The 109591-nt window shown below is 68.1% G+C and carries 115 protein-coding genes, 1 tRNA gene and 1 pseudogene (1 of these 117 only partly in view); 75 read left to right on the top strand and 42 right to left on the bottom strand.

The window, feature by feature from the left end:
- The first annotated feature begins 514 nt into the window (after window positions 1-514).
- Window positions 515-1897, top strand: a complete 1383-nt coding sequence (locus FZ029_RS15785; protein ID WP_149270027.1) for a M23 family metallopeptidase — start codon at window positions 515-517, stop codon at window positions 1895-1897.
- Window positions 1898-1939: 42 nt separating this feature from the next.
- On the opposite strand, the gene FZ029_RS33020 is transcribed toward FZ029_RS15785, so the two are convergent.
- The 4 genes from FZ029_RS33020 to FZ029_RS15770 all read right to left on the bottom strand — a co-directional run bounded on the left by FZ029_RS33020 (window position 1940) and on the right by FZ029_RS15770 (window position 4782).
- A complete protein-coding gene (locus FZ029_RS33020) occupies window positions 1940-2113 on the bottom strand; it encodes a hypothetical protein (protein WP_158281987.1) in 174 nt (57 codons plus the stop codon).
- A gap of 89 nt (window positions 2114-2202) precedes the next feature.
- Complete coding sequence (locus tag FZ029_RS15780; RefSeq protein ID WP_149270026.1) at window positions 2203-3162, bottom strand: GNAT family N-acetyltransferase; 960 nt, start codon at window positions 3160-3162, stop codon at window positions 2203-2205.
- 29 nt (window positions 3163-3191) lie between these two features.
- A complete protein-coding gene (gene motA / locus FZ029_RS15775; protein ID WP_109074851.1) occupies window positions 3192-4052 on the bottom strand; it encodes a flagellar motor stator protein MotA in 861 nt (286 codons plus the stop codon).
- Window positions 4053-4407: 355 nt separating this feature from the next.
- Window positions 4408-4782 (bottom strand): hypothetical protein, encoded by a 375-nt coding sequence (locus FZ029_RS15770; RefSeq protein ID WP_188051953.1) that lies wholly within the window; start codon window positions 4780-4782, stop codon window positions 4408-4410.
- A 359-nt stretch (window positions 4783-5141) separates the two neighbouring features.
- Here FZ029_RS15770 and FZ029_RS15765 point away from each other — a divergent pair, with 359 nt between their 5' ends.
- On the top strand, window positions 5142-5732 hold the full coding sequence (locus tag FZ029_RS15765) for a glutathione peroxidase (RefSeq protein WP_149270025.1): 591 nt from the start codon (window positions 5142-5144) through the stop codon (window positions 5730-5732).
- Window positions 5733-5837: 105 nt separating this feature from the next.
- Here the strand turns inward: FZ029_RS15765 and ccmB are convergent, their stop codons facing one another.
- The gene (gene ccmB, locus FZ029_RS15760; RefSeq protein WP_098740972.1) at window positions 5838-6503 is read right to left on the bottom strand and encodes a heme exporter protein CcmB; all 666 of its coding nucleotides are present in this window, start codon (window positions 6501-6503) and stop codon (window positions 5838-5840) included.
- Window positions 6500-7183 (bottom strand): heme ABC exporter ATP-binding protein CcmA, encoded by a 684-nt coding sequence (gene ccmA / locus FZ029_RS15755; RefSeq protein WP_149270024.1) that lies wholly within the window; start codon window positions 7181-7183, stop codon window positions 6500-6502. Before ccmA ends, ccmB begins: the two co-directional genes overlap by 4 nt.
- Before the next feature lie 566 nt (window positions 7184-7749).
- Between ccmA and FZ029_RS15750 the strand changes: the two genes are divergently transcribed.
- The 5 genes from FZ029_RS15750 (at window position 7750) to FZ029_RS15730 (ending at window position 12938) form a co-directional block, all read left to right on the top strand.
- On the top strand, window positions 7750-9429 hold the full coding sequence (locus tag FZ029_RS15750) for a putative transporter (RefSeq protein WP_247892322.1): 1680 nt from the start codon (window positions 7750-7752) through the stop codon (window positions 9427-9429).
- 180 nt (window positions 9430-9609) lie between these two features.
- The gene (locus FZ029_RS15745) at window positions 9610-10416 is read left to right on the top strand and encodes an ATP-binding cassette domain-containing protein (RefSeq protein WP_109074854.1); all 807 of its coding nucleotides are present in this window, start codon (window positions 9610-9612) and stop codon (window positions 10414-10416) included.
- Between the two features lie 85 nt (window positions 10417-10501).
- A complete protein-coding gene (locus FZ029_RS15740) occupies window positions 10502-11356 on the top strand; it encodes a lysine/arginine/ornithine ABC transporter substrate-binding protein (RefSeq protein ID WP_246457627.1) in 855 nt (284 codons plus the stop codon).
- 183 nt (window positions 11357-11539) lie between these two features.
- Window positions 11540-12244 carry an ABC transporter permease gene (locus FZ029_RS15735; protein WP_149200884.1) on the top strand — a complete coding sequence of 235 codons (705 nt, stop codon included), beginning with the start codon at window positions 11540-11542 and terminating at the stop codon, window positions 12242-12244.
- A gap of 4 nt (window positions 12245-12248) precedes the next feature.
- Window positions 12249-12938, top strand: a complete 690-nt coding sequence (locus tag FZ029_RS15730; protein WP_149270023.1) for an ABC transporter permease — start codon at window positions 12249-12251, stop codon at window positions 12936-12938.
- Window positions 12939-12996: 58 nt separating this feature from the next.
- On the opposite strand, the gene FZ029_RS15725 is transcribed toward FZ029_RS15730, so the two are convergent.
- On the bottom strand, window positions 12997-14154 hold the full coding sequence (locus FZ029_RS15725) for a penicillin-binding protein activator (protein ID WP_247892321.1): 1158 nt from the start codon (window positions 14152-14154) through the stop codon (window positions 12997-12999).
- A 116-nt stretch (window positions 14155-14270) separates the two neighbouring features.
- Between FZ029_RS15725 and rsmI the strand changes: the two genes are divergently transcribed.
- The 6 genes from rsmI (at window position 14271) to FZ029_RS15695 (ending at window position 19530) form a co-directional block, all read left to right on the top strand.
- Complete coding sequence (gene rsmI / locus FZ029_RS15720; protein ID WP_247892320.1) at window positions 14271-15176, top strand: 16S rRNA (cytidine(1402)-2'-O)-methyltransferase; 906 nt, start codon at window positions 14271-14273, stop codon at window positions 15174-15176.
- Complete coding sequence (locus tag FZ029_RS15715) at window positions 15173-15541, top strand: YraN family protein (protein ID WP_085090497.1); 369 nt, start codon at window positions 15173-15175, stop codon at window positions 15539-15541. Before rsmI ends, FZ029_RS15715 begins: the two co-directional genes overlap by 4 nt.
- Window positions 15542-15568: 27 nt before the next feature.
- Entirely contained in the window at window positions 15569-16411 is an 843-nt protein-coding gene (locus tag FZ029_RS15710; RefSeq protein WP_149270020.1) for a transglutaminase-like domain-containing protein, read from the top strand.
- 29 nt (window positions 16412-16440) lie between these two features.
- A complete protein-coding gene (gshB, locus tag FZ029_RS15705; protein WP_149270019.1) occupies window positions 16441-17388 on the top strand; it encodes a glutathione synthase in 948 nt (315 codons plus the stop codon).
- 459 nt (window positions 17389-17847) lie between these two features.
- Window positions 17848-18846: a tryptophan--tRNA ligase gene (trpS, locus tag FZ029_RS15700; protein WP_149270018.1), complete on the top strand. Its 999-nt coding sequence runs from the start codon at window positions 17848-17850 to the stop codon at window positions 18844-18846.
- A gap of 27 nt (window positions 18847-18873) precedes the next feature.
- Entirely contained in the window at window positions 18874-19530 is a 657-nt protein-coding gene (locus tag FZ029_RS15695) for a pyrrolidone-carboxylate peptidase (protein ID WP_149270017.1), read from the top strand.
- Between the two features lie 8 nt (window positions 19531-19538).
- On the opposite strand, the gene FZ029_RS15690 is transcribed toward FZ029_RS15695, so the two are convergent.
- Window positions 19539-19913 carry a MarR family transcriptional regulator gene (locus FZ029_RS15690; protein WP_109074864.1) on the bottom strand — a complete coding sequence of 125 codons (375 nt, stop codon included), beginning with the start codon at window positions 19911-19913 and terminating at the stop codon, window positions 19539-19541.
- Window positions 19914-20842: 929 nt separating this feature from the next.
- Here FZ029_RS15690 and FZ029_RS15685 point away from each other — a divergent pair.
- The gene (locus tag FZ029_RS15685) at window positions 20843-22381 is read left to right on the top strand and encodes an alpha/beta hydrolase (protein WP_247892319.1); all 1539 of its coding nucleotides are present in this window, start codon (window positions 20843-20845) and stop codon (window positions 22379-22381) included.
- A 23-nt stretch (window positions 22382-22404) separates the two neighbouring features.
- On the opposite strand, the gene FZ029_RS15680 is transcribed toward FZ029_RS15685, so the two are convergent.
- Entirely contained in the window at window positions 22405-23937 is a 1533-nt protein-coding gene (locus tag FZ029_RS15680) for a YifB family Mg chelatase-like AAA ATPase (protein ID WP_149270016.1), read from the bottom strand.
- 221 nt (window positions 23938-24158) lie between these two features.
- On the opposite strand from FZ029_RS15680, the gene FZ029_RS15675 reads away from it, so the two are divergent.
- From FZ029_RS15675 to FZ029_RS15660, 4 genes are all read left to right on the top strand, one after another.
- Complete coding sequence (locus FZ029_RS15675) at window positions 24159-24905, top strand: creatininase family protein (RefSeq protein ID WP_149270015.1); 747 nt, start codon at window positions 24159-24161, stop codon at window positions 24903-24905.
- A 144-nt stretch (window positions 24906-25049) separates the two neighbouring features.
- Complete coding sequence (hrcA, locus tag FZ029_RS15670) at window positions 25050-26090, top strand: heat-inducible transcriptional repressor HrcA (RefSeq protein ID WP_085090505.1); 1041 nt, start codon at window positions 25050-25052, stop codon at window positions 26088-26090.
- A gap of 54 nt (window positions 26091-26144) precedes the next feature.
- Window positions 26145-26753, top strand: coding sequence for a nucleotide exchange factor GrpE (grpE, locus tag FZ029_RS15665; RefSeq protein WP_149200876.1), 609 nt, complete (start codon window positions 26145-26147; stop codon window positions 26751-26753).
- Between the two features lie 157 nt (window positions 26754-26910).
- Window positions 26911-27288, top strand: coding sequence for a response regulator (locus FZ029_RS15660; protein WP_149270014.1), 378 nt, complete (start codon window positions 26911-26913; stop codon window positions 27286-27288).
- 124 nt (window positions 27289-27412) lie between these two features.
- On the opposite strand, the gene FZ029_RS15655 is transcribed toward FZ029_RS15660, so the two are convergent.
- The 6 genes from FZ029_RS15655 to FZ029_RS15630 all read right to left on the bottom strand — a co-directional run bounded on the left by FZ029_RS15655 (window position 27413) and on the right by FZ029_RS15630 (window position 31998).
- Window positions 27413-28297: a DUF1848 domain-containing protein gene (locus FZ029_RS15655; RefSeq protein ID WP_149270013.1), complete on the bottom strand. Its 885-nt coding sequence runs from the start codon at window positions 28295-28297 to the stop codon at window positions 27413-27415.
- 63 nt (window positions 28298-28360) lie between these two features.
- The gene (locus tag FZ029_RS15650; RefSeq protein WP_085090767.1) at window positions 28361-28918 is read right to left on the bottom strand and encodes a NifU family protein; all 558 of its coding nucleotides are present in this window, start codon (window positions 28916-28918) and stop codon (window positions 28361-28363) included.
- Between the two features lie 184 nt (window positions 28919-29102).
- Entirely contained in the window at window positions 29103-29624 is a 522-nt protein-coding gene (locus FZ029_RS15645) for a universal stress protein (RefSeq protein ID WP_109074873.1), read from the bottom strand.
- An 18-nt stretch (window positions 29625-29642) separates the two neighbouring features.
- The gene (locus FZ029_RS15640) at window positions 29643-30413 is read right to left on the bottom strand and encodes a TIGR02186 family protein (RefSeq protein ID WP_247892318.1); all 771 of its coding nucleotides are present in this window, start codon (window positions 30411-30413) and stop codon (window positions 29643-29645) included.
- A gap of 11 nt (window positions 30414-30424) precedes the next feature.
- Window positions 30425-31342 (bottom strand): sulfite exporter TauE/SafE family protein, encoded by a 918-nt coding sequence (locus tag FZ029_RS15635; protein ID WP_149200873.1) that lies wholly within the window; start codon window positions 31340-31342, stop codon window positions 30425-30427.
- Between the two features lie 125 nt (window positions 31343-31467).
- Window positions 31468-31998 carry a hypothetical protein gene (locus FZ029_RS15630; protein ID WP_149270012.1) on the bottom strand — a complete coding sequence of 177 codons (531 nt, stop codon included), beginning with the start codon at window positions 31996-31998 and terminating at the stop codon, window positions 31468-31470.
- A gap of 127 nt (window positions 31999-32125) precedes the next feature.
- Between FZ029_RS15630 and FZ029_RS15625 the strand changes: the two genes are divergently transcribed.
- Window positions 32126-32605 carry a hypothetical protein gene (locus FZ029_RS15625; RefSeq protein ID WP_149270011.1) on the top strand — a complete coding sequence of 160 codons (480 nt, stop codon included), beginning with the start codon at window positions 32126-32128 and terminating at the stop codon, window positions 32603-32605.
- 92 nt (window positions 32606-32697) lie between these two features.
- Here the strand turns inward: FZ029_RS15625 and FZ029_RS15620 are convergent, their stop codons facing one another.
- Window positions 32698-33705 (bottom strand): adenosine kinase, encoded by a 1008-nt coding sequence (locus FZ029_RS15620; protein WP_149270010.1) that lies wholly within the window; start codon window positions 33703-33705, stop codon window positions 32698-32700.
- Between the two features lie 166 nt (window positions 33706-33871).
- Between FZ029_RS15620 and FZ029_RS15615 the strand changes: the two genes are divergently transcribed.
- The 4 genes from FZ029_RS15615 (at window position 33872) to FZ029_RS15600 (ending at window position 37427) form a co-directional block, all read left to right on the top strand.
- Window positions 33872-34330: a helix-turn-helix domain-containing protein gene (locus tag FZ029_RS15615; RefSeq protein ID WP_149200869.1), complete on the top strand. Its 459-nt coding sequence runs from the start codon at window positions 33872-33874 to the stop codon at window positions 34328-34330.
- Window positions 34327-35595, top strand: coding sequence for a beta-ketoacyl-ACP synthase II (gene fabF, locus FZ029_RS15610; protein ID WP_149270009.1), 1269 nt, complete (start codon window positions 34327-34329; stop codon window positions 35593-35595). The genes FZ029_RS15615 and fabF overlap by 4 nt, the downstream gene beginning before the upstream one ends.
- A 94-nt stretch (window positions 35596-35689) precedes the next feature.
- On the top strand, window positions 35690-36385 hold the full coding sequence (locus FZ029_RS15605) for an EI24 domain-containing protein (protein WP_149270008.1): 696 nt from the start codon (window positions 35690-35692) through the stop codon (window positions 36383-36385).
- A gap of 151 nt (window positions 36386-36536) precedes the next feature.
- Window positions 36537-37427: a polymer-forming cytoskeletal protein gene (locus tag FZ029_RS15600; RefSeq protein WP_149270007.1), complete on the top strand. Its 891-nt coding sequence runs from the start codon at window positions 36537-36539 to the stop codon at window positions 37425-37427.
- An 83-nt stretch (window positions 37428-37510) separates the two neighbouring features.
- On the opposite strand, the gene nth is transcribed toward FZ029_RS15600, so the two are convergent.
- Window positions 37511-38146 (bottom strand): endonuclease III, encoded by a 636-nt coding sequence (nth, locus tag FZ029_RS15595; protein WP_149200865.1) that lies wholly within the window; start codon window positions 38144-38146, stop codon window positions 37511-37513.
- A 307-nt stretch (window positions 38147-38453) separates the two neighbouring features.
- On the opposite strand from nth, the gene FZ029_RS15590 reads away from it, so the two are divergent.
- Window positions 38454-38960, top strand: coding sequence for a hypothetical protein (locus FZ029_RS15590; RefSeq protein WP_149270006.1), 507 nt, complete (start codon window positions 38454-38456; stop codon window positions 38958-38960).
- Between the two features lie 53 nt (window positions 38961-39013).
- Window positions 39014-39601: a DUF2244 domain-containing protein gene (locus FZ029_RS15585; RefSeq protein WP_149200863.1), complete on the top strand. Its 588-nt coding sequence runs from the start codon at window positions 39014-39016 to the stop codon at window positions 39599-39601.
- Between the two features lie 6 nt (window positions 39602-39607).
- On the opposite strand, the gene FZ029_RS15580 is transcribed toward FZ029_RS15585, so the two are convergent.
- Together FZ029_RS15580 and FZ029_RS15575 are read right to left on the bottom strand one after the other, a co-directional pair.
- Window positions 39608-40072 (bottom strand): low affinity iron permease family protein, encoded by a 465-nt coding sequence (locus tag FZ029_RS15580; protein WP_149270005.1) that lies wholly within the window; start codon window positions 40070-40072, stop codon window positions 39608-39610.
- Between the two features lie 110 nt (window positions 40073-40182).
- Window positions 40183-42567, bottom strand: coding sequence for a mechanosensitive ion channel domain-containing protein (locus FZ029_RS15575; RefSeq protein ID WP_149270004.1), 2385 nt, complete (start codon window positions 42565-42567; stop codon window positions 40183-40185).
- Between the two features lie 196 nt (window positions 42568-42763).
- Between FZ029_RS15575 and FZ029_RS15570 the strand changes: the two genes are divergently transcribed.
- Both FZ029_RS15570 and FZ029_RS15565 read left to right on the top strand, forming a co-directional pair.
- Window positions 42764-43477, top strand: a complete 714-nt coding sequence (locus tag FZ029_RS15570) for a sulfite oxidase-like oxidoreductase (RefSeq protein WP_247892317.1) — start codon at window positions 42764-42766, stop codon at window positions 43475-43477.
- Between the two features lie 72 nt (window positions 43478-43549).
- A tRNA-Arg gene (locus FZ029_RS15565) sits at window positions 43550-43626 on the top strand.
- A gap of 32 nt (window positions 43627-43658) precedes the next feature.
- Here FZ029_RS15565 and ybaK read toward each other — a convergent pair.
- From ybaK to apaG, 3 genes are all read right to left on the bottom strand, one after another.
- Window positions 43659-44141: a Cys-tRNA(Pro) deacylase gene (gene ybaK / locus FZ029_RS15560; RefSeq protein WP_188051952.1), complete on the bottom strand. Its 483-nt coding sequence runs from the start codon at window positions 44139-44141 to the stop codon at window positions 43659-43661.
- Between the two features lie 88 nt (window positions 44142-44229).
- Complete coding sequence (gene folE, locus FZ029_RS15555) at window positions 44230-44856, bottom strand: GTP cyclohydrolase I FolE (protein ID WP_174757361.1); 627 nt, start codon at window positions 44854-44856, stop codon at window positions 44230-44232.
- 414 nt (window positions 44857-45270) lie between these two features.
- A complete protein-coding gene (apaG, locus tag FZ029_RS15550; RefSeq protein WP_149200860.1) occupies window positions 45271-45663 on the bottom strand; it encodes a Co2+/Mg2+ efflux protein ApaG in 393 nt (130 codons plus the stop codon).
- Between the two features lie 458 nt (window positions 45664-46121).
- On the opposite strand from apaG, the gene FZ029_RS15545 reads away from it, so the two are divergent.
- The 31 genes and pseudogenes from FZ029_RS15545 to FZ029_RS15395 all read left to right on the top strand — a co-directional run bounded on the left by FZ029_RS15545 (window position 46122) and on the right by FZ029_RS15395 (window position 76024).
- Window positions 46122-46835, top strand: coding sequence for an N-acetyltransferase (locus FZ029_RS15545; protein WP_149270003.1), 714 nt, complete (start codon window positions 46122-46124; stop codon window positions 46833-46835).
- Between the two features lie 192 nt (window positions 46836-47027).
- Entirely contained in the window at window positions 47028-48422 is a 1395-nt protein-coding gene (gene miaB, locus FZ029_RS15540) for a tRNA (N6-isopentenyl adenosine(37)-C2)-methylthiotransferase MiaB (RefSeq protein ID WP_149270002.1), read from the top strand.
- Window positions 48419-49513: a PhoH family protein gene (locus tag FZ029_RS15535; protein ID WP_149200857.1), complete on the top strand. Its 1095-nt coding sequence runs from the start codon at window positions 48419-48421 to the stop codon at window positions 49511-49513. The genes miaB and FZ029_RS15535 overlap by 4 nt, the downstream gene beginning before the upstream one ends.
- Window positions 49510-50016 carry an rRNA maturation RNase YbeY gene (gene ybeY / locus FZ029_RS15530; RefSeq protein ID WP_149270001.1) on the top strand — a complete coding sequence of 169 codons (507 nt, stop codon included), beginning with the start codon at window positions 49510-49512 and terminating at the stop codon, window positions 50014-50016. Before FZ029_RS15535 ends, ybeY begins: the two co-directional genes overlap by 4 nt.
- Window positions 50013-50969: a hemolysin family protein gene (locus FZ029_RS15525; RefSeq protein ID WP_149270000.1), complete on the top strand. Its 957-nt coding sequence runs from the start codon at window positions 50013-50015 to the stop codon at window positions 50967-50969. The genes ybeY and FZ029_RS15525 overlap by 4 nt, the downstream gene beginning before the upstream one ends.
- Before the next feature lie 136 nt (window positions 50970-51105).
- The gene (gene lnt / locus FZ029_RS15520; RefSeq protein ID WP_149269999.1) at window positions 51106-52719 is read left to right on the top strand and encodes an apolipoprotein N-acyltransferase; all 1614 of its coding nucleotides are present in this window, start codon (window positions 51106-51108) and stop codon (window positions 52717-52719) included.
- A gap of 130 nt (window positions 52720-52849) precedes the next feature.
- On the top strand, window positions 52850-53344 hold the full coding sequence (locus FZ029_RS15515) for a helix-turn-helix transcriptional regulator (protein WP_109074892.1): 495 nt from the start codon (window positions 52850-52852) through the stop codon (window positions 53342-53344).
- A 251-nt stretch (window positions 53345-53595) separates the two neighbouring features.
- Window positions 53596-54765 (top strand): methionine adenosyltransferase, encoded by a 1170-nt coding sequence (gene metK / locus FZ029_RS15510; RefSeq protein WP_149270034.1) that lies wholly within the window; start codon window positions 53596-53598, stop codon window positions 54763-54765.
- Window positions 54766-54874: 109 nt separating this feature from the next.
- Window positions 54875-55597, top strand: coding sequence for a tRNA (guanine(46)-N(7))-methyltransferase TrmB (locus FZ029_RS15505; protein ID WP_149269998.1), 723 nt, complete (start codon window positions 54875-54877; stop codon window positions 55595-55597).
- A 263-nt stretch (window positions 55598-55860) separates the two neighbouring features.
- Window positions 55861-56361: a ribosome maturation factor RimP gene (gene rimP, locus FZ029_RS15500; RefSeq protein WP_149269997.1), complete on the top strand. Its 501-nt coding sequence runs from the start codon at window positions 55861-55863 to the stop codon at window positions 56359-56361.
- A gap of 125 nt (window positions 56362-56486) precedes the next feature.
- Entirely contained in the window at window positions 56487-58046 is a 1560-nt protein-coding gene (gene nusA, locus FZ029_RS15495; protein ID WP_149269996.1) for a transcription termination factor NusA, read from the top strand.
- 74 nt (window positions 58047-58120) lie between these two features.
- Entirely contained in the window at window positions 58121-58921 is an 801-nt protein-coding gene (locus FZ029_RS15490) for an RNA-binding protein (protein WP_149269995.1), read from the top strand.
- Window positions 58922-58942: 21 nt separating this feature from the next.
- Window positions 58943-61798: a translation initiation factor IF-2 gene (gene infB, locus FZ029_RS15485; protein ID WP_149269994.1), complete on the top strand. Its 2856-nt coding sequence runs from the start codon at window positions 58943-58945 to the stop codon at window positions 61796-61798.
- A 110-nt stretch (window positions 61799-61908) separates the two neighbouring features.
- On the top strand, window positions 61909-62217 hold the full coding sequence (locus FZ029_RS15480) for a type II toxin-antitoxin system prevent-host-death family antitoxin (protein ID WP_149269993.1): 309 nt from the start codon (window positions 61909-61911) through the stop codon (window positions 62215-62217).
- A complete protein-coding gene (locus tag FZ029_RS15475; protein WP_149269992.1) occupies window positions 62214-62591 on the top strand; it encodes a type II toxin-antitoxin system VapC family toxin in 378 nt (125 codons plus the stop codon). Before FZ029_RS15480 ends, FZ029_RS15475 begins: the two co-directional genes overlap by 4 nt.
- A 48-nt stretch (window positions 62592-62639) precedes the next feature.
- Window positions 62640-63107 (top strand): annotated as a pseudogene (gene rbfA / locus FZ029_RS15470) (30S ribosome-binding factor RbfA); the annotation flags it as partial.
- 127 nt (window positions 63108-63234) lie between these two features.
- A complete protein-coding gene (gene truB / locus FZ029_RS15465; RefSeq protein WP_149200846.1) occupies window positions 63235-64176 on the top strand; it encodes a tRNA pseudouridine(55) synthase TruB in 942 nt (313 codons plus the stop codon).
- Between the two features lie 14 nt (window positions 64177-64190).
- Window positions 64191-64460 carry a 30S ribosomal protein S15 gene (gene rpsO, locus FZ029_RS15460; protein ID WP_063635662.1) on the top strand — a complete coding sequence of 90 codons (270 nt, stop codon included), beginning with the start codon at window positions 64191-64193 and terminating at the stop codon, window positions 64458-64460.
- 349 nt (window positions 64461-64809) lie between these two features.
- The gene (pnp, locus tag FZ029_RS15455) at window positions 64810-66921 is read left to right on the top strand and encodes a polyribonucleotide nucleotidyltransferase (protein ID WP_149200845.1); all 2112 of its coding nucleotides are present in this window, start codon (window positions 64810-64812) and stop codon (window positions 66919-66921) included.
- A 122-nt stretch (window positions 66922-67043) separates the two neighbouring features.
- On the top strand, window positions 67044-67733 hold the full coding sequence (locus tag FZ029_RS15450) for a YafY family protein (RefSeq protein WP_149269990.1): 690 nt from the start codon (window positions 67044-67046) through the stop codon (window positions 67731-67733).
- Window positions 67734-67847: 114 nt separating this feature from the next.
- Complete coding sequence (locus FZ029_RS15445) at window positions 67848-68294, top strand: VOC family protein (RefSeq protein ID WP_149269989.1); 447 nt, start codon at window positions 67848-67850, stop codon at window positions 68292-68294.
- On the top strand, window positions 68291-68761 hold the full coding sequence (locus FZ029_RS15440) for an EVE domain-containing protein (RefSeq protein ID WP_149269988.1): 471 nt from the start codon (window positions 68291-68293) through the stop codon (window positions 68759-68761). Before FZ029_RS15445 ends, FZ029_RS15440 begins: the two co-directional genes overlap by 4 nt.
- Before the next feature lie 234 nt (window positions 68762-68995).
- A complete protein-coding gene (locus tag FZ029_RS15435) occupies window positions 68996-69742 on the top strand; it encodes a heme ABC transporter permease (RefSeq protein WP_149269987.1) in 747 nt (248 codons plus the stop codon).
- Between the two features lie 2 nt (window positions 69743-69744).
- A complete protein-coding gene (ccmD, locus tag FZ029_RS15430) occupies window positions 69745-69993 on the top strand; it encodes a heme exporter protein CcmD (RefSeq protein ID WP_247870510.1) in 249 nt (82 codons plus the stop codon).
- Window positions 69990-70454, top strand: coding sequence for a cytochrome c maturation protein CcmE (ccmE, locus tag FZ029_RS15425; RefSeq protein ID WP_149200840.1), 465 nt, complete (start codon window positions 69990-69992; stop codon window positions 70452-70454). Before ccmD ends, ccmE begins: the two co-directional genes overlap by 4 nt.
- Before the next feature lie 7 nt (window positions 70455-70461).
- Window positions 70462-72456 carry a heme lyase CcmF/NrfE family subunit gene (locus FZ029_RS15420; protein WP_149269986.1) on the top strand — a complete coding sequence of 665 codons (1995 nt, stop codon included), beginning with the start codon at window positions 70462-70464 and terminating at the stop codon, window positions 72454-72456.
- 13 nt (window positions 72457-72469) lie between these two features.
- On the top strand, window positions 72470-73009 hold the full coding sequence (locus FZ029_RS15415; RefSeq protein ID WP_149269985.1) for a DsbE family thiol:disulfide interchange protein: 540 nt from the start codon (window positions 72470-72472) through the stop codon (window positions 73007-73009).
- The gene (locus FZ029_RS15410; protein ID WP_149269984.1) at window positions 73009-73479 is read left to right on the top strand and encodes a cytochrome c-type biogenesis protein; all 471 of its coding nucleotides are present in this window, start codon (window positions 73009-73011) and stop codon (window positions 73477-73479) included. Before FZ029_RS15415 ends, FZ029_RS15410 begins: the two co-directional genes overlap by 1 nt.
- Window positions 73479-74891, top strand: a complete 1413-nt coding sequence (gene ccmI / locus FZ029_RS15405; protein ID WP_149269983.1) for a c-type cytochrome biogenesis protein CcmI — start codon at window positions 73479-73481, stop codon at window positions 74889-74891. Before FZ029_RS15410 ends, ccmI begins: the two co-directional genes overlap by 1 nt.
- A gap of 134 nt (window positions 74892-75025) precedes the next feature.
- A complete protein-coding gene (locus FZ029_RS15400; protein ID WP_149269982.1) occupies window positions 75026-75601 on the top strand; it encodes a Smr/MutS family protein in 576 nt (191 codons plus the stop codon).
- Between the two features lie 24 nt (window positions 75602-75625).
- Window positions 75626-76024, top strand: coding sequence for a helix-turn-helix domain-containing protein (locus FZ029_RS15395; RefSeq protein WP_149269981.1), 399 nt, complete (start codon window positions 75626-75628; stop codon window positions 76022-76024).
- A gap of 144 nt (window positions 76025-76168) precedes the next feature.
- On the opposite strand, the gene FZ029_RS15385 is transcribed toward FZ029_RS15395, so the two are convergent.
- The 7 genes from FZ029_RS15385 to hisB are packed head-to-tail and all read right to left on the bottom strand — an operon-like array spanning window position 76169 to window position 80404.
- Window positions 76169-76537: a histidine triad nucleotide-binding protein gene (locus FZ029_RS15385; protein ID WP_149269980.1), complete on the bottom strand. Its 369-nt coding sequence runs from the start codon at window positions 76535-76537 to the stop codon at window positions 76169-76171.
- Between the two features lie 41 nt (window positions 76538-76578).
- Window positions 76579-76950 carry a phosphoribosyl-ATP diphosphatase gene (locus FZ029_RS15380; protein WP_149269979.1) on the bottom strand — a complete coding sequence of 124 codons (372 nt, stop codon included), beginning with the start codon at window positions 76948-76950 and terminating at the stop codon, window positions 76579-76581.
- Window positions 76943-77743: an imidazole glycerol phosphate synthase subunit HisF gene (gene hisF, locus FZ029_RS15375; RefSeq protein ID WP_149269978.1), complete on the bottom strand. Its 801-nt coding sequence runs from the start codon at window positions 77741-77743 to the stop codon at window positions 76943-76945. Before hisF ends, FZ029_RS15380 begins: the two co-directional genes overlap by 8 nt.
- On the bottom strand, window positions 77743-78489 hold the full coding sequence (gene hisA, locus FZ029_RS15370) for a 1-(5-phosphoribosyl)-5-[(5-phosphoribosylamino)methylideneamino]imidazole-4-carboxamide isomerase (protein WP_149200830.1): 747 nt from the start codon (window positions 78487-78489) through the stop codon (window positions 77743-77745). The genes hisF and hisA overlap by 1 nt, the downstream gene beginning before the upstream one ends.
- Window positions 78490-78534: 45 nt before the next feature.
- Window positions 78535-79077, bottom strand: coding sequence for a GNAT family N-acetyltransferase (locus tag FZ029_RS15365; protein ID WP_149269977.1), 543 nt, complete (start codon window positions 79075-79077; stop codon window positions 78535-78537).
- A gap of 4 nt (window positions 79078-79081) precedes the next feature.
- On the bottom strand, window positions 79082-79726 hold the full coding sequence (gene hisH / locus FZ029_RS15360) for an imidazole glycerol phosphate synthase subunit HisH (protein ID WP_149269976.1): 645 nt from the start codon (window positions 79724-79726) through the stop codon (window positions 79082-79084).
- A gap of 54 nt (window positions 79727-79780) precedes the next feature.
- Window positions 79781-80404, bottom strand: a complete 624-nt coding sequence (gene hisB, locus FZ029_RS15355) for an imidazoleglycerol-phosphate dehydratase HisB (RefSeq protein ID WP_109075005.1) — start codon at window positions 80402-80404, stop codon at window positions 79781-79783.
- Between the two features lie 210 nt (window positions 80405-80614).
- On the opposite strand from hisB, the gene FZ029_RS15350 reads away from it, so the two are divergent.
- The 3 genes from FZ029_RS15350 to hslU all read left to right on the top strand — a co-directional run bounded on the left by FZ029_RS15350 (window position 80615) and on the right by hslU (window position 84069).
- Window positions 80615-82054: a serine protease gene (locus FZ029_RS15350; protein WP_247892316.1), complete on the top strand. Its 1440-nt coding sequence runs from the start codon at window positions 80615-80617 to the stop codon at window positions 82052-82054.
- 102 nt (window positions 82055-82156) lie between these two features.
- Window positions 82157-82720, top strand: a complete 564-nt coding sequence (hslV, locus tag FZ029_RS15345; protein ID WP_149200826.1) for an ATP-dependent protease subunit HslV — start codon at window positions 82157-82159, stop codon at window positions 82718-82720.
- 5 nt (window positions 82721-82725) lie between these two features.
- Window positions 82726-84069, top strand: a complete 1344-nt coding sequence (hslU, locus tag FZ029_RS15340; protein ID WP_149200825.1) for an ATP-dependent protease ATPase subunit HslU — start codon at window positions 82726-82728, stop codon at window positions 84067-84069.
- A 53-nt stretch (window positions 84070-84122) separates the two neighbouring features.
- Here the strand turns inward: hslU and FZ029_RS15335 are convergent, their stop codons facing one another.
- The gene (locus tag FZ029_RS15335; protein WP_149269974.1) at window positions 84123-85337 is read right to left on the bottom strand and encodes a murein transglycosylase A; all 1215 of its coding nucleotides are present in this window, start codon (window positions 85335-85337) and stop codon (window positions 84123-84125) included.
- Window positions 85338-85360: 23 nt separating this feature from the next.
- The gene (locus tag FZ029_RS15330) at window positions 85361-86056 is read right to left on the bottom strand and encodes a Tim44/TimA family putative adaptor protein (RefSeq protein WP_149270033.1); all 696 of its coding nucleotides are present in this window, start codon (window positions 86054-86056) and stop codon (window positions 85361-85363) included.
- A 223-nt stretch (window positions 86057-86279) separates the two neighbouring features.
- Here FZ029_RS15330 and FZ029_RS15325 point away from each other — a divergent pair, with 223 nt between their 5' ends.
- On the top strand, window positions 86280-86909 hold the full coding sequence (locus FZ029_RS15325) for an FxsA family protein (RefSeq protein ID WP_149269973.1): 630 nt from the start codon (window positions 86280-86282) through the stop codon (window positions 86907-86909).
- Window positions 86910-87093: 184 nt separating this feature from the next.
- Window positions 87094-87582, top strand: coding sequence for a protein-export chaperone SecB (gene secB, locus FZ029_RS15320; protein WP_085086914.1), 489 nt, complete (start codon window positions 87094-87096; stop codon window positions 87580-87582).
- Between the two features lie 239 nt (window positions 87583-87821).
- Here secB and rho read toward each other — a convergent pair whose 3' ends face one another.
- The 4 genes from rho to hemE all read right to left on the bottom strand — a co-directional run bounded on the left by rho (window position 87822) and on the right by hemE (window position 92183).
- The gene (gene rho / locus FZ029_RS15315; RefSeq protein WP_085086916.1) at window positions 87822-89078 is read right to left on the bottom strand and encodes a transcription termination factor Rho; all 1257 of its coding nucleotides are present in this window, start codon (window positions 89076-89078) and stop codon (window positions 87822-87824) included.
- Between the two features lie 396 nt (window positions 89079-89474).
- On the bottom strand, window positions 89475-89903 hold the full coding sequence (gene hemJ / locus FZ029_RS15310; RefSeq protein WP_149269972.1) for a protoporphyrinogen oxidase HemJ: 429 nt from the start codon (window positions 89901-89903) through the stop codon (window positions 89475-89477).
- A gap of 55 nt (window positions 89904-89958) precedes the next feature.
- Window positions 89959-91065, bottom strand: coding sequence for a ferrochelatase (hemH, locus tag FZ029_RS15305; protein ID WP_149269971.1), 1107 nt, complete (start codon window positions 91063-91065; stop codon window positions 89959-89961).
- A 92-nt stretch (window positions 91066-91157) separates the two neighbouring features.
- Window positions 91158-92183 carry a uroporphyrinogen decarboxylase gene (gene hemE, locus FZ029_RS15300; protein WP_149270032.1) on the bottom strand — a complete coding sequence of 342 codons (1026 nt, stop codon included), beginning with the start codon at window positions 92181-92183 and terminating at the stop codon, window positions 91158-91160.
- Window positions 92184-92707: 524 nt separating this feature from the next.
- Here hemE and FZ029_RS15295 point away from each other — a divergent pair.
- Genes FZ029_RS15295 through dnaQ form a run of 5 tightly spaced genes read left to right on the top strand, consistent with a single transcriptional unit; the run spans window position 92708 to window position 96355 of the window.
- Window positions 92708-93547, top strand: a complete 840-nt coding sequence (locus FZ029_RS15295; RefSeq protein WP_109052255.1) for a pyruvate, water dikinase regulatory protein — start codon at window positions 92708-92710, stop codon at window positions 93545-93547.
- On the top strand, window positions 93544-94146 hold the full coding sequence (locus tag FZ029_RS15290) for a Maf family protein (protein WP_149269970.1): 603 nt from the start codon (window positions 93544-93546) through the stop codon (window positions 94144-94146). Before FZ029_RS15295 ends, FZ029_RS15290 begins: the two co-directional genes overlap by 4 nt.
- Window positions 94143-95009, top strand: a complete 867-nt coding sequence (locus FZ029_RS15285) for a shikimate dehydrogenase (RefSeq protein ID WP_149269969.1) — start codon at window positions 94143-94145, stop codon at window positions 95007-95009. The genes FZ029_RS15290 and FZ029_RS15285 overlap by 4 nt, the downstream gene beginning before the upstream one ends.
- Window positions 95010-95019: 10 nt before the next feature.
- Entirely contained in the window at window positions 95020-95679 is a 660-nt protein-coding gene (gene coaE, locus FZ029_RS15280) for a dephospho-CoA kinase (protein WP_149269968.1), read from the top strand.
- Entirely contained in the window at window positions 95672-96355 is a 684-nt protein-coding gene (gene dnaQ / locus FZ029_RS15275) for a DNA polymerase III subunit epsilon (RefSeq protein ID WP_149269967.1), read from the top strand. Before coaE ends, dnaQ begins: the two co-directional genes overlap by 8 nt.
- Window positions 96356-96503: 148 nt before the next feature.
- Here the strand turns inward: dnaQ and FZ029_RS15270 are convergent, their stop codons facing one another.
- The 3 genes from FZ029_RS15270 to FZ029_RS15260 are packed head-to-tail and all read right to left on the bottom strand — an operon-like array spanning window position 96504 to window position 100085.
- Window positions 96504-97478, bottom strand: a complete 975-nt coding sequence (locus FZ029_RS15270) for a quinone oxidoreductase (RefSeq protein WP_149269966.1) — start codon at window positions 97476-97478, stop codon at window positions 96504-96506.
- Between the two features lie 39 nt (window positions 97479-97517).
- Complete coding sequence (locus FZ029_RS15265; RefSeq protein ID WP_149269965.1) at window positions 97518-98015, bottom strand: methylated-DNA--[protein]-cysteine S-methyltransferase; 498 nt, start codon at window positions 98013-98015, stop codon at window positions 97518-97520.
- A gap of 18 nt (window positions 98016-98033) precedes the next feature.
- Window positions 98034-100085 carry a thioredoxin domain-containing protein gene (locus FZ029_RS15260; RefSeq protein WP_149269964.1) on the bottom strand — a complete coding sequence of 684 codons (2052 nt, stop codon included), beginning with the start codon at window positions 100083-100085 and terminating at the stop codon, window positions 98034-98036.
- Between the two features lie 182 nt (window positions 100086-100267).
- Between FZ029_RS15260 and FZ029_RS15255 the strand changes: the two genes are divergently transcribed.
- The 7 genes from FZ029_RS15255 (at window position 100268) to FZ029_RS15225 (ending at window position 106621) form a co-directional block, all read left to right on the top strand.
- Window positions 100268-100519, top strand: coding sequence for a DUF6489 family protein (locus tag FZ029_RS15255; RefSeq protein ID WP_063635627.1), 252 nt, complete (start codon window positions 100268-100270; stop codon window positions 100517-100519).
- Entirely contained in the window at window positions 100516-100875 is a 360-nt protein-coding gene (locus tag FZ029_RS15250; protein ID WP_149269963.1) for a (2Fe-2S) ferredoxin domain-containing protein, read from the top strand. The genes FZ029_RS15255 and FZ029_RS15250 overlap by 4 nt, the downstream gene beginning before the upstream one ends.
- 10 nt (window positions 100876-100885) lie before the next feature.
- Entirely contained in the window at window positions 100886-102244 is a 1359-nt protein-coding gene (gene mnmE, locus FZ029_RS15245) for a tRNA uridine-5-carboxymethylaminomethyl(34) synthesis GTPase MnmE (protein WP_149269962.1), read from the top strand.
- Window positions 102245-102349: 105 nt separating this feature from the next.
- The gene (gene mnmG / locus FZ029_RS15240) at window positions 102350-104230 is read left to right on the top strand and encodes a tRNA uridine-5-carboxymethylaminomethyl(34) synthesis enzyme MnmG (RefSeq protein WP_188051951.1); all 1881 of its coding nucleotides are present in this window, start codon (window positions 102350-102352) and stop codon (window positions 104228-104230) included.
- Window positions 104227-104841, top strand: a complete 615-nt coding sequence (gene rsmG / locus FZ029_RS15235) for a 16S rRNA (guanine(527)-N(7))-methyltransferase RsmG (protein ID WP_149269960.1) — start codon at window positions 104227-104229, stop codon at window positions 104839-104841. Before mnmG ends, rsmG begins: the two co-directional genes overlap by 4 nt.
- A gap of 74 nt (window positions 104842-104915) precedes the next feature.
- The gene (locus FZ029_RS15230; protein ID WP_063635622.1) at window positions 104916-105713 is read left to right on the top strand and encodes an AAA family ATPase; all 798 of its coding nucleotides are present in this window, start codon (window positions 104916-104918) and stop codon (window positions 105711-105713) included.
- A complete protein-coding gene (locus tag FZ029_RS15225) occupies window positions 105710-106621 on the top strand; it encodes a ParB/RepB/Spo0J family partition protein (RefSeq protein ID WP_149269959.1) in 912 nt (303 codons plus the stop codon). The genes FZ029_RS15230 and FZ029_RS15225 overlap by 4 nt, the downstream gene beginning before the upstream one ends.
- A gap of 25 nt (window positions 106622-106646) precedes the next feature.
- Here FZ029_RS15225 and FZ029_RS15220 read toward each other — a convergent pair whose 3' ends face one another.
- The 4 genes in view from FZ029_RS15220 to rph are tightly spaced (at most 32 nt apart) and all read right to left on the bottom strand, a layout consistent with a single transcriptional unit that may run on beyond the window.
- On the bottom strand, window positions 106647-107141 hold the full coding sequence (locus FZ029_RS15220; RefSeq protein ID WP_149269958.1) for a dihydrofolate reductase: 495 nt from the start codon (window positions 107139-107141) through the stop codon (window positions 106647-106649).
- A 32-nt stretch (window positions 107142-107173) separates the two neighbouring features.
- A complete protein-coding gene (hemW, locus tag FZ029_RS15215) occupies window positions 107174-108358 on the bottom strand; it encodes a radical SAM family heme chaperone HemW (protein ID WP_149269957.1) in 1185 nt (394 codons plus the stop codon).
- Window positions 108346-108945: an RdgB/HAM1 family non-canonical purine NTP pyrophosphatase gene (gene rdgB / locus FZ029_RS15210; protein WP_149269956.1), complete on the bottom strand. Its 600-nt coding sequence runs from the start codon at window positions 108943-108945 to the stop codon at window positions 108346-108348. The genes hemW and rdgB overlap by 13 nt, the downstream gene beginning before the upstream one ends.
- Window positions 108946-108972: 27 nt before the next feature.
- On the bottom strand, window positions 108973-109591 hold the 3' portion of the coding sequence (rph, locus tag FZ029_RS15205) for a ribonuclease PH (RefSeq protein ID WP_149270031.1). The gene runs 101 nt beyond the window's last position; 619 of the gene's 720 nt are visible here — the last part of the coding sequence; its start codon lies off the right edge, out of view — the gene reads right to left on this strand; the stop codon is at window positions 108973-108975.

The raw sequence follows: 109591 nt of genomic DNA, 5'->3' as shown, positions 1-109591 counted from the left end.
AAGAACCCGCAACGCTGAGACGCGTCGCACCGGCCGCTCTTCCGCATCCCCTTCTTCAGGAGGATCGGGTCAGAGTGACCGGAGAATTTCGGTCGAAGCCGGAAGACCAAAACCGCTAAGCTGCTGTTTTCTCTTCCGTTTCTACCGCCGCCGCTGCGCCTCGTTCAGCGCCCCGCCGTCGGTGGAGCGGTTTATAGGCGCCCGCCCCCAAACCACGCAAGCGCTTTTTTGCGCTTCGATGAAAAATTCCTGACGGTTCGTTTTTCACCGGAGCCCGCACCGGATTCAGTGTAAGGGAACGACCCACCAACCGCGGCGTGGCCGGCGACCGTCCGAGCGCGCCAATCCATAGTGTTCCCATAGGGTTCACCCAGAGCCCACCCCTGCGGTCTTGTGTCGGTTGACAGGGTCGGACCGGTCCAGCATCGTCCGATCCATAGGCTTAACACCTTTGGTGACGGCCATCGCCGACAGCCCGCTGGGCGGCCCCGGGGGTTATAGGAGGAGGACGACGGTGCGTTCGAGGCTCTCCCGCCTTCCCACGCTCGCCTTGCTTGCCATCATCTCGGCCGCTGCGTTGGCGCCTGCGACGGTTGTCGCCCGCAACGCGGATGCGCCGAATGGCCGGGCTCCCCATGCTTTCAAGCCGGCGGTGAAGCCGAACATGGGCGCGGAAAGCAATTCCGAGGCGAAGGACGATGACGGGGACGGGGAACGCGCCACCGGACCGGTCGACCGCCGCACCCTGTCCATCGGCCGCGGCGATACGCTGATGGATCTGCTGTCCACCGCCAATGTGCCGACCAACGACGCCCACGATGCGGTGGCCGCATTGCGCGAGGTCTACAACCCGCGCCGTCTCCAGGTCGGCCAGCATGTGACGGTCCTGTTCGAACCGCGTCGCGGCGGTGCCCGCAAGTTCGTCGGGTTCGAATTCGCCCCGGATCCGCTGCGGTCGGTGTCGATCGCGCGCAAGGGCGACGCCGGCTTCACCTCCAGCCAGATCGAGAAGCCGGTCACGCGCAAGCCGGTGGCGGCCCAGGGCGTGATCCGCTCCAGCCTGTTCGAGGCGGGAGCCCAGTCCGGGGTGCCGATCTCGGTCATGATGGCGTTCATCCAGAACTTCTCCTACGACGTCGATTTCCAGCGCGACCTGCAGCCGGGCGACCGTTTCGAGGTTCTATATGAGAAGCTGGTCACCGCCGAAGGCAAGGAGGCCGGCGAAGGCGAGTTGCTGTATGCCTCGCTGACGCTGAGCGGCGACGACATGCCGATCTACCGCTTCAAGACCCGCGACGGGCGGATCGACTATTACAATGGCGACGGCGAAAGCATCCGCCGCGCCCTGCTGCGCACGCCCATCGACGGTGCCCGCATCACTTCCGGTTTCGGCATGCGCCACCACCCGATCCTGGGCTTCAGCAAGATGCACAAGGGCGTGGATTTCGGGGCGCCGACCGGGACCCCGATCTATGCGGCCGGACGCGGCACCATCGAGATCGCGGAACGCAGCAGCTCCTACGGCAACTATGTCCGCATCCGCCACAACACCGAGATTTCGACCGCTTACGCCCATATGAGCCGCTTCGCCAAGTCGATCCAGCGTGGCGCGCGGGTCGATCAGGGCGATATCATCGGCTATGTCGGCACCACCGGACGGTCGACCGGGCCGCACCTGCATTACGAGGTGCTGAAGGCGGGGCATCAGGTGAACCCGCGCTCCGTCGATCTGCCGACCGGCGAGAAGCTGGAGGGGCGGGAGCTTCAGGCCTTCCAGCAGGCCCGGCGGTCGATCGAGAAGATGTTCGACGACAGCCGCGGCGGCCTGCAGCTGGCGCGCACCCCGGCACCGGCGTCGGCGGAGGAAAAGGGCTGCAACAAGGCGAGCAGTTGCTGACCCGATGGTAAGCAACCCGGCGGCGGAGGCCGCCGGCGCCCCCTATTCCTTGTTCATCATGTTGCGGATGGCGCCGACGAACTGGCGGGCGGTGTTCTCGTCCTCCAGCATCTTCTGCAGCTTGTCACGGATGATCATCGCCTTCGGCCGCTGCTGCATGGCGCGTTCGATGGCGACATCGGCTTCGCCGGGCTTCAGGGGTTCGAGGTCTGACATGGCGGACATCCCGTGCGGTAAGGGCGTGTCGAGTCGGCACGCAGGTAAGGATAGCCGGAACCGCCCCGGCCATCATCAGGCAAAGCGCATCAGCGGTATTGGCCGACCGTCTCCACCGCCTCTCCGCCGGTGCCGAGCTTGAACTCGGTGACGCCGGGGGCGGTGTCGGGATTGATGCCGCCGAGATCGAGCGCGCGGACTCCATGCTGCTTCAGCTCCTGCATGGCCTTCCACAGCACCAGCCGCATGGCGCCGCTCTTGCGGCCCGCTTCGTTGGCCCAACTGATCTGACTGGTGGCGCAGACGCCGTGGCGGAAGAACAGGCCGCAAGCAAGCGGTGTGCGGCCGTCGAGCGCCGTCACCATCACCACGCCGTCATTGCGGCCACCGCCCTTGACCATGGCGTTGCGCAGGCGGACGGCCAGCGGCCCGGTCATGGCACGAAAGCCCTTCTCCAGCGCCTGGTCATGCTCCTGCTTCATCAGCCAGGGCAGGTTGTCGGCCTTCCAGTCGGTGTCGAGGACAAGGCCGGCCTTCTCCGCCCCGCGCAGACGCTGCCGCCAGTCGCGGGCGAAGCCGGCGCGCATCGCCTCCTCGTTGCGGGTCAGGTCGAACCAGACCGTCCGATAGCCGGGACCGACCTTGCGGAAGCCGCAACGGGCGAGCAGCGCCTCCGTCTCCGGCGCGGCCGGCAGTTCCGGCAACAGGCTGGCGCGGCTGAGCGGCGACCGCGGGCAGGCACGGCGCAGCAGGCGGAACACCGCTTCCAGTGTGTCGGCATCGGGGATCGTGCCGTCCAGCCAAAGCGGGCCGCGGTAGCATTGGCGATCGTGGAAGATCTTCACCATGCGGCGGTCGAGCGTCTGGACGAGGCCGACCGGCTCGCCCACTCGGCGGATCACGCCAAGACGCGGGACATGACCATAGGTGCGGCCCATGGCGCGGCCATAGGCGAAGCTCTGCAGCAGGGTGGAGCGCGGAACGCGGGCGAACAGGGCGTCCCATTCGCCGACCGTTCCCTCGTTCCAGGCGATGTCGATGTCCGGCATCGGGACCCTCGGTCGATCAGGACAAGGGGTCAGGCCGGCGGCAGGGCGGAGGTCGCCTCTTCCACCTGGGCGAAGGTCGGGCGGTATTCCGGCTCCAGCACGTTGCGGGCGTATTCCACCGAAATGGCGGGCGCGTAACCGGAGAGATGGGCGATCAGGCCAGTCTTCATCGCCTGATAATACTTGCCTTCCGCGTGATAGATGTTCTTCAGGCCGCTGGCGATGGGGGCGAGGAAGCCGTAGGCGACCAGAATGCCGGTGAAGGTGCCGACCAGCGCGCCGCCGATCAGCTTGCCCAGCACTTCCGGCGGCTCGGTGATCGAGCCCATGGTGTGAATCACGCCCAGCACCGCCGCCACGATGCCCAGTGCCGGCACCGCGTCGGCCACCGCCTGGATGGCGTCGGCGATGCGCTGGTGTTCGTGGTGCATCGTCTCGATATCCTCGTCCATCAGGTCGACCAGCTCGTGCGGGTTGTCCGCGCCCAGCGACATCAGACGAAGATAGGTACAGAGAAAGGCGATGGCATGATGGTCGCCATAGAATTTGGGGAACTGCTGGAAGAGCGGTGAGTCTTCCGGCTTCTCGATATGCTGTTCGAGCGCCAGAAGGCCCTTGGTCTTCGCGATCTTGAAGACCTGATACATCATGGTGAGGACCTCCAGGAAGTCCTCCTTTTTGTATTTTGGACCTTTGAACAGGTGACCCAGCTCCTTGCCGGTGTGAGTCACCACGGATTTTGGATTTGCGATGAAAAAGGCACCGGCGCCGGAGCCCAGGATGATCATGAACTCGAACGGCATCCACAGCACGCCCATGTGGCCACCGCCGAGGATGTAGCCACCGAACACGCTGAAGATCACGATGCCGAAGCCGATCATCACGAACATTCGGTCTCTCCCTCCCCGATACCGACCACGGGCCGCAAGATGCTCCCAGCCGACAGATGGCCGGACATCGGTTGAGTTTCCGTGAATCACCCGAACGGCCTACCGCCTTCGCGACAGGCCGCGCGATCCTACCGGTGCAGGCGGGTCCTGTCACGAAAGGACTGACGATCCAGGCTTTTCAACGGGTGCGGTGCGGACGGCGGGGGAGGGAACGGCCGGGAGCATGCCGTGGACGGGGCGGGACGCGCGACAAGGGCACAGGATGGTCACAGCCCGGCACAGCGCTGCCGAAACGCAAAACGCTCCGGCCGCCGGGTGAGACCCGACCGCCGGAGCGTTTGGAAATCCTCGATCGTTAACGGAGCGGAATGTTCATCTGGACGCTGACGCCCGGTTGCGGCGGCGGGGCATAGATGACGGCCGGCGGCGGTGCGTAGGAGGGGGCATAGACGACGCGCGGCGGGGGCGGCGGGGCCGGAACCACGACCACCGGCGGCGGCGCGCCATAGATGACGACCGGGCCTTCGTCGTGATGGTGCTTGTGCTTGTGGTGGCCCCAGGCATGGCCGCGGCCATGCTCCCCCGGGTCGGCGAGCGACGGCGTCGACAAGGCGGCGCCGAATAGCAGCACCGCCGTGACGGCCACCGTGGCTTTGGCGGCGGCACGGGCCACCCGGCGCATCGTCGTCGGGAGCGACCGGGTGTCCTGCGTGATGGCTCCGGCGTTCATCGGCCTGTTCTCCTGGAATGGGCTTGCATCGGCGACGGGAGCGGCGGCAACCGGGCTGGCGTCCGCATACCCATTTCGATGGGATAGATTTTTATGCTCAGGCTGAGGCTCGGCCGGGTGGGACATTTTTCGGGCGCTGTTCGGTGGACAAGGACGGTTGCAAGGATGGCGACGATCGATCGCCGCGTATCCTTACCTATCAACTGTCGATCCGCGGGCACCGTGGCTACCCGTCCGAAAGGGGTAGACCCGATGCGACCGGCGGCGGCCGATCTCTTCATGATCCGATAGGCGCCGAAGCTCGTATCGGGCATCGTATGTGTAAGGATGCAAAGCCCTCCAGCCGCCGAGCCCTACCGATGACCGTCCGAACCCGACTTCGCACCGTCGCCATGGCGGCGGTCCTTTCCGTGATGGGAGCCGCCAGCGCCATGGCCGCAAGCAGCGCCGCCACAATCAACGCCTACGACTTCACCTTCCAGGGCATCGACGGCCGGCCGCTGCCGCTGTCGCAGTTTAAGGGGAAGGCGGTCCTGGTGGTCAACACCGCCTCGCAGTGCGGATTCACCCCGCAATACAAGGGGCTGGAGGCGCTGTGGCAGCGCTACCGCGACCGCGGGCTGGTGGTGGTCGGCGTGCCTTCGGACGATTTCGGCGGCCAGGAGCCGGGGAGCGCCAACCAGATCAAGGATTTCTGCGAGGTCAACTATCGGATCGACTTCCCGCTGACCGACAAGACGGTGGTATCGGGCGACGGCGCCCATCCCTTCTACCGCTGGGCGGCCGACGAACTGGGCTTCCTCGCCAAGCCGCGCTGGAACTTCCACAAATATCTGATCGGGCCGGACGGCAAGCTGGTGTCCTGGTTCTCCACCATGACCGACCCCGAGTCGGACAAGGTGCGCGAGGCGATCGAGAAGCTGCTGCCGGAGAAGGCGTCGAGGTCCTAGATCGGATCGCGTAAAATCGGAATCGATTTGGAGCGTGAATCCGATCGCCAAACATGAAGCCACAGTGTCGTGCGTTTCATATCAAACGCACGACACTGTGGCTCCCTACTCCACCGCCTGCCGCAGGGCCGCGGCCCCGGCCCAGGGGGCCAGCGGCAGGGCGGCGGCGAGGATGCCGGCGAGAAGCAGCAGGTGCGGGCGCGGGGTCAGCCCGTTGATGGCGGCGTCGATGGCGCCGGCGCCGAAGATCAGCACGGGAATGTAGAGCGGCAGGATCAGCAGCGACAGCAGCACGCCGCCGCGGCGCGCGCCCAGCGTCAGCGCCGCCCCGATGGCACCGATCAGGCTGAGGATCGGCGTGCCAAGCGTCAGCGTCAGCACCAGCACGCCGAACCCTTGCGCATCCATGTTCAGCAGAACGGCCAGCAGCGGCGCGGCGACGATCAGCGGCACGCCGGTGACCAGCCAATGGGCCAGCGTCTTCGCCAGCACCGCAGCCTCCAGCGGCAGGGGAGAGAGCGAGAGCAGTTCCAGCGACCCGTCCTCGTAATCGGTCTGGAACAGCCGCTCCAGCGACAGCAGCGAGGCGAGCAGCGCCGCCACCCAGATCACGCCGGCGGCGATGCGGGCGAGGATGTTCGGCTCCGGCCCGACGCCGAAGGGGAACAGCACCACGCACAGCACGAAGAACATGACGGCGATGGTGGCGTCGGACCCCTGGCGCAGGGCCAGCCGCAGGTCGCGCGCGACAAGGCGCAGGAAACGGCTCATGGCGCGGCCCCCTCTTCCTCATGGTCTTCGTCGCTGGCCTCTTCGTCGTCGGCGTAGGGGGCGAACTCGTCCAGATGCAGTTCCTCGCCGCCGGGGGTGGCGATGTCGGTGTGGGTGGACAGCACCACCATGCCGCCCTGGGCGCGATGTTCGGCGATCAGCCCCTCGAACAGGGCGATGGCGGCGCGGTCGAGCGCCACGGTCGGCTCGTCCAGCAGCCACAGCGTCGCCGGTGCCGCCAGCAGCCGGGCGAGGTTCAGCCGGCGCTTCTGACCGGCCGACAGATAGCGGCCCGGCACCCCGGCGATGTGCGGCACCCCCAGCCGGTCGAGCGCGGACCGCGCGTTGGCGACCGGGTCGGCGGCACCGGCCAGTGCCGCCCAGAAGGCGAGATTCTCCGCCGCCGTCAGCACCGGCTTCACCGCGTCGAGATGACCGACATACTGCACCCGCGACCGGTGGCCGTCGGGATCCTCGGAAACCGGCACCCCGTCCCAGTCCAGCGTCCCGCGCAGCGGCTTCAGCAGCCCGGCCATCACCCGCAGCAGGCTGGACTTGCCGCTGCCGTTGGGGCCGAGCAGCACCAGCGCACCGCCGGGGGCGATGCGGAACTCCAACGCGGTGAAGACCAGACGGTCGCCACGCAGGCAGGTCAGCTCTGATCCGGCAAAGACGGGCATGGGAACGGGTCGCGCTTCCGGTTGAGGGAGGCGCTGCTATAGCACAGCGGGACGGGAAAGCCGGAGCAAGAATGCTGTCGCAGCCTCCCGCCGCCGCCCCGCCCGAAAGAACCCACCCAAAAGAAAAGGCCACCGCGAGGGGGTTCTCGCGATGGCCTTGCGTCCGGCCGGGTCCGGCCGGTCGATACCTTGTGGAACAGCTTCCATTCGTCGCTGCGGTGGCGCTAGGGGGAACGCCGGTGCGCGACCTGCGGAGCCGGTTGCTTGAGACATGATCTATGGGAAGAAAATGGCAAAATTTGGATGGAGTTCGAGGAATCGGACGCCGCCCGATGACGGGCCGCATGCCTCGCAGCGCTACACTTCCATGCGTTCGCCGCAGCGCCGGGTGCCGGGATTGTCACGGCTAAAGGCCGTGCACTTGTTCTGAATCAACGCCTTGCCCGCGGTCCTGCCGCATCGTCGCGCCAATCTGTCCCGATCGAAGGGGGAGCGCCGCATTCATCCGGGCTCCCACCGAACGCGGCGGCGGTTTGCCCAAATGTGTTCAGGAAGCGAGTTGCTCCATGTCGGCTTTCGCAGACATTCTCCAGGCCATGCCGCCGATCGCGCGGGTGGTGCTCATGCTCGGTCTCGTGTCGGCGGCGGGCGTGGCGCTCGGCCATATCAAGATCCGCGGGGTCGGGCTGGGCATCGGCGGCGTGCTGTTCTCCGGCATCGCCGGCGGCCACATCGCCAAGCAGGCGGGCATCGCCTTCAACCCGGAGATGATGGACTTCATCCGCGACTTCGGCCTGATCCTGTTCGTCTACACCATCGGCATCCAGGTCGGCCCCGGTTTCTTCGCCGCGCTCCGCCGCAGCGGGCTGGCGCTGAACGGGCTGGCCCTGCTGATGGTGGGGTCCAGCATCCTGCTGACCGCGGCGCTGGTGTCGTCGGGGGCGCTGTCGCTGGGGTCCTCGCTCGGCGTGTTCGCCGGCGCGGTGACCAACGCCCCGGCGCTGGCCGCCACCCAGCAGGTGCTGACGGAGGTCGGGGCCGATGCGGCGGTGATGGCCCTGCCCGGCCTTGCCTTCGCCGTCACCTACCCCTTCGGCATCGCCGGCAACCTGCTGTCGATGGCAGCCGTCCGCATCCTGTTCCGCATCGACCCGGAGGCCGAGGCCGCCCGCTTCGAGGAATGCCGCCGCGCCGAGGTGTCGACGCTGGAGACCATGGACCTGACCCTGCGCAACCGGGAGCTTGAGGGCCGGCCGCTCGGGTCCATCGACGCGCTGTGCGACCATGGGGTGGTCGCCTCCCGCCTGCTGCGCGACGGCACGCTTTGCGTCCCCCACAACAACACCTGCCTGAAGCTGGGCGACGTGCTGCATGTGGTCGGGCCGCGGCCGAAGCTGGAGCAGGTGCGGACCCTGCTGGGGCAGGAGTTCGACCGGCCGCTGACCACCAAGGGCACCGACCTGAAGTGGGAGCGCATCGTCGTCACCAACAACGCGGTGCTGGGCAAGTCGATCGCCGCCCTGAACCTCCAGGACGCCCATGACGTGGTGGTCAGCCGCGTCAACCGCTCGGGCGTGGAACTGGTGCCGACCCCGGCGCTGAAGCTGCAGTTCGGCGACATCCTGACGGTGATCGGCCGGCCGGACAGCCTCGCCGCCGTCGGCCGGGTCTTCGGCAACTCCGCCCGCAAGCTGCAGCAGGTGGAGATGATCCCGATGTTCCTGGGCATCGCGCTGGGCGCGGCGCTCGGCGCCATCCCGATCTTCCTGCCGGGCATGCCGGCGCCGCTGCGCCTCGGCCTCGCCGGCGGGCCGCTGATCGTGGCGCTGATCCTGGGCCGCGTCGGCCATGTCGGGCCGCTGGTGTGGTTCATGCCGCCGGCCGCCAACCTCGCCTTGCGCGAGATCGGCATCATCCTGTTCCTGGCCGTGCTGGGCATCGCGTCGGGCGACCGCTTCGTCGCCACGCTGGCGAGCGGCGCCGGCTGGCCGTGGATGATGTGGGGCGTGCTGGTGACGCTGGTGCCGCTGCTGCTGACCGGGCTGGTCGCGCGCGGGCTGATGAAGCTGAACTTCCTGACCATCTGCGGCGTGCTGGCCGGGTCGCAGACCAACCCGCCGGGACTGGCCTATGCCAACGCGCTGGTCGCGTCGGAGGCTCCGGCGCTGGCCTACGCCACCGTCTATCCGCTGGCGATGTGCCTGCGTATCCTGGGGCCGCAGATTCTGGTACTTTTGTTGTGGTGACGCACTGTTTTCGGACACAAGCGGCTTGACGTGCATTTGATGTGAAATCTGCGTTGCGAAACGCGCATGCCCCGGTCTAGCCTGTGCCGCAATGGTCATACCGACGCCCTGGCCGGCCGCATCGGCCCGCCGCGGCGGCGCGACCGTCATCCGCCACCCGAACCAGCCGGTTTTTCGCGCATGCACCGTCACCCGCCAGTCAGCGAGTCCGCTCCCGCCGCCGTCGTCGTGGAGGATCTGCACAAGCGGTTCGGCGAGCTGGAGGTGCTGAAGGGCGTCTCGCTGACCGCCCGCGAGGGCGACGTCATCACGTTGATCGGCTCGTCGGGCTCGGGCAAGAGCACGTTGCTGCGCTGCATCAACATGCTGGAGATCCCGGACGACGGACGGGTCGTCATCGGCGGCGAGGCCATCGCGCTGAAGAAGACGCGCGGCGGTGCCAGCGTCCCCGCCGACACCCGTCAGGTGGAGCGCATCCGCACCAGCCTCGGCATGGTGTTCCAGAGCTTCAATCTCTGGACCCACATGACCATCCTGCAGAACGTGATCGAGGCGCCGGTGCATGTGCTGGGGGTGCCGAAGGCGGAAGCCATCGACCGCGCCCGCATGCTGCTGGACAAGGTCGGCATCCTGGCGAAGGCCGACGCCTATCCGGTCCAGCTGTCGGGCGGCCAGCAGCAGCGCGCCGCCATCGCCCGCGCGCTCGCCATGCAGCCCAAGGTCATGCTGTTCGACGAGCCGACCTCGGCGCTCGACCCCGAACTGGTCGGCGAGGTTCTGCGCGTCATCCGCCAACTGGCGGACGAAGGCAACACGATGATCCTGGTGACGCACGAGATGGGCTTCGCCCGCGAAGTGGCGTCCAAGGTGGTTTTCCTGCACCAGGGGCGGATCGAGGAGGAGGGGTCACCCGACAAGGTGCTGACCGACCCCGACTCGGACCGGGTGCGGCAGTTCCTCTCGCGCCATCTGTCCGGCGCGGCGTGAGGGGACGAGGCAGAGGGCAGGACCGGACCGTCAGAAACAGCCCGGCCCCGACAGGGGCGAGAGAACGGGCGAACCGAACAGAGGAGTGTGTTCGTTGAAGAAGATCGTTTCGGCCCTGGCGCTCGGCGCCATGATGGCTGTGGCCGCGGCAGGCGCCGCCAACGCCAAGGAATGGAAGACGGTCCGCATCGCCAGCGAGGGCGCCTATCCTCCGTGGAACGCCACCGACACCTCGGGCAAGCTGACCGGCTTCGAGGTCGATCTCGGCAACGACCTGTGCAAGCGCATGAAGGTCACCTGCGAGTTCGTCGCCCAGGATTGGGACGGCATCATCCCGGCCCTGCAGCAGGGCAAGTATGACGCCATCATGTCGGCGATGACCATCACCGACGAGCGCAAGAAGGTCATCGACTTCTCGATCCCCTACGGCACCGAGCCGTCGGTGTTCGCCGTGATGGCCAACTCGCCGCTGGCCAAGTCGCTGGCGCTCGGCGCCGACCGCGTCGACCTGAACGACCAGGGCAAGGCCAAGCCGGTGCTGGAGAAGCTGGCCGACGCCCTGAAGGGCAAGTCCGTCGGCGTCCAGGTGTCGACCATCCAGGCCGACTTCATGGACAAGCATCTGCCGAAGGTGACCATGCGCACCTACGACAAGATCGACAATGCCGGCATCGATCTCAGCTCCGGCCGCGTCGACGCCATGCTGGGCGACCGTTCGGTGGTCGAGGCGGTGGTGAAGGCCACGCCGGACAAGATGGTCATCGTCGGCCCGAACTTCATCGGCGGCGTGATCGGCGAGGGCATGGGCGTCGGCCTGCGCAAGGACACCGCCGACCTGAAGGCGATGTTCGACAAGGCCATCGCCGAGGCGCTGAAGGACGGCACCGTCAAGAAGCTGAGCACCCAGCATTTCGGCTACGACATCTCCCCGACCAAGTAAGGGGACCAAGCAAGGCGGGCCTTCGGCCCTCCTTCCTGATCGGAACGGCGCCCGGCGGCCTTCGCGGCAACCGGGCGCCGGTCGTTCCCCAGGTCGATACCTGTCATCGCTTGATTTCCGTTCGCTGAACCCCGTACGGCCGGCCGTCCTCGCCGCGCCCGGCGGGCCTTACCGGGCGTGCCAATGCTGGAACTCCTTTCCTTCGGTCCCAACGGTTGGGGCGGACAGCTTCTGATGGGCACCGCGATGACCGTCGCGGTCGCCGTGTCGGCCTTCGCCTTCGGCATCGTCGTCGGATCGCTCGGCGCCTCGGCCAAGCTCAGCCATTCCCTGGCGCTGAACGTCCTGGCCGACTTCTACACCACCATCGTCCGCGGTATCCCCGAACTGCTGGTGATCTATCTGCTGTTCTTCGGCGGCAGCGGGGTCGCGACCTCCATCGCCGCCGCCTTCGGTTATGACGGCCGGGTCGACCTGAACGCCTTCACCATCGGCGTGCTGGCGGTCGGGCTGATCTCCGGCGCCTATTCGACGGAGGTGATCCGCGGTGCGGTGCAGTCCGTCCCCTTCGGCCAGATCGAGGCGGCGCGGGCCTGCGGCATGAGCCGCTGGCTGATCCTGCGCCGGGTGCTGGTGCCGCAGACCCTGCGCTTCGCCCTGCCCGGTCTCGGCAATGTCTGGCAGCTGACGCTGAAGGACACCGCGCTCGTGTCGGTGACGGCGCTGGCCGAGCTGATGCGGGTGACCCATCTGGCGGCGGGCGCCACGCGCCAGCCCTTCCTGTTCTACGGCACCGCGGCCGTGCTCTATCTGCTGCTGACCACCATTTCGACGGCGCTGTTCAACCGCGCCGAAATCTCCGCCAATCGCGGCGTCCGGAGGGCCTGAGGCCATGAACTGGCAACTGATGTGGGACAGCCTGCCCCGCATGCTCGGCGGCCTGTCGCTGACGCTGCAGCTGATCCTGGGTTCGCTGGCGCTGGGGGCGCTGGTCGCCTTCGCCGTCGCGCTTCTGCGGCTGTCGGGCAACCGCGTGGTGGAAAAGCTGGCAGCGGCCTATGTCTTCGTCTTCCGCGGCACGCCGCTGCTGGTGCAGATCTTCCTGGTCTATTACGGGCTCGGCCAGTTCGAATTCATCCGCGAGAGCATCCTCTGGCCCTTCCTGCGCGAGCCCTACTGGTGCGCCATCCTGGCGCTGACGCTCAACACCGGCGCTTACACCAGCGAGGTCCTGCGCGGCGCCATCCTGTCGGTGCCGCAAGGACAGGTGGAAGCGGCGCGGGCCTGCGGCATGTCGCGCGCGCTGGCCTTCCGTCGCATCGTGCTGCCGGTGGCGATCCGCCAGATGCTGCCGGCCTACGGCAACGAGGTGATCCTGATGGTCAAGGCGACCTCGCTCGCCAGCACGATCACGCTGATGGAGGTCACCGGCATCGCCCGGCGCATGATCGCCCAGACCTTCGCGGTCTTCGAGCTGTTCATCGTCGCCGGGGCGATCTATCTGGTGCTGAACTTCGTCGCCACCCGCCTGATCAAGTTCGCCGAATGGCGCCTGACCCCCTACCTGCGGGCGCGGGCGTAAGTAAGGATGGCAGTGAAAAAGCCCTCTCCCGGCTCGGGAGAGGGCTTTTTCATATCCGTCACTGCCCCAGCATCTCGAACGACGGCGGCGCCGGGTCGACCACGCGCGATCCGGTGGGCGTGATCTCCATCACCGCAAGCCCGCGTTCGACCAAGCCGTCGGCGCGCAGGCGGAACAGGCCGTCCAGCCCCTCGAAGCCGTTGGGGTTGGTCATCGCCATGCGGTCGAACGGAACCGGGCCGCCGCTGCGGGTCAGCACCGCGGCGATCGACGTCGCGTCATAGGCCAGCGTGGCGATGCGCGGCGGCTTGCGGCCATAGACCTGCTCGAACTGAGACTCGAAGCGGGCGCGGGTCTGCGGCGTCGGGGCGGCGTAAAGCGCGCCGACCAGCGCAGGCTCCTGCCCCAGCGCGCCCTGCGAACTGTCGTCCCACAGCCCGGTGCCCAGCAGCTTGACCTGCTGCGGCTGCACGCCGTTGGCGGCCAGCGCCTGGGCGATGCCCTGGGCGCGCTGCCCGCCTTCGGCCAGCATCACCGCCTGCGGCTGCGGGGTTTCCTGCGCAACCTGCTTGGCCGGGACCGACAGGTCGGTGATGGCCGGATCGTAGCGCTCGACCTGCGTGGTCATGGCGCCGAGCCGTGGCGCGATGGACTGCATGGCGTTGACCACCGCGTCGCCGTAGGGGGAGCGCGGCGCCAGCACGGTGAAGCGCGTCGCCCCGCGCGACCGGGCATAGCCGGCGACGCGGCTGACCTGATCGGCCGGGACGAAGCCCATCACGTAGGTGCCGTTGCCGGCCTGGGTGGCGTCGTTGGTGAAGGCCAGCACGTCGACGCCGGCATTCTGCGCAATGGGGCGCACCGCGGCGACATCGGCGGCGAACAGCGGACCGATGATCAGGCGGGCACCCTCGGCCAGCGCCTGGCGTGCCGCGTCGGCGGCGCCGTTCGGCGTGCCCTTGGTGTCGCGCGGCAACAGCTGCAGCTGGTCGCCGGCCATGTCGAACAGCGCCATCTGCGCGGCGTCCAGCATGGACTGGCCGATGGCGGCGCTCTGCCCGCTGAGCGGCACCAGGACCGCGACCTTGACCGGGCCTTGCGTCTCCGGCAGGGGAGCCACCGGAGCGGGAACCGGTTGCGGCGCTTGTGCCACCCGCGGCGGCGCGCTTAAAGTCGAACAGGCCGACAACAGGCCGGCGACCAACAAGGCTGCCACGCCGTGACGTTTCAGACCCTGTGAGAAAGCTGTTGCCAAGCGTGCCACCAATCGTCTCCACATCTGCTGAAACGGCCGCCGGAACCGAAGGCGAGACCCAAGGCATGGTCCCGGCCATGAGTCCGGGTGACTCGGCCGAAAGTGGCGCTCAAGGTAGCCCCCTCGCCGCGCCAAGTAAACTCGCGGGCGGACTCCATGTCGTCGCTACCCCCATCGGCAACGCCGCGGACATCACGCTGCGGGCGCTCGACACGCTGAAGCGGGCCGACGCCATCGCCTGCGAGGACACGCGCGTCACCGCAAAGCTGATGGGCATCCACGGCATCCACACCCCCTTCGTCTCCTACCACGAACACAACGCCGCAAAGATGCGTCCGGTCCTGATCGGCCGCATGAAAAAGGGTGAGGCCATCGCGCTGGTCACCGACGCCGGCACGCCGCTGGTCTCCGACCCCGGTTACAAGCTGGTGCGGGAATGCGTGGCGGAAGGCGTGGCGGTGACCACCCTGCCCGGCGCCTCGGCCCCGCTGGTGGCGCTGGTGCTGTCCGGCCTGCCGACCGACCGCTTCCTGTTCGCCGGCTTCCTGCCGAACAAGAGCAGCGCGCGGCGCGCCACCGCCGGCGAGCTGAAGGGTGTGCCCGCCACGCTGGTCTTCTTCGAATCGCCGCAGCGCCTGCCGGAGTCTCTGGCCGACCTCGCCGATATCCTGGGTCCGCGCGAGGCCGCCGTCGCCCGCGAGCTGACCAAGCTGTACGAGGAGGTGCGGCGCGGCACATTGCCGGAGCTGGCCGCCCATTATGCCGAGGCCGGCCCGCCGCGCGGCGAGGTCGTGCTGGTCATCGGCCCGCCCGGCGAGGAGGCGACGCCGGGCGAGGCCGACGTCGACGCCCTGCTGCGCGAGGCGCTGACCCGCCTGTCGGTGCGCGACGCCGCCGCCGACGTCGCCGCCCGCACCGGCCAGCACAAGCGCACCGTCTACGCCCGCGCGCTGGAACTGCAGCGGGAGGAGAAGGGCAAATGACGGACCTGGATGCGCGGCGCCTGCGCGCCGAAAGCCTCGGCCGCCGGGCGGAGGCGCTGTGCCGCCTGTCGCTGCGGCTGCGCGGCTACCGCATCCTGGCCAGCCGCCTGCGCACGCCGATGGGCGAGATCGACATCGTCGCCAAGCGCGGCAAGACCATCGCCATCGTCGAGGTGAAGGCGCGCGGCGACTGGGATACCGCCAACGAGGCGCTGAACGCCCGCCAGCGCGGCCGGCTGGCCCGCGCCGCCCATGCCTTCCTCGGCGCCAACCCGCGCTATGCCGGCTATGTCTTGCGCTTCGACGTGATGCTGGTTACCCCTTGGGCCTGGCCCCGTCATCTGGTCGATGCCTGGAGACTGTGAGGGGACGAATTTGAGGGGGCGACAGTCTTGAGCAACCGCGCGGAAGCCCGCGAAATCTTGCGCCGCATCGGCGACCAGCCGGACGACGAGATCGATCTGGCCGAAGCCGCCCTGGCGCTTGGCGCGCTGGAGCTGCCGAACGCCGACCTCGTCCCCTACCGCGCCCACATCCGCGCCATCGTCGAGGATCTGGCCGCCCGCGTCGCGGCGCAGGACCCGGCCGACGACAGGCTGGAGACGCGCATCGCGCACCTGCATGCGGTGATCGGCGGGCGCCACGGCTATTCCGGCGACCACGACACCTACGACGACCTGCAGAACGCCAACCTGCTGCGGGTGATCGACCGCCGGCGCGGCCTGCCGGTGGCGCTCGGCATCCTTTATATGCATGCCGCGCGGTCGCAGGGCTGGCCGATGGTCGGGCTGAACTTCCCCGGCCATTTCCTGGTCCGCATCGAGAAGGACGGCGCGCGCGCCATCATCGACCCCTTCAACGAGGGACAGACCCGCAGCGTCGTCGACCTGCGTGACCTGCTGAAGGCCACCGCCGGCAGTGCCGCCGAGCTGGAGCCCGGCCATTACCAGCCGGTGTCGAACCGCGACGTGCTGCTCCGCCTGCAGAACAACATCAAGCTGCGCCACCTGTCGGCCCACGAGGTGCCGAAGGCGCTGGAGGTGCTGGAGGCGATGCGCCTGTTCGCCCCGCACGAGCCGTCGCTGTGGCGCGAGACCGGCCTTCTGGAGGCCCATGCCGGCAACCTGAAGGACGCCATCACCGCGCTGGAGACCTTCATGGCGCTGACCGGCGACGACCATCACCGCCACCAGACCGCCTCGCTGATCCAGCAGTTGAAGAACCGCCTGAACTGACCCCGTTCGCAGAGGTCCGGAGACCCGTCATGAGCCTCGCCGTCGCCTTCCAGATGGACCCCATCGAGTCGATCAACATCGACACCGATTCCAGCTTCATGATGGCGCTGGAGGCGCAGAAGCGCGGCCATCGCCTGTACCACTATCACCCGCGCGACCTGATCCTGACCGGCAACCGGCTGACCGCCCGCGTGCGCGAGATGACGGTGGTGCGCCAGCGCGGCGCCCACTACACGCTGGGCGAGCCGGTGGCGACCGACCTGTCGACGATGGACGTCATCCTGCTGCGGCAGGACCCGCCCTTCGACATGGCCTACATCACCTCCACCCATCTGCTGGAGCATGTGCAGCCCAAGGTTCTGGTGGTCAACGACCCGGCCGAGGTGCGCAACGCCCCGGAAAAGCTGTTCATCACCAAGTTCCCCGACCTGATGCCGCCGACGCTGATCACCAGCGACAAGCAGGCGATCCTCGACTTCCGGGCGGAGCACAAGGACATCATCGTCAAGCCGCTGTTCGGCAACGGCGGCGCCGGCGTCTTCCACCTGAAGCCCGACGACGAGAATCTGGGATCTCTGCTGGAGCTGTTCACCCAGCTCTACCGCGAGCCGGTGATCGTGCAGAAGTACCTTCCGGAAATCCGCCAGGGCGACAAGCGCATCATCCTGGTCGACGGCGAGCCGGTGGGCGCGGTCAGCCGCATGCCGCTGGAGGGCGAGGCCCGCGCCAACTTCCACGCCGGCGGCAGCGCCCGGAAGACCGAGCTGACGGCGCGCGAGCGCGAGATGTGCGCCGCCATCGGCCCGGTCCTGCGCGAGAAGGGTCTGGTCTTCGTCGGCATCGACGTGATCGGCGACTACATGACCGAAATCAACGTCACCTCCCCCACCGGCATCCAGGAGATCAACCGCCTGGACGGCGTGCAGATCGAAGCTCTGCTTTGGGATGCCATCGAGCGCCGCCGCGCGGAGAAATAAGAGCAGCGCCGCCACGCGGGCAGGTAAGGATATGGCACGCGGGAGCGATGCGGGGGTTTGTGCAATTTTTTCAGGAAGCGGAGGCCCGCATACCCTTGCGGGCAATCGGCTCCGGACTTATCTTGAACCGTGGGAGCGACGGGCTGCTATCCCGCCGCTCCCTGGTCCAGCCTTAACCCTGGTAGAGGTCAAGCACGCGCTTGATGATCTCCAGGATCAGGACCAGAAGGGTAAGGATCTCTTTCATCCTTCTTCTCCTTCTCGTGTGGCGGGGGCGGCGGGTCCGCCCCCTCCCAACCACACGAACGCGGCGGTAGCACACAAGCGCATTCAATACAACCGGCGCTACCCGGCCGCGACGATCCGCGCCGACAGCCGTCATGAGCGCGCCGTGCCTTGACCGGCGGACTTCGGGGGGCGATAACTGCCGCCTCCCAGAGTTTTCGAGCGAGACCACCCGTGAACCGCATTTTCTCCGGCATGCAGCCGACCCGGCAGCTTCACCTCGGCAACTATCTGGGGGCGCTGCGCAACTGGGTGGATCTGCAGAACAGCTACGAGTGCATCTTCTGCGTCGTCGACCTGCACGCGCTGACGATCGACCAGGACCCCGAGGTCCTGCGCAACAACATCCGCGAGGTCACCGCGGCCTACATCGCCGCCGGCATCGACCCGGACAAGAACATCCTGTTCAACCAGTCGGTCGTGTCGGGCCATGCGGAGCTTGGCTGGATCCTGTCCTGCCACACGCCGCTGGGCTGGCTGAACCGCATGACGCAGTTCAAGGAAAAGGCGGGCAAGCAGAAGGACATGGCCAATCTGGGCCTGTACGCCTACCCGACGCTGATGGCCGCCGACATCCTGCTGTACAAGGCCACCCATGTGCCGGTGGGCGAGGACCAGAAGCAGCATCTGGAGCTGGCGCGCGACATCGCCGGCGCCTTCAACCGCCGCTACGAGACCGAGTTCTTCCCGCTGCCAGAGCCGCAGATCCTGGGCGAGGCGACGCGGGTGATGAGCCTGCGCGACGGCAAGAAGAAGATGTCGAAGTCGGACGAGTCCGAATATTCGCGCATCAACATGACCGACGACGCCGACACCATCGCGCAGAAGATCCGCAAGGCCAAGACCGACCCGGAGCCCCTGCCGGAAACCGTGACCGAGCTGGAGGCCCGCCCGGAGGCCGACAACCTCGTCACCATCTATGGCGCGCTGGCCAGCCAGTCGCGCGAGCAGGTACTGGCGCAGTTCGCGGGTGCCCAGTTCTCCGACTTCAAGAAGTCGCTGGTCGATCTGTCGGTGGACAAGCTGGCACCGATCACCACCCGCATGAAGGAGCTGCTGGCCGACAAGGCGGAGATCGACCGGCTGCTGAAGAAGGGCGGCGAGCGCGCCGCCGCCATCGCGGAGAAGAACCTGAACGACGTGAAGGACATCATCGGCCTGCTGCGGCCGTAAGGATGTGACCGTAAGGATGTCTTGCCCGTGACGGCCCCCATCCTGCTCACCGGCTTCGCGCCGTTCGGGACTCTCCCGGACGGCGAGCCGGTCCCCGCTTCAGAACATCCCTGGACGGCCGATCCGACCGCCCTGCTGATGGACCGGCTGTCGGGAGAGCCGGGGATCGTCACCGCCACCCTGCCCCCTCTCTATGACGCCTGCGGCGACGCCTTCGCCGAGCTGCTGGCGGAACACCGGCCGCTGGCGGCGCTCGGCTTCGCCTACCTCGAGTCGAGCGATTACATCCGGCTGGAGCGGCTGGCCTGGAACCGTGACGAAAGCCCGCTGCCGGATGCCGCCGGCACGGTACGGGAACACGCCGACATCGTGCCCGACGGGCCGACCGCCTATGGCAGCACCCTGCCGGTGCCGCGGGTGATGCGGGAATTGTCGATGGCCGGGCTGCCGGTGACCTTCGGCGATTTCTCCGGCGGCTTCCTCGGCAACCACCTGTTCTACCGGGCGCGCCACATCATCGAGAGCGCCGACCTGGATATCCCCTACGGCTTCTTCCACATGCCGCCGCTGCCCGAACGGGCCAAGGAATTGCGACGCTTCGGCGGTCTGGCGCTGGAACGGCAGGAACTGGCGGTGCGCACGCTGGTGGGAATGCTGCGCACGGCGCTGAACGGGATCGCTTGACGATAAGATCAGGCTGTCTTGGCGGCGCGGCGCTGCTCGGGCGGGTTCACGATGGCGCGCAGCGCGTCCAGGAACTCTCGGCCCTTGTCGGTCAGGGTGACGATCTTGCGGCGGCGCTCGCGCGGGTCTTCCTGCGCCTGCACCAGATCGAGGCCGGCCTTGCCGAAGCTGTGCCAGCGGCTGAGCGCCGCGACGTTGCGCGACGCGGAGGATTGGGCGATGCCCAGGCGTTCCGCCAGTTCGCCGATGGAGATGCCTTCGCTCTGCGCGATGGTCATGAAACTCAGCGCATACTGGATGGGCAGGTCGGGGTCGAGCTTGCGGAACGCCTCAAGCACCTGGACGACGGTAAGGACCTCGTCATGGCGAACGCGGGCCGGCATTCAGCAGGTCTCCGCGGCGCCGCGCGCTATGCAGCGCGGGAGGGTGGTCCCCAACGGGCCGGTGTGTAGATGATGTTCAGGCGTCCAAGCCATAGGATGACTTCCCCGTTTTCACGCCGCAGGTCGAAGGACCCGGCCGGCGATGCCCAGCGGGCGTGTTCAACGAAGAGACGGTGACCGCAAAAACCCAGAAAGACACACATGGGATCCTCTCGATATCCGGAATTCACGTTCGAAGGGTGCGGGAAGAAGGCGGGCCGGCTGGGCATGATTGGCGGCCATATGGGCGGCCCAATTGGCGGCGGTGATGGCCGGGTCGCCCGATCGGCGAGTCCAGGCGGTGGTTACGATGGCTTTCATCGATACTCTCCAGGGGTTGAGTGATGCCGGCGTGAGAGGCCGGCGGATCCGGTATCGCCGGTCAGCGATACGGTTGCAAGGTCAAAAATGTCCGCGCGTCCGATAGGTTCCGATCGCGGATGTGAAAAGGCGGAAGACGACGGCCGAGCGGAGGCTCTTCTCCATCCGCGGCCTCCCCGTCCGCCAGTCCGATGTCGCGCCGCAGGTGGTCGCACAATCGGCCCGGTCCGGAGGATGCCCCGGAATCGAGCCAGCGGCTCCGCATCGCCGTCCACAAGGTCGGCATGATCTGCTCCTGAGAAAGAGAGGCACCGTCCGTCGGACCTCTGGTGGCGAAATAATTCCGCGTGCGGATGTGTTCCGTCAACCCGTCCGTCCGGCAATGGCGTGATCTTTGCCGCACGCCTGTTGCAAGTCGGCATCACTCGTCGGCCGTTTTGCCGCCGTTCGGCTATCCGTCGGGATGGCGCCGGGCGCCTCTGGACAAGCGAAGGTCGCTCGGTCAAACACAAAGCCGCCGCCCAAGGCCGTCCGCGGTACTCCATCCATCAGGTTCAGGTCGTCCGTCCGTGTCCATCCTCCCCTCTCCCGCATGGCCGACAGCGGTGCGCTCCGCCCGCAAGCTGCGGGCTGCGCTCGCGGCGGCGGCCGTGGTGATGGGAGTGCCGTGGGTCCTGCCCGCGGCGGCGGAGGCGCGCTTCACCCCTGGCCCCTGCTGGTTCACCGTTCCCGACGGAGAAGCGGCGCTGTGCGGGACGGTGGCGGTGCCGGAACGGCGCGACCGCGCCAACAGCCGCAGCCTGCGCCTGCCGGTCGCCGTGCTGCTCAGCACCGCGCGCCAGCCCGACCCGGACCCGGTGCTGTTTCTGGAGGGTGGTCCCGGCGCCTCCCCCTTCGGCACCGGCGAGGCGACGGAAGAGCGGATGGAGGTGTGGTGGGAGCTGTCGGCCCCCTTCCGCCGCACCCGCAACCTGATCCTGTTCGATCCGCGCGGCGTCGGCCGGGCGGAGCCGGATACCGATTGCCCGGAGTTGGACGCCGTCGGCGCCACCCGCGGCACCCGGCCGCAGACGCGCGAACAGCGGGCGGCGGAGGAACGGTCCGCAATCAACGCCTGCGTCGCGCGGCAGCAGGCGGCCGGGCTGGACACCACCCAGTTCTCCTCCCCGGTCGCGGCGGAGGATGCCCTGGACATCGCCACCGCGTTGGGCGCCCAACGGGTGAATCTGTTCGCGGTGTCCTACGGCACGCGCGTCGGGCTGGAGATCCTGCGGCGGCAGGGCGGCCGCGTCCGCACTGCCGTGTTCGACAGCATCTATCCGCCCGACGTCAACGCGCAGGAGGAGACGGCCGGGCTGGCCCAGCGAACCTACCGCCGGCTGTTCGACGATTGCGCCGCCAGCCGGACCTGCCGCTCCGCCTTTCCCGACCTGGAGAAGCGCTTCCTCTCCCTGGTCGAACGGCTGGACCGCAACCCCGTCGACATCGTCGTCGGCGATCATGAAACGCGCCGTGCCCTGCGGCTGACCGGCGGAGCGATCATCGCCGCCGGGTTGGAGGCGATGGCGGTCAGCGAAGCGGTGCCGGCATTGCCGATCATGCTCGACCGCGCCATCCGCGGCCAATACGCCACCCTGGCCGAATGGGCGCCGACCAACTGGCTGGGCGATCCGGAGGTCGCCGACGGGCTGGCCTTTTCGGTCGAATGCCGCGAGTCGGTCAACACCGCCGACCCGCAGAAGCGCGCCGACAACGCCCGCCGCTATGCCCCCTACGGGCTCGTCGCCGCCGACGATCCGGGCCGGCGCGTCTGCCGTCTCTGGCCCGCCGGCCACCAGGAACCGGCCGAGCGCCTGCCGGTCGCCAGCCCGGTGCCGGTGCTGCTGCTGTCAGGCGCCTACGACCCCGTCACCCCGCCGGACTGGGGCGACCGTGCCGCCGCCACCCTGCCGAAGAGCCGCCATCTGGTCTTCCGCGCCGCCAGCCACATCGTGACCTCCAGCGAGGACTGCGCCATGGCTGCCGCCGTCACCTTCGTGGAGCAGGAGGCGGTGCCGGCGACCGTCTGTCCGGGGGCGGCCAAGCCGCCGGTGTTCGAGGGGCCGTGAAGGCGTCGCCTACGGGTGCCCCCTCAACGCCCCGGCGCGATCCGCCGGTAGCTCAGCGCCTCGGCGATATGGCGGCGCTTCACCCCCTCGACCCCGTCCAGATCGGCCAGAGTCCGCCCCACCCGCATCACCCGGTGGTAACCGCGCGCGGACAGCTTCAGCCGTTCCGCCGCCTCGGTCAGCAGGGCGCGGCCGGGGGCGTCGGGGGACGCGACCTTCTCCAGCAGTTCGCCATCGGCCTCGGCGTTCGTCCGCACAGCCCGCCCGGCCGGGTAAGGACCGAAGCCGCCATAGCGTTCCGCCTGGATGGTGCGGGCGACGGCGACGCGGGCGGCGATGTCGGCGCTGCCCTCCGCCGGCGGCGGCAGGCTGAGGTCGGCCGGGCTGACCGCCGGCACGTCGATGTGCAGGTCGATACGGTCGAACAGCGGCCCACTAATTTTAGATTGATAATCTCCTGCGCATTTCGGCGCTCGCGCGCAAGCGAGTGAGGCGTCGTCGAGATGGCCGCAGCGACAGGGGTTCATCGCCGCCACCAGTTGCACGCGGGCCGGATAGGTCACATGGTGGTTGGCGCGGCTGACCACCGCCTTTCCAGTCTCCAGCGGTTGGCGCAACGCTTCCAGCAGGGCGCGGGGAAACTCCGGCAGTTCGTCGAGGAAGAGAACGCCCTGGTGCGCCAGGGAGATCTCCCCCGGCTTGGCCCGCGTTCCGCCGCCGACCAGCGCCGGCAGACTGGCCGACTGGTGCGGCGCGCGGTAGGGGCGTTGGCGCAGCAGACGCCCGCCCTCCAGCAGCCCGCCGACGCTGTGGATCATCGACACCTCCAGCGCCTCCGCCGGGTCGAGCGGCGGCAGCAGGCCGGGCAGCCGGGCGGCGAGCATCGACTTGCCGGAGCCGGGCGGCCCGATCATCAGCAGATTGTGCGATCCGGCGGCGGCGACCTCCAACGCGCGCTTGGCGGTCTCGTTGCCCTTCACGTCGCGCAGGTCGGGCGGCGGCGCGTCCTGTTCCTGCAGCCGCGGCTTGGGCGGGGTCAGCACCTGGGTGCCCTTGAAATGGTTGATTAGCGCCAGCAGGTTGGCCGGCGCCAGCACGTCCAGGTCGGGACCGGCCCAGGCCGCCTCGCCGCCGCAAGCCGCCGGACAGATCAGGCCGCGGTCGTTGGCCAGCGCGTCGATGGCGGCGGGCAGCACGCCGGCCACCGGGGTCAGCGCGCCGTCCAGCGCCAGCTCGCCCAGCGCCACATAGCGGGCGATCTCCGCATCCGGCAGAACCCCCATCACCGTCAGCAGGCCGAGCGCGATGGGAAGGTCGAAATGGCTGCCCTCCTTCAGCACGTCGGCGGGGGCGAGGTTGACGGTGATGCGTTTGGCCGGCAGAGCCAGCCCCAGCGCATGCAGCGCGGCGCGCACCCGCTCACGGCTTTCGCCCACCGCCTTGTCGGGCAGGCCGACGACGGTGAAGGCGACGATTCCGCCGGACATCTGGACCTGGACGTCGATCCCCAGCACCTCGATGCCCTGGAACGCCACCGTGTTGACGCGCGCAACCACCACCGCACCCCGAAACAGACGCCCATCCGGGCAAATTGCACGCGAGTGTAGTCACCGCCGGACCATTGCGCCAGCGCGGGATGAGTGCCGCCCATCGGACAGCCCCGTCATGCCCGCCCGGCGCAGGGAGCGGTTGTCGCGGCCGTCCGGGCGCCTAACATGAGGGCAAACGCATTCCCGGCCGCATTTCCGGCACGCATCGTCGAAAAGGATCCGCCACCGTGCAGCTTCACCTGAGCACCTGGGCCGAGGTCGAAACCTACCTCAAGACCTCCAAGGGCATCATCATGCCGATCGGCTCGACCGAGCAGCATGGGCCGAACGGGCTGGTCGGCACCGACGCCATCTGCGCCGAGGTCATCGCCAAGGGCGTCGGCGACGCCACGGGCGCGCTGGTCGGCCCGACCATCCCGGTCGGCATGGCCGTGCACCACATGGAATTCCCCGGCTCGATGACGCTGAAGCCGTCGACGCTGATCGCCCTGCTGCGCGACTATGTCGGCTCGCTGGCCGAACACGGGTTCGAGCGCTTCTTCTTCGTCAACGGCCATGGCGGCAACATCGCCACCGTCCGCGCCGCCTTCTACGAGATCCATGCGGAGAACCGGGCGCTGCGCGGCCGCGACGCGCCGGACCTGCGCTGCGCCCTGGCGAGCTGGTGGGAGAATGCCGAGGTCGCCCGCCTGTCGCGCGAGCTGTACCAGGGCAAGGAAGGCTCGCACGCCACCCCCAGCGAGGTGTCGCTGACCCAGTACGCCTATCCCGACTCGATCAAGACCGCGGCGCTGGAGCCGGAACAGGCGCCGGCCGGCGGCTTCCACGACGCCCGCGACTTCCGCCGCCGCTATCCGGACGGCCGCATCGGCTCCGCCCCCGGCCTCGCCCGCCCGGAGCATGGCCGGCTGCTGTACGAGGCGGCGGTCGGCGCCATCGCCACGCAGTACCGCAGCTTCCTGGCGGAGCAGTAAGGGGCGTCACGCGGTCGCATGGTGGCGGGGCTTCTTCTCCCCACACGTTGATTCGGCGGTCGGACCTGCCTAAATTCGGACCGGTTGACGGAACTCCCGTTCCGCAGCCGACCAGCCCGAACAGAGCCCGACCGCCCGACCTCCATGATCAACGAGCTGAACCAGCGATCGCGCGAGATTTTCCGGCTGATCGTCGACGCCTATGTCGCGTCGGGCGAGCCGGTCGGTTCGCGCACCATTTCGCGGCGGCTTGGCATGGCCTTGTCGCCCGCGACCATCCGCAACGTGATGGCCGACCTGGAGGAGCAGGGGCTGCTCTATGCCCCGCACACCTCGGCCGGCCGCATCCCGACCGACGCCGGCCTGCGCATGTTCGTCGACGGCCTGCTGGAGATCGGGTCGCTGACCGAGGACGAGCGCGCCTCGATCGAAGCGAAATGCTCCGCCTCCGGCCGCGCCTTCGCCGACGTGCTGGGCGAGGCGTCGACCATGCTGTCCGGCCTGTCGCACTGCGCCGGCCTGGTGGTGGCGCCCAAGACCGACCGGCCGCTGAAGCATATCGAGTTCGTGTCGCTCGGACCCGGCCGCGCCCTGGTCGTCCTGGTGAACGAGGACGGTCTGGTCGAGAACCGGGTGATCGAGGTGCCGATGGGGGTGCCGACCTCCACCCTGCAGACGGTGTCGAACTTCCTCAGCGCCAAGCTCGCCGGCCGCACGCTGGACGAGGCGCGGCAGGAGGTGCTGCAGGAGATCGAGCAGCAGAAGACCCAGCTGGACGAACTGTCGCGCAAGGTGGTCGCCGCCGGTCTGGCCACCTGGGCCGGCAGCGGCGGGTCGAACGCCGGCCAGCTGATCGTCCGCGGCCAGTCCCGCCTGCTGGAGGACGTCACCGCGCTGTCCGACCTGGAGCGGGTGCGCGGCCTGTTCGAGGCGCTGGAGACCAAGGAGACGATGCTGCGCATGCTGGACGCCACCGGACGCGGCGACGGCGTGCAGATCTTCATCGGGGCCGAGAATGTGCTGTTCAGCCATTCCGGCTGTTCGATGATCATCTCCCCCTTCCAGAACAGCCGGGAACAGGTGATCGGGGCCATCGGCGTCATCGGCCCGACCCGCATCAATTACGCCCGCATCATTCCGCTGGTGGATTACACCGCCAAGGTGGTCAGCCGGCTGATCGGCTGAGCGCCGCCTCCCTCACTCACTCCGCCTTTTGACGAAGCAAGAATTGAGAAAACCATGAGCGAAGAGCAGAACAAGCCCTCCGACGCCACGGTGGAGCCGACCGAGGCCACCGCCGAGACCGCCAACGGCGCCCCCAACGGTGCGGAAGCCGGTTCGCCCGAGGACCGCGTCGCGAAGCTGGAGGCCGAGGTCGCCAGCCTGAAGGACCAGCTTCTGCGCGCCATGGCGGAGACGGAGAACACCCGCCGCCGTGCCCAGCGCGACCGCGAGGACGCCAGCAAGTTCGCCGTGTCCAGCTTCGCCAAGGAACTGGTGTCGGTCGCCGACAACCTGCGCCGCGCGCTGGACGCCGTCCCGGCCGAGGGCCGCGAGCAGGACGAGATGCTGAAGGGCCTTGCCGTCGGCGTCGAGGCGACCGAGCGCCAGCTGTTCGCCGCCTTCGAACGCGCCGGCATCAAGAAGCTGGACCCGGCCGGCGAGCCGTTCGACCCAAACTTCCATCAGGTGATGTTCGAGATCGAGAACACCGGCAAGGCTGCCGGCACCGTCGTCCAGGTGCTGCAGCCCGGCTACACCATCCATGGCCGCCTGCTGCGCGAGGCGATGGTCGGCGTTGCCAAGGGCGGTGACGCCGGCGGTCAGCACGTCGATACGAAGGCGTAACCATACAGCCTCTGCCAAACCTCCGGTTCAGCGGCGATCCGCCGGACCGGGGGTTTGGCCTTGTTCGGGATAGGGGATGCCAGCGGTTGACGGTCGCCGGGAAATTGCCTAGGCCTTTCCCTTATTCCTTTCGGCCGAGCAACCGGAGCCGCGTTCCATGCCCCCCTCTACGACCAAGAGCGTCCTGACCGTCGACGATTCCAAGACCATCCGCGACATGGTCGGTTTCACGCTGAAAGGCGCCGGCTATGAGGTGGCGGAGGCGTCGGACGGCAATGCCGGCCTCGCCCTGGTCAACCAGCGCAAGTTCGACTGCATCATCACCGACCTGAACATGCCGGGCCTGGACGGGCTGGCGCTGACCCGCGCCATCCGCGGCTCGGCCCTCAACCGCACCACCCCGATCCTGCTGCTGACGACCGAGGCCGACCCCGCCAAGAAGTCCGCCGGCCGCGAAGCCGGCGCCACCGGCTGGCTGGTGAAGCCCTTCAACCCGGAAAAGCTGGTCGAGACGGTGCGGAAGGTTTGTCCGTAAGGTTCGGCGCTTTGTTGCCCCCTCCCCATCCCTCCCCCGCTTCGCGGGAGAGGGGGTCGAATGCTTGCATAAGTCATTCAAAAGAGAGGCGGCAGTCCCCTCTCCCGCCGCAGGCGGGGGAGGGTTAGGGAGGGGGCATCCGCCGCGCCACCAGAAACTCCCCCTCCGGGTCATGCTCGGCGAAGCGCCGCTGCGCCGTAGCGCGATCAGCAACGGCGTAGCAGTAGACGCATCCGTGCGGACAGCTGTCGTAATCGCCGATGTCGCGGCTCTCCGCGCACAGGCAGCCCGGCCGGTTTCCCTTCTCCCTTGCCGCCACCGCATACCCCGCCACGTCCGACAGCCGCACCGCATCGACACAGCGGGCCGGCGCCGTGCCGGGCGTGTCCACCAGCTCCGGCTGGGTGCAGAGCGTCAGCGCCATTCCCTCCCCCGCCGCGATGCCGGCGAGGTCCGACAGCAGCGCGCGCTTCTCCTCCGCCTCCGGATCGCGCCAGCCGATGCCGGCGGCGGCGAGATTGCGGGCGGTCTTGCGGTAGGGCTGAAGGAAGGAGACCACCACCTCGTCGGTCACCCCGCGCAACGCCCGCGCGATCCGGGCGAAGGTGTCGCGGTGCCAGTCGGGCGGGGTGGCGTCGGTCAACGCGATGGGGTCGTAGCGCCAGACCGCCGCCCGGTCACCCCAGCGCTCGCGCACCCGCGCCATATGGCCGACCGCCGTTTCCCAATCGGGAACCGAGCGTTCCAGCGCGGTCGGCAGCCCGGTGACGCTGTACTGCACGATAAAGGGAAAGCCCCGCTCCGCCACGCTGTCGAGCGCGCCGAGGAACGGTCCCAGATTCTTGGTCCAGAAGATGAAGCCGTCGACCGCCGGCCGGGTCAGGTCGATGCGGTAGGTCTGTCCGCCGTAAGGATTGACCATCCGGCAATAACCGGCGTCGAGGCGGTTCAGGAACCAGCGCCCATAGAAGGCGGGAATGTCGGTCTTGTAGCTGGCGGAGATGATCATGGTGCCAGCATGGGAATGCCGGCCCGCCGCATCAAGGGCAAGCCGGCATATCCGGAGAGCGGATTACTGGACCGAGCGGACTTCGACCACTTCGGGAATGTAGTGGCGCAGCATGTTCTCGATGCCGTGCTTCAGCGTGGCGGTGGAGCTGGGGCAGCCGGAGCAGGCCCCCTTCATCGCCAGATAGACGACGCCCTTCTCGAAGCCCTGGAAGGTGATGTCGCCGCCGTCCTGGGCGACCGACGGGCGGACACGGGTGTCCAGCAGTTCCTTGATCTGCTCGACGATCTCCTCGTCGTCGGCGTTCGACGCCGCGGCATGGCCGTCGCCGCCATCCTCCAGCAGGACCGGGCGGTCGGCGGTGAAATGCTCCATGATGACGCCGAGGATCGACGGCTTCAGCAGGAACCAGTCGCGCGCGTCGGTCTTGGTGATGGTGATGAAATCGGCGCCCAGGAAGACGCCGACGACGCCCTCGATCTCGAACAGGCGCTGGGCGAGCGGCGAACGGGCGGCATCCTCGCGGCTGGTGAAGTCGGCGGTGCCGCGTCCGAGCACGTCACGCCCCGGCAGGAACTTGAGAGTCGCCGGGTTGGGCGTCTGCTCGGTCTGAATGAACATGGTCTGGTCCTCCATCGGCGGCGGAATGGAACCGCCGGCGCGCCCGGGATCGGGACGCGGAACGATTGGGGGGAAATTTGGGCCGAAACGCCGGGCGGATCAAGGACCCCGCTTGTGTGGGTATTCGGCATCGGGCATGCGCGGCCTGTCCCTGCGGCGCCTATCCTTACCTGCGTGCCCCCATTTACGTGATCGCGTCCAGCGCCTCGTTGCTGAGCCCGCCGGGGACGATGGTCAGCGGGATGCGCAGGCGCCCCAGGCCGCGCCCGGTGTAGTAGGAGATCAGCGGACCGGGGCCCTCCGGATCGGTGCCGGCGGCCAGCACCAGGATGGAGATGCTCGGCTCCTCCCCGATCAGGGCCAGCACCTCCTCGGTCCGGTTGCCTTCGCGGACATAGAGCGCCGGCAGGGTGCCGGTCAGCTGGTTGACCTCGCGCGCCAGCTTCTGGAGCATCTGCTCCGCCTCGGCGCGCTGTTCCTCGCGGATCAGGTTCTCCACCGCCAGCCAGTGCTGCATCTCGCCCTTTTCCAGGACGGTCAGCAGCGCTACCTTGCCGCCCGACTTGCGGGCGCGCAGGCAGGCATAGCGGAGCGCCACCTTCAGCTCCGGGCTGTCGTCGACCACCACAAGGAAGATGCGCACCGGCTTGGGAGCCGGCGGCTGGGCGGGCGTTTCCGGCGTCGTGGACTGCGTCGCGTCGCTCATCTCGATCACCCTCTCGGCTTAGATCCGGCGGAATGCGGCGCCGGCCGCCCAGCCGGCCGCGATGGCGCCGACGACGGCGGCCACCCCGTAGATGACCGGGCGGTTGCGGGCGAAGTCCGACACTTCGGCGCTGAACCCGATCTTTGACACCACCAGCGGCGTGGTTTGGGCGCTGACCACGTCGCCGTCACGAATCAGCAAGGCTTCGACATTGTACAGCCCGGTCGGAACGTTTGCCGGAAAATAGATGTTGGTGCGGAACAGCCGTTCGCCCAGGAAGGCGACCTGTCCCATGGAGATTGCGTACAGCCCCTGGCGCTGCTTGTTGCGGATCAGCGCGCTGCGGTAGGCGGCAAGCTCGTCCGGCGGCAGGGTGGCGTCGGCCGGCAATTGCAGCTGCGGCAACCCCAGCTGCTGGCGTTCCAGCACCGGGCGGCCGACCAGCTGGTCGAGCGGACGGCTGACCGCCACCGTGTAGAAGCTCGGCACCTGCTCGAAGCGCACGCTGTCGGTGTTCATCCACATGCCGGCCACCCGCTGCTTGCGGCGGACCGTGGCGGGGCCGCGCGGGCCGGTGACGACGATGGCGACGTCGCCCGGCCCGTCGGTGGTGCCGAACAGCACGACCTCCGTGCCGGTGAAGCCGGTGGTGATGGCGATCAGATGGCTGGACAGGTCGGCGACCAGCTGCTGCGCCCACACCGTCGCCGCCACCGTGCCGCCCAGCAGCAGCCCGGCCAGCGCCGCGGCGGCCTGGATCAGCATGCGCCTGGTCGGCCGGCGTTTCATCACCCCCGCCATCATCGCAATCCCGTGGTCAGGGTGAACAAATCGTCGGGGCGGGAGAACAGGTCCCAGGCCAGCTTCAGCGCCACCGCCACGACGATGGTCGCCAGCGCCAGCCGCGCGGTCTCGCCGCGTAGCCGGCTGCCCGCCTTCGTTCCGAACTGGGCGCCGATCACGCCGCCGATCAGCAGCAGAAGCGCCAGCATGGCGTCCACCGTCTGGTTGGTGGCGGCCTGCAGCAGGGTCGCCGCCGCGGTGGTGAAGATGATCTGGAACAGCGAGGTTCCGGCGACCAGCCCGGCCGGCATGTTCAGCAGATAGATCATCGCCGGCACCAGGAGGAAGCCGCCGCCGATGCCCATGATCGCCACCAGCATGCCGCCGATCGCCCCGATCCCCGCCGGCAGCAGGGCGGAGATGTAGAGCTTCGACCGCTGGAACCGCATCTTGAAGGGCAGGCCGTGCAGCCAGATGTGGCGGTGCAGCTTGCCGCGTTTCGCCGTCGGCGCGCGGCGGCGCAGGATGGCGCGGCTGCTTTCCACCAGCATCATCCCGCCGATGGTGCCCAGGAAGAAGACGTAGGACAGGGTGATGGCGATGTCGATCTGGCCCAGCCGCTGCAGGATGCCGAAGATCCACACCCCCACCGCGGTGCCGACCACGCCGCCGCCCAGCATCACCACGCCCAGCTTGACGTCGACGTTGCCGCGCCGCCAATGGGCCAGAACGCCCGACACGCTGGCGGCGACCAGCTGGTTGGCCTGCGTGCCGACGGCGATGGCGGGAGGGACGCCGATGAAGATCAGCAGCGGCGTCATCAGGAATCCGCCGCCGACGCCGAACATCCCCGACAGGAACCCCACGAGCCAGCCCATGCCGAGCACCAGCAGCGCGTTGACCGACATCTCGGCAATCGGCAGGTAGACTTGCATGATTGGGCAATCTGTCGGGATGTTCAGGATGGGCGGCGGGACCGGCAGCTTACCCGAGCCGATGCTGTGGCGGAAGACCGCAGAGCCGGCCTTTGGGGCTGGAATCCCGATGCAAGGGGGAGCTATCAGGGCACCGGCGCATGGAAAAAGACCTTGAAGCCGGCCTTGTGCGGAAAGAGGTGCTCCGCCTCGCGCCGGGCGGACTGCAGGTCCAGCGCATGGACCAGCACCCGGTTGTCATAGCGCCAGACCGGGTTCACCGGCTTTCCGGCGGCCCGTGCGGCGGTGGCGACCGCGATGTCGTACTGCACCTCCGCCCGGAAGGTGCTGCGGTTGCCGCCGGGCGTGCCCAGGATGTGCAGGAAGACCGGCGGCTCCTTGTCCACCGCATCGATCTGGCGCTGAAGATGGCCGACGCGCTGTTCGACGGCCGACAGCCGGCCCCTCGCCTCCTCCAGCCGGCAGGTCAGGTCGGCCAGCGCCTCGGTCTCCACGCGCTGGCGTTCCTTCAGGGGCACCACCGACTGGCGCAGCCGGTCCAACCCGGCGACCCGGTCCCAGCTGCGCCGGATACCGACCCAGCACAGGTGGCACAGCACCGCCAGGGCCGCCACCAGCGGAACCGCCGAGTCGAGGATCGTCCGCACCGCCTCCATCACCACCCCATCGTTCGGCCCATCTCCCGGCCCATCGCCCCGATGCTCGCGCAGCCGAACTTGGCATGCCCGTTGCTGAAACGCCGGTGCAAGCACGCAAGGAGCGTGCCGAAGGAGCGGAGGGACGATGAGCGCGCAGACGCCGCTGCTGCTCGTGCTGGAAATGGTGATCCTGATGGCCTGCCTCAGCTGGATCACCGTATCCATCCTGCGGATCGGCAACCGGATCGCCGCCGTCCAGCGCCGCCGCTCGCAGTTGGATCAGGGACGGACGGAGCTGACCCAGACCACAGACTCCCTGCGACGCGACCTGCGACGCCAGGAAACCGAGCTTCGCCAGCTGGAAGAGGCCATCGGCGTGCGCAATGCCCAGGCGGTGGAGTTGCAGACGAAGCTGAACGAACTGCGCCGCCAGGGTCCGCGGGAATACACGCTGCCGAACGAACGCTTCGGCGAGAAGGACCGGCTGTGGCTGCTGACCGTCCCGCGGCCGGACCGGCCGGAGCGCTGGGCGGTGGCCGCCCCGGACAGCGGAACGGCGATGGCGCTGCTGTGCGCCAGGATCACGGTTCCGGAACGGCCGGTGGTGGACGACCAGCTGAGCTGAGCCCAAAAGGGAGCCGCCCAAACGGAACCGGCCGCAGTTGCAGAATGCAACGCGGCCGGCAACGTCTTCGCGATCTGACGCGCAATTCGCGGTTACACGATGCCCTTGGCGGTGACCAGCTCGCGCAGGTTCACTTCCGGCCGGGCGCCGACATGGCTGATGATCTCCGCCGCGGCGACGGCGCCCAGACGGCCGCAGACCGCCGGGGACAGGCCGCGGGTGTGGCCGAACAGGAAGCCGGCGGCATAGAGGTCGCCGGCGCCGGTGGTGTCGACCACCCGCTCCACCGGCTCGGCCGCCACCTCGACCACCTCGCCGTTGGAAACGATGACGGCGCCCTTCTCGCTGCGGGTCAGCGCCGCGGTCTTGCCCAGACGCTTCACCGCCGCCAGCGCGTCCTCGAACTTGTCGGTGCCGTAGAGGGCGCCGATCTCGTGTTCGTTGGCGAACAGGATGTCGACATGGCGCTCCACCAGATCGACGAACTCGGCATGGTGGCGATGGACGCAGAAGCTGTCGGACAGCGACAGCGACACCTTGCGGCCGGCGGCATGGGCGATCTCCGCCGCCTTGCGGAAGGCCTCCTTGGCGCGGGGCGGGTCCCACAGATAGCCTTCCAGATAGGTGACCTGCGACCCGGCGATCAGCGCCTCGTCGATGTCCTCCGGCCCCAGCTCGACGCAGGCGCCGAGATAGGTGTTCATGGAACGCTGGGCGTCCGGCGTGACCAGGATCAGGCAGCGCGCGGTCGGCGCCCCGCCCAGCAACGGTGCGCTGTCGAAGGCGACGCCGGATGCCCGGATGTCGTGGCGGAACACATCGCCCAACTGGTCCTTGGCGACCTTGCCGATATAGGCGCCGCGCCCGCCGAGCATGGCGATGCCCGCCATGGTGTTGCCGGCCGAACCGCCGGAGACCTCGACGCCCGGACCCATCCGGCCGTACAGCTCCTCCGCCCGGGCGGCGTCGATCAGCGTCATCGCCCCCTTCTCGATGGTGTTGGCGGCGAGGAAGGCGTCGTCGGCGTGGGCGATCACGTCCACAATGGCGTTGCCGATGCCGGTGACGTCGTAGGCGGCATCGTGGATGGACGTGGCCATGGGCTCTCCTGAGGGGTCTTGCGGTGAAGGCGATGTTGCGGCGCGAGTATAGCCGCCGCCGCCCGCATCACAAGTGCGGCTCCTGGAAGCACCGTCGATGGTCCCCGAAGTCGAACCGTCCGCCAGTAACTTGCATGATGAAAGTGACTGTGCGACAGTCGCCGCCATGCGACGCACCCGGCTGACCGATGTCCCCTGCCCCATCGCCCGCGGCCTCGACGAGGTCGGGGAATGGTGGTCATTGCTGATCCTGCGCGATGCGATGCGCGGCCTGACCCGCTTCGACGAGTTCCAGCGCAGCATCGGACTCGCCACCAACATGCTGACCCGGCGACTGCAGGCCCTGGTCGAGGCCGGGCTGCTTGAAAAGCGGCCTTACCAGGAACGCCCGCTGCGCCATGGCTATCATCTGACCGACAAGGGACGGGATTTCCTGCCGGTTCTGGTCGCCATGGCCGACTGGGGCAGCCGCTGGCTGCTGCCCGGCGGAGCGTTCCGGCTGGTCGACCGCGAGACCGGCCTGCCCGTCGAACCGGTGCTGATCGACCGGACCACGGGCGAAGCGGTTCGGCCGGAGCGGCTGCGTCCGGAATTCACGATCCCTGCAAAGGACGAAACCGAATGAGGCGAGTCGTGGTCACCGGCCTGGGCGCTGTCACCCCGCTCGGGGCCGGCGTGGTGCCGAACTGGCGCGCCGTGCTGGACGGGCGGAGCGGCATTCGGGCAGTCAGCGGGGTCGATGCCGCCGACCTGCCCTGCCGCATCGCCGGCCAGGTGCCGGAAAGCGCGGACGAAGCCTTCGGGGCCGCCTTCGACGCCGATGCGGTGGTGCCGCCCAAGGACCAGCGCAAGATGGACCGCTTCATCCTGCTGGCGCTCGCCGCCGCGGACGAGGCGGTGGCCGATTCAGGCTGGCGCCCGACCGACGCGGAGGCGCAGGAGCGCACCGGGGTGATGATCGGCTCCGGCATCGGCGGCCTGCCGGGCTTGGCGGAGGCTGCGCTGACCCTCCACGAGAAGGGGCCGCGCCGCATCTCGCCCTTTTTCGTGCCGTCGACCCTCATCAATCTCGCGTCGGGTCATGTCTCGATCCGCCACGGCTTCCGCGGACCGAACCATGCCGCCGTGACCGCCTGCGCCACGGGGGCGCACGCCATCGGCGACGCGGCCCGGCTGATCGCCATGGACGATGCCGACGTGATGCTGGCCGGCGGCAGCGAGGCGGCGATCTGCCGGCTCGGGATTGCCGGCTTTTGCGCCGCCCGCGCGATGTCGACGGGCTTCAACGACGACCCGGCCCGCGCGTCGCGCCCCTGGGATCGCGACCGCGACGGCTTCGTGATGGGCGAAGGGGCCGGCGTGCTGGTGCTGGAGGAGCTGGAGCATGCCAAACGGCGCGGCGCCAGGATCTACGCCGAGGTGACCGGCTACGGCCTGTCGGGCGACGCCTACCACATCACCTCGCCGGCGGAGGACGGCAACGGCGCCTTCCGTGCCATGCGCGCCGCGCTGAAACGGGCGGGGCTGGCGCCGGACGCCATCGACTACGTCAACGCCCACGCCACCTCCACGCCGGCCGGCGATCCGGTGGAGATCGTGGCGGTCAAGCGCCTGTTCGGTCCGGCGGCGGCCGGCCTTTCCATGTCATCGACCAAGTCGGCGACCGGCCATCTGCTGGGAGCGGCGGGGGCGGTGGAGGCGATCTTCGCCATCCTGGCGTTGCGCGATCAGGTTGCGCCGCCCACCCTGAACCTGGAGGCGCCGTCGGAAGGGTGCGACCTCGACCTCGTGCCGCTGCGGCCGAAGGAACGGCGCATCCGGCACGTCCTGTCGAACAGCTTCGGCTTCGGCGGAACCAACGCGGCGCTGGTGTTCAGCCCCGTGGCCTGAGGGGATGGCGGAAGGGGGGACTGGAACCCGGCGCCCGGCCACCGTAGATATGCGGGCGGCCGCGCGCCCTTCCCCAACCGCCTACGGACCGCCGATGATCCGCGCCCTCGTGCTTGCCTTCGCCCAGCTGTCCGACCCGCGCGTGCGCCGGGTGGTGTGGACCGGGGTGTTCGTTTCGGTGATCGCCTATGCCCTGCTGGCCGGCGGCGCATGGTGGGCGCTGTCGGTGACGCCGCTGACCGGTTACGGCTGGGTCGACGCCACCATCGACGTGCTGGGCGGGCTGGGGGTGCTGGTCCTGGCGTGGCTGCTGTTCCCGGCCACCGTCGGCACGGTGTCGAGCTTCTTCCTGGACGAGGTGGTGGAGCGGGTGGAGGCGCGGCATTACCCCGCCCTGCCCGCCCCGCGCCATGCCGGCTGGCTGGAGGAACTGGCGACGGCGCTGCGGTTCCTGCTGCTGGTGCTGGCGATCAACCTGCTGGCCCTGCCGGTCTACATCTTCGCGCCCGGCCTGAACCTGATCGTCTTCTACACCGTCAACGGCTATCTGCTGGGGCGGGAGTATTTCGAGATGGTGGCGCACCGCCGGATGGACCGCGCCACGGCGCGGGCGATGCGGCGGGCCCGGCCCCTGAAACCTTTTTTGGCCGGAACCCTCATTGCCTTCCTTTCGACAATCCCCTTCGTCAATTTGCTGGTCCCGGTCGTCGCCAGCGCCTTCATGGTTCATGTCCTACAGTCCATGTCGGCTCCCCTTGCGGCGGGCCGGACGACCGTGATACGCCGCTAGGCGGCACGGCCGCACGCCATCGCCTGCCCGGAAACCGGCCGCCCGGACACCGACTGTGGCGTCCGCCTTCACGGCGGCGCGCTTCCGGCACCGGGCCTTTCGACTTCCAGGCCATCCCGCCACCCGCATGTCCAGATTGGGGGAACCGCTCATGCTGTTCGGACGAAAGACACCGCCCGCCGCTCCCAAGGCCGACAGCCCCGTCCCGCCGCAGCCGGGTGTCCGTCCGTACACCCCGGGCGAGCCCGGTGCCGTCTCGTCGCCGCTCGCCTCCCTCAACAATCCGGCGCAGGCTCCTGGACATCATCCGGCATCCGCCCCGGTATCCGCTGTGGCGGCCGGAGCCGCCGCACCCAGCATGGCCCACGCCCTGACCGATCCGCAGAGCGCCTCTCCGGCCTATCCCGACATGCCTTCCGCCTCGAAGGGACCCGACATGAACAGCATCCCCAAGCCCCCGTCCGCGCCGTCCATGCCGGGTGCCGGCTTTAAGCCCGACGTGCCGCGCCGGGTCGTCGACATGCCGGGCTCCGCCCCGCGCCAGCCGTCGATCCCCGTCGCCACCCCGTCCGCGCCCGCCGCCCAGGCCCCCATGCAGGCTCCGGTCGCCCAGGCCCCGATGGCTCCCGCCATGCCGGAGCAGCGCCGCCTGACCGTCGGCCGCGACATCTCCCTGACCGGCGAGATCGGCTCTTGCGACGTGCTGGTGGTCGAGGGCACGGTCGAGGCCAAGCTGCGCGAAGGCCGCTCGGTCGAGATCGCCGAGAGCGGCCTGTTCAAGGGCTCCGTCGAGATCGAGGAGGCCGACATCGCTGGCCGCTTCGAGGGTGACATCTCCGTCCGCGGCCGTCTGACCGTCCGCTCCACCGGCAGGATCACCGGCTCGATCCGCTTCGGCGAGCTGGCGGTCGATGCCGGCGGCCAGCTGATCGGCGACATCCAGCTGTACAGCGCGAAGCTCGCCGCCGCTCCGGCCCCGGCCGCGGTTCAGGCGCCGGCCCAGGCTCCCGTCGGGCAGGTTCCGGCGGCCGAGGCCGTCTGACGCGCTTTCCGAAGCGCGAGGCACGCAAATCAACGCCCGGCCGGCTTCCGCCATGCCGGGCGTTTTGCGTTTCCCGTCAAGGATCAGGCGATGATCTTGTCCTTGAAGCCGCAGAGGTCGGCGACCGGGCAGATCGGGCAGTCGGGCTTGCGCGCCTTGCAGACATAGCGGCCGTGCAGGATCAGCCAATGGTGGGCGTGGCGGCGGTACAGCTTCGGCACCGCCTTCAGCAGCTTCGCCTCCACCGCGTCCGGCGTCTTGCCGGGAGCAAGGCCAGTCCGGTTGCCGACGCGGAAGATATGGGTGTCGACCGCGATGGTCTCCTCCCCGAAGGCGACGTTCAGGACGACGTTCGCCGTCTTGCGGCCGACGCCGGGAAGCTGTTCCAGCGCCTCGCGGTCGCGCGGCACCTCGCCGCCATGGCGTTCGATCAGCAGTTCCGACAGGCGGATGACGTTCTTGGCCTTGGTGTTGAACAGGCCGATGGTCTTGATGTACTGGCGCAGCCCCTCCTCGCCCAGCGCCACCATCTGCTGGGGCGTGGTGACGAGCTTGAACAGCGGACCGGTCGCCCTGTTCACGCCGACATCGGTGGCCTGGGCCGACAGCACCACGGCGACCAGCAGCGTGTAAGGATTGACGTATTCCAGCTCGCTCCGGGGTTCCGGGTTGGCGGCGGACAGGCGGCGGAAGAATTCCTGGACGGCGGCGGGCTTCATGGCCGCCACCATAGCCGCAACGGCCGGGCTTGCGCCAGAGGCCGGACGTGCGGTCACGATCGGAGGGCGGCCGGTCTTGAGCCCCAGTCTTGAGTCAGTGTCCAAACTGCAGCGTTGCGTCGCAATTTGCGACAAAAATTGGAGTAATTGACGTCAATCCAACAGATTTGGTCGCAGGAATACCGCTTTCCGGCTCCTTCGGCAGTGGCGTATGATTTGCTGACTGCCAAGACACCGTTTGAACGCCGTCAATCGAACCATGGATCACCCTGGTTGCGGCGTTCGGATCGGATAAGGGTATTTTGCAATGAGCGCGTCTTATCTTGTGGAAATAAAGGACTGGGGTCTGCATGTCCGGTTGCAGGGCACCCTGTCGATGGAGCAGCGCGACGCCGTCGCCCGGCAGGTGGAGGTGCAATGCGCCAACCTGGGCGCCCACGGCACGCCATGGAGCAGCCTCGTCGAGTTCGACCGCTTCGAGGCCGATGGTTTCCGGCCGGAGATCCTCGTCGCCCTGATGAGGCTGGCGCGACGCTGCGGCCAACTGCGCTGCGCGGTGGTGATGACCGATTGGAACTGGGCCTCGGTGATGGCCGATGCGATGATCGCGGCCGGCACCGACGATCAGGCGCGGATTTTCGTCCAGGCCAAGGTGACGCCGGCCGAAGGCGACCTCGCCGGGGAGCTTGACGGCGGACCGGCCGCCAATTTCTCCGCTACCGGTCAATCAGGGGCCGATTTCACCGGAATGGACAGCGCCATGGCCTGGGTGCTGAACGGCGGCGCGGTGCCGATGGTGTCCAAGGCGGCATAACCCCGACTTCCGCACGGTTTTTTTGCCGGCCTCCGCTGGGTTAGGATGCGGCCATGCCCATCGACATCAGCGGCCCCCAGCCTGATGGCCAGCCCGGCGACGGCCCCGCCCCTGCGGAGAGCGGCGGCGGAAGCGGTGCCGTGCGCGTGTTCTTCGACGCCATCCTTCATCCGCACCGAAGCCTGGGCCGCACCGGCTTCCGGATCCTGATGGGCGTGGTGGTGGTGATGAACCTGATCGTCGCCGGCATCTTCGTCTCCCATGGCGCCTGGCCGGTGGTGCCCTTCTGCGGGCTGGACGTGCTGGCGCTGTGGCTGGCCTTCCGCGTCAGCTACCGCTCCGCCCGCCAGTACGAGCGGGTGCAGCTGACCGAAAGCGCGCTGACGGTGCAGCGCGTGCACTGGAAGGCGCCGGAGCGCCGCTGGTGCTTCCATCCCTATTGGCTGCGGATCACCCACGACGAGCGTGCCGACCACGACCGCCGCGGCCCGGCCGGGCAGGTCACGCTGAGTTCGCATGGCCAGTCGGTGGGGGTCGGGTCCTTCCTGTCGCCGGCCGAACGCTCCACCTTCGCCCGCGCGCTGGACGATGCGTTGCGCGCCTGGCGCCGTCCGCCCTGCCCGCCAGCCCCCGCGGGCTGACGTCTCCTACCGCCGATCCGTAGGATCGGGCACCCCACGTTCGTCCAGTTCCTCGTCCACCTCGCGTTCGACCGCGCGTTCCACCTTCTCGTCGATGCGGTGGTCCAGGCACTCAGCCGTCTTGGCGAGGTGTTCGAAGCTGCGCTTCACCTTCGCCAACTCGGTGTCGGGCATCTCCTCCAGCTCGATCATGCCGTTGCGGGCGGAATGGGTGACGCGGATCAGTTCGTCCAGCTTCAGGTGGATGGCCTGGGTGTCGCGGTTCTGGGCGTTTTGGATGATGAACACCATCAGGAAGGTGACGATGGTGGTGCCGGTGTTGATCACCAGCTGCCATGTGTCGGAGAAGTGGAAAAGCGGCCCGGTCAGGCCCCAGACCAGCACGACCGCGAAGGCGGTGACGAACGCACCCGGCCGACCGGATTGACGCTCCATCCAGCGGGCGAAACGGGAAAAGGCATCGCTGAGCATTTTGCGGCAGGCTCCGATTCATCGGACGGACAAAGGAAAACGCCCGGCAAAGCCGGGCGGTTCCCTTTCCGGGACAGTCGGAGCTTGGCCCTTGGTTCGGACCTCGACAGTCAGGACCCCTGGCTGAGCGCTTCCGCCAGCGCACGGTCGTGCGGGCTCTGGCCGACGACCAGCTGCATCGACTGGGTCGGCATGGCGATGTCCAGCTCGTCGAACTTCTTCTTCAGCAGCCGGTTGAACTCGCGGGTCACCCCCCACTGGCGGGTCGGGCGGGTCTTGAATTGGGCCAGGATGTTGATGCCGGTGTCGGACAGCTTGTCGACGCCCAGCACCTCCAGCGGGTTCAGGATGTCGGCGGCGAACTGCGGCTGGGCCTGCACCTCGGCACCGGTCTCCTTCAGCACGGCGATGATGCGGTCGGGATCCTCGCGGTTGGACACCGTGACGGTGAACAGGGTGACCGAGAAGTCCTTGCTCATGTTCTTCACGGTGGTGACGGCGCTGAAGGGCACGGAATGGACGGCGCCGGCCCCGTCACGCAGGCGGATGGAACGGATGGAGATCGCCTCCACCGTGCCGGAATGGCCGCCGCCGACATCCACCACGTCGCCGACCGACACCGTGTCCTCGAACAGGATGAACAGGCCGGTGATGATGTCCTTGACCAGCGTCTGCGATCCGAAACCGATGGCCAGACCGACGACACCGGCACCGGCCAGCAGCGGCGCGATGTTGACGCCCAGTTCCGACAGGGTGATCAGCGACACCATCGTCACCAGCAGGATCAGGAAGGCGTTGCGCAGCAGCGGCAGCAGCGTGCGCATGCGGGCGCTGCGCTCTATACGGGTACCGTTCTTGTCGGTGGCGCGCAGCAGATGCTCGATCAGCGCGCTCACCACCTCCCAGGCGATGATGGCGCCGGCCAGCAGCAGGCCGATGGAGATGGCGCTGCCGACGACGCGGCGTCCGGCAGTGGATTCCACCAGCCCCAGCGTATCGATGCCCCAGCCGTTCAGGGCGACGCCCAGCGCCACCAGCCAGATGATGACCTTGCCGATGCGCTGGACGATGGGAAGATAGTGGAAGGCGCGGGTGTGGAGCTGCGGCAGGTTGCCGGCCAGCTCGCGGTTCATCGTCAGGCCACGGCGCAGCGTCCGATTCAGCCCGGTCACCAGCAGCCGCGCCACCACCACCGACAGCACGGTCACGACGGTGCCGCGGGCCAGATACTCGAACCCGCCATAGACGTTCAGCACCCACACGCCCAGCGTCACCACGACGTAGAGGATGGCAAGGACGTGCCAGATCTCGGCGAAGCGGCGGCGCGCGGTGCGCAGGACCGCCCCCTGCCCTTCCGCCTCGCGGCGGGCGGTCGCCAGCGGGTCGCCGTCGCCCGACAGCGGGTTGCCGCGCATCCAATCGGCGACGCCGACCCGGTTCTGCAGGATCAGTGCGATCAGCATGCCGGCGATCACCACGCCCAGCAGCTTCAGCAGCGCGCCGTAGGCGCCCAGCGGCAGGCCCAGCACATAGGCGCCCTCCGCCAGGAAATAGCCGTAGACCGCAACCGCGATCAGCCGGCGCGACCAGATATAGCAGCGGCGCGCGCCGGCATCGCTGGTGTGGACCAGCCGCAGGTTGGGCGCATCGGGCGCGAACAGCATCCGCACCAGGATCAGCAGCGCCTGGGTGATGACGGTGGCATTCACCACCGCCAGCGCCACCAGCCGCACGCGCGGCGCCGGCTCCGTCACCGACAGGATGGTGTAGGCAACGACGATGAAGCCGAGGATCGGCGCCAGTTCCAGCACCGCACGGCCCAGCAGCATTGGAATGCGCAGCAGGGTGGAGCCGACATGGCGGGCGGCCATCGCCCGTCGCGGCCGGCTGAGCAGCCAGCCGATGCCGCGGGCGGCAGCGGCGCCGATGCCGAGGATCATCGCCAACCGGATGCCGATCTGCACCCAGCGTTCGCGGGCGGTGTCGTCCTGCGCCTGCCGCTGGACCCAGGACAGCGCCCCCGGCAGGTCGGAGAAGACGTTGGCGACCTGCACCAGCTGGCGGCTGACCACATCCATCCGCGCCGCCAGGAAGGAGAGCGCGCGGGCGCCGAGGGTCTGCGGCAGCGCCGACTCGCCCTCGGCTTCCTTGGCCTGGGCGAGGCCGCGCTGGGCGGCGATCAGGTTGCGCAGCTGGCTGACCAGCTGTGTGCGCGCATCCTGGTTCTCCAGCGTGCCGACCAGCGCCTCCAGCTGCTGCACGGTCCCCTCATCGACCACCACCGGGGCGGCGGAGGCTGGGGCGGCGGCACCGGCAGCCGGGGCAGCGGCCGGGGCGGCGGCCGCCGGTGCCGGCGACGCGGCCAGCGCGGCGGATCCCGCCAACCCCGCTCCGGCGAGCAGAGCCGCGAGCAGCAGGACGGCGAAGCCGCCGGACAGGAACAAACGCCAGCCCCGTGCAAGGGCGGGTGCGGCAGGCGTTGCGAACCGGATCATCGGCAAATCACTCGGCTGGTCTTCGGAAAGCGGTGGCAAAAGGCGGCAAAGCGGAACCCTGGCGCGGAACTGTGGCTCCAATATGCCGGGCCTCGGGAAGTTAGTTCTCCCGCTTCCGCTTGCCAACCCGACTGTCTGTTCCTTTTTTAAGCGGGACCCCTGCCGGAAAAGCCGGAATCGGAGAAAAGGACGAGCCATGAACGACACACCCGCCGGATCGGACGGAAGCAGCGGATTGGAACCGGATCAAGGGATCGGGCAGGACGGCGCCATTCGCGACAAGCTGGTCGCCACCAAGGAACAATGGGCGCGCGACGGCCGCGCGCTGACCGGACAAGCCGCCGACCCGGCGCGCGACCGGCTGCCGCCCGGCCAGCGTCTGGTGACCGACTGGCCGGTGCTCGACCTCGGCATCACGCCGAAGGTGACGACGGCGAATTGGACGCTCGCCGTCGACGGGCTGGTGGAGAACCCGCTGTCCTGGACCTGGGAGGATTTCCAGGCCCAGCCGCAGGACAGCTTCGTCTCCGACATCCATTGCGTCACCACCTGGTCGCGCTACGACAACCGGTGGGAGGGCGTCAGCGCCCGCCGCCTGCTGGAGCTGGCGCGGCCGAAGCCGGAGGCGCGTTTCGTCGTCTTCCATTCCTTCGACGGCTACACCACCAACGTCGCCCTGTCCGACTTCGACGACGACGGCGTTCTGCTCGCCACCACCTGGGAAGGCCAGCCGATCAGCCGCGACCATGGCGGCCCGGTGCGGATCGTGCTGCCCAAGCTGTATTTCTGGAAGAGCGCCAAGTGGGTGAAGCGGATCGAACTGCTGGCCGGAGACCGCAAGGGCTATTGGGAGGTCCGCGGCTACAACAACCACGCCGATCCATGGCTGGAGGAACGCTATTCCGATTGATACGGCGAAGCGGCACATTCACCAAAAGCCACTTTCACCTTGCGGGCGAAACCGTTAAGGTGCGGCGCAAGTGGCCCCGTAGCTCATCAGGATAGAGCGCGAGTTTCCTAAACTTGAGGCAGCAGGTTCGAGTCCTGCCGGGGTCACCACTTCCGCCCGCAGCTTATTCGGTTCGCGGCGTTCAGTGCGCGACGATGGCGCAGACCGTCGCCTTCGTCGCCGTCGCCAGATCGGCCGGGGCCAGCACGATCTGCAGGCCGCGCCGGCCGCCATTCACCACCATTTCCGGCAGCGCTTCAGCGCTCGAGTCGATGAAGGTCGGCAGCGCCTTCTTCTGGCCCAGCGGGCTGATGCCGCCGACCAGGAAGCCCGTGGTCTTTTCCGCCAGCGCCGGGTCGGCGAGATCGGCCTTCTTCGCCTTGGCCGCCGCGGCGATGGCCTTCAAATCCAGCTTGGCCGCGACCGGAATCACGGCGCAGGCCAGCGCCTTGGGCTCCAGCTGGACGATCAGGGTCTTGTAGACGATGGCGGGGTCGAGCCCCAGCGATTCGGCCGCATGCAGTCCGATGGCGTCGGCCGACGGATCGTACTCATACTCCATCAGCCGGAAGGCGACGCCAGCCGCCTTCGCCGCATTGACCGCCGGGGTCACCTTCGCTGCCATGCTCCACACCCCGAATTCCACACCGCTCACTGACAAAGTGCGGCGGGAGCTTGGCAGGCGGCGTTATGGGTGTAAAGCCCTCTGGACCTCACTCCATCCCGCGCGAGGACGGGTTGCCGATCATCGTCAGGAATTCGCGGCGGGTCGACGGATCGGTGCGGAAGGCGCCCAGCATGCGGCTGGTCACCATGGTCACGCCGGTCTTGTGGACGCCGCGGGTGGTCATGCACTGGTGCTGCGCCTCCACCACCACGGCGACGCCCTCGGGCTGCAGGACCTCGTCGATGGTGTTGGCGATCTGCGCCGTCATCTTCTCCTGGATCTGCAGGCGCTTGCCATAGGCCTCGACGAGGCGCGCCAGCTTGGAGATGCCGACGACGCGCCGGCGCGGCAGATAGGCGACATGCGCCTTGCCGATGATCGGCACCATGTGGTGCTCGCAGTAGGACTCCACCCGGATGTCGCGCAGAACGACCATCTCGTCGTAGCCGTCGGTCTCCTCGAAGGTGCGCGAAAGGATCTCGACCGGGTCGATGCCGTAGCCGGCGAAGAATTCCTCATAGGAACGGACGACGCGGTCCGGCGTGCCGACCAGCCCTTCGCGCGCCGGGTCGTCGCCGGCCCAGCGGATCAGGGTGCGCACGGCCTCTTCCGCCTCGGTGCGGGACGGACGGGCGACGGCGTCGGGCCGGGACAGGCCGGGGCCGCGAAGCACGTTGTCGGCGACCGGGGGCTTGGCGTGCGGGGTCTTGGTAGCCGTCACGGGAACATCCTTTCCATAACTGGGAAACACCCTGCGCGAAGCCGAGGACCGCAATCCGACGGCCGTCGCGCAACACGCCCATCGTGTCTGGCGTCAGTACGGAGCCGATGCCTCGGCGGATCAACCGAACGGCTCGTAAGACGAAAAGGAGCTATCAATAAACGGAGCGGCGATGCCCGCCTTTCCGTTTCCGCCCGGTTTTCGTCTCCTGGCGCCATTCGCAAGTCCGTAGATAGGGTCCGACCTATGACCGTCAAGCGATGGACAAAGTACGGACAGCCATGCGGATTGTCAAAGGCGCGTGTTAATTTCCCCAGATATCCACACACATTCCATTGTATTATTTGTCCACGGTCCGATCCTGGATCAGTTCAGCTGCATCGGCTGGTGCGGACTGTCCAGCGAGAAGGCCGGGATGGTCACGTCGAAGGCGCGCCCGTCCTCCCCCTCCATGCCATAGGTGCCGGCCATGATGCCGGACGGCGTGCCGAGCGGGGTGCCGCTGGTGTATTCGAAATGGTCGCCCGGCTCCAACACCGGCTGCTCGCCGACCACGCCGGGGCCCCGCACCTCCTGCACGCGGCCCATGGCGTCGGTGATGCGCCAGTGGCGGGTGCGCAGCTGCACCGTCTCGCTGCCTTCGTTCTCGATGCGGACGTGATAGGCCCAGACGAAGCGCCCCTCTGCCGGAGCCGACTGGTCTTCCAGGAAAACGGGCTGGACGGTGACGCGGATGTCGTGGGTGATGGCGGTGTACATGGCGGGCGGTCCGATGAACGGCGCCGGCCGAAAAACGGGCCGGCGGCTGGGGGTTCCGGCTGGGGGTTCCGGGGGGCCGGGCGGCGGTTCAGCGCAGGATAAAGTCCCCTCTCCGCACTGTCCAGAACGCGGCCGGACAATGATGCGACATGCCCGCACTGGGATGGACACAGTCATGCGCAGTCACCGGGTCTGCATGGTCTTGCGACAGGGGGGAGACGATGATATATGCGCAAGTCCCAGCAACGGCCGAAGAGCCTTGTCCATGTCTCGTTCGCACGTCCTTCGCATCCGACGACGGAGCCTCGCACCGCGCATCGCGGTTGCGGCCGTCCTTGGGTCGCGTGCGAACGCCAAAGGCACAACGGGGACCTGACACCCCCGGCCTTCCGGCGGCGGCGCGATCCGCCCTCCAAAAGCCTTCTGAGAAGACTTTCTTCCCGCCGGGAGCCCCACGCATGATCATCACCGTCGAAGAGCCGAAGCACGCCGCCGCCATCGAAGCCCTGCTGGACGCCTCCTTCGGTCCCGACCGCTTTGCCAAGACCGCCTACCGGCTGCGGGACGGTGTCGAGTCCATCCCCGCCCTGAACCTCGTCGCCATCGAGCATGACGAGCATGGGCGCGAGGTGGTGGTGGGCACCATCCGCTACTGGCCGATCCTGGTCGGCGGCACCACCCAGTCCATCCTGCTCGGCCCCATCGCGGTCGCCGCCCATCTGCAGGGCAGCGGGCTGGGCAGCAAGATGATCCGGATGAGCCTGAACAAGGCGGTGGCGCTGGGCCACAAGTCGGTGATCCTGGTCGGCGACGCCCCCTATTACGAGCGGTTCGGCTTCTCCCGCGCCCTGACCCTGGGCATGCAGATGCCCGGTCCGGTCGACATGAACCGGCTGCTGGGCCTGGAACTGGTCGAAGGCTCGCTGGCCGCCGCCGCCGGCATGATCGGCAAGCCGGAACAGGCGGACGCGCAGGAGGTCGCCATCGGCGCCACGCCGGTGATGGCCTCGGTGCTGGCCGCCCCGGCTGCGAACGCGCCCGTCCTGGCGGGAGACACCCCCGTCCCTTTCAGCGCCCTGTTCAGCCGGACGGCGGCGGAGCGACTTTGGACTGACCGCGTGCGCAGGACCGACTGGTTCTGGCGCGACGGCTTGCAGGCCGGCGCGGCGTGACCATTCCGGCCCTTGGTCCGAAGTGCGGAAAGCGTAAGCTTGCAAACATGGGTGGGGCGAAGCGGGATTGACTCGATTCGCCCCACACGCGATACCATCTTTTCAGGAGCGACGCCGGACGGACGGCGTGCCGCGCGCCACGCAGCATCGTGAGCGCGCTATTCGTTTTTGTTCTGAGCGGAAGGGTGCGGGTTGACCAAGAAGCTGTTCATCAAGACCTGGGGCTGCCAGATGAACGTGTACGACTCCGCCCGGATGGCGGACGTCCTGGCACCGCTGGGCTACCAACCGGTCGATGAGCCGGACGGCGCCGACATGGTGATCCTGAACACCTGCCACATCCGCGAAAAGGCGGCCGAGAAGGTCTTTTCCGAACTGGGCCGGCTGCGCCAGATGAAGGACCGCAAGGCGGAGGCCGAGGACGGCCGGATGATCCTGGCGGTCGCCGGCTGCGTCGCCCAGGCCGAAGGCGAGGAGATCGTCGCCCGCGCGCCCTTCGTCGACATGGTCTTCGGCCCGCAGACCTACCACACCCTGCCGGAGATGGTGGCGAAGGCCAGCCGCGCCGCCGGCAGCGTGCTGAACACTGATTTCCCAGCCGAATCCAAGTTCGACTTCCTGCCGGAGGAAGCCGGCAGCCAGGGCGTGTCCGCCTTCCTGGCGGTGCAGGAGGGCTGCGACAAGTTCTGCACCTTCTGCGTCGTGCCCTACACCCGCGGCGCCGAGTTCTCCCGCCCCGCCGACCAGATCATTGCGGAAGCGAAACGGCTGGTCGCCGGCGGCACGCGCGAGATCAACCTGCTGGGCCAGAACGTCAACGCCTGGCATGGCGACGGGCCGGACGGCACCACCTGGGGTCTCGGCCGGCTGATCCGCCAATTGGCGGAGATCGATGGGCTGGAGCGCATCCGCTACACCACCTCGCACCCGCGCGACATGGCCGACGACCTGATCCGCGCCCATGCCGAGGTGCCGCAGCTGATGCCCTACCTGCATCTGCCGGTGCAGGCGGGGTCCGACCGTATCCTGGCGGCGATGAACCGCAAGCACACCGCCGACGATTACCGCCGTCTGGTCGACCGGCTGCGCGACGCCAAGCCCGATCTGGCGATGTCCGGCGACTTCATCGTCGGCTTCCCCGGTGAGACCGACGCCGATTTCGCCGCGACGCTGAAGCTGGTCACCGACATCGGCTATGCCCAGGCCTATTCCTTCAAATACAGCCCGCGTCCGGGCACCCCGGCCTCGGTCGAGGGATCCCAGGTGCCCGAAGATGTGAAGGAATCCCGCCTGGCGGCTCTGCACCAGCTGTTGAACGCCCAGCAGGTCGCCTTCAACCACAGCTTCATCGGCCGCAGCGTGCCGGTCCTGTTCGACCGCATCGGACGCCGCGACGGCCAGCTGCTGGGCCGCAGCCCGTGGATGCAGTCGGTCCATGCCGAGGCGAACGAACGGCTGCTCGGCCGCATCGTCGAAGTGCGGGTCGATGCGGCGCTGGCCAACAGCCTCGCCGGCACCGTGGTGACGGGTGAATACACCACCGCCTCTTCCTTCCAGCCTGCCGTAACCTTGGAGGCAAGCGCTTGAACGGTCTGCCCGAACGGCGTATCGACGTTCAATTCGATGACAACCGGCTTCTGCCGATGCTGTACGGGGAGCATGACCGCCACCTCGCCCGCATCGAATCCCTTCTCGGCGTGTCGCTGATTTCCCGCGGCAACACCCTGACCATCTCCGGCCCGTCCGATGCCGCCGAAACGGCCCAGTCGGCGCTGAACGGCCTGTACCTGCGACTGACCCGCGGCCAGACCATCGACGGCGGCGAGGTCGACGGCGCCGTCCGCATGGCGGCCGCCGATCCCGGTTTCGCCGGCGTGGCGACCAGTGAGGAGCCCCGCGCCCCCGGCCCGCAGGCGACCATCACCCGCGCCGAGATTGCGCTGCGCACCCGCCGGCGCGGCCCGATCACCCCGCGTTCCCCCACCCAGGCCGCCTATCTGCAAGCCCTGGCGGAGAGCGAGCTGGTCTTCGGGCTCGGCCCGGCCGGCACCGGCAAGACCTATCTGGCGGTGGCGCAGGCGGTGGCCTTGCTGACCACCGGTCAGGTCGACCGCATCGTGCTGTCGCGCCCGGCGGTCGAGGCGGGGGAGCGGCTGGGTTTCCTGCCCGGCGACCTGAAGGAGAAGGTCGATCCTTACCTGCGTCCGCTCTACGACGCGCTGCACGACATGCTGCCGGCCGAACAGGTGAAGAAGCGGCTGGAGTCCGGCGAGATCGAGATCGCGCCGTTGGCCTTCATGCGCGGCCGGACGCTGGGCAACGCCTTCGTCATCCTGGACGAGGCGCAGAACACCACGCCGATGCAGATGAAGATGTTCCTGACCCGTCTGGGCGAAGGCGGGCGGATGGTCATCACCGGCGACATCTCGCAGATCGACCTGCCGTCGGGCACCCGGTCTGGCCTGCGCGACGCGCTGGACATCCTGCGCGGGGTGGAGGGCGTGCGCTTCGTCCGCTTCACCGACGCCGACGTCGTCCGCCACCCGATGGTCGCCCGCATCATCCGCGCCTATGACCAGGCCGATGCCCGCGAGGCGGCGCGCAAGCAGGCCCGCCGTGCCGGTTCCGAACCCGGAACGAACGACCGCGAGGCCGGTATCGTTGGAGATCCGGAATGACCAGCGCGGTCGACGTCACTGTTTCACGTGAAGCCGGCGACTGGGCCGAGGATGCCGAGTGGCTGGCGGAGCGCGCGGCGCTCGCCGCCCTGGGTGCGGCCTATGACGACGAGGAAGGCCCGGCCGAGCTGTCGGTCGTGCTGGCCGACGACGCCCTGGTCCACAGGCTGAACCGCGAGTATCGCGGCAAGGACAAGCCGACGAACGTCCTGTCCTTCGCCCTGACCGAGGCGGAGGAGCCGGAAGCGCAGGACGGCGTGCCGGTGATGCTGGGCGACGTCATCCTCGCCTATGAAACGGTCGCCCGCGAGGCGTCCGAACAGGGGAAAAGCTTCAAAGACCACATGACTCACCTTGTGATGCATGGTGTTCTGCATCTGCTGGGTTATGATCACGAGACGGACGACGAGGCCGAGGAGATGGAGGCGCTGGAAACCCGGCTGCTCGCCACGCTCGGAATCGCCGACCCCTATGCCGCCAACCACCAACCGCCGGACCGATGAGCGAGATATCCGACAGTCGCACGCCCCGTGATGACCACGGGGCCGAAGACCATTCCCTGGGCCACCTGTTCAAGGGGTGGCTCCGCACCGTCTGGGGCGGCCGCGAGGACAATTCCCTGCGCGGCACGATCGAAGAGCTGATCTCCGGCCTGGACGATGCCGCGAGCGAGGACGGCGAGGATTCGCTGGGCGCCGGCGAGCGGGCGCTGCTGACCAACATCCTGAAGCTGCGCGACCGCACAGTCGCCGACGTCATGGTGCCGCGTGCCGACATCATCGCCGTCGACATCGACACCCCCTTCCCCGCCCTGGTCCAGCGCGTCGCCGAGGAAGGCCATTCCCGCCTGCCGGTGTTCCGCGAGACCCTGGACGACGTGGTCGGCATCATCCACATCAAGGATGTGATGACCCTGATGGCCAGGCAGGCCGTCTCCGCCGAAGGACTGCGCCAGAAGCCGGACCTGACCGGCATCATCCGCGAGGCGAAGATCGTCGCCCCCTCCATGCATGTGCTCGACCTGCTGGTGCAGATGCGCCAGACCCGCCAGCACATGGCGCTGGTGGTGGACGAGTTCGGTGGCATCGACGGCCTCGTCACCATCGAGGATCTGGTGGAGGAGATCGTCGGCGAGATCGAGGACGAGCATGACGAGACCGCGGCGCCGCGTCTGGTCGAGCGCCCCGACGGCAGCCTGATCGCCGACGCCCGCCTGCCCATCGAGGATTTCGAGCACCGCGTCGGCCCGGTCCTGTCCGAGGAGGAGCGCGAGGACATCGACACGCTGGGCGGTCTGGTCGTTTCCATCGCCGGCCGCGTGCCGGGGCTGGGCGAGCGGCTGATCCATCCCTCGGGCCTGGAGTTCGAGATCGTCGACGCCGACTCCCGCCGCCTGAAGCGCCTGCGCGTCCACAACGTCCCGGCCAACAGTTCCGAGCTGGCGGAGACGGCGTGAGGATCGGGGTGGGGGGCTGATGCCTCTCCCCCACCCCCACAACACAGCCCCGCCCACAACAGCCTTGGCGCCCCCGTCCGGCCGCATTACCTATGGCGCCGCCCGCCATTCCTTGCCGCTGCCGGAGTTTCCCGTCTTGACCGTCACCGATGCGCTGCCCGTCCCCGCCCGGCTGGGCCGTGTTTCCGCGCGGCTGGCCGCGTTGACCGGCTGGCGCCGGCTGGCTGCCGCGGCGCTGCTGGGCGGGCTCGCCACGCTGGCGGTGCCGCCGGCCGATCTGATACCGGTGCTGCTGGTCGCCTTTCCAGGCCTGATCTGGCTGCTCGACGGGGTTGAGACGAAGAAGGGCGCCTTCGCCGTCGGCTGGTTCTTCGGCTTCGGCCATCACCTGCTGGGGCTCTATTGGATCAGCGCCGCGCTGTTCACCGATATCGAGCGCTTCTGGTGGGCCCTGCCACTGTCGGCCGTCGGTCTGCCGATCCTGCTGGCGATGTTCAGCGGCGGCGCCACCCTGACCTTCCATCTGCTGCGCCGGCGCGGCTTCGGCGTCGGGCTGGGACGGCCGTTGCTGTTCGCCGCCTGTTGGTGCCTGTGGGAATGGCTGCGCGGCCATGTCTTCACCGGCTTTCCCTGGAACCTGATCGGCTATGGCTGGGTCGGGGTTCTGCCGGTGCTGCAGACCGCCTCGCTGGTCGGCATCTACGGCCTGACCCTGGTGACGGTGCTGGTGGCCAGCCTGCCCGCCACCCTGCCCGACCGCGACACCACGCCGCGCCGCGCCTGGGCCGGCGTCGCCGCCGGGCTGGCGCTGCTGGCGGCGCTGGGCGGCTGGGGCGCCTGGAGGCTGGCCGGCGCGGTGGACGAGCCGGTGCCGGGCGTCCGGCTGCGGTTGGTCCAGGCGGCGATCGACCAGCGGCTGAAATGGGCGCCGGCCGAACGGGTGCAGAATTTCCAGAGCCACCTTGCCCTGTCCGCCGCCCCGCCGGCCGATCCGTCGGCCCCGCCGCCCAACGTCATCATCTGGCCGGAAACCGCCGTCCCATTCTTCGTCGAGGAAGATGCGCGGGTGCGCCAGGCAATGGCCTCCGTCATCCCGCCGGGCGGTCTGCTGATCACCGGGGCACCGCGCACGACGGCCGGCGCGGACGACGAGCGTCGGTATTTCAACGGCATGGTGGCGGTGGACGGCAGCGGTGCGGCGGTTGCCGACTACGACAAGTTCCACCTCGTGCCCTTCGGCGAGTACATGCCGCTGCGGCAATGGCTGCCCGTCGGTGCCATCGCCGGCAACGGGGCGGAGTTCTCGGCGGGCCCCGGTCCGCGCACCCTCCATCTGGGGGATCATCTGGCCGGCCTGCCGTCCTTCAGTCCGCTGATCTGCTATGAGAGCATCTTCCCCGGCGCCGTGGTCGACACCGCGGACCGGCCGCACTGGCTGCTGAACCTGACCAACGATGCCTGGTATGGACGCACCGCCGGCCCGCACCAGCATTTCGCGATCAATCAGGTCCGTGCGGTGGAGGAAGGGCTGCCCCTCGTCCGGGTGGCGAATACGGGAATATCCGGGGTGGTCGACTCCTACGGTCGTGTGCAACAATTGCTCGGTCTGGGTGAGCGTGGCTTCATCGATACCACGTTGCCGAAAGCGCCTGATGGCGTCACAGCCTATGCCCGCATGGGAGACTGGATTTTCGGCATAGTGCTTCTAGGCTGTTTCATGGCGGCCTTGGCCTCGCGATATCACCGGTGACGCAGCAATACGGGCAATCCGTCCGCCACAGGCAGAACAATTTCGTGTAACCGGCTTGACCGGAGCGGGCTTGACTGCATACGTGGATATGTCGTAACTAGGTTGCACAACCGTTGCAGGGATAAACGAGATGCAGACTGAAACTGGGGCGCCGCGCGGGCGCCGTGCGGGTGCCGGCCGTCCGAAGACCGGAAAGCCGAATCCCATCGATGTCCATGTCGGATCCCGCGTCCGTCTTCGCCGCACGCTTCTCGGCATGAGCCAGGAGAAGCTCGGCGAGGCGATCGGCCTGACCTTCCAGCAGGTGCAGAAGTACGAGCGCGGCGCCAACCGCATCGGCGCGTCGCGTCTGTTCGACCTCAGCCGCGTCCTCGATGTGCCGGTCTCCTTCTTCTTCGACGACATGCCGGCCGAAGCGGCTGCCGCCCGCGTCGACGACGAAGACGAGTCCGGTGCGACCGAAGAGCGCTCCGCCAGCACCTACGAGCCCGATCCGATGGCCAAGCGCGAGACGCTGGAGCTGGTCCGCGCCTACTACAAGATCAGCGATCCGTCGGTGCGCAAGCGTCTGTTCGAACTGACCAAGGCAGTGGCCAGCGCCGCCGTTGCGGAAGCCGCGGAGTAACGCCGTCAGGTAACTCCTGCCGGTTGCCACACGGCATGTGATACCCACCGAACGGGGATGGCACGGGCTCGACCGTGCTCCCCCTTCGTGCGGTGCCTGCGATAATCGGTCCGGGGCCCTACCGCCGGTAGATTTCTTGACCCCGGCTGAATTCCTTGTCACAACCCGTTTTGGATCGGTGTCTGCGGCCGCTGTACCGGTCTGCCGTTTCGGCTCATGAAATAGCGTGCCGCCGAATGCCGAGGTTTCCCGTGGCAAAGCTGAACTACGTCTTCACCAGCGAGTCCGTGTCGGAAGGTCATCCCGACAAGGTCTGCGACCGCATTTCCGACGCCATCGTCGATCTTTATCTTTCGCACGACCCGCAGGCCCGCGTGGCCGTCGAGACGCTGGCGACCACCAACCAGGTCGTCCTGGCCGGTGAGGTGCGCGGCCCCGACACCATCAAGGCCGACCAGTTGGTCGAAGTCGCCCGCGCCGCGGTGAAGGACATCGGCTACGAGCAGGACGGCTTCCATTGGGAGAAGATGGACGTCAAGTGCTTCGTCCACTCCCAGTCCGCCGACATCGCCGTCGGTGTCGACGCCGCCGGCAACAAGGACGAGGGTGCCGGCGACCAGGGCATCATGTTCGGCTATGCCTGCCGCGAGACCCCGGCCCTGATGCCGGCCCCGATCTACTACAGCCACGCCATCCTGAAGTCGCTGGCCGAGGCGCGCCATTCCGGCGCCGCCCCGCAGCTGGGCCCGGACGCCAAGAGCCAGGTCACCCTGCAGTACATCGACGGCCGCCCGACCCGCGCCACCGCCATCGTGCTGTCGACCCAGCATGCCGAGGGGCTGGACCAGGACGCCGTGCGCGAGATCGTCCTGCCGCACATCGTCAACTGCCTGCCGGAAGGCTGGATGTGCGACCCGAAGCACCTGTACGTCAACCCGACCGGCCGCTTCGTCATCGGCGGCCCGGACGGTGACGCCGGCCTGACCGGCCGCAAGATCATCGTCGACACCTACGGCGGTGCCGCTCCGCACGGCGGCGGCGCCTTCTCGGGCAAGGACCCGACGAAGGTCGACCGTTCCGCCGCCTACGCCGCCCGCTATCTCGCCAAGAACGTCGTCGCGGCGGAGCTGGCGGAGAAGTGCACGATCCAGGTCTCCTACGCCATCGGCGTGTCGAAGCCGCTGTCGGTCTATGTCGACACCCACGGCACCGGCAACGTCGACGAGGATCGCCTGTCCGACGTGCTGCAGCAGCTGGTGGACCTGTCCCCGCGCGGCATCCGCACGCATCTGGGCCTGAACAAGCCGATCTACGCCCGCACCGCCGCCTATGGCCATTTCGGCCGCGAGCCGGAGGTGGACGGCGGCTTCTCGTGGGAGAAGACCGATCTGGTCGGCGACCTGCGCAGCGCCCTCCTGTAAAAGCGCGTTCGCACCATAGGACCCGCCGCAAGGCGGATGGACGGCAGGGGCTGGCAACGGCCCCTGCTTTCTTTTGAGGCCAATCCCCTTCCCGATACAGCGTTCCGACATGACCGACGACAGCACCTCCGGCCCCCTCTCCGAAAGCTCCAACCGCCTGTTCGGGCGCCGCAAGGGCCGGCCGTTGCGCAAGCGCCGGACGGAACTGATCGACGTTCTGCTGCCGCAGCTCCAGATCACGCTGCCGCAGCCCGGCGACCGGCTGGACCCCGCCGGCCTGTTCGACGACCCGAAACGGGAGGTCTGGCTGGAGGTCGGGTTCGGCATGGGCCATCACCTCGCCTGGCAGGCCGGGCACCATCCGGATGTCGGCTTCATCGGCGCGGAACCCTTCCTCAACGGCATCGCCGGCCTGCTGGGCATGGTCGATGACGACGATCTGCGGAATGTGCGCATCCAGCCCGACGACGCCCGGCCGTTGCTGGACGCCCTGCCCGACGCCTCCATCGGCCGCGCCTTCGTGCTGTTCGCCGACCCCTGGCCGAAGAAGCGCCACGCCGACCGCCGCTTCATCGGGCCGGAGAATCTGCCGCGGCTCGCCCGCGTCCTGAAGGACGGCGCGGAGCTGCGTCTGGCCAGCGACGACATGGGTCTGGTGCGCTGGATGCTTGAACACACGGTGAAGCATCCCGATTTCGAATGGACGGCGCGCCGTCCGTCGGACTGGCGCATCCGCCCCGACGACTGGCCCGCCACCCGCTATGAGGAAAAGGCCATCGCCGCCGGCCGCAAGCCGGTGTTCATGCGGTTCGTCCGCCGCCCGCGAGGCTGACGCATACCCGTTCCGCTTGAGATTCCGGCCGACCACAGCGATCGGACCGGAAAAGGCTTGCGGCATCGGACGGAATGACTATATTCACCGCTGAGAACCCATACGGATCGGCGGCCCGGGCAACCGGGCCGGCGAGACGCTTTGCGGGTGGGCTTTTGCCCACTTATTTTTTTATGAGCGTGTGGAAGCACGCGCTTGTTGAACCTTCTGTTGTGGAAACCTCGTCCGGTTCGATCCCGGCCGCAGGCTTTGGGTTGGGTGGAATGGACGCTACAGGCCGCATCGAACAGATCATCACGCCGTCGGTCGAAGCCATGGGCTATGAGGTCGTGCGCGTACAGATCTCCGGCGGCCAGCGGGCGATCCTCCAGATCATGGCGGAGCGCGCCGACGGCGCGCCCATGACCGTCGAGGATTGCGCCGACATCAGCCGTTCCGTCTCGGCATTGCTGGATGTGGAAGACCCGATCCGCGAGGCTTACACGCTGGAAGTCAGCTCCCCCGGCATCGACCGGCCGCTGACCCGGCTCAAGGATTTCGAGCGCTTCGCCGGCTTCGAAGCCCGGCTGGAAAGCCGCATGGCCATCGATGGCCGCAAGCGCTTCAAGGGCATGCTGAAGGGCGTCGAGGACGGCCTCGTGTGCATCGACACCGAACAGGGAGCCGCCCGGCTGGAGTTCGACAATATCCTGCGCGCCAAGCTGGTGCTGACGGACGAGCTGATCCGCGCCAGCCAGGAGCAGCAGGAGGACCTGCCGAACTGACGGACCCGTCCATCAGGACGCGCCATCGGATCGCCTGGCCCAGATTGCCTGCCCCCACCCCGCCGACCCGACCGGACATCACGCAAGACCGGCATCACACAAGACCGACTCAGGAAGTGTAACGGATGGAACTGCTGCAAGTCGCTGACGCGGTCGCCCGCGAAAAGAACATCGACCGGGACGAAGTCCTGGAGGCGATGGAGCAGGCGATTCAGAAGGCCGGCCGCTCCAAGTACGGCCACGAGCACGACATCCGCGCCCGCATCGACCGCAAGACCGGCGACATCCATCTGACCCGTCACCTGGAGGTGGTCGAGGCGGTGGAGAACGAGGCGACGCAGGTCACCCTGCCCTACGCCCAGCGCCGCAAGCCCGGCGCCAAGATCGGCGATTTCCTGGTCGACCCGCTGCCGCCGATCGATTTCGGCCGCATCGCCGCCCAGACCGCCAAGCAGGTGATCGTGCAGAAGGTGCGCGACGCCGAGCGCAAGCGCCAGTTCAACGAGTACAAGGACCGCAACGGCGAGATCGTCAACGGTCTGGTCAAGCGCGTCGAATACGGCAACGTCACCGTCGACCTGGGCCGCGCCGAAGCGATCCTGCGCCGCGACGAACTGCTGCCGCGCGAGCATTTCAAGAACGGCGACCGCGTCCGCGCCTATATCTTCGATGTCCGCGAGGAACCGCGCGGGCCCCAGATCTTCCTGTCGCGCACGCATCCCATGTTCATGGCGAAGCTGTTCGCCCAGGAAGTGCCGGAGATCTACGACGGCATCATCGAGATCCGGGCGGTCGCCCGTGATCCGGGGTCGCGCGCCAAGATCGCCGTGCACAGCAACGACAGCTCCATCGACCCGGTCGGCGCCTGCGTCGGCATGCGCGGCAGCCGCGTCCAGGCGGTCGTCGGCGAGTTGCAGGGCGAGAAGATCGACATCATCCCGTGGTCGGGCGAGGCGGCGACCTTTGTCGTCAACGCGCTCGCCCCCGCCGAGGTCGCCAAGGTCGTGCTCGACGACGACAACCGCCGCATCGAGGTGGTGGTGCCCGACGACCAGCTGTCGCTGGCCATCGGCCGCCGCGGCCAGAACGTGCGCCTCGCCTCGATGCTGACCGGCTGGGACATCGACATCCTGACCGAACAGGAAGAGTCGGAGCGCCGGTCGGAGGAAATCCACAACCGCTCCGCCCTGTTCATGCAGGCCCTGGACGTCGACGACGTGATTGCCCACCTTCTGGTCGCCGAAGGCTTCACCTCGGTCGAGGAGATCGCCTTCGTCGAGACCGAGGAACTGGCCGAGATCGAAGGCTTCGACGAGTCGGTCGCCGACGAGCTGAAGCAGCGCGCCCTCGCCTTCCTGGAAGTGCAGGACGAGCAGGCCAACGAGCGCCGCCTGGAACTGGGCGTCGAGGACATCGTCGCCGAACTGACCGGCTTCACCGCCACGCAGCTGGTGAAGCTCGGCGAGAACGGTGTGAAGACGCTGGACGACCTGGCCGATCTGGCCGGCGACGAGCTGGTGGAGATCCTGAGCAAGGACGGCGCCAAGGACGCTCCCACCGAAGAGGAAGCGAACGCGATCATCATGGCCGCGCGCGCCCACTGGTTCGAGGGTGAGGAACAGAACGGCGCCGCCACGGCCCCTGCGGCAGATGGCAGCGCCGGTGGTCAGGGCGCGCAGGCCTGACCGGCAGCAATGCCGGTTGGAACTGCGCCCGACAGGAACGATTATTCGGGACCGCGCGAGCGGATGACGATCGGATGACCGAACGGAACGACGAACGGACACCGACCGCCGCCGCGGATGCGGTGCCGGATCAGGAATTGGCACCGGATGACGGTGCCGGGACGGACCACCTGCCGGCCGACGACGAGAAGGGGCCTCTGCGCCGCTGCATCGCGTCGGGTACGGTCGGGCCGAAAGAGGGCATGATCCGTTTCGTGATCGGCCCCGACGGCGAGGTGGTGCCGGACCTGGAGGAAAATCTGCCCGGTCGCGGCCTTTGGGTCACGGCCGACAGGGATGCCCTGGCGAAAGCCATGGGGAAATCCGTTTTCGCCAAGGCGGCCCGACGGGCGGTGAAAGTACCGCCCGATCTGGCCGAAAGGCTGGAACGGCTGCTGGAACGGCGTTGTCTGCACGCGTTGGGCCTTGCCCGCCGTGCCGGCCACGTTCTGGCGGGATACGAGAAGGTGCGCGAGGCGTTGAGGGCCAACCAGGTCGGCCGTGCGGGTCCCCCGCCGGCCCTGCTGGTCGAAGCCGCGGACGGCTCGCTGGACCAGCGCGGCAAGGTGACGGCGCTCGCGCCGTCGCTGCCGGTGATCGACCTGTTCGAGTCCTCGGCCTTGGCCGCGGCGCTCGGGCGTGATCACGCGGTGCATGCCGTGGTGGCGCGAGGCAGGCTGGCCGCTGGGCTGGTCCGCGAAGCGGCACGCTTGCGGGGGCTGAAAGGTCCCCAGGGGCACCTGGACCTGAAAGGTCCCCAAGGGGACCGGGATGCGCACCAGGATTCTGATAAGGGCTTGGGAGTCGGCGATACGGCCGGCCGGCCTGCGATGTAACGTCTGACCATTCGGGAACCGATGACCGACAGCAACGACCAGGACCAGAAGAAAGTCTTGCACCTAACCGGCGCCAGCAAAGGAAAGCTGGAGTCGAAGAAGCCGGTCGAGACCCAGGTCCGGCAGAGCTTCTCCCATGGCCGGTCAAAAGCGGTGACCGTAGAGGTCAAGCGCAAGCGTCATGTTGAAAAGGGCGCCGTGCCCGGTGTCGCCGACGGCGGCGCCGCCGCGCGTCAAGCTGCCCAGGGCCTGCCCATGCGCGGTGCGCAGGGCCAACGGCCCCGCGGCGGCGGTGCCCCTGCCGGGCGCCAGTTGACCCGCGAGGAGCTGGAATCGCGCCTGCGTGCGCTTCGCGGCGCCGCGGCGTTCGAGGAACAGCGCCGGATCGAGGCCGAGGAAGAAGCGGTCCGCGCCGAAGCGCGCGCCGCCGAGGCCGCCGCCCGCGCCGCCGAGGAGCCTGAAGCCGCTCCGGCCGCCCCCTCCGAAGCCGCCGCTCCGGCCGCCGCAGAAGCCCCGGCCCAGACCGCGCCGGAAATGCCACCGATCATTCTGGATGCCGAGACCTTGCGCCAGCGCGAGCTGGACGAGATGCGCGCCATCCAGGAAGCAGATCGCAAGGTCGCCGAAGAGGCCGAACGCCGCCGCAAGGAGGAAGAGGCCAAGCGCAAGGAAGCCGAAGACGCCAAGCGCCGTGACGCCGAACCGGCGCCCCGCCGCGATGGCGGCCGAGACGGTGCGGGCCGTGAGGGCGCGCGTCCGGCCGGTGCCCGTCCGGCCGGCGACCAGCGCCCCGGTGGTGCCTCTGCCCGTCCCGCCGCCGAAGCCGCACCCGGCCGCACGCTGCCGGGTGCCGGTGCTCCGGCCCCCCGCGCCGTCGAGGAAGAGGACGACAACCGCCGCAAGGGCGGTCGTGGTGGCGCTCCGGCCAAGGCCGCTCCCGCCCGTCCTGCCGCCAAGGCTCCCGCCGGCGCCGACCGCCGCAAGGGCACCAAGCTGACCGTCTCGCAGGCGCTCAGCGACGACGGCGGTGACCGCACCCGGTCGCTGGCCGCGGTGCGCCGTGCCCGCGAACGTGAACGCCTGCGTCAGATGAGCCGTCAGGAGACGGCGAAGGTCACCCGCGACGTCGTGCTGCCGGAAGTCATCACCGTCCAGGAACTGGCCAACCGCATGGCCGAGCGCGGCGCCGACGTCATCAAGTCGCTGATGCGCATGGGCGTGATGGCGACCATCAACCAGACCATCGACGCCGACACCGCCGAGCTGGTCATCACCGAGTTCGGCCACCGCGTCCGCCGCGTGTCGGAGTCCGACGTCGAGATCGGCCTGCGTGCCACCGAGGAAGAGGGCGCCATCCTGGTGCCGCGTCCCCCGGTCGTCACCATCATGGGCCACGTCGACCACGGCAAGACCTCGCTGCTCGACGCGCTGCGCCAGACCGACGTGGTGTCGGGCGAGGCCGGCGGCATCACCCAGCACATCGGCGCCTATCAGGTGCAGCTGGAGTCGGGTGCGAAGATCACCTTCATCGACACGCCGGGTCACGCCGCCTTCACCGAGATGCGTGCCCGCGGCGCCAACGTCACCGACGTGGTCGTGCTGGTGGTCGCCGCGAACGACGGCGTCATGCCGCAGACGATCGAGGCCATCCGCCACGCCAAGGCGGCCAAGGTTCCGATCATCGTCGCCATCAACAAGTGCGATCTGCCGGACGCCCGTCCGGAGCGTGTCCGCCAGGAACTGCTCCAGCACGAGCTGGTGGTCGAGGAGATGGGCGGCGACGTGCTCGACGTCGAGGTGTCGGCCAAGGCCAAGCTGAACCTGCACAAGCTGGAAGAGGCCATCCTCCTCCAGGCCGAAATCCTGGAGCTGCGGGCCAACCCCGAGCGCGCCGCCGAAGGCGTCGTCATCGAGGCGAAGCTGGAGCGTGGCCGTGGTTCGGTCGCCACCGTGCTGGTCCAGCGCGGCACGCTGAAGGTCGGCGACGTGTTCGTGACCGGTGCCGAATGGGGCCGCGTCCGCGCCCTCATCAACGACCGCGGCCAGAACGTCAACGAGGCGGCCCCGGCCGTCCCGGTCGAGGTCCTGGGCCTGAACGGCACGCCGATGGCCGGCGACGACTTCACCGTCGTCGAGTCCGAAGCCCGTGCCCGCGAGATCGCCGAGTTCCGCCAGCGCAAGAAGCGCGAAGCGGTGGTGGCGGCCTCCGCCCGCGGTTCGCTGCAGGACATGTTCAGCCGTATCCAGGCCGGCGAGGCCAAGGAACTGCCGGTCGTCATCAAGGGCGACGTGCAGGGCTCGATCGAAGCCATCGCCAGCTCGCTGGAGAAGCTCACGGCCGAGAACACCGAGGTCAAGGTCCGCGTCCTGCACAACTCGGTCGGTGCGATCAACGAGTCCGACATCACGCTGGCGAATGCGTCCAACGCGATGATCATCGGCTTCAACGTCCGCGCCAACCCGCAGGCCCGCGACCTCGCCAAGCGCGACGGCGTCGAAATCCGCTACTACTCGATCATCTACAACGTGATCGACGACGTGAAGGCGGCGCTGACCGGTCTCTTGTCTCCGACGCTGCGGGAACGCTTCATCGGCTACGCGACCATCCGCGAGGTGTTCAACATCACGAAGGTCGGCAAGGTCGCCGGTTGTATGGTCACGCAGGGCACCGTCAAGCGCGGCGCCGGCGTCCGCCTGCTGCGCGACAACGTCGTCATTCACGAAGGCACGCTCAAGACGCTCAAGCGCTTCAAGGACGAAGTCAAGGACGTGCGCGAGGGTTACGAGTGCGGCATGGCCTTCGAGAACTACGACAACATCCAGGCCGGCGATCAGATCGAAGCCTTCGAGATCGAGGAAATCGCCCGCGAGCTGTAAGACCGACGGTCCGCCCGGCCTCTTCCGGTGTTTTCACCGGAACGGGCCGGGCGGTTCGTTTTCCGGACACTTTCCGGACGAGGGGGTGAAGCCTACCTGGAGGTGACGCTATGGATCGCATTCCGCTATCCGAAGCCGACGGGCACATGGCCGAACTGATCGAGCGCGTGGAGAATGGCGAAGAGATCGTCATCCTTCGCGACGGGAATCCGGCGGCGAGGCTGGTGCCTGTCGCCGAGAACGCGCAGCCCGAAAACGTTCCGCCCGGCAAGCCACCGATACGGTTCGGCTTTGCCAAGGGCCTGATCCGGATCGCTGACGATTTCGACGCTCCGTTGCCCGACGACCTGCTGAAGAGCTTCTACGGTCTCGCGCCGGACGAGGAGTGGCCGGATTCTTGGAAAGGAATGCCGGGGTGAGGCTTCTGCTCGACAGCCATGTGCTGCTGTGGCTGGCCACCGACGATCCGAAGCTGGGCGCCGCCGTCCGGACGGTAATCGCCGACGGCTCCAACACCGTGCTGGCGAGCGTCGCGTCGCTCTGGGAACTCACCATCAAGGCCGGTATCGGAAAGCTGATTTTGCCCACCGGGTTCCATCGCCTTCTGGTGGAAAACGGTGTGACGATCCTTCCTATCGATGTCCATCATATCGACAGGCTGGACCGTCTGCCCCGGCATCACGGAGCCCCTTTCGACCGGATGCTGATCGCACAGGCTCAAGCGGATGGCTTGACGCTGGTGAGTGCCGACCGAACCATAAGACTTTACGACGTGCCCGTTCTTTGGTCCTGACCGCAGTCAGGCCACCCGGGTAGCAGACATCGACGAAAGACACGTACCATGGCCAGCAAGAAGCGCGGCGCGTTCATCGCCGGCAAGCCCCCGTCCCAACGGCAACTGCGCGTCGGCGAGGAGGTGCGCCACGCCCTCGCCGACCTGTTCCGCCGCGGGGATTTCCACGATCCGGAGCTGGCCTCGCTGAACGTCACGGTCACCGAGGTGCGGATCAGCCCCGACCTGTCCAACGCCACCGTCTTCTACGCGACGCTGGGCGGCGAGCGGATGGAGGAGGCGCAGGTCGCGCTGAAGCGGGCCGCCGCCTTCCTGCGCGGACAGGTCGCGCGCATGGTCAACCTGCGCCACGCCCCGACGCTGAGCTTCGAGGCCGACACCTCCTTCGACTACGCCCACCGCATCGACAGCATCCTGCACAGCCCGGAGGTCGCCCGCGACCTGAGCGGCCATCCGCTTGGCCGCGTCAATGGCGACGACGACCATGACGAGGATGAGGACGATTCCTGGGACGAGGAGGATGATCTCGATCCCGACGATGCGGACGAGGAAGACGATCTCGACGACGACCAGGCCATGCTCGACGACGAGGACAAGGGGGAGGGCGACGACGAGAGCCGGGGTGAGAGCCGGGGCGGCCGTCGTGGCTCGTAAGCGCAAGGGTACGCCGATCCATGGCTGGATCGTGCTGGACAAGCCGGAAGGCATGACCTCCACCCAAGCGCTGTCGAAGGTGCGCCGCCTGCTGAACGCCGAGAAGGCCGGGCATGGCGGCACGCTGGACCCGCTGGCGACCGGCATCCTGCCGATCGCGCTGGGCGAGGCGACCAAGACCGTCTCCTACGCCATGGACGGCGCCAAGACCTACCGCTTCTCCATCCGCTGGGGCGAGCGCACGACCACAGACGACCGCGAAGGCGCGGTGATCGACCGCTCCGACCACCGGCCGACGACCGAGGCGATCCGCGACGCCCTGCCCGCCTTCCTCGGCGAGATCCAGCAGGTGCCGCCGCAATTCTGCGCCATCAAGATCGACGGCGAGCGTGCCTACGACATCGCGCGCGAAGGCGACGCGGTCGATCTGGCCGCCCGCACCGTGCGCATCGACCGCTTCGAGCTGGTCGAGGAACCGGACGCCGACCATGCGGTGTTCGAGGTCGATTGCGGCAAGGGCACCTATGTCCGCTCCCTGGCCCGCGACCTGTCGGAAGCGCTGGGCACGGTCGGCCATGTCGGGCTTCTGCGCCGTTTGCGCGTCGGGTCCTTCACGCTGGACCGCGCGATTTCCCTGGACGAACTGGCCGCCATGGAGCAAGGTGCGGCCGTCGAACGACTTCTGTTGCCGATCGAGACCGCGCTGGACGACATCCCGGCGCTGGCCCTGACGGAAGCGGAAGCGCACCGACTGAGGCACGGCCAGACGGTCGCTCTCCTCACCCGGCAGGATCGTGAACGGCTGATGGCCGTTCAGGGTGCTGACGGTGGGGATGGCACCGTCATTGCGCTTTTCGGCGGAACGCCGGTGGCGTTGGCCCGTGTCGAGGGGGCGGAGGTCCGTCCGGTGCGCGTACTCAACCTCACGTGATTCAGGAGACCCCGATGTCGATTACGCCCGAGCGCAAGCAAGAGCTGATCAAGGAATTTTCCCGCGGCACCAACGACACCGGTTCGCCCGAGGTCCAGGTGTCGATCCTGACGGAGCGCATCAGCAACCTGACGGATCACCTGAAGGGCCACAAGAAGGATTTCCACTCCCGCCGTGGTCTGCTGGTGATGGTCGGTCAGCGCCGCCGTCTGCTCGACTACCTGAAGAAGAAGGATCAGTCGCGCTACGCCGCTCTGATCGAGCGTCTGGGCCTGCGCCGCTAACGGCTGCGCTGTCCCGCTGACGGGTTCGGGTTCCCCTGGCCGGCCACCGGTCGGGGGTTTCCCGTCCAGTCCAGCGGACTATCAAAGATGCTTTTGCCCTGTATCGTTCCGGAACACCTCATTGGTTATTGGCAATAGAAACTCGATCTTGAGCGTTTCGTGACGGACAGGCCGGCCCGATTATTCGGGGACCGGCCTTTTTTGCATCCACGACACTTCTATCTTGATTCGTTTAGTCCTGTTGTCGAACACCATATCTCCAGTTTTCTCGCGGGGTCCTACGACCGATGGCCCCGGCCTTGGGCGGCAATCCGGCCGTTGCAGGGTGTCGGATGGAAGGAAAGAATCCATGTTCACTGTTCATCGCAAAGAAATCGAATGGGGCGGCCGCAAGCTGGTCCTGGAAACGGGCAAGATCGCCCGTCAGGCCAACGGCGCGGTTCTGGTCACCTATGGTGACACCACCGTCCTGTGCACCGCCGTCGCCGCCAAGGCGCCGAAGCCGGGCGTCGATTTCTTCCCGCTGACCGTCAATTATCAGGAAAAGGCGTTCGCGGCCGGCAAGATTCCCGGCGGCTTCTTCAAGCGCGAAGGCCGTCCGACCGAGAAGGAAACGCTGGTCAGCCGCCTGATCGACCGTCCGATCCGTCCGCTGTTCGCCGATGGCTTCCGCAACGAGACGCAGGTCGTCTGCACCGTGCTGAGCCATGATCTGGAGAACGATCCGGACATCGTGGCGATGGTCGGCGCCTCGGCCGCCCTGACGATCTCCGGCATCCCGTTCCTGGGTCCGATCGGCGCCGCCCGCGTCGGTTACAAGAACGGCCAGTACATCCTGAACCCGACCATGGACGAGGTCGAGGACAGCGACCTGGATCTGGTCGTCGCCGGCACCGTCGAAGGCGTGCTGATGGTCGAATCGGAAGCCAAGGAGCTGACCGAAGAGGTCATGCTGGGCGCCGTCATGTTCGGCCACACCAACTTCCAGCCGGTGATCAACATGATCATCGACCTGGCCGAGGAAGCCGCCAAGGACCCGTGGGACCTGCCGGAGCCGGCCTATGACCGCAAGGCCCTGAAGGCCCGCCTGCGCGAGACTGTCGGGTCGGACGTCGAGGCCGCCTACACCGAGACGGTGAAGCAGTCCCGCTATGAGAAGGTCGGCGCCGCCAAGGCGAAGGCGCTCGAGACGCTGGCCGAGGAATTCGACGCCCAGTCGATCGGTTTCGAGTTCAAGGAGCTTGAGGCCGACATCCTGCGCGGCGCCGTCCTGAAGACCGGCCGCCGCATCGACGGCCGCGACACCAAGACCGTGCGCCCGATCGTGTCGGAAGTCGGCATCCTGCCGCGCGCCCACGGTTCGGCCCTGTTTACCCGCGGCGAGACCCAGGCGCTGGTCGTCACCACGCTGGGCACCAGCCAGGACGAGCAGATCATCGACGCGCTCGAAGGCGAGTACCGCGAGCACTTCATGCTGCACTACAACTTCCCCCCGTACTCGGTGGGTGAAGCCGGCCGCATGGGCAGCCCGGGCCGCCGCGAGATCGGCCACGGCAAGCTGGCGTGGCGCGCCATCCACCCGCTGCTGCCGAAGAAGGAAGACTTCCCCTACACGCTGCGCGTCGTGTCGGAAGTCACGGAGTCCAACGGCTCCTCCTCGATGGCCACCGTCTGCGGCACCTCGCTGTCGCTGATGGACGCCGGCGCGCCGCTGGCCCGTCCGGTCGCCGGCATCGCCATGGGCCTGATCAAGGAAGACCACGGCTTCGCCGTCCTGTCGGACATCCTGGGTGACGAAGATCACCTGGGCGACATGGACTTCAAGGTCGCCGGCACCGAGGTCGGCGTCACCGCGCTGCAGATGGACATCAAGATCACCTCGATCACCGAGGAGATCATGAAGATCGCGCTGGGCCAGGCCAAGGACGGCCGCCTGCACATCCTGGGCGAGATGGCGAAGGCGCTGACCGGCGCCCGCGAAGGCGTCAACGAGAACGCCCCGCGCATCACCGTCATCAACATCCCGAAGGAGAAGATCCGCGACGTGATCGGCTCCGGCGGCAAGGTGATCCGCGAGATCGTGGAGCAGACCGGCGCCAAGATCGACATCGACGACGACGGCACCGTCAAGGTTTCGGCCGTCGACCAGAAGAAGTCGGACGCCGCCATCGAGTGGATCAAGGGCATCGTCGCCGAGCCGGAGATGAACGTCGTCTACACCGGCAAGGTGGTGAAGGTCGTCGATTTCGGCGCCTTCGTGAACTTCCTGGGCTCGCGCGACGGCCTCGTCCACATCTCCGAACTGGCGCAGCAGCGCGTCGGCAAGGTGTCGGACGTCGTGTCGCAGGGTGACTCGGTGAAGGTCAAGGTCATCGGCTTCGACGACCGCGGCAAGGTCAAGCTGTCGATGAAGCAGGTCGACCAGGCCACCGGCGAAGACCTGACCAAGAAGGCGGAGTGATCCGTCGATAGGGTTCGGGAACGCCGGGCAACCACCCGGCGAAACCTGCCATGAAGAGGGGCGCTTCCCATCGGGGAGCGCCCCTTGTCATTATGAGCCCCCTTCCCTTTCGCAGTTCCCCCATGTCGCGCGCCGAACGTCTCCTCGATCTGATGCAGGTTCTGCGGCGGCATCGCCAGCCGGTCAGCGGCAAGTCGCTTGCCGATGAGCTGGGGGTCAGCCTGCGCACGCTCTATCGCGACATCGCCACGCTGCAGGCGCAGGGCGCGATGATCGAGGGGGAGCCGGGGGTCGGCTACCTCCTGCGTGCCGGTTTCCTGCTGCCGCCGCTGATGTTCACCGAAGAGGAGGTGGAGGCGCTGGTGCTGGGGTCGCGCTGGGTGGTGGACCGCGGCGACAGCCGGCTGGGCGGTGCAGCGCGCAACGCGCTTGCCAAGATCGCCGCGGTGCTGCCGCCGGACAAGCGCGAGGGGCTGGACGGCTCCGCCCTGCTGGTCGGTCCGGGCGAGCCCATCCCGGCCGGCGATGCCGAACTGGCGACCATCCGCAGCGCCATCCGGACCGAACGCAAGCTGGAGATCGCCTATCGCGACCGCGACGGGTCTGAAAGCCGGCGCGTCGTCTGGCCCTTCGCGCTGGGCTTCTTCGACCGGGTTCGGGTGATGGTGGCGTGGTGCGAGCTGCGCCAGTCCTTCCGCCATTTCCGCACCGACCGCATCCTGGCGCTGACCGCCAGCGAGACCCGCTATCCCCGCCGCCGGCAGGCGATGCTGAAAGAGTGGCGCACGGCGGAGGGCATCCCGCAACGGTGATACCATGCTGACGGAAACTGTCAGCATGTCGGCTTAGTCTTGGCTTTGCCGGTGAGGGCGACGAACGGATCGAACCGACCGCCCCACCCCAATCCTTCAAGACCGGAGCCGACCATGACCGCCACTGCCGCCAAGACCTCCGCCGCCGCCCTCGCCCTCGATTTCGTCCTGCTCTATGTCGACAGCCCGGCCGCCAGCGCCGCCTTCTATGCCGACCTGCTGGGTCGGCCGGCGGTGGAAGCCTCGCCCACCTTCGCCATGTTCAAGGCGGGCGACGGGCTGATGCTGGGCCTGTGGTCGCGCCACACGGTCGAGCCGGCGGCGACCGCGCCCGGCGGCGGCGAGATCGCCTTCACCGTCGCCGGCGAGGACGCGGTGCGCGACCTCCACGCCGACTGGAGCGCCCGCGGCCTGACGATCCTTCAGCCGCCGACGTCGATGGATTTCGGTCATACCTTCGTTGCACAGGACCCCGACGGCCACCGTCTGCGCGTGTTCGCCCCCAACCAGGGTGAGGAAGCCAACCAGCACGAAGCCAAGGCCGATCAGGTGCGGTCGTGAGTGGCGGAGCCACGCGCACCGGCGCCCCGATCGCAGCCTGGATCGCAGTGGCCAGCGCCGAGCATGTGCGGCGCGGCCGGGCCGGCGGCTTCATGCAGGTCTGCCACGGCAAGGCGGCCCCGCTGCGGCGGATCCGGCCGGGCGACCGGGTCGTCTACTACTCCCCCACCGACCGGTTCGGCGCGGCGGACGGGCTGAAGTCCTTCACCGCCATCGGCACCGTCCTGCCGGGAGAGCCCTACCAGTTCGACATGGGCGACGGCTTCATCCCATTCCGGCGCGACGTGTCCTGGTGGCCATCGGAGGAAGCGCCGATCCAGCTGCTGTTGGACCGGCTGGAGTTGACCGCCGGGGTGCGGAACTGGGGCTATCCCTTCCGCTTCGGCCTGCTGCCGGTCAGCCAGGGCGATTTCGACCGGATCGCCGAGGCCATGCGGGCGGCGGTGCGGGAGGAACTGGCGGCCTGACCGCATAAAAATCACCGGCGGACAGGGATGAAAAGCCCTGCCGCCGGCGTCCGACAGGAGGTGAAACCGGCACCTGCAATGGTCCGATGTGCCTGATACCTTGGTGTTAGAGTACGAATGAATGGCGAATCTTCCTGACCGAGATCAAGGCGAAACCCCTCGCAGTCCGCCATACATGCGCTTATATCGTCCGCAAGCCTGACCAAGGTCACCTTGTACCGGGGCCATCGTTCTATGCATCGTTTCGCCAACCCCGCCCGCTTCCTGCGCCTCTCGGCCGTGCTGCTGCCATGGTGCGCCGGGGCGACCGTGATCCTGACGATCCTCGGGCTGTGGCTCAGCCTGTTCGGCTCGCCGCCCGACTATCAGCAGGGCGAGACGGTGCGGATCATGTACATCCATGTGCCCGCCGCCTGGATGAGCATGTTCATCTACACCAACATGGCCATCGCCGCAGGCGTGGGTCTGGTGTGGAAGCATCCGCTGGCCGACCTGTTCGCCAAGGCCGCCGCCCCCATCGGCGCCGGCTTCACCTTCGTCTGCCTGGTGACCGGGTCGCTGTGGGGCGCGCCGATGTGGGGAACCTGGTGGGTGTGGGACGCGCGGCTGACCAGCGTGCTGATCCTGTTCTTCCTCTATCTCGGCTACATGGCCCTGGTGAACGCCTTCGACGATCCGCAGCGCGGCATGAAGGCCGGCAACGTCCTGCTTCTGGTCGGCATCGTCAATGTGCCGATCATCAAGTTCTCGGTCGACTGGTGGAACACGCTGCACCAGCCCGCCAGCGTCGTGCGGATGGGCGGGCCCAGCATCGACGCCAGCATGCTGACGCCACTGCTGGTGATGGCCGGCGCCTTCACCGCCTATTTCCTGTCGGTCGTCATGCTGCGCGTGCGCACCGAGATCGCCCAGCGCAAAATCCAGACGCTGCGGCTTTCGGTCGCTGGCGACGGCGGCGTGGCGGATCGGATGCGGGGGTAAGGATGATGAGCGAATTCTTCCACATGGGCGGGTACGCCGCCTACGTCTGGCCGGCCTACGGCATCGCCACCCTGGTCCTGCTGGGCCTGCTGGCCGCCACCTGGAAGGGGCTGCGCAACGCCGAGGCGACGCTGAAGGCGCTGGAAAGCGCCCGCCCCGCCCGCCGCCGCACCCGCAATGGCCCCAATAATGCTGGCCGCAAAGCGGCTGATCAGAACGCCGGAACGCCGGCGGAAGCGAGCGAAGGATGACCCGCAAGAAACGCCGCCTCTACATGCTGGGCCTCGCCCTTCTCGGGCTGGGCACGGCGACCGCCCTGGCGCTGACCGCCTTCCAGGACAACATCGTCTTCTTCTACAGCCCCAGCCAGCTGCAGGCCCAGCATGTGGGCGACCGCAACTTCCGCCTGGGCGGGCTGGTCGAGGAAGGCAGCGTTCAAAAACAGCCGGACGGCGTCACCACCGCCTTCCGCGTCACCGACACCGCCAACACGGTGGACGTCCGCTATCGCGGCCAGTTGCCCGACCTGTTCCGCGAGGGCCAGGGCGTGGTGGCGGAGGGCAGGATGACCGGCGGCGTCTTCGTCGCGCGCGAGGTACTGGCCAAGCATGACGAGAACTATATGCCGCCGGAGGTGTCGGAGGCGTTGAAGCAGGCCGGCGTCTACAAGAACCCTGCCGAATCCGCGACCAAGACCGCGAAGAAGGAGTAGCGGGACCGTGATCCCCGAACTCGGCCATTACGCGCTGGTGCTGGCGCTGTTCGTCGCGCTGGTGCAGTCGGTCCCGCCGCTGGTCGGCGCCGCCACCCGCAACGCCGCCTGGATGAACGTCGCGGTGCCCGCGGCCGTCGCCCAGATGCTGCTGGTGCTGATCGCCTACGGCGCGCTGACCTGGGCGCATGTGGTGTCCGATTTCAGCGTGCTGAACGTGGTGCAGAACAGCCACTCGGCCAAGCCGATGCTCTACAAGGTGTCGGGCGTCTGGGGCAACCACGAGGGTTCGATGATCCTGTGGATCGTCATGCTGACGATCTTCGGCGCCGCCGTGGCCGTGTTCGGGCGCAACCTGCCGCCGACCTTGAAAGCACGCGTGCTGGCGGTCCAGGGCCTGATCGGGGTCGGTTTCCTGCTGTTCATCCTGATCACCTCCAACCCCTTCATCCGCGTCTTCCCGGCGCCGCTGGACGGCAACGACCTGAACCCGCTGCTGCAGGACCCCGGCCTCGCCTTCCATCCGCCCTTCCTCTATGCCGGCTATGTCGGCTTCTCCATGGCCTTCTCCTTCGCGGTCGCAGCATTGATCGAGGGGCGGGTCGATCCCGCCTGGGCGCGCTGGGTGCGGCCCTGGACGCTGGCGGCCTGGTCGACCCTGACCATGGGCATCGCCATGGGCTCCTGGTGGGCCTATTACGAGCTGGGCTGGGGCGGCTGGTGGTACTGGGACCCGGTGGAGAACGCCTCCTTCATGCCCTGGCTGGCCGGCACCGCGCTGCTGCATTCCGCCATCGTGGTGGAGAAGCGCGACGCGCTGAAGAGCTGGACCATCCTGCTGTCCATCGTCACCTTCTCGCTGTCGCTGATGGGCACCTTCCTGGTGCGCTCCGGCATCCTGACCTCGGTCCACGCCTTCGCCGTCGATCCGAAGCGCGGCATCTTCATCCTGGTGCTGCTGGCGGTCGCCACCGGCGGCTCGCTTCTGCTCTACAGCCTGCGGGCGCCGTCGCTGAAGGCGGGCGGGCTCTTCGCGCCGATCAGCCGCGAAGGGGCGCTGGTGCTGAACAACCTGCTGCTGTCGACCGCGACGGCGACGGTGTTCATCGGCACGCTCTATCCGCTGTTCCTCGACATCATGAAGCTGGGCAAGGTGTCGGTTGGTGCCCCCTTCTTCAACGCCACCTTCGTTCCGGTCGCCATTCCGGTGGTGATCGCCATGGTGGTCGGTCCCTACCTGTCCTGGAAGCGGGCGGATCTGGGGGCGGCGCTGACCCGGCTGTGGGTGGCCGGCGTCGCCGTGGTGATCGCCGTCGCCGTCACCGCCTATGTCAAGGCGGGCGGCGGACCGCTGATGGCGCTGGTCGGCATCGCGCTCGCCGCCTGGGCCTTCGTCGGCTCGCTGGTGGAGTTCGCCGACCGCATCGCCCTGTTCCGCACCTCGTTCCGCAACAGCTGGAACCGCGCGGTGCATCTGCCGCGCAGCACCTGGGGCATGACCATCGCCCACGCCAGCATCGGCCTGTCGATCCTGGGCATGACCGGCACCTCGGCCTGGCAGACGGAATCCATCACCGCGATGAAGCCGGGCGACCAGACCAGCGTCGCCGGCTACGAGTTCCACTTCGACAGCGTCGGGCTGGTGAACGGCCCGAACTTCAAGGCGGAGCGCGGCATCTTCACGGTGACGAAGGACGGCCGGCCCGTCGCCACGCTGGAGCCGGAGCGCCGGAGCTACAGCACCACCCGCATGACCACCACGGAATCGGCCATCCACACCACGGTCTTCTCCGACCTGTATGTGGCGCTGGGCGACCCGACGCAGAACGGCACCGCCTGGATCGTCCGCATCTATCACCACCCGCTGGTGCCGTGGATCTGGATCGGCGGCGTCGGGATGATGCTGGGCGGGCTGGTGAGCCTGACCGACCGCCGCTTCCGCATCGGCGCGCCCGAACGCCGCCGGGCTACTGGCAAGTCGGCCCCGCTGCCGGCCGAATGAGGACCAAGACACGATGCGCCGCCTTCTGTACCTGCTGCCCTTCCTGCTGTTCATCGGGGTGGGCGTGGCCTTCTACCTGGGGTTCGAGCGAGACCCGCGCGACATCCCGTCGGCCCTGATCGACAAGCCGGCCCCGACCTTCGACCTGCCGGCGATCCCGGGCCAACCGGCGACCGGCGGCCTGTCCTCGGCCAAGCTGGCGGGGGACGTGACGCTGGTGAATGTCTTCGCCTCCTGGTGCATCCCCTGCAAGGCGGAGCATCCCGTCATCACCCGCCTGTCGCGGGAGCAGGGGGTGACGGTCTACGGCATCAACTACAAGGACAAGCCGGAGGACGCGCTGACCTGGCTGTCGCGCAACGGCAACCCCTATGCCGCCATCGGCGCCGACCAGGACGGCCGGGTGTCGATCGACTGGGGCGTCTACGGGGTGCCGGAAAGCTACCTGATCGACCGCAAGGGCCGCATCCGCTACAAGCATGTCGGCCCGCTGACCCCCCAGGTGGTGGAAGAACAGATCCTCCCCATGGTCAAGCATCTGAGGCAGGGCTGATGAAGCGCCTCCTTCTCGCCGCCCTGCTGGCGCTGTCGACGCTCTCCCCCGCCCTGGCCGTCCAGCCGGACGAGGTGCTGCAGGATCCGGCGCTGGAATCCCGCGCCCGCACCATCAGCCAGGAACTGCGCTGCCTCGTCTGCCAGAACCAGTCGATCGACGACAGCAACGCGCCGCTGGCCCGCGACCTGCGCGTCCTGGTGCGCGACCGGCTGAAGGCCGGCGACAGCGACGACAAGGTGATGGAGTACGTCACCGATCGTTACGGCGACTATGTGCTGCTGCGACCGCCCTTCAAGGCGACCACGCTGGTGCTGTGGATCGGCCCCTTCGCCGTGCTGCTGCTGGGGGCGGCCGGCACCTTCCTGTTCCTGCGCGGGCGGCGCGGTGTCGCCGCCGGCGCCGATACCGCTCCCCTGAGCGCGGATGAGCGGCGTCGGCTGGACGCCCTGCTGCGGAAAGACGACTGATGCTGTTCTGGATTTTCGCCGCCGTCCTGACCGCGGCTGTTCTGCTGCTGCTGGTGCCGCCGCTGCTGCGGTCGGCCGGATCCGGCCCCGACCGGGAAGAGTTCGACCGCGAGGTCTACCGCGACCAGCTGGACGAACTGGAACGCGACCGGGCGCGCGGCCTGATCAACGACGCCCAGACGGAGGCGGCCAAGGCGGAGATCGCCCGGCGCATGCTGGCGACCGCCGAGAAGGACGGCAACACCGGTGCGCCGGCGACGGCGCGCAGCGGTCGCGTTCTGGCGGTGCTGCTGGCGGTGCTGCTGCCGGTCGGCGCGCTTGCGGTCTACGGCTCGGTCGGCCGCCCCGACCTGCCGGCCCAGCCGCTCGCCTCGCGCAATCTGGAACAGGAGCGCGGCGGTCCGCCCAAGAGCGTGCTGGCCGCCATGGACAAGCTGAAAGCCCAGCTGGCCGAGAACCCCAACGATCTGCAGGGCTGGCTGATCCTGGGCCAGGCCTATGCCAAGATGGGCCGCAACGCCGATGCGGCCGACGCGCTTCGCCACGCCGTCGCCCTGAACAAGGACGATGTCGAGCTTCAGGGCCTGTTCGGCGAGACGCTGGTCTCCGCCAATGACGGGATGGTGCCGGAAGAGGCGGTGACCGCCTTCGACGCCGTGCTCGCCAAGGAGCCGAAGGACCCGCGCGCCCGCTTCTTCGCCGCCCTCGCCCGCTTCCAGGCCGGCGACCAGCAGGGAGCGCTGGACCGTTGGAGCGCGCTGATGGCGGAATCGCCGGCCGACGCGCCGTGGGTGCCGGTGGTCCGCGACCAGATCCGCGAGGCCGCGGTGGCGCTGAACCTCGACCCCGCGAAGGTGACGCCGCAGCCGCTGCCGCCGGAACAGAAGGAGCAGGCTCAGCCCACCGCTCCGAATGCCCAGCCGAACGCCCAAGCCAATGCTCAGGGAAATGCGGCCGGCCAGGACGAGATGATCCGCGGCATGGTCGCCAACCTCGCCGCCCGTCTGGACGCCGATCCGTCCGACGTCGATGGCTGGCTGAAGCTCGCCCGCTCCTACGGCGTGCTGGGCGAGCCCGCCAAGGCGCTGGACGCCGCCCGCAAGGCGCGCGAGCGGGCACCGGAGCGGGCCGATGTGCAGGTCGCCTATGCCAACGCCGTGCTGCAGACCCAGCCGCGCAACGAGACGCCGAAGCCGCTGCCGGAAGAAGCGACCTCCGCCCTGCGTCTGGCGCTGAAGGCGGAACCGGACAACAAGGACGCGCTGTGGCTGCTCGGCCTCGACGCCATGATGTCGGGCCGCAAGGACGAGGCCGCCGACCATTGGGGCAAGCTGATCACCCAGTTCAAGCCGAGCGACCCCGAATACACCCTGTTGAAGGGCCGTTTGGATGCGTTGAAGGCCGGCGGCTGACCGTCGCCGCCGTCACCGTCCTTTCTTCGGACGTCTTTTCTTTCGCGTTGCGGCAACACACATTGACAGGGGCGGGCCGACGGGCTTTATCCGTCGGCACCGCCCTTATCGTTTCCGCAGAAGGTTCCGCGCCGATGACCCGCAGACGACTGCCCACGCCCGACGAGCGGCGCCTGTGGCGGCTCGCCATGCGCGACGCCGAACCGATGCCGGGCCGCGCGATCGAGGCCGAACCGGAACCGGTGACGACCATGGCGGAGCTGGTGGAGGAGCCGGTGGCGACCAGCCTCGCCCCGCCGCCGACCGCGCGCCGCCACCCTTCCCCGCCCGGCCCGGCCCGGCCGAGCCATCCGCCGCTGACGCCGGGTTCGACCGCCAACATCGACCGCCGCACCGGCGACCGCTTCCGCCGCGGCGAACTGGAGATCGATGGCCGCATTGACCTGCACGGCATGACCCAGGCCCAGGCGCACAATGCGCTTGCCGCCTTCGTCCACCGCGCCTGGAACGAGGGGCGGCGCTGCGTTCTGGTCATCACCGGCAAGGGCAGCTTCGGCGGTCTGGGCGTGCTGCGTCAGGCGACCCCCCGCTGGCTGTCGGATCCGGCCCTGCGCCCGATGGTGCTGGCGATCCAGCCGGCCCGGCCGAAGGATGGCGGCGACGGTGCGCTGTATGTCTTGATCAAACGGCGGCGCGACCGTAAGGACTGAGTCCCAAACAGTCAGGGACTCCACATGACCCCGTTCGGCGAACGGGTCCGGTCGCTGCGCAACGCCAAGGGCGTGACGCTGAAGCAGATGGCGACCGACCTGTCCATCTCGTCCGCCTATCTGTCGGCCCTGGAACATGGCAAGCGCGGCCAGCCGTCGCCGCAGCTGGTCCGGCAGATCTGCGCCTATTTCGGCATCATCTGGGACGAGGCGGAGGAGCTGGAACGGCTGGCGGATCTGTCTCATCCGCGCGTGACCGTCGATACCGCAGGGCTGAGCGCCCGGGCGACAGAGCTAGCCAACCGCCTGTCGGAACGAATCGGCGATCTGGACGAGGAGGGGATCGACGCGATCCTGGCGATCCTGGACGCGGTTCCGCCGAGGAAGGGCACGCGGCGGCGGGCGGGGACGCGGCGGAGGTAGGGCGTTGGCTGGGTGTCGGCTGGCGATTGCCCCCACCTAGCCTCCCCCGCTTCGCAGGGGAGGGACTGCCGCCGCCTTTACCAACAAGCACTTATCCCCTCCCCCGCCCAGCGGGGGAGGGTTAGGGTGGGGGTTTAACTCCCCTCAAGCCTTCCCGATCATCCGCCCCAGGTCGCGGCCGGCGAACAGGTGGATGTGCAGGTGGGGCACTTCCTGGTGCGCGGCCTCGCCGCAATTGGACAGGATGCGGTAGCCGGGGCCGTCGGCGCCGACCATGCGGGCGACCTCGCCCACCGCGCGGAACAGGCCGGCGATCTCGGCATCCGACGCCTTGGCGGTGAAGTCGTCCATGTCCATGTAGGCGCCCTTGGGGATCACCAGCACATGGGTCGGCGTCTGCGGTTCGATGTCGTGGAAGGCGAGCGCGTGTTCGGTCTCATGCACCTTCTTGCACGGGATTTCGCCGCGCAGGATGCGGGCGAACACGTTGTTGGCGTCATAGCTCTTGGCCATCGCATGCGTCCTCTTGTTGGGGAGTCCCGCTCAAGCCCCACTCAAGCTTTACGGGACTTCTTCTCGTCGATGCCGCTGGTGCCCTCGCGCTGGGCGAGCTTGCTCCAGACCTCCGCCGGATCCAGTCCGAGGTCAGCCCACAGCACCAGCAGGTGATAGAGCAGGTCGGCGGATTCGGCGGCCAGCGCCGCCTTGTCGCCGCGCACCGCCTCCAGGATCGCCTCCACCGCTTCCTCGCCCACCTTCTGGGCGATCTTGGCGGTGCCGCGGCTGTAGAGCTTCGCGGTGTAGGAGGTCTCCGGATCCGCCCCCTTGCGGGCGAGCACGGTGGTGAACAGCCGGTCGAGCACCTCGGCCGACGGCAGGGCCGGCGCCTTTTCGACCGCTTTCTCCACTGCCTTCTTATCACCCATTGGCTTTCTCCGCGGCGGCCGTCTCCATCGCCTTGGCCGGGCGCACCGGGATGCCGGCGGCACTCAGCGCCGCCTTGGCCTGCCCGATGGTGTAGGTGCCGAAATGGAAGATCGAGGCGGCGAGCACGGCAGTGGCGTGACCCTCGCGGATGCCCTCCACCAGATGATCGAGCGTGCCGACGCCGCCCGACGCGATCACCGGAATGCGGATCGAGTCCGCCACCGTGCGCGTCAGCTCCAGGTCGAAGCCGCTCTTGGTGCCGTCGCGGTCCATCGAGGTCAGCAGGATTTCGCCCGCCCCCAGCGATTCCATCCGCTTGGCCCATTCCACCGCGTCGATGCCGGTGGCGTTGCGGCCGCCATGGGTGAAGACCTCCCATTTGCCGGGAGCGACCTTCTTGGCGTCGATGGCGACGACAATGCACTGGGCGCCGAACTTCTCGGCGCCTTCGCGCACGAAGTCGGGGCGGTGGATCGCCGCGGTGTTGATCGACACCTTGTCGGCGCCGGCCAGCAACAGCTTGCGGATGTCGTCCACCGTGCGCACGCCGCCGCCGACGGTCAGCGGCATGAAGACCTGTTCCGCCGTCCGCCGCACCACGTCGAAGATGGTGTCGCGGTTCTCGTGGCTGGCGGTGATGTCGAGGAAGGTCAGTTCGTCGGCCCCCTCGCGGTCATAGACGCGGGCCTGTTCCACCGGATCGCCGGCATCGACCAGATCGACGAAATTGACCCCCTTGACCACCCGGCCGTCCTTGACGTCCAGGCAGGGGATGACGCGCATCTTCAGCATCAGTCGGCGTCCTCGACGGCGGGGGCGGAGAGCAGGGCCAGCGCCTCTTTCGGGTCGATCCGGCCGTCATACAGCGCGCGGCCGCAGATCACGCCCTCGATCCCGGTGTCCTCTTCCATCTTCAGCGCCTTCAGGTCCTCGATGGAGGAGACGCCGCCCGACGCGATCACCGGGGTGGTCAGGTGGAAGGCGAGGTCGGAGGTGGACTCGACGTTGACGCCGCCCATGGCGCCGTCACGGTTGATGTCGGTGTAGATGATGGCGGCGACGCCGCAATCCTCGAACTTCAGCGCCAGGTCCAGCGCCTTGATGTCGGAGGTCTCGGCCCAGCCGGCCACGGCGACATAGCCTTCGCGCGCGTCGATGCCGACGGCGACCTTGCCGGGGAACTCGCGGCAGGCGGCCTTCACCAGCTCCGGATCGCGCAACGCCACCGTGCCCAGGATGACGCGGCTGATTCCCTTCTCCAGCCACATGCCGATGGTGTTGAGGTCGCGGATGCCGCCGCCGAGCTGGACCGGGATGGTCACCGACTTCAGGATGCTCTCCACCGCGGCGCCGTTTACCGGCTTGCCTTCGAAGGCGCCGTTGAGGTCGACCAGATGCAGCCATTCGAAGCCCTGGCTCTGGAACAGGCGGGCCTGTTCGCCGGGATCGGTGTTGAAGACCGTGGCCTGGCTCATCTCGCCGCGCAGCAGGCGGACGCAGGCACCGTCCTTGAGGTCGATGGCGGGATAGATGATCATCGCGGGCGTCTTCCTATGGCGTGGCTGGCGGTTGTCGAGCGTCGGTTATTCGGCGGGCGGCGGGGAATCGGGCTGAAGGTCTTTGCAGTAGAAATGTCCGGCAAGCGGCTGGCCCTGCACCAGCGCATAGAAGGGATGGGTGCCCCAGCGCCGGAAGCCGAGCGATTCGTAGAGCGCGATGGCCGCCTCCTGCGTCACCCGGACGTCCAGGTTCAGCACCCGGAAGCCGACGGCGCGTGCCTCCTCCACCACCGCCAGCGTCAGGCGGCGGGCAAGACCATGGCCGCGCGCCCAGGGGGCGACGAAGCTGGTGGTCAGCTGGGCGGCGTGGGCCTGCGCCTCGTTATTGCGCGGCGGCTTGACCAGCTGGGCGGATCCGGCCACCACCCCGTCCAGGCGGGCGATGAACAGCACCCGTTCCGGCACCACCAGCACGCCTTTCCAGAAACGCTCCATCACGTCGCGCGGCGGCGGCTCGACCCAGCCGAAGCCGCCGCCGGCGCGGATGGCATCGTCGGCCGCGTCGCACAGGTCATGCAGGTCGGCGGTCTTCAGCGCATCGACCTTGTCGATGGCGATCTCGGCCATCGCGTCAGACCTTCCAGCGCAGGAAATTGGCGATCAGCGCCAGACCGGTGGCCTGGCTCTTTTCCGGGTGGAACTGGGTGCCGACCAGATTGTCGCGCCCGACCACCGCGGCGAAGGGCCCGCCGTAATCGGCGGACGCGATCAGCGTGTCGGGATCGGCCGGCTTGAACTGGTAGGAATGGACGAAATAGGCGTGGCAGCCCTCCGGCAGCCCGGACAGGACCGGGTGCGGGTGGCGGATGTTCAGCTCGTTCCAGCCCATATGCGGGATTTTCAGGGCCGGGTCCGCCGGCTCCAGCTTCACCACCTCGCCGCGGATCCAGCCGAGCCCCTCGGTCACGCCATACTCGCGGCCTCGCTCGGCCATCAGCTGCATGCCGACGCAGATGCCCAGGAAGGGCCGGCCGCGGCGGTGCACCACCTCGTCCAGCGCATCGAGCATGCCGGGGACCTCCGACAGGCCGCGCTTGCAGTCGGCGAAGGCGCCGACGCCGGGCAGCACCACGCGGTCGGCATGGCGGACCGCATCGGCGTCGGAGGTGACGAGGACGTTGTAGGAGGCTTCGGCTTCGCCGGCCGCGCGCTCGATCGCCTTGGCGGCGGAGCGCAGGTTGCCGGAGCCGTAATCGATCAGCGCGACCGTTTCCATGGACGTGACAAACCTTCCGATAGGACGGCGGAGGGGGACTTCAGGTCCCCGCCGTCAGAGCGATCCGCCGAGCGTGCCCTTGGTGGAGGGCACCGCATCGCGCTTGCGCGGGTCGATCTCCACCCCGGCGCGCAGCGCGCGGGCAAGCGCCTTGTAGCAGCTTTCCACGATATGGTGGTTGTTCTCGCCATACAGGTTCTCGACGTGCAGCGTCACGCCGGCGGCCATGGCGAAGGCCTGGAACCACTCGCGGAACAGCTCGGTGTCGAAATCGCCGATCTTGTCGCGGGTGAAGTTCACCTTCCAGATCAGGTAGGGCCGGTTGGAGAAGTCCAGCGCCACCCGCGTCAGCGTCTCGTCCATCGGGACATAGGAATGGCCGTAGCGCTGGATGCCCTTGCGGTCGCCCAGCGCCTTCGCCACCGCCATGCCGATGGCGATGCCGGTGTCCTCGGTCGTGTGGTGATAGTCGATGTGCAGGTCGCCGTCGGCCAGGACCGTCAGGTCCATCAGGCTGTGGCGCGACAGCTGTTCCAGCATATGGTCGAGGAAGCCGACCCCCGTCTTGACGTCGTAGACGCCGGTGCCGTCAAGGTTCAGCGCGACCCGGATCCGGGTCTCCGTGGTGTTCCGCTCGATCGAGGCGCGGCGGCCGCCATTCGTGGGGGTCTGGTCCATGGCGGTTTTGTAGCAGGAAGCATCCGCACGCGCCAGCATCCGGCACGAATGATGCGCGCTCTGTCCATTCCGACGATTGTCCTACATAGGTGTGCGGGGTACAGTCTTTCACACTTCCTGCGTGCATATCCGCCTATGACGACCCACCCGCGCCCATTCGCCGCAGTCCTGACTCTCCTTCTCGGCCTTTTGCCGGCCGGCTGCGGCGGCATGTCCCCGCCCCCGCCGATTGGAAAGGCGGCGCCGCCGGTCGCCGCCGGCACCACTGCGCCCTTCCGCTTCGGGGAACTGACCATCGGGTCGATGCGGCGGGGGATGCAGATCGGCCGCTATGTCTGGGGGATCGACTGCGCCCCACCCTATGACGATGTCTATTGGACCAGCGGCGTCAACATGCGGCGCGGCTCCACCTTCGACGAGCGGTTCGCCGAGGTGATGACCGCCGCCGGCTTCGACGTGGTCGGCCGGCCCGGCGGACCCGACAACCCGGACGGCAACCGCAGCCGCGCCCGCTTCACCGTGCAGGGCGACCTGCGCGACGTGCAGCTGGAGCTGTGCCACCGCAACAACTGGCTGACCGGCAGCAGCAAGGGCAGTTCCGGCACCGGTAGCGTCAAGGTGGAATGGACGGTCTACGACGCGCGCGGCGACGGGCTGGTCCACCGCATCGTCACCACCGGCGCCACGGCGCAGGAGCGCGGCGTGCCCCAGGGCGAGACCCTGCTGGTCGAGGAGGCCTTCGCCGCGGCGGTGGAGGCGCTCGCCGCCGACGCCGGTTTCCGCGCCCTGCTGTCCGGCGGCGCCCTGCCCTCCCCGGCCGCACGGCCGTCGACGGTGTTTCCCGTGGCGGCACCGGCCGGATCCGGCCCCACTCCGCTGACACCGCAGCCGGTACCGGACGCGGCACCCCGCGCTCCGGTCGCAGCCCCGGCACAGGCTGCCCCCAGCCGTCTGCTTCTGCGAGGCGGGACCGGATCCGGCAGGATCGCGTCGGCGAGGATACCCGTCGGCCGGTCGCACGGGCTGGTGATCGGAGAAACCGAGGTCGCCGGCGAGGTGCAGGCGGTGCTGCTGGCACCCCTCTCCGGCTCCGACCCCACCGTTACGGTGCGGCCGGCCCGTGGCGTGGAGCTGACCGGCTGGGTGATCGGGCGCGACGCGACCAACGGCCTTGCCCTGGTTCGGGTGCCGGCGCGGCTGCCCGCCCTGTCCCTACGTACCGCGACCCTGCGCGTCAGCGAACCGGTGCGGGCGGTCATCGGCGGACGCGGCAAGGAAATAGCCGGGATCGTCGGTGGCCTGCCGGCCGACGAGGCTCGTGGCGGCACACTGATCCAGGCGGATCTGGGCTCGGCCGACCTGTTCACCGCGGTGACGGAAGCCGGCGACCCGCTGCTCGACGGAAGCGGCGCTCTGGCCGGCGTGGCACCGGCCGCCGGCCGCTCCCCCGTCATGCCGGCGGGACTTGTGGAGTTCCTGGCGCTCGGCCCGCTGCTCGACCGGCTGGGGGCGGATCCGGTCGCCGCCGTTCAGCCTCCGGCTCCATCCAAGCCGGGCAAATCACGCCGCAACAGCCCTCCCGACCCGTTGTGGGAGGACGAGGCCGCCGACGGCGAACTTCTTGACGGCGACATCGCCCCTCCCACATAGACCGGATGTCCTGCCGCCACAATTCAATGGTGTCCGCGCGCCGATCGGCGCAGCACTCCAGCGGGCGGCAGGCCATTCCCCATTTTCCAGCATGGTTTCCGCATGACCTATCCAGCGTCCAATCCACATGATCCCATCCAATGGCATGGCACCACCATCCTGTCGGTGCGCAAGAACGGTCAGGTGGTGATCGCCGGCGACGGGCAGGTCTCGGTCGGCCAGACGGTGATGAAGGCCAACGCGCGCAAGGTCCGCTGGCTGGCCGGCGGGACGGTGATGGCGGGCTTCGCCGGCGCCACCGCCGACGCGCTGACCCTGTTCGAGCGGCTGGAAGGCAAGCTGGAGCAGTATCCCGGACAGCTGACCCGCGCCTGCGTCGAGATGGCCAAGGACTGGCGCACCGACCGCTACCTGCGCCGGCTGGAAGCGATGATGGCCGTCGCCGACAAGACGGTCAGCCTGGTGCTTACCGGCAACGGCGACGTGCTGGAGCCGGAGGACGGGCTGATCGGCATCGGCTCCGGCGGGTCCTACGCTCTGTCGGCGGCCCGTGCGCTGATCGACATCGACGGGATGGATGCGGAGGCGGTGGCGCGCAAGGCGATGAGGATCGCCGCCGGCATCTGCGTCTACACCAACGAAAACGTCACCCTGGAAAAGCTGTGAGCGCCATGACGATTCAGACCGCCTCCGTGTCCGCCGACAGCGCCGCTTTCAGCCCGCGCGAGATTGTCTCGGAACTCGACCGCTACATCGTCGGCCAGAACGACGCCAAGCGCGCGGTCGCCATCGCGCTCCGCAACCGCTGGCGCCGGCAGCAGCTGCCGGAGGGCCTGCGCGAAGAGGTGTTGCCGAAGAACATCCTGATGATCGGCCCGACCGGCGTCGGCAAGACGGAGATCGCCCGCCGCCTCGCCCGGCTGGCCCAGGCCCCCTTCCTGAAGGTGGAGGCCACCAAATTCACCGAGGTCGGCTATGTCGGCCGGGACGTCGAGCAGATCGTCCGCGATCTGGTGGAGGCCGCCATCGGCCTGACCCGCGAGCGCCTGCGCAAGGAGGTCGCCGCCAAGGCCGAACTGCGGGCGGAGGAGCGCGTGCTCGACGCGCTGTGCGGCGACAGCGCCAGTGCGGAGACGCGCGCCAAGTTCCGCAAGATGCTGCGCGAAGGCACGCTGAACGACAAGGAGATCGAGGTCCAGGTGGCCGATACCGGCGCCGGCGCCATGCCGACCTTCGACATCCCCGGCATGCCGGGCGCCCAGATGGGCATGCTGAACCTGAACGACATGTTCGGCAAGATGATGGGCGGCCGCACCAAGACCCGCCGCATGACGGTGGCCGAAAGCCATGGCGTGCTGATGGCCGAGGAGTCCGACAAGCTGCTGGACCAGGAAAAGGTGGTGGCGGAGGCGATCCGCGCGGTCGAGCAGAACGGCATCGTCTTCCTGGACGAGATCGACAAGATCTCCGCCCGTTCCGATGCGCGCGGCGCCGATGTCAGCCGCGAGGGCGTTCAGCGCGACCTGCTGCCGCTGATCGAAGGCACGACAGTGTCGACCAAGCACGGCCCGGTGAAGACCGACCACATCCTGTTCATCGCGTCGGGCGCCTTCCACATCGCCAAGCCGTCCGACCTGCTGCCTGAGCTGCAGGGCCGCCTGCCGATCCGGGTCGAGCTGAAGGCGCTGAGCCAGGACGACTTCAAGCGCATCCTGACCGAACCGGAAGCCAGCCTGATCCGCCAGTACAAGGCGCTGATGAAGACGGAGGAGGTCGATCTGGTCTTCACCGACGACAGCATCGACGAGCTGGCCCGTCTGGCGGCGGAGATCAACAGTTCGGTCGAGAACATCGGCGCCCGCCGCCTGCACACGGTTCTGGAGCGTCTTCTGGAGGAGATCAGCTTCGCCGCCAGCGACCGCGCCGGCGAGACCATCACCATCGATGCCGCCCTGGTTCGCGAGCGGGTCGGCGGTCTGGCGAAGAACGCCGATCTGTCGAAGTTCATTCTGTGATGACGCGGGGGGCACTCGCATCGGATGCCCCCTGCTTCACGTGAAACATTGCCCTACCCGCCTGCCGCCACCTTCACGCTCTTCGGCAGCAGCAGCGCATAGCTTCCCCGGCTTTTCATCACCCCGGCCCGCTGCTCCGCCTCCGGGCCATGACCCCAGAAGACATCGCCGCGCACCGGCCCGCGGATCGCCCCGCCGGTGTCCTGGGCCACCAGCAACCGCTGCAATCGCTGCCCGGCATCGAGCGGGTCCTCGGCATCCAGCCAGACCGGCACGCCATAGGGCATGAACTTGGAGTCCACCGCCAGACTACGGCCGGGCGTCAAGGCCACGCCCTGCGCGCCGTTCGGGCCGTCGCCCGACAGCGGTTGGAAGAAGACGTAGGACGGGTTGACGTTCATCACCGCCGCGGCCTGATCGGGATGGGCGAGCAGCCAATCGCGGATGGTCTGCAGCGAGACCTCCTCCCGCTTCAGGGCGCCGCGCTCGATCAGCTCCTTGCCGATGGCGACGTATTTGTGGCCGTTCTGGCCGGCGTAACCGATGCGCATCTCGCCGCCACCATCGCCTTCATTGGCGAGCCGGATCCGCCCCGATCCCTGGATTTGCAGGAAGAAGGCACCGATCGGGTCCTTCACCCAGACCAGTTCCAGCCCCTTGCCCTTGAGCGCGCCCGCGACGATGGCGGCACGGTCCTCGTAGGGCTTCAACTTGCCGTCGACCACCCGGCCGGCGGTGCGTTCCCCCTTCCAGCGGTCGGAGAAATCGCCGAGATCGACCATCACCAGATCGGCCGGCCGGCGGTAGAGCGGCACCGGATAGGCCGGATCCGGCTTGCGGCTGCCTTCCAGCTCGGCTTCGTAATAGCCGGTGAACAGCCCCTCGCGCGTGCCGTTGTTGCCGGCGGCATAGGGGGTGAAGTTCGCCTCGAAGAAAGCGCGGGCGGCGGCATCGTCGCCGGGCGGCAGATCCGCCAGTTGGGCGCAAGGCCCCTGCCAGTCGCCGATGGTCCCCGCCACACCGCCCGGCCCGACTGCACGGTCTCTCGGCTGTGTCTTGAAGCGGGCACAGGAGCGGGCGAGCGCCGGAACCGCCTGGGCCACCGGGTCGGTGCGCCAGCCGGCCAAGTCGGCGAAGGACAGCGGCGCCAGGGTCAGGGCGTCGGGCGGCGGCTTCGCCTCTTCCTTGGGGGCGCAGGCCGAAAACAGCAACGCCACCGCCCCGAAGAGGGCGATGGCGCTGAAACCGGTACGATGGTGGAACGTCATTACTGCTGGTCGTTCTCTACTCGTTACTCAACCGGACGAACCTCGACCAGCGCCCAGTTGGGATCGCGGGAGCGGAGGTTGCGGGCGAAGGTCCAGACGTCGGTGTTTTCCACCAGCGCCTTGGGATCGCCGTCGATGACGTTGCCGTCGCGGTCACGCACCACATTCACCTGATCGGTGACCAGACGCACGGTGACGCGGGCGGTCCGGGCGGCATCCAGCTTCGCCTCCACCACCTCGGCCTCGCGAACGATCTCGATGCGGGCCTCGTGCTGCTCGCCGGCGGCCTGACGGTCGCGGATGACGCGGGCGAAGCTTTCATAGACGTCGTCGGCCAGCAGCGGGCGAAGCGTCGCGGTGTCGCCGCGGGCGAAGGCGTCGACGATCATGGCGAAGGCCGCCTTGGCGCCTTCCAGGAAATGCTTCTCGTCGAAATTCGGATCGGCGGCCCGGAGTTGGTCGATGGAGGCGGCCAGCGACAGCGGCTCGTCCGCGACCGTCACGTCCGCGCCGGGTGCGACATCAGGCCGCGGCCGGTTGCGCTCCGGCAGGGGCACGACATTATCGGGCTTCGCCGGGTTCGGAGCGGCGGTGAAGGGGTTGGGGCGCTGACGCTCCTCCCCCGTCCGGCGGCCGAGGACGCTGCGCAGCCGATAAACGAGGAAGGCCGCGATCATCGCGAAGATCACGATCTCGATGAACACGAACCCGTCTCCCATCATCTGTTCCTTCCAAAACGACTTGTCGTGAAGCCTGTGGCAGGGGCGAAATCGCCGGCGGATCCGGCCCGCCCCTGGACCTTGCGGCCGGGCGGCATTACGTGTTGCTTGCCCGCCAGTAACCGCTACCAGTAACCGCCAATTGGATGCAGCCGCCGGTGTTTCGTCCGGACGACCTATCCAAACTTAGATAGGGGCAGCGAGCCCGAAGAGCAAGGACACCATGAATCCCCTGTTGTTGATCCTTCTTCTGCCGATCCTGGAGATCGTCGGATTCATCCAGGTCGGCGATTGGATCGGCGCCGGGCCGACCATCGGACTGCTGGCGCTGTCGGCGGTGGTGGGCGTGCTGCTGGTCCGCCACCAGGGGCTGGCTTCGCTGACCCGCGCCCAGGCGGCAGCGGCCCGCGGCGAGGCGCCGATCGGCACCGTTCTGGACGGCTTCTGCGCCGTGCTGGCCGGCATCCTGCTGATCATCCCCGGCTTCCTGACCGACATCCTGGGCATCGTCCTGCTGATCGGGCCGCTGCGCCGCGGCATCGGCCGCTGGCTGCTCGGCCGCATGGGGGCCGGGATGCCGGTCTTCACCACCACCGCCGGCCGTCCCGGCTTCGGCGCCGGCGCGGGCAATTTCGGAGCCGGGGGGTTCGGCGGACCCGGTTTTGGCGCGGACGGCCCCCGCCCGGCCGACGATCCTTTCCGTCCCGCCCCCGGCGTGCCCGGCGTCATAGACGGCGATTACCGCGACGTTACGCCCGGCGAAGGAAAGACGGGCGATGAAACCGACGACCGCGACGCGCCCCGGCTGACCGATTCCCAATGGGGGAAGCACCGCCCGGATGAGCGGCGCTGACCGACCGGCGGGCCGGCGGTTTCCGTTGGCAGGACGACCGATCCGTGATAGCCAGCCCCTTGGGCGAAGGCACAACCGTCGCGAACCAACCCCTGTCACCTCACATCCGGGTCGGCCCACCGTCCCCGCCCTTTCCCCATGGGGAACGATGGCCGGGACGACAGCCGGCGATTAGGAGTCCGTTATGTCCGATCAGATGAGCAACGGCGCCGAGCAGCAGCAGACCTCTTCGCTGCCGATGCATGTCCTCGCGCAGTATGTGAAGGACTTCTCGTTCGAGAACCCCAACGCCCCGCAGAGCCTGCTGCCGAACCAGCCGCAGCCGCAGGTGAACATCGGTGTCGACGTCCAGGGCCAGAAGGTCGGCGACGACATCTATGAGCTGACGCTGAACCTGCGCTGCGAGGCCCGCCAGGGCGAGTCCGTGGCCTTCCTGGTCGAGCTGGCCTATGGCGCGCTGTTCCAGTTCCCCGGCCTGCCGGAGGAGCATCACCGCCCGGTCCTGATGATCGAAGGCGCCCGGATGATCTTCCCGTTCGCCCGCGCCATCGTCTCCAGCGCGACCCGCGAAGGCGGCTTCCCGCCGCTGATGATCAACCCGATCGACTTCGCCGAGCTGTACCACCGCCAGTCGGCCCAACAGGCCGAGCAGCCGCAGCAGCCGCCCTTCTGATCTGCTGGGCATCGAACAGAGCCGAAATGAAAAAGGGCGGGTGGCCGAAAGGCCCCCGCCCTTTTTCTTGTCCTATCCGAACCGTCTGCCGCCCCAATCGGCCGTCATTCCCGCGAAGGCGGGAATCCAGGACCCTTGGAAACGACCGTCAGGGAAAGTCTGGTTCCCCGCCTACGCGAGGATGACGCTCCCTGAAGGTCCAGTCGAGAGGCCGGCAGATCCGGCCCCGGATCCGGTCCCTACTGGTTCATGCTTTCGAAGAACTCGTTGTTCGACTTGGTGTGCTTCAGCTTGTCGACCAGGAAGTCCACCGCGTCGGTCACGCCCATCGGCATCAGGATGCGGCGCAGGATCCACATCTTCGACATGGTGCCCTTGTCGACCAGCAGTTCCTCCTTGCGGGTGCCCGACTTGGAGATGTCGATGGCCGGGAAGGTGCGCTTGTCGGAGAGCTTGCGGTCCAGCACGATTTCCGAGTTGCCGGTGCCCTTGAACTCTTCGAAGATCACCTCGTCCATGCGGCTGCCGGTGTCGATCAGCGCGGTGGCGATGATGGTCAGCGACCCGCCCTCTTCCACGTTGCGGGCGGCACCGAAGAAGCGCTTGGGCCGCTGCAGGGCGTTGGCGTCGACACCGCCGGTCAGCACCTTGCCCGACGACGGCACCACCGTGTTGTAGGCGCGGGCCAGACGGGTGATGCTGTCCAGCAGGATGACCACGTCGCGCTTGTGCTCGACCAGCCGCTTGGCCTTCTCGATCACCATTTCCGCGACCTGGACGTGGCGGGTCGCCGGTTCGTCGAAGGTGGAGCTGATGACCTCGCCGCGGACCGAGCGGGCCATGTCCGTCACTTCTTCCGGACGCTCGTCGATCAAGAGGACGATCAGATAGGCTTCGGGGTGGTTGGTGGCGACCGAGTGGGCGATGTTCTGCAGCATCACCGTCTTGCCGGTGCGCGGCGGCGCCACGATCAGCCCGCGCTGCCCCTTGCCCAGCGGCGCCACCAGGTCGACGATGCGACCGGTGAGGTTCTTCTTGGTCGGGTCCTCGACCTCCATCCGGATGCGTTCTTCCGGATAGAGCGGCGTCAGGTTGTCGAAGTTGATACGGTGACGGACCTTGTCCGGCGTATCGAAGTTGATGGTGTTGACCTTCAGCAGGGCGAAATAGCGCTCACCGTCCTTGGGCGAGCGGATCTGCCCCTCCACCGTGTCGCCGGTGCGCAGGCCGAAGCGGCGCACCTGGCTGGGACTGACATAGATGTCGTCGGGACCCGGCAGATAATTGGCTTCCGGCGAGCGCAGGAAGCCGAACCCGTCCTGCAGCACCTCCAACACGCCATCGCCGAAGATCGGAATGTCGTTTTCGGCCAGTTGCTTCAGGATCGCGAACATCATGTCCTGCTTGCGCAGCGTGCTCGCGTTCTCGATCTGAAGCTCCTCCGCGAACGCCAGCAGTTCGGCGGGGCTTTTGCACTTCAGCTCTTGGAGATGCATCGGATTGCCTGTGAAATCGTCATGCGGGGGAGTGGCCTTGGGGATGGGAGGTGCCAGAAGGTCCGGCCGACGGCGGTTGGCGGCGGGGGACGCCGCAACGCGGTCGCGTCGGGTGGGCAGCGGGTGGCGCTTTGGCAGGTGCACACCAGGGCGTCCGGTTAATGGTCGCACGGGAGCGGATCGCCAGCCACCAGGCCCGGCTCAAGATCAGAGCGTCGGATCGGCAGATGTGGGCGTGGGATGCCGCGGGGCGAAAACCCCGTGGTCCTGACATGGTTATCGGATCGGCGGGCGCAAGTCAAACGAAAGCGAAACCCGCAAAGGTCGCGGATTCCGCTTTTTCCGGGAGGTGGAAGACGGCGCGTTCACCTGCCGCTGGTCAGAAGGGGCCGCCGGTCAGAAGGGCTTCACAATGACGAAGATGACGATGCCGATCATCAGCAGCGTCGGGACCTCGTTGGCGATGCGGTAGAAGCGCTGCGGCCGGGTGTTGCGATCCTCGGCGAAGTCCCGGCGCCAGCGGGCCATCATCATGTGGCTGACGGTCAGCAGCAGCACGAACAGCAGCTTGGCGTGCAGCCAGCCCTGCTTCATCCATTCCGGCGTCAGCACGATCATGGCGATGCCGAACACGTACGCCGCGATCATCGCCGGGTTCATGATGGCGCGCAGCAGGCGGCGTTCCATCACCTTGAAGGTCTCCGACGTCTCGGATCCGGCCGGCGCCTGACAATGGTAGACGAACAGGCGCGGCAAATAGAGCAGCCCCGCCATCCAGGCGATGATGCTGATGACGTGCAGCGCCTTGATCCATTCGTACAGCACCGGGCGTGTCCCCTTTTTTCGTTCTGGTTCTGCCGTTGCGGTTCAGCGTTGCGGCTTAGGGCCGCGCCTGCGGGCAGCCGGAGAAGTTGGACGGGCAGATCCGGTCGCCCTTCTGGGAGCAGACCGCCGCCTTGCCTGCGACCGTCTGCCGCACCAGCGCCGCCAGCCCGTCGATGAAGCCCGGATGCACCCCCACCGTCGGCACGCGGGTGAAGTGCGGCACCCCCGCCTGCCCGGCCAGATGGCGGTATTCGACCTCGATCTCCACCAGCGTCTCGGAATGCTCCGACACGAAGGCCATCGGCACCACCAGGATCGGCACGCCGTCCTGGCCGGCGCGGCGGATCTCGGCGTCGGTGCTGGGGCCGATCCACTCCATCGGCCCGACGCGGCTCTGGTAGCAGTTGATCCAGTCGAGATCGTCGATGCCCAGCGCCGCGGCGATGGACTCCGCCGTCCTCTCGCACTGCCACTGATAGGGGTCGCCGGAGGCCACCACCTTCTTCGGCAGCCCGTGCGCGGAGAACAGGACGCGCGGCTTGCCATGGGCCTTGGCCGCCTCGTACAGCGGTCGGATCAGATCGGCCGTCGCGTCGATGAAGCCGGCCTGTGTCGGATAGCAGCACAGCAGCTTGGTCGGCGCCGCCAGCCCCACGGTGTTCGCCGCCTCGGCCCAAGCCTTGGCACTCGACGCCGTCGTGGTGGTTGAGAATTGCGGATAGAGCGGCAGCAGCACCACCAGATCCGGGTCGTAGGCCTTCACCCGGGCGGCCGTCTCGGCGCTCATCGGGTGCCAGTAGCGCATGGCGATGAAGACCTTGGTCTGCGCCCCAGCCGTCGCCGGATCTGCCCCCAGAGCACTCTCCAGCGCCGCCGCCTGGGCCACCGTGTTCTCCAGCAGCGGCGACTTGCCGCCGAGCTGGGCATAGATCTCGCCGGCCGGCTTCGCCCGCCGTCCGCTGATCAGGCTGGCGATCAGGAAACGGAACGGGTTCGGCAGCCGGATGATGGCCGGATCCGCGAACAGGTTGAACAGGAAGGGCCGCACCGCCTCCGGCGCGTCCGGACCGCCGAGGTTGAACAGCACGACGGCGACGCGCCGCGGCGAGCCGCCGGGGGTTGTGCTGGTCGAGGCGGAGGTCTGGGAGAATTGCTGGCTCATGGTGCCCGCTAAACTGGAGCGTCGCCGTCGCTCTGTCCAGACCCCCTCCGTCGCTTTTTCAGACCCTTACGGTCCGCCCGCCGGAAAAGCGCTCAGCCGCGCCCCGGCCATTCCCGCAGGATGCGGGTCAGCGCGGCCACATGGTCGGGCGGGGTCGACTGGATGACGCCGTGGCCCAGGTTGAACACGAAGGGTCCGCCGGCCAACGCCTCCAGGATGTCGTGCGTCGCGGTTTCCAGCGCCTTGCCGCCGGCCGCCAGCATGATCGGGTCGAGGTTCCCCTGCACCGGCAGCCGCGTCTGGAGCGTGCGCGCCGCCCACTCCGGCGGGACGGTGGTGTCGAGCCCGACGGCATCGACGCCGGACCCGGCGACATACTCCTCATAGGCATGGCCGGCGCCGCGCGGAAAGCCGATGACCGGCGTGTTCGGGTGCTTCGCCTTCACCAGTGCGACGATCCGCCGCGTCGGCTCGATCACCCAGCGGCGGAACTCGGCCACCGGCAGAACGCCGGCCCAGCTGTCGAACAGCTGCACCACTTCGGCCCCCGCCTCGATCTGGCGGCAGAGATAGTCGGCGGTCACCTCGACGATCAGGTCGATCAGCTGGCCGAATCCCGCCGGGTCGCCATAGGCCCAGCGCTTGACGTGCGCATACTCCTTGGAGCCCGCCCCTTCGACCATGTAGCAGGCGATGGTCCAGGGAGCCCCCGCAAAGCCGATCAGCGTCGTCCCATCCGGAATCGCGGTGGAGAGCCGGCGCACCGTCTCGTAGACCGGCGCCAGCGTCTCGTGGAAGCGGTCGCGCGACAGGCGCTTCAGGTCCTCGACGTTGCGGACCGGATCCAGCTTCGGCCCCTCCCCTTCCAGATAGGCCAGCGGCTGCCCCAGGGCATGCGGCACCACCAGGATGTCGGAGAACAGGATCGCCGCGTCCATGCCGTAGCGGCGCAGCGGCTGCAAGGTCACCTCGACCGCGAAGTCGGGATTGTAGCAGAGATCGAGGAAGCTGCCGGCCTTCGCCCGCAACTCGCGATATTCCGGCAGATAGCGTCCGGCCTGACGCATCAGCCAGAAGGGCGGACGCGACCGCACCTCTCCCGCCAGGGCGGCGAGCATCGGCTTCAGGGCAGGCTGGAAAGCCTGATTCTGGACGTCGGAGCTGGTGGCGGACAAGACGGTGCGTTCCTTGGATTGCGAATCTGGGACGTGCGAATCTGAACCCCTGCGATTCCAGCGCCGATTCCGCGCCGGATTCCGGGACGGGTTTATCCCCTCTTCTTCACTATATTTTTTAATAGGAGAAAGGAAGAGGATGAGGTGGATGCCTGTGGATAACGGTGATCCCCGACGTAAACGAATCTATCCACAGATCCGGGGGCTTGTGCGTCCATGTGCGCGGATCTGTGGACGATTCGGAGCACTATCGTCAGAAACGGCGGAAATGCTATAGCTGGACGAACGGGAGTCCCGTGGATAACAGGGCGGACGGGGCCGGATCTTCCCAGCTTCCGAAGCGGTCGGCGGAGTTGTTCCGCGCTTGGCCGTATCGGGGAGGAGGAGTCCCCCGGTCGGGACGAAACGAAGGCGGATCCGGTTGTCCACAGATCTGGGCCGGGTTCTCCACAGAATGTTGGGGACGGATGAAAGAGTTCCACCTACATCTCGTGTCCGATGCGACGGGCGAGACCATCAACAGCGTGGCGCGCGCTTGCGTCATCCAGTTCGACGACGTGCGTCCCATCGAGCATTTCTGGAATCTGGTGCGGACCGACCGCCAGCTCGACCTCGTGCTGGAGGGGATCCGGGACAACCACGGGCTGGTGATGTTCACACTGGTCGACGAGACGCTGCGCCGCCGCCTGCAGGATTTCTGCCGCGAGATGCAGGTGCCCTGCATCCCCGTGCTCGATCCGCTGATCAACGCGCTCGCCGCCTTCCTGGGCGTGGAATCGCAGCGCCAGCCCGGCCGCCAGCATGTGCTGGACGCCGAGTATTTCAGCCGCATCGACGCCGTCGATTTCGCCCTGTCGCATGACGACGGCCAATCGAACTGGGACCTGCACGAGGCCGATGTGGTGCTGATCGGCGTGTCGCGCAGTTCCAAGACGCCGACCTGCATCTATCTGGCCAACCGCGGCATCAAGGCGGCCAACATCCCGCTGGTGCCGGGCAGCCCGCTGCCGGCGGAGCTGGACCTGCTGACCCGTCCGCTGATCGTCGGGCTGACCAAGGACCCCGACCGGCTGGTGCAGATCCGCCGCAATCGTCTGAAGCTGCTGAACCAGGGCGAAGGTTCCAGCTATGCCGATCCGGAGCTGGTCCGCGCCGAGGTCCAGGAGGCGCGGCGCCTGTTCAGCCGGCGCGGCTGGCCGGTGATCGACGTCTCCCGCCGGTCCATCGAGGAAACCGCGGCGGAGATCATGATGCTGCTGGCCCGCCGGCAGAGCGGCAACTTCAGCCCGGAAGGGAAGAAGACGTGAGCGCGCCGGTTCTGGTGCTGGCGTCGGGTTCGCGCACGCGGGCGGCGATGCTGGAACAGGCTGGCGTGACCGCCATCCTCGACAAGCCGCTGGTCGACGAGGACGAGGTGAAGGCCGCCGGCCGCGCCGAGGGCGTGTCGGCCGACATCGTTGCCGAGGCTCTGGCAGAGCTGAAGGCTCAGCGCATCACCCGCCGCCACCCCGGCGCGCTGGTGGTCGGCGCCGACCAGATGCTGGAATGCGAGGGGCGCTGGTTCGACAAGCCGGCCGACCATGCCGCGGGGCGCGCCCAGCTTCTCGACCTGCGCGGCAAGACCCACCGGCTGGTCAGCTGCGCCGTGGTGGTGCGCGACGGCGAGCGGATGTGGCACCAGATCGACAGCGCCCGGCTGACCATGCGCAACTTCAGCGAAGCCTTCCTCGACGACTATCTCGATCGCGTCGGCGACGACGTGCTGCACTCGGTCGGCGCCTACCAGCTGGAAGGGCTGGGGGCGCAGCTGTTCCATCGGGTCGAGGGCGATTTCTTCACCATCCTCGGGCTGCCGCTTCTGCCGCTGCTCGGCTTTCTGCGCGTGCATGGAGTGGGCAGGGAATGACGGTGGGTCACTTTATCAGCGGCAAGGCCAAGCTCGCCGGTGTGATGGGCTGGCCGATCAGCCATTCGCGGTCCCCCCGGCTGCACGGATTCTGGCTGCGCCAGTATGGAATCGACGGGGCCTATGTGCCGTTGGCGGTGGCGCCCGAGCGTGCCGAGCAGGCGATCCGTGCCCTGCCCGCTTTGGGCTTTCGTGGCTGCAACGTCACCGTCCCGCTGAAGGAGATCGCCTTCCGCACCGTCGACCGGCTCGACGAGACCGCGCGGCGCATGGGGGCGGTCAACACCATCGTGGTGGCCGAGGACGGCGCGCTGGAAGGTGGCAACACCGACGGCTTCGGCTTCATCGAGAACCTGCGCACCGAACAGCCGGGCTGGACGGCGGAGCATGGCCCGGCGGTGGTGATCGGCGCCGGCGGGGCCGCCCGCGCCGTGGTGGTCGCCCTGCTCGATGCCGGTGCCCCGGAGGTCCGTCTGGTCAACCGCACCCGCGCCCGCGCCGAGGAATTGGCGGCGGATCTGTCCGCGGTCGGCCTCAACGGCGGCGTAACGGTGGTCGATTGGGTTTCACGTGAAACCGCGCTCGACGGGGCTTCGCTGCTGGTCAACACCACCACCCAGGGCATGGCCGGCCAACCGGCGCTGGATCTGTCCTTGCGCGCCCTGCCCCTCTCGGCCGTCGTCAACGACATCGTCTATGTGCCGCTGGAAACCCCGCTGCTGGCCGAGGCCAAGGCGCGCGGCAACCCGGTGGCCGGCGGCATCGGCATGCTGCTGCATCAGGCCCGTCCCGGCTTCAAGGCCTGGTTCGGCGTCGAGCCGCAGGTGACGCCGGAACTGACCCGCTTCGTCCTGGAAGGCTGAGGCTCAGGTCATGATCGTGCTGGGCCTGACCGGCTCCATCGGCATGGGCAAGAGCACCGCTGCCCGGATGCTGCAGGCGATGGGCGCTCCGGTCTGCGATTCAGATGCGGTGGTGCATGGGCTGCTCGGCCGTGGCGGTCGGGCGGTGCCGGCCATCGACGCCGCCTTCCCCGGCGTGGTGATCGACGGCGCGGTCAGCCGGCCGGCGCTGGGGGCGGCGGTGTTCCGCGACCCGGACGCGCTGAAGCGGCTGGAAGCGATCCTGCACCCGATGGTCCAGGCGGCGCAGCGCGATTTCCTCGCCCGTGCCGCACGTCGCGGCGCGAAGATCGCCGTGCTGGACATTCCCCTGCTGTTCGAGACCCACGGGCAGCGTCGGGTCGATGCGACCATCGTCGTCTCGGCCCCCTTCGCCGTCCAGCGCGCCCGCGTGCTGGCCCGTCCGGGCATGACGGCGGAGAAGTTCGCCGGCATCCTCGCCCGCCAGATGCCGGATGCGGAAAAACGGCGGCGCGCCGACTATGTCGTGCCGACCGGGGCCGGTCGGCTGGTGACGCGGCGGGCGCTTCAGGGCATTGTACGCCAAGTCAGACGGCATCGAACGGCGCGGCGGCCGGGCAGGCACTGGCCGCCACGCGGCTATCAACCAGGGCAGATCCATCATGCGTGAAATCGTTCTCGACACCGAAACCACGGGCTTCAAGCCGGAGGAAGGTCACCGGCTGGTCGAGATCGGCTGCATCGAGCTGGTCAACCACCTCGCCACCGGTGAACGCTTCCACGTCTATCTCAACCCCGAACGCGACATGCCGCCGGAGGCCTTCGCCGTCCACGGGCTGAGTTCGGAATTCCTGGCCGACAAGCCGCTGTTCAATGACGTCGCCGCGGATTTCGTCGCCTTCATCGGCGACTCCCCGCTGGTGATCCACAACGCCGCCTTCGACATGCATTTCCTGAATTGGGAGCTGAAGATCGCCGGCTATCCGGTGATGCCGAAGGACCGCGCCGTAGATACGCTGCTGATGGCCCGGCAGAAGTTCCCCGGCTCGCCCGCCACCTTGGACGCGCTGTGCAAACGCTTCGGCGTTGACAACTCCAACCGTACCCTGCACGGCGCGCTGCTCGATGCCCAGCTGCTGGCCGAGGTTTATCTGGAGCTGTTGGGCGGCCGGCAGACCGGCCTGTCCTTCGCCGGCGGTCCCGCATCGAAGAGTGGTCCCACCGGCCCGGTCCGCATCGACCGCCCCTTCCGCGAAGCCCGCGTCTTTGCCGTCAGCGATGAAGAGGCCGCGGCGCATGCGGAGATGTTGAAGAAGATCAAGAACCCGCTCTGGGCGGTGGAGTAAGGGGGGCTGTTGCTTGCGGAGTTAGACCCCCACCTAACCTCCCCCGCTGAGCGGGGGAGGGACTGCCGCCGCTCTTCTGGATAAGCACTTGTCCCCTCCCCCGCCCAGCGGGGGAGGGTTAGGGTGGGGGCAATCGTCAGCCGACGCCTTATGGCACCAGCACCGTCGATCCCGTCGTCGCCCGCGCCTCGAGCGCCCGATGCGCCTCCGCCGTGTCCTTCAGTGCGAAGCGCTGGTTGACGGTGAAGGTCACCCCGCCGTTCTTCACCGCGTCGAACAGATCGGCCGCCGAAGCCATCAAATCCTCCCGCTTGGCGGTGTAGGTCGCCAGCGTCGGCCGCGTCACATACAGCGACCCCTTCGCCGCCAGCAGCCCCAGATCCAGCGGTGCCGGCGCACCCGACGCGGCGCCGAACAGCACCATCAGGCCGCGCGGCCGCAGACAGTCCAACCCTTTCAGGAAGGTGGTCTTGCCGACGCCGTCATAGACCACCGGCACGCCCTGCCCGTCCGTCAGGTCCTTCACCCGGGCGACGAAATCCTCGCGGCTGTAGTCGATGGTGTGGTGGCAGCCATGGGCCTTCGCCAGCTCGGCCTTTTCCTCCGACCCGACGGTGCCGATCACCGTGGCGCCGAGATGCCGCGCCCAGGAACACAGCAGCAGCCCGACCCCGCCGGCTGCGGCCTGCACCAGGATGGTATCGCCGGGCTGCACCACATAGGTGCTGCGCAGCAGATACTGCGCGGTCAGTCCCTGCAGCAGCGTGGCCGCCGTCGCCTGCTCGTCGAGCCAGCTCGGCAGCGGCACCAGCCGGTCGGCCGCGATCAGGCGGCTCTCGGCATAGGCGCCGATGGACATGACGTAGCCGACGCGGTCGCCGACCTTCAGCGTGGTGACGTCCGGACCCAGCGCTTCGACCTCGCCGGATCCTGCCATGCCGATCACCGCCGGCAGATCCGGCAGCTTGTAGGCGCCGGAGCGGTGATAGGTGTCGATGTAGTTGAGGCCGACGGCGGTCTGGCGGATGCGCACCTGACCGGGACCGGGCTCTCCCACCTCGATCTCGTCCCAGCGCAGAACCTCCGGTCCGCCATGTTCGTGGATGCGGATTGCGTGAACCATGGTGGTTTGGTTTCCCTTCTTTTTGAGTTCTCAGGCGTTTCAGAGCAGCGCGAACTGCTCCGCCGCCGCACCGTTGCCCTGCCCCACGCCGGCATGCCGGCGTTCCAGCGCCAGCAGCCAAGCCTTGGTGTCCAGCCCGCCATGGCCGGAATAGCCGCCGGGCGCCCCGCCGCTGGCCAGCACCCGATGACAGGGGATGACGATCGGAATCGGGTTGGCGCCACAGGCTCCGCCAACCGCGCGCGGCGCGCTGCCCAGCATCTTCGCCATCCCGCCATAGGTCGCGGTGCCGCCATAGGGAATCGCCAGCATCGCGTCCCAGACGCTGCGTCGGAAGGCGGTGCCCGCCGGCTTCAGCGGCAGGTCGAAGCGCTGAAGCCGTCCCGTGAAATAGGCCTCCAACTGGCGCGCCGCCTCGGTCAGAACCGCGTCCTGTTCGTCATGATCGAAGCGGCCCCAGCCGACCGAGGTCAGGGCGGATCCGTCCCCGGACAGCATCAGGGGACCCAGCGGACTGTCGATGGAAAGATGCGCCATGGTTTCCTCCCGCAAAATTCAGGTTTTCGTTGCCAGAAGGGCGGCCAGATCCGCCGGTGCCGTCACCGGGGCCGAACAGGTCATGCCGCGGCAGACATAGGCGGTGGCCGCCCCATCGCGCATCCCCTTCCCCTGTGCCGGATGAGTGGCGGGCAGATCCGCCTCCGGAGGGAGCACGGTCAGGATGCGGTTGGGCAGCGAACGGTCCAGCACGGTGCGGCGCAACGCTTCCGTCTCCACCGCCTTGGGTGGGCCGACGATGACGATCTGCAGCGGCGCCGTCATCAGTTCCACCGCGTTCAGGAAGGTCGGCAGCGGGAAGAAGTTGCGCGTCAACTCACCGGAGAAGGCGGTGGCGAGCGCCTCCGCCCGCTCTCGATAGGCATCCTCGCCGGTGCGCTGGAACAGCGTGGTCAGCACCGCCAGCATGGTTCCGTTGCCGCTGGGCGTGGCGTTGTCGTAGACGCTCTTGGTGCGGACGATCAGCCCTTCGGCATCGTCGGCGGTGAAGAAGTAGCCGCCGTTGGCGCCGTCCCAGAAATGGGCGTCGAGCGTCGCCACCCAGACCTTCGCCTGATCGAGCGCCGCCGGATCCCCGGTCGCCTCGTGCAGCGCCAGGGCCGCGCGCGCCATGTGGGCGTAGTCGTCGAGCATCCCCGCATGCTTGCCCTGCCCGTGCCGCCAGCTGTGGCAAAGCCGCCCGGCGCTATCCATCCGGTCGCGGACAAAGGCGAAGGCGCGGCCGGCGGCATCCAGCCATTCCGGCTCGTTCAGCGCCAGGGCGGCATGGGTCAGCGCCGTGATCATCAGGCCGTTCCAGTCGGCCAGCACCTTGTCGTCCCAGCCCGGCCGCACCCGCTTGGCCCGCACCCGCAACAGGATTTCCCGACCCTTGGCGAGCTTAGCCTCGGTGGCATCGTCGGCCAGTGCCAGGCCGCCCAGCCGGTTCAGGATGGTGACGCCTTCCCAATTGCCCTGGGGCAGCACCTCGTAAACGCGCTTAAACGTCGCCAGCCCGTCATCGCCGAGGGCGGGACCGAGCAGCCGGTCGACCTCATGCTCCTGCCATATATAGAAGAGTCCCTCCTCGCCCTCGCTGTCGGCGTCCAGCGTCGCGGCGAAGCCGCCGCCATCCGCGATCATCTCGCGCAGCAGCCAGCCGACCGTCTCGCGGATGCGGGTTTCCAGCAGCGGGTCGCGCGTCTCCTGCCAGACCAGCGTCATCAGGTCGAGCAGTTCCGCATTGTCGTAGAGCATCTTTTCGAAATGCGGCACCAGCCAGCGTTCGTCGACCGAATAGCGGGCGAAGCCGCCGCCGAGATGGTCGTAGATGCCGCCCTGCGCCATGTTGGCCAGCGTGTGGGTCACCGCTTCCCGGAACGGCTCGCGTCCCGTGCGCTGCCACGCCCGCCACAGCAGTTCGAACAAGGGAACCTGCGGGAATTTCGGCGCGCTGCCGATGCCGCCGTGGATCGGGTCGACCTCGCGCAGCAGCCGTTGCGCCACCTGATCCAGCACCCCGGCATCGACGGCGCCGGCCGACCGGTTCTCCCCCATCCCGGCGAGCGCCGATTTCAGCGCGTCGACATTCTTGCCGACCTTGTCCGGCTCCCGTGCAAAGGTCTCGCCGATGCCGCGCAGCACGTCGGGGAAGCCGGCCCGGCCATAGCGTGGCGCCGGCGGGAAATAGGTGCCGCCCCAGAAGGGCTCCGCATCCGGGGTCAGGAACATGGTCAGCGGCCAGCCGCCCTGCTGTCCCAGCAGCGCCAGGGCGGACTGATAGATGGTGTCGAGATCCGGCCGCTCCTCCCGGTCGACCTTGATGTTGATGAACAGCTCGTTCATCAGCCCGGCGATTTCCGGATTCTCGAAGCTCTCATGCGCCATCACGTGGCACCAGTGGCAGGCGGCATAGCCGACCGACAGCAGCACCGGCTTGTTCTCCGCCTTGGCGCGGGCAAAGGCCTCCGGTCCCCAGGGCATCCAATGCACCGGGTTGTCCTTGTGCTGCAGCAGATAGGGGCTCGTCTCCCGGCCTAGCAGGTTCGCGCCCAACGGAGTGGCGGGCATGGCGGTGTCCGATCTGTTGGTGTGTCGTTAGACAATAGGTGGCGCCGGGGTGGCGTTGCGCCAGTGCATCCTATCTGTATAGTGGGGCATGAGCCGCTGTGGCGCTCAACCCCAAAATCAACACGGCCAATGCCTGGACCGGTGCCGAACCCGGCTCTTGGTCCCGGTCTGGAGGGGGTCCCATGAAAATCACCGTCGACATCGACTGCACCCCGGACGAGGCCCGGCACTTCCTGGGCCTGCCCGATGTGAAGCCGATGCAGGATGCCATGATGCAGGAGATCCAGGAACGCATGCGTGCGAACCTCCAGGCCATGGACCCGGAGACCATGCTGAAGACCTGGCTCCCCGCCGGCATCCAGGGCATGGAGCAGATGCAGAAGATGTTTTGGTCCCAGATGGCGTCGGCCCTGGGTCAGGAAGGAAGAAAGTGACCAATTTGAAGCCTTATTTCGAAGCCCATGTCTTCTGCTGCACCAACCGCCGTCCCGACGGGCACAAGCGCGGGTCCTGCGCCGCCCACGGGTCGGAAAAGCTGCGCGACTATATGAAGGCCCGCGCCCGTGAACTCGGCTTCGACGGCAAGGTGCGGATCAACTCCGCCGGCTGTCTCGACCGCTGCGAACTGGGCCCGACGCTGGTGATCTATCCGGAAGGCGTCTGGTACAGCTATCACAGCACCGGCGACGTCGATGAAATCCTGCAGACCCATCTGGTCGAAGGCCGCCGTGTCGAGCGCCTGATGCTGACCCCGGAGCAGCGGGAGCTGCGGCCCGAGCAGCGCGGCTGATCCACCCCCAATGGTCACCACCAACTTGTCCACCACCACCATCTACGCTCTCGCCACCGCCCCCGGCCGCTCCGGTGTGGCGGTGGTTCGCATTTCGGGACCCCAGGCCGGATCCGCCCTCATGGCGCTGACCGGCCGCACCCCGCCCGCGCCGCGCCGCGCCGTGTTGACCAAGCTGCGCGATCCGCGGACCGGCGATGCGCTCGACGACGCGCTGGTCCTGCGCTTCACCGCCCCCGCGAGCTTCACCGGCGAGGATGTGGTGGAGTTGCACCTGCATGGTGGCCGCGCCGTCGTCACCGGTGTGATCGAGGCGCTCGCCATCCTGCCCGGCTTGCGGCTGGCCGAACCGGGCGAGTTCACCCGCCGCGCTTTCGAGAACGGCAAGCTCGACCTGACGGAGGCCGAAGCGGTTGCCGACCTGATCGATGCCGAGACCACCGCCCAACGCCGGCAAGCCTTGCGGCAGATGGAGGGTGCGCTTGGCAAACTCTATGACGGCTGGCGGGAACGGCTGACCCGCGCCCTTGCCCACATCGAGGCCGACATCGATTTCGCCGAGGACGATCTGCCCGGCGGTGTCGCCGACGCCGTCCGTCCGGTGATTGCCGGATTGGCCGACGAGATCGCAACGCATCTCGATGACGGCGGTCGTGGCGAGCGTTTGCGCGAAGGGTTGCACATCGCCATCGTCGGCGCGCCGAACGCCGGCAAGTCGAGCCTGTTGAACGCACTCGCCCGCCGGGACGCCGCGATCGTGTCCGCCCGTGCCGGCACCACCCGTGACATCATCGAGGTGCATCTCGACCTCGGCGGCTACCCTGTCATTCTGGCCGACACAGCTGGCCTGCGCGAAGCCGCCGCCGACGAGGTGGAGGAGGAAGGCATCCGCCGCGCCCGTGACCGGGCGGCGCGCGCCGACGTGAAGGTGGCTGTGTTCGACGCGACCACCCTGCCCGATCTCGACCCGGCGACGCTGGACCTGATCGATGCCGACACCGTGGTGGTGTTCAACAAGACGGACCTTGCGACGGACGGTAACCTGAGGCCGGATCTGTCCCCGATCGTGGCCCCGACCCTGGTCTCCGCCCACACCGGTGCCGGACTGAAGGCATTGGAGGAAAAGTTGACGGCGTTCAGTGCCGATCGGCTCGCCATCGGCAGCGCCCCGTCTCTGACCCGGGCTCGCCACCGTGCGGCGCTTATGGAGTGTCGGGAGTCGCTGCTGCGGGCGCTGGATGCCCCGCTGCCCGAACTGGCGGCGGAGGATGTGCGGCTTGCCAGCCGGGCGCTGGGGCGCATCACCGGGCGGGTGGATGTGGAGGATCTGCTGGACGTGATCTTCCGGGATTTCTGCATCGGCAAGTGAGGCCGGCGAATGAGGCGCTGTTTCACGTGAAACAGCGCTGATGCGCCTCACTTGTCCTTGCCCCGCCTCTTGGATCCCCGCGTCCATTCCGCTATGGTCCCGCACATGCGAAGCTATGATGTCATCGTTGTCGGCGGCGGTCACGCCGGCTGTGAGGCGGCTGCGGCGGCAGCGCGCATGGGTGCGCGTACGCTCCTGCTGACCCACAAGGTCGAAACCATCGGCGAGATGTCCTGCAATCCCGCCATCGGCGGCTTGGCCAAGGGCCATCTGGTGCGGGAAATCGATGCGCTGGACGGGGTGATGGCGAAGGCCATCGACCGTGGTGGCATCCAGTTCCGCATCCTGAATCGCAGCAAGGGCCCCGCCGTCCGCGGCCCGCGCGCCCAGGCCGACCGCAAGCTCTATCGTCAGGCGATGCAGTCGCTGCTGGCCGAACAGGAAAACCTGTTCATCGAAGCCGGCGGCGCCGAGGATCTGATCGTCGACGCTGACCAGCGCATCACCGGCGTCGTAACCGGGGCCGGCGAGTCCATCCGCGCCGGCGCGGTGGTGCTGACCACCGGCACCTTCCTGCGTGGCCTGATCCACATCGGCGAGGAACGCACCCCGGCCGGCCGCGTTGGCGAGGCGCCATCCATCGGTCTGTCCGACACGCTGGCCCGGCTCGGCTTCCCGCTCGGCCGGCTGAAGACCGGCACCCCGCCGCGCCTCGACGGCCGCACGATCGATTGGGATGCGCTGGAGAAGCAGCCGGGCGACATGCCGCCCCCGCCCTTCTCCTACATGACGGAGCGGATCGACACGCCGCAGATCGATTGCGCGATCACCTGGACGACGCCGGAAGCGCACGCGCTGATCCGCGCCAACCTGCATCGCGCGCCGATGTACTCCGGTCAGATCACCGGCACCGGGCCTCGGTATTGCCCATCGATCGAGGACAAGGTCGTCCGCTTCGCCGAGAAGGAGAAGCACCAGATCTTCCTCGAACCGGAGGGGCTGGACGATCCGACCGTCTATCCGAACGGCATCTCGACCTCCCTGCCCCGCGACGTGCAGCTCGGCATCCTCGCCAGCATGCCGGGGCTTGAGAAGGTGGTGATGATCCGTCCGGGCTACGCCATCGAATACGACTATGTCGATCCGCGCGAACTGAAGCCGACGCTGGAAACCCGCCGGGCGCCGCGCCTGTTCCTGGCCGGCCAGATCAACGGCACCACCGGATATGAAGAGGCGGCGGCCCAGGGCCTGATGGCCGGCATCAACGCCGCGCTGGCGGCGAGCGGCAACAGGGACGGCTTCGTGCTCGACCGCGCCGACGCCTATATCGGCGTGCTGATCGACGACCTGATCGGCCGGGGCACCAACGAGCCCTACCGCATGTTCACCTCGCGCGCCGAATACCGGCTGCTGCTGCGCGCCGACAATGCCGACCAGCGGCTGACTGACAAGGGTGTCGCCATCGGCTGTGTCGGCTCGGAGCGTCGCGATGTCTTCGCCGCCAAGAGTGCCGCGCTGTCGGCCGGTCGCGCCCTGGTCGCCTCGCTGCAAGCGACGCCGGCCGAACTCTCCCGCCAGGGTGTCGCGGTGAACCAGGACGGCGTGCGCCGCAGTGCCGCCGACCTGCTGCGTTACCCCGACATCGCCCTTGCCGCCCTTGCCCGCCTGTGGCCGGAGTTGGGCGAGATCGCTCCGGAGATCGCCGAGCAATTGGAAATCGACGGCAAGTATGCCGGCTATCTCGGCCGGCAGGAGGCCGACATCCGCGCCTTCCGCAAGGACGAATCCCTCGCCCTGCCCGACGATCTCGACGTCGACGGCATCGGTAGCCTGTCCGCCGAAATCCGGCAGAAGCTGCGTCAGTCGCGCCCGGCGACGCTTGGTGCGGCTGCCCGCATTCCGGGCATGACCCCGGCGGCGTTGGTCGCCCTGCTCCGCCATGTGAAGCGCCGTGACGTGGTCTCGTCCGGAGTGGCCGCCGAATGAGCGGGTTCGACGCGGTTGCATTTCAGGAGGCCACCGGTGTTTCACGTGAAACGCTCGACCGTCTGATCGCCTATGAGGGGCTGCTGCGCAAGTGGCAGCCGAAGATCAACCTGGTCGGCCCGTCCACCCTGGCCGATGCGTGGAAACGCCACTTCCTCGATTCCGCCCAACTCTACCCGCTGCTGCCGGAGGGCACGTGGGTGCTGGTCGATCTCGGCAGCGGTGCCGGTTTCCCCGGTCTGGTGCTGGCCATCCTCGGCGTGCCGCAGGTGCATCTGATCGAGAGCGACGTGCGCAAATGCGCCTTCCTGCGCGAGGTCGCCCGTGTCTGCGAGGCGCCGGTCACCGTTCACACCAAGCGGATTGAAACCGTCACCGGCATCGAGGCCGATGTCGTCACCGCCCGCGCCCTGGCGCCGCTGACCGATCTCTTTGCCTGGGCCCATCCCTTCATCGGTTCGCGCGGCAAGTGTCTGTTCCTGAAGGGCGCGGCGCTGGACGGCGAATTGACCGCCGCCACGCAATATTGGACACTGGATCCTGAGCGATTTGACAGCCGCACCGATCCGAGCGGAACCATCCTGCGTGTCGGTCATCTTGAGCGTGCGTGACAACCGTGCCTGACACAGTTCCCGACACACTCCCTTTGCCCTCTTCCCGCCAACCGGACACCCGAGAGGCTGCCATGTCTGCCGTCACCCGTCCCCTTGCCCGTGTGGTTGCGATTGCCAACCAGAAGGGCGGCGTGGGCAAGACCACGACGACGATCAACCTCGCCACCGCGCTCGCCGTCATCGGCAAGCGGGTGCTGGTGATCGATCTTGATCCGCAGGGCAACGCGTCCACCGGTCTCGGCATTCCCCGATCGGATCGCCGCGTCGGCATCTATGACGTGCTGTTCGACGACGTGTCGCTGGAAGAGGCGGCCACCCCCTCTTCCGTGCCGAACCTGTCGATCATCACCTCGTCGGTCGATCTGTCGGGCGCGGAGATCGAGTTGGTGGGCGCCGAGCGCCGTGAGTTCCGCCTGCGCGAGGCGGTCGCCAACAGCGCGCTCGAATACGACTATGTCCTGATCGACTGCCCGCCGGCGCTCGGCCTGCTGACGCTGAACGCGCTGGTGGCGTCGCATGCGGTGATGGTTCCCCTGCAGTGCGAGTTCTACGCGCTGGAGGGTCTGAGCCATCTGGTCCGCACCATCGAGCGGGTGAAGCGCGCCTTCAACCCGAACCTGGATATCCATGGCGTCGTGCTGACGATGTTCGACAAGCGCAACAACCTGTCGGACATGGTAGCGGCGGACGTCCGCGGCTTCTTCGGGGAGAAGGTGTACGACACCGTGATCCCGCGCAACGTCAAGGTGTCGGAGGCGCCGTCCCACGGCAAGCCGGTGCTGATCTACGACATGCGCTGCCCCGGATCCCAGGCCTACATCCATCTGGCGGGCGAGGTGCTGCGCCGTGAGAAGAGACTGACCGCATGATCGACGACACCAAGCAAGGGGGCGCCCGCCGCGCCAGCCTGGGCCGTGGCCTTTCCGCCCTGTTCGGCGAGGCAACCGAGGATTATTCGGCGCTCGACAAGGTGCGGCAGTCCAAACAGGTGCCGATCGAGTTCGTCCATCCCGGCAAGTACCAGCCGCGACGGAAGTTCGACGAGGAAGCCATTCAGGGCCTCGTCGACTCCATCCGCGACAAGGGCATTCTGCAGCCCCTGCTTGTCCGCCGCGATGGCGAGGAGGCCAATTCCTATGAGCTGATCGCCGGCGAGCGCCGTTGGCGCGCGGCGCAGATCGCCGGCCTGCACGAGGTTCCGGTCGTCATCCGCGATCTCAGCGACCGCGAGGCGTTGGAAATCGCGCTGATCGAGAACATCCAGCGCCAGGATCTGACCCCGCTGGAAGAGGCGGAGGGCTATCGCCGCCTGATGGAGGAGTTCGAACACACGCAGGAGGATCTGGCCCGCGCCGTCGGCAAGAGCCGCAGCCATGTCGCCAACATGATGCGCCTGCTGGCTCTGCCGGAACCGGTCAAGTCGATGGTTCAGGATGGCGCGCTGACCGCCGGCCACGCCCGCGCCCTGCTGACCGCCCCGGATCCGGCCGCGGTCGCCCGCGAAGTGGTGACGCGTGGCCTGAACGTCCGCCAGACCGAAGACCTGATGCGCGGCGACCAGCCGAAGGCGAAGAAGGGCAAAGCCGCGAGCGGTGGAGCCGGATCCGCTCCGGCGATGAAAGACGTCGACCTGATCAATCTGGAGGAGGAGATCTCCGCCCGCATCGGGCTGAAGGTCGCGATCAACCCGCAGGGGCAGCGCGGGACGATCACCATCCATTACCAGACGCTCGATCAGCTGGACGACGTTCTGCACCGGCTGGGCGGCGAAGAGTAACGGGCTTGCAGGGGGCGCTCGCCCCCTACCCGCGCACCTTTTCGAAATCGATGTAGCGATAGAACAGCCCATTCTCTTCCATGGGCGCGCTCGACCACACCTCCGCCCATTCCGCGCCAATGGGCGGCATCAGCGTGTCGCCCTCCACCGTGCTTTCGATGCGGGTCAGGTGAAGGCGATCGGCGATCGGCAGTGTTTCGCGGAACAGGGCGGCACCGCCGATGACGCACAATTCGGCCGCGCCGGAGCCTTGGGCCCATGACACCGCCGCCCCAAGGCCGGTAAACCAGCGGGCGCCGTCATGCTCGCCGACGAGTCCCTGGCGGCTCACCACCAGATTGTCGCGGCCGGGCAGTGGGCGGCGTGGCAGGGAGTCCCAGGTCTTCCGACCCATCAGGATCGGCTTGCCCATCGTCAGTTCCCTGAACCGGCGCAGATCGCCGGGAAGATGCCAGGGAAGCTGGCCGTCACGGCCAATCACGTCATTGGTCGCGGCGGCGACGATCAGACTGATGAGCATCCCCTGCCCTTTCCCATTGAAGACAAGGGATCTTACGCCAGAATTGCGCTGAGCACCGCGTTCAGACGCTGTAGCCCCTCCGATGTCGCAACCAGGCGGTCGGCATCGCGGGTCAGGAAACCGCCGTCGATCAGCCGCGACAGCGCCGCCGGATCGACGAAATCGTCCAGCGTCCGGCCGGTCTCCTCAACCAGACGGCCGAGGCGCACGCCCTCGCTCAGGCGCAGCCCCATCATCAGCAGTTCGGTGCCGCGGGCATCACGGTCGATGGGATCGGGGGCGGCGGCACCATGGCCGTCTCGCTCCACCCGCTCCAGCCAGATTTCCGGGGCACGATGGGCGCGGGTGGCGAATTTTTCGCCATGCAGCGTCAGCCGGCCGTGAGCGCCGGGACCGATGCCGACATAGTCGCCATAGCGCCAATAGGTCAAATTGTGGCGGCTTTCCTCGCCCGGGCGGGCATGGTTGGAAATCTCGTAGGCCGGCAGGCCTGCCGCTGTCAGCTGGCTCTGCGTCGCCTCATAGAGATCGCCGGCCAAATTCTCGTCGGGCAGCACCAGATCGCCGCGGGCATGCAGCGGGTAGAAGGCAGTGCCCTCCTCGATCGTCAGCTGATAGACCGACAGATGACCGACGGCGTAGTCCAGCGCCCGCGCCAGCTCCGCCTGCCAAGCCGCCACCGTCTGGCCGGGACGGGCATAGATCAGGTCGAAGGAGAAGCGGTCGAAGGTCTTTGCCGCCAGCTCGATGGCGCCGGTCGCCTCCGCCGCATTGTGCTGGCGGCCGAGGAACTTCAGGCTGGCGTCGTCCAGCGCCTGGATGCCCAGCGAGACGCGGTTGATCCCGGCACTTCGGAAAGCACGGAATTTGTCGGCCTCGACGGAGGTCGGGTTGGCCTCCAGCGTCACCTCCAGCCGCTCGGCGACCGCCCAACGCTGGGCGACGCGGTCGACGATGGCGCCGACCGTGGCCGGCTCCATCAGCGACGGCGTGCCGCCGCCGAAGAAGATCGAGGTGACGGTGCGGCCGGCGGTCAGGTCGGCGTAATGATCCAGTTCGCGCAGCAGCCCGGCCCGCCAGCGGTCATGGTCGACCCGCTCGCGGACATGGCTGTTGAAATCGCAATAGGGGCACTTCGATTTGCAGAAGGGCCAATGGACGTAGACGGCAAAACCAGGGCCAGAGGAGCCAGGATCGGAAACGCTCACCGGAAACACCGCTCCACCAGCTGGCGGAAGGCGTCGGCACGGTGGCTCATCTCGTGCTTCCTGGCCGGATCCATCTCGCCGAAGGTCAGTTCGTGGCCGTCCGGCAGGAACATCGGGTCATAACCGAAGCCGTGCGGCCCCCGCGGCGGCCACACCAGCGTGCCGTAGCAACGGCCCTCCACCGTCTCGACATGACCGTCCGGCCAGGCGAGCGACAGGGCGCAGACGAAATAGGCGCTGCGGTCGGTCCTGCCGACAAGCCCATCCTCGACCTTCCGCATCGCCATGGCGAAGTCCTTGGTCGGGCCGGCCCAGCGGGCGGAATAGATGCCGGGATCGCCGTTCAGCGCCGGCACCACCAGCCCACTGTCGTCGGCGAGCGCGACATGGCCGGCGGCGGCAGCGGCCTTCGCCTTCAGCTCCGCATTGGCGATGAAGGTGGTCCCGGTCTCTTCCGGTTCGGGCAGGCCCAGCTCCCCGGCCGAGGTGAAGGTGGCGACATAGGGGCCGAGCAGATCGGCGATCTCGCGCACCTTGCCCTTGTTGTGGCTGGCGATGACGAGCGTATCGCCGGTGAAGCGGCGGGGAGCGGACATGATGATGAACCTCTGGCTGATTCCGGCTTACTTGATGCCGAGGACCTGCTTCTGCAACGCCACCAGCTCGTTCACGCCCTTGCGGGCGAGCGCCAGCAGCTCCATGAACTGCGGCTCGGAGAAGGGGGTTTCCTCGGCGGTGCCCTGGATTTCGACGATGCCGGCCTTGCCGGTCAGCACGAAGTTGGCGTCGGCCTGCGCCTTGGAATCCTCGTCATAATCGAGGTCCAGCACGGCGTTGCCCTGGAACAGGCCGCAGGACACGGCGGCGACCTGATCGGTCAGCGGCATGGTCTTCAGCGCGCCGATCTGCATCAGATGCTGGAAAGCCAGATGCAGGGCGACATAGCTGCCGGTGATGGCGGCGGTGCGGGTGCCGCCGTCGGCCTGGATGACGTCGCAGTCGATCTTGATCTGCTTCTCGCCCATCGCCGTGCGGTCGGTGACGGCGCGCAGCGCGCGGCCGATCAGGCGCTGGATTTCCTGGGTGCGGCCGGACTGCTTGCCCTTCGCCGCCTCGCGGTCGGTGCGGCTGTGGGTGGAGCGCGGCAGCATGCCGTATTCGGCGGTGACCCAGCCGAGCCCGGTGTTCTTCAGGAAACGCGGCACCGTCTCGTCGACGCTGGCGGTGCACAGCACATGCGTG

This window comes from Azospirillum sp. Sh1, assembly GCF_008365135.1.
Taxonomy (GTDB): Bacteria; Pseudomonadota; Alphaproteobacteria; order Azospirillales; family Azospirillaceae; genus Azospirillum; species Azospirillum oryzae.
The sequence above is the reverse complement of the archived record's forward strand: the minus strand, read 5'-3'. Positions and strand labels throughout refer to the sequence as shown.

Excerpts from the sequence above, each read along its gene's own strand:
- FZ029_RS33020 (WP_158281987.1), bottom strand. The coding sequence starts at position 2,113 with ATGTCAGACCTCGAACCCCTGAAGCCCGGCGAAGCCGATGTCGCCATC.
- FZ029_RS15780 (WP_149270026.1), bottom strand. The coding sequence starts at position 3,162 with ATGCCGGACATCGACATCGCCTGGAACGAGGGAACGGTCGGCGAATGG.
- motA (WP_109074851.1), bottom strand. The coding sequence starts at position 4,052 with ATGTTCGTGATGATCGGCTTCGGCATCGTGATCTTCAGCGTGTTCGGT.
- FZ029_RS15770 (WP_188051953.1), bottom strand. The coding sequence starts at position 4,782 with ATGAACGCCGGAGCCATCACGCAGGACACCCGGTCGCTCCCGACGACG.
- FZ029_RS15765 (WP_149270025.1), top strand. The coding sequence starts at position 5,142 with ATGACCGTCCGAACCCGACTTCGCACCGTCGCCATGGCGGCGGTCCTT.
- ccmB (WP_098740972.1), bottom strand. The coding sequence starts at position 6,503 with ATGAGCCGTTTCCTGCGCCTTGTCGCGCGCGACCTGCGGCTGGCCCTG.
- ccmA (WP_149270024.1), bottom strand. The coding sequence starts at position 7,183 with ATGCCCGTCTTTGCCGGATCAGAGCTGACCTGCCTGCGTGGCGACCGT.
- FZ029_RS15750 (WP_247892322.1), top strand. The coding sequence starts at position 7,750 with ATGTCGGCTTTCGCAGACATTCTCCAGGCCATGCCGCCGATCGCGCGG.
- FZ029_RS15745 (WP_109074854.1), top strand. The coding sequence starts at position 9,610 with ATGCACCGTCACCCGCCAGTCAGCGAGTCCGCTCCCGCCGCCGTCGTC.
- FZ029_RS15735 (WP_149200884.1), top strand. The coding sequence starts at position 11,540 with ATGCTGGAACTCCTTTCCTTCGGTCCCAACGGTTGGGGCGGACAGCTT.
- FZ029_RS15730 (WP_149270023.1), top strand. The coding sequence starts at position 12,249 with ATGAACTGGCAACTGATGTGGGACAGCCTGCCCCGCATGCTCGGCGGC.
- rsmI (WP_247892320.1), top strand. The coding sequence starts at position 14,271 with ATGAGTCCGGGTGACTCGGCCGAAAGTGGCGCTCAAGGTAGCCCCCTC.
- FZ029_RS15715 (WP_085090497.1), top strand. The coding sequence starts at position 15,173 with ATGACGGACCTGGATGCGCGGCGCCTGCGCGCCGAAAGCCTCGGCCGC.
- gshB (WP_149270019.1), top strand. The coding sequence starts at position 16,441 with ATGAGCCTCGCCGTCGCCTTCCAGATGGACCCCATCGAGTCGATCAAC.
- FZ029_RS15690 (WP_109074864.1), bottom strand. The coding sequence starts at position 19,913 with ATGCCGGCCCGCGTTCGCCATGACGAGGTCCTTACCGTCGTCCAGGTG.
- hrcA (WP_085090505.1), top strand. The coding sequence starts at position 25,050 with ATGATCAACGAGCTGAACCAGCGATCGCGCGAGATTTTCCGGCTGATC.
- grpE (WP_149200876.1), top strand. The coding sequence starts at position 26,145 with ATGAGCGAAGAGCAGAACAAGCCCTCCGACGCCACGGTGGAGCCGACC.
- FZ029_RS15660 (WP_149270014.1), top strand. The coding sequence starts at position 26,911 with ATGCCCCCCTCTACGACCAAGAGCGTCCTGACCGTCGACGATTCCAAG.
- FZ029_RS15655 (WP_149270013.1), bottom strand. The coding sequence starts at position 28,297 with ATGATCATCTCCGCCAGCTACAAGACCGACATTCCCGCCTTCTATGGG.
- FZ029_RS15650 (WP_085090767.1), bottom strand. The coding sequence starts at position 28,918 with ATGTTCATTCAGACCGAGCAGACGCCCAACCCGGCGACTCTCAAGTTC.
- FZ029_RS15645 (WP_109074873.1), bottom strand. The coding sequence starts at position 29,624 with ATGAGCGACGCGACGCAGTCCACGACGCCGGAAACGCCCGCCCAGCCG.
- FZ029_RS15640 (WP_247892318.1), bottom strand. The coding sequence starts at position 30,413 with ATGAAACGCCGGCCGACCAGGCGCATGCTGATCCAGGCCGCCGCGGCG.
- FZ029_RS15635 (WP_149200873.1), bottom strand. The coding sequence starts at position 31,342 with ATGCAAGTCTACCTGCCGATTGCCGAGATGTCGGTCAACGCGCTGCTG.
- FZ029_RS15630 (WP_149270012.1), bottom strand. The coding sequence starts at position 31,998 with ATGGAGGCGGTGCGGACGATCCTCGACTCGGCGGTTCCGCTGGTGGCG.
- FZ029_RS15625 (WP_149270011.1), top strand. The coding sequence starts at position 32,126 with ATGAGCGCGCAGACGCCGCTGCTGCTCGTGCTGGAAATGGTGATCCTG.
- FZ029_RS15620 (WP_149270010.1), bottom strand. The coding sequence starts at position 33,705 with ATGGCCACGTCCATCCACGATGCCGCCTACGACGTCACCGGCATCGGC.
- FZ029_RS15615 (WP_149200869.1), top strand. The coding sequence starts at position 33,872 with ATGCGACGCACCCGGCTGACCGATGTCCCCTGCCCCATCGCCCGCGGC.
- fabF (WP_149270009.1), top strand. The coding sequence starts at position 34,327 with ATGAGGCGAGTCGTGGTCACCGGCCTGGGCGCTGTCACCCCGCTCGGG.
- FZ029_RS15605 (WP_149270008.1), top strand. The coding sequence starts at position 35,690 with ATGATCCGCGCCCTCGTGCTTGCCTTCGCCCAGCTGTCCGACCCGCGC.
- FZ029_RS15600 (WP_149270007.1), top strand. The coding sequence starts at position 36,537 with ATGCTGTTCGGACGAAAGACACCGCCCGCCGCTCCCAAGGCCGACAGC.
- nth (WP_149200865.1), bottom strand. The coding sequence starts at position 38,146 with ATGAAGCCCGCCGCCGTCCAGGAATTCTTCCGCCGCCTGTCCGCCGCC.
- FZ029_RS15590 (WP_149270006.1), top strand. The coding sequence starts at position 38,454 with ATGAGCGCGTCTTATCTTGTGGAAATAAAGGACTGGGGTCTGCATGTC.
- FZ029_RS15585 (WP_149200863.1), top strand. The coding sequence starts at position 39,014 with ATGCCCATCGACATCAGCGGCCCCCAGCCTGATGGCCAGCCCGGCGAC.
- FZ029_RS15580 (WP_149270005.1), bottom strand. The coding sequence starts at position 40,072 with ATGCTCAGCGATGCCTTTTCCCGTTTCGCCCGCTGGATGGAGCGTCAA.
- FZ029_RS15575 (WP_149270004.1), bottom strand. The coding sequence starts at position 42,567 with ATGATCCGGTTCGCAACGCCTGCCGCACCCGCCCTTGCACGGGGCTGG.
- FZ029_RS15570 (WP_247892317.1), top strand. The coding sequence starts at position 42,764 with ATGAACGACACACCCGCCGGATCGGACGGAAGCAGCGGATTGGAACCG.
- ybaK (WP_188051952.1), bottom strand. The coding sequence starts at position 44,141 with ATGGCAGCGAAGGTGACCCCGGCGGTCAATGCGGCGAAGGCGGCTGGC.
- apaG (WP_149200860.1), bottom strand. The coding sequence starts at position 45,663 with ATGTACACCGCCATCACCCACGACATCCGCGTCACCGTCCAGCCCGTT.
- FZ029_RS15545 (WP_149270003.1), top strand. The coding sequence starts at position 46,122 with ATGATCATCACCGTCGAAGAGCCGAAGCACGCCGCCGCCATCGAAGCC.
- ybeY (WP_149270001.1), top strand. The coding sequence starts at position 49,510 with ATGACCAGCGCGGTCGACGTCACTGTTTCACGTGAAGCCGGCGACTGG.
- FZ029_RS15525 (WP_149270000.1), top strand. The coding sequence starts at position 50,013 with ATGAGCGAGATATCCGACAGTCGCACGCCCCGTGATGACCACGGGGCC.
- FZ029_RS15515 (WP_109074892.1), top strand. The coding sequence starts at position 52,850 with ATGCAGACTGAAACTGGGGCGCCGCGCGGGCGCCGTGCGGGTGCCGGC.
- FZ029_RS15505 (WP_149269998.1), top strand. The coding sequence starts at position 54,875 with ATGACCGACGACAGCACCTCCGGCCCCCTCTCCGAAAGCTCCAACCGC.
- rimP (WP_149269997.1), top strand. The coding sequence starts at position 55,861 with ATGGACGCTACAGGCCGCATCGAACAGATCATCACGCCGTCGGTCGAA.
- nusA (WP_149269996.1), top strand. The coding sequence starts at position 56,487 with ATGGAACTGCTGCAAGTCGCTGACGCGGTCGCCCGCGAAAAGAACATC.
- FZ029_RS15490 (WP_149269995.1), top strand. The coding sequence starts at position 58,121 with ATGACCGAACGGAACGACGAACGGACACCGACCGCCGCCGCGGATGCG.
- infB (WP_149269994.1), top strand. The coding sequence starts at position 58,943 with ATGACCGACAGCAACGACCAGGACCAGAAGAAAGTCTTGCACCTAACC.
- FZ029_RS15480 (WP_149269993.1), top strand. The coding sequence starts at position 61,909 with ATGGATCGCATTCCGCTATCCGAAGCCGACGGGCACATGGCCGAACTG.
- rpsO (WP_063635662.1), top strand. The coding sequence starts at position 64,191 with ATGTCGATTACGCCCGAGCGCAAGCAAGAGCTGATCAAGGAATTTTCC.
- pnp (WP_149200845.1), top strand. The coding sequence starts at position 64,810 with ATGTTCACTGTTCATCGCAAAGAAATCGAATGGGGCGGCCGCAAGCTG.
- FZ029_RS15450 (WP_149269990.1), top strand. The coding sequence starts at position 67,044 with ATGTCGCGCGCCGAACGTCTCCTCGATCTGATGCAGGTTCTGCGGCGG.
- FZ029_RS15445 (WP_149269989.1), top strand. The coding sequence starts at position 67,848 with ATGACCGCCACTGCCGCCAAGACCTCCGCCGCCGCCCTCGCCCTCGAT.
- FZ029_RS15435 (WP_149269987.1), top strand. The coding sequence starts at position 68,996 with ATGCATCGTTTCGCCAACCCCGCCCGCTTCCTGCGCCTCTCGGCCGTG.
- ccmD (WP_247870510.1), top strand. The coding sequence starts at position 69,745 with ATGATGAGCGAATTCTTCCACATGGGCGGGTACGCCGCCTACGTCTGG.
- ccmE (WP_149200840.1), top strand. The coding sequence starts at position 69,990 with ATGACCCGCAAGAAACGCCGCCTCTACATGCTGGGCCTCGCCCTTCTC.
- FZ029_RS15415 (WP_149269985.1), top strand. The coding sequence starts at position 72,470 with ATGCGCCGCCTTCTGTACCTGCTGCCCTTCCTGCTGTTCATCGGGGTG.
- FZ029_RS15410 (WP_149269984.1), top strand. The coding sequence starts at position 73,009 with ATGAAGCGCCTCCTTCTCGCCGCCCTGCTGGCGCTGTCGACGCTCTCC.
- ccmI (WP_149269983.1), top strand. The coding sequence starts at position 73,479 with ATGCTGTTCTGGATTTTCGCCGCCGTCCTGACCGCGGCTGTTCTGCTG.
- FZ029_RS15400 (WP_149269982.1), top strand. The coding sequence starts at position 75,026 with ATGACCCGCAGACGACTGCCCACGCCCGACGAGCGGCGCCTGTGGCGG.
- FZ029_RS15395 (WP_149269981.1), top strand. The coding sequence starts at position 75,626 with ATGACCCCGTTCGGCGAACGGGTCCGGTCGCTGCGCAACGCCAAGGGC.
- FZ029_RS15385 (WP_149269980.1), bottom strand. The coding sequence starts at position 76,537 with ATGGCCAAGAGCTATGACGCCAACAACGTGTTCGCCCGCATCCTGCGC.
- FZ029_RS15380 (WP_149269979.1), bottom strand. The coding sequence starts at position 76,950 with ATGGGTGATAAGAAGGCAGTGGAGAAAGCGGTCGAAAAGGCGCCGGCC.
- hisF (WP_149269978.1), bottom strand. The coding sequence starts at position 77,743 with ATGCTGAAGATGCGCGTCATCCCCTGCCTGGACGTCAAGGACGGCCGG.
- hisA (WP_149200830.1), bottom strand. The coding sequence starts at position 78,489 with ATGATCATCTATCCCGCCATCGACCTCAAGGACGGTGCCTGCGTCCGC.
- FZ029_RS15365 (WP_149269977.1), bottom strand. The coding sequence starts at position 79,077 with ATGGCCGAGATCGCCATCGACAAGGTCGATGCGCTGAAGACCGCCGAC.
- hisH (WP_149269976.1), bottom strand. The coding sequence starts at position 79,726 with ATGGAAACGGTCGCGCTGATCGATTACGGCTCCGGCAACCTGCGCTCC.
- hisB (WP_109075005.1), bottom strand. The coding sequence starts at position 80,404 with ATGGACCAGACCCCCACGAATGGCGGCCGCCGCGCCTCGATCGAGCGG.
- FZ029_RS15350 (WP_247892316.1), top strand. The coding sequence starts at position 80,615 with ATGTCCCCGCCCCCGCCGATTGGAAAGGCGGCGCCGCCGGTCGCCGCC.
- hslV (WP_149200826.1), top strand. The coding sequence starts at position 82,157 with ATGACCTATCCAGCGTCCAATCCACATGATCCCATCCAATGGCATGGC.
- hslU (WP_149200825.1), top strand. The coding sequence starts at position 82,726 with ATGACGATTCAGACCGCCTCCGTGTCCGCCGACAGCGCCGCTTTCAGC.
- FZ029_RS15335 (WP_149269974.1), bottom strand. The coding sequence starts at position 85,337 with ATGACGTTCCACCATCGTACCGGTTTCAGCGCCATCGCCCTCTTCGGG.
- FZ029_RS15330 (WP_149270033.1), bottom strand. The coding sequence starts at position 86,056 with ATGGGAGACGGGTTCGTGTTCATCGAGATCGTGATCTTCGCGATGATC.
- FZ029_RS15325 (WP_149269973.1), top strand. The coding sequence starts at position 86,280 with ATGAATCCCCTGTTGTTGATCCTTCTTCTGCCGATCCTGGAGATCGTC.
- secB (WP_085086914.1), top strand. The coding sequence starts at position 87,094 with ATGTCCGATCAGATGAGCAACGGCGCCGAGCAGCAGCAGACCTCTTCG.
- rho (WP_085086916.1), bottom strand. The coding sequence starts at position 89,078 with ATGCATCTCCAAGAGCTGAAGTGCAAAAGCCCCGCCGAACTGCTGGCG.
- hemH (WP_149269971.1), bottom strand. The coding sequence starts at position 91,065 with ATGAGCCAGCAATTCTCCCAGACCTCCGCCTCGACCAGCACAACCCCC.
- hemE (WP_149270032.1), bottom strand. The coding sequence starts at position 92,183 with ATGCTCGCCGCCCTGGCGGGAGAGGTGCGGTCGCGTCCGCCCTTCTGG.
- FZ029_RS15295 (WP_109052255.1), top strand. The coding sequence starts at position 92,708 with ATGAAAGAGTTCCACCTACATCTCGTGTCCGATGCGACGGGCGAGACC.
- FZ029_RS15285 (WP_149269969.1), top strand. The coding sequence starts at position 94,143 with ATGACGGTGGGTCACTTTATCAGCGGCAAGGCCAAGCTCGCCGGTGTG.
- coaE (WP_149269968.1), top strand. The coding sequence starts at position 95,020 with ATGATCGTGCTGGGCCTGACCGGCTCCATCGGCATGGGCAAGAGCACC.
- dnaQ (WP_149269967.1), top strand. The coding sequence starts at position 95,672 with ATGCGTGAAATCGTTCTCGACACCGAAACCACGGGCTTCAAGCCGGAG.
- FZ029_RS15270 (WP_149269966.1), bottom strand. The coding sequence starts at position 97,478 with ATGGTTCACGCAATCCGCATCCACGAACATGGCGGACCGGAGGTTCTG.
- FZ029_RS15265 (WP_149269965.1), bottom strand. The coding sequence starts at position 98,015 with ATGGCGCATCTTTCCATCGACAGTCCGCTGGGTCCCCTGATGCTGTCC.
- FZ029_RS15260 (WP_149269964.1), bottom strand. The coding sequence starts at position 100,085 with ATGCCCGCCACTCCGTTGGGCGCGAACCTGCTAGGCCGGGAGACGAGC.
- FZ029_RS15255 (WP_063635627.1), top strand. The coding sequence starts at position 100,268 with ATGAAAATCACCGTCGACATCGACTGCACCCCGGACGAGGCCCGGCAC.
- mnmE (WP_149269962.1), top strand. The coding sequence starts at position 100,886 with ATGGTCACCACCAACTTGTCCACCACCACCATCTACGCTCTCGCCACC.
- mnmG (WP_188051951.1), top strand. The coding sequence starts at position 102,350 with ATGCGAAGCTATGATGTCATCGTTGTCGGCGGCGGTCACGCCGGCTGT.
- rsmG (WP_149269960.1), top strand. The coding sequence starts at position 104,227 with ATGAGCGGGTTCGACGCGGTTGCATTTCAGGAGGCCACCGGTGTTTCA.
- FZ029_RS15230 (WP_063635622.1), top strand. The coding sequence starts at position 104,916 with ATGTCTGCCGTCACCCGTCCCCTTGCCCGTGTGGTTGCGATTGCCAAC.
- FZ029_RS15225 (WP_149269959.1), top strand. The coding sequence starts at position 105,710 with ATGATCGACGACACCAAGCAAGGGGGCGCCCGCCGCGCCAGCCTGGGC.
- FZ029_RS15220 (WP_149269958.1), bottom strand. The coding sequence starts at position 107,141 with ATGCTCATCAGTCTGATCGTCGCCGCCGCGACCAATGACGTGATTGGC.
- rdgB (WP_149269956.1), bottom strand. The coding sequence starts at position 108,945 with ATGTCCGCTCCCCGCCGCTTCACCGGCGATACGCTCGTCATCGCCAGC.